This window comes from Enterobacter cloacae complex sp. IR5402 (assembly GCF_049238125.1).
GTDB classification, from domain to species: Bacteria; Pseudomonadota; Gammaproteobacteria; order Enterobacterales; family Enterobacteriaceae; genus Enterobacter; species Enterobacter hormaechei_C.
This window is the reverse complement of sequence record NZ_JBMKHO010000009.1, coordinates 55,570-169,749: the sequence shown is the minus strand read 5'-3', so window position 1 is coordinate 169,749 and position 114,180 is coordinate 55,570. Positions and strand designations below refer to the sequence as shown.

At 56.5% G+C, this 114,180-nt stretch carries 105 protein-coding genes (2 of these 105 cut by a window edge); 58 read left to right on the top strand and 47 right to left on the bottom strand.

Going from position 1 to position 114,180, the window contains the following annotated elements:
* The 3 genes from silE to silR form a co-directional block, all read right to left on the bottom strand.
* On the bottom strand, positions 1–413 hold the 5' portion of the coding sequence (silE, locus tag ACOTXL_RS16290) for a silver-binding protein SilE (protein WP_000790485.1). The gene continues 19 nt to the left of window position 1, outside the view; only the first 413 of its 432 coding nucleotides appear in the window; its start codon is at positions 411–413; its stop codon lies off the left edge, out of view.
* Positions 414–657: 244 nt separating this feature from the next.
* The gene (gene silS / locus ACOTXL_RS16285) at positions 658–2,139 is read right to left on the bottom strand and encodes a copper/silver sensor histidine kinase SilS (RefSeq protein WP_000555736.1); all 1,482 of its coding nucleotides are present in this window, start codon (positions 2,137–2,139) and stop codon (positions 658–660) included.
* Positions 2,132–2,812, bottom strand: coding sequence for a copper/silver response regulator transcription factor SilR (silR, locus tag ACOTXL_RS16280; protein WP_000697968.1), 681 nt, complete (start codon positions 2,810–2,812; stop codon positions 2,132–2,134). Before silR ends, silS begins: the two co-directional genes overlap by 8 nt.
* A gap of 189 nt (positions 2,813–3,001) precedes the next feature.
* On the opposite strand from silR, the gene silC reads away from it, so the two are divergent.
* From silC to ACOTXL_RS16245, 7 genes are all read left to right on the top strand, one after another.
* On the top strand, positions 3,002–4,387 hold the full coding sequence (gene silC, locus ACOTXL_RS16275) for a Cu(+)/Ag(+) efflux RND transporter outer membrane channel SilC (RefSeq protein WP_000475506.1): 1,386 nt from the start codon (positions 3,002–3,004) through the stop codon (positions 4,385–4,387).
* A 27-nt stretch (positions 4,388–4,414) separates the two neighbouring features.
* A complete protein-coding gene (gene cusF / locus ACOTXL_RS16270; protein WP_001246155.1) occupies positions 4,415–4,768 on the top strand; it encodes a cation efflux system protein CusF in 354 nt (117 codons plus the stop codon).
* Between the two features lie 113 nt (positions 4,769–4,881).
* The gene (silB, locus tag ACOTXL_RS16265) at positions 4,882–6,174 is read left to right on the top strand and encodes a Cu(+)/Ag(+) efflux RND transporter periplasmic adaptor subunit SilB (protein WP_000157620.1); all 1,293 of its coding nucleotides are present in this window, start codon (positions 4,882–4,884) and stop codon (positions 6,172–6,174) included.
* Between the two features lie 10 nt (positions 6,175–6,184).
* Positions 6,185–9,331: a Cu(+)/Ag(+) efflux RND transporter permease subunit SilA gene (gene silA / locus ACOTXL_RS16260; protein WP_000574029.1), complete on the top strand. Its 3,147-nt coding sequence runs from the start codon at positions 6,185–6,187 to the stop codon at positions 9,329–9,331.
* 86 nt (positions 9,332–9,417) lie between these two features.
* Entirely contained in the window at positions 9,418–9,858 is a 441-nt protein-coding gene (locus tag ACOTXL_RS16255; RefSeq protein ID WP_000758225.1) for a DUF411 domain-containing protein, read from the top strand.
* Positions 9,859–9,984: 126 nt separating this feature from the next.
* Positions 9,985–12,432 (top strand): Ag(+)-translocating P-type ATPase SilP, encoded by a 2,448-nt coding sequence (silP, locus tag ACOTXL_RS16250; protein WP_001353604.1) that lies wholly within the window; start codon positions 9,985–9,987, stop codon positions 12,430–12,432.
* Between the two features lie 40 nt (positions 12,433–12,472).
* Complete coding sequence (locus ACOTXL_RS16245; protein ID WP_000843494.1) at positions 12,473–12,670, top strand: DUF2933 domain-containing protein; 198 nt, start codon at positions 12,473–12,475, stop codon at positions 12,668–12,670.
* Positions 12,671–12,703: 33 nt separating this feature from the next.
* Here the strand turns inward: ACOTXL_RS16245 and ACOTXL_RS16240 are convergent, their stop codons facing one another.
* Both ACOTXL_RS16240 and ACOTXL_RS16235 read right to left on the bottom strand, forming a co-directional pair.
* Positions 12,704–13,441 (bottom strand): peptidoglycan DD-metalloendopeptidase family protein, encoded by a 738-nt coding sequence (locus ACOTXL_RS16240; protein WP_004118340.1) that lies wholly within the window; start codon positions 13,439–13,441, stop codon positions 12,704–12,706.
* 288 nt (positions 13,442–13,729) lie between these two features.
* Entirely contained in the window at positions 13,730–14,179 is a 450-nt protein-coding gene (locus tag ACOTXL_RS16235; protein ID WP_001023257.1) for a copper resistance protein, read from the bottom strand.
* A 234-nt stretch (positions 14,180–14,413) separates the two neighbouring features.
* On the opposite strand from ACOTXL_RS16235, the gene pcoA reads away from it, so the two are divergent.
* From pcoA to ACOTXL_RS16195, 8 genes are all read left to right on the top strand, one after another.
* Positions 14,414–16,231 carry a multicopper oxidase PcoA gene (gene pcoA, locus ACOTXL_RS16230; protein WP_000925240.1) on the top strand — a complete coding sequence of 606 codons (1,818 nt, stop codon included), beginning with the start codon at positions 14,414–14,416 and terminating at the stop codon, positions 16,229–16,231.
* Between the two features lie 5 nt (positions 16,232–16,236).
* Positions 16,237–17,127 carry a copper resistance outer membrane transporter PcoB gene (gene pcoB / locus ACOTXL_RS16225; RefSeq protein WP_001378118.1) on the top strand — a complete coding sequence of 297 codons (891 nt, stop codon included), beginning with the start codon at positions 16,237–16,239 and terminating at the stop codon, positions 17,125–17,127.
* A gap of 39 nt (positions 17,128–17,166) precedes the next feature.
* Complete coding sequence (gene pcoC, locus ACOTXL_RS16220) at positions 17,167–17,547, top strand: copper resistance system metallochaperone PcoC (protein ID WP_000025662.1); 381 nt, start codon at positions 17,167–17,169, stop codon at positions 17,545–17,547.
* Between the two features lie 55 nt (positions 17,548–17,602).
* Positions 17,603–18,481: a copper resistance inner membrane protein PcoD gene (pcoD, locus tag ACOTXL_RS16215; RefSeq protein ID WP_229692861.1), complete on the top strand. Its 879-nt coding sequence runs from the start codon at positions 17,603–17,605 to the stop codon at positions 18,479–18,481.
* Between the two features lie 54 nt (positions 18,482–18,535).
* Entirely contained in the window at positions 18,536–19,216 is a 681-nt protein-coding gene (pcoR, locus tag ACOTXL_RS16210) for a copper response regulator transcription factor PcoR (RefSeq protein ID WP_001188930.1), read from the top strand.
* Positions 19,213–20,613: a copper resistance membrane spanning protein PcoS gene (pcoS, locus tag ACOTXL_RS16205; protein ID WP_001211180.1), complete on the top strand. Its 1,401-nt coding sequence runs from the start codon at positions 19,213–19,215 to the stop codon at positions 20,611–20,613. The genes pcoR and pcoS overlap by 4 nt, the downstream gene beginning before the upstream one ends.
* A 217-nt stretch (positions 20,614–20,830) precedes the next feature.
* On the top strand, positions 20,831–21,265 hold the full coding sequence (gene pcoE, locus ACOTXL_RS16200; protein WP_000723069.1) for a copper resistance system metallochaperone PcoE: 435 nt from the start codon (positions 20,831–20,833) through the stop codon (positions 21,263–21,265).
* Between the two features lie 427 nt (positions 21,266–21,692).
* Positions 21,693–22,718 carry a TerC/Alx family metal homeostasis membrane protein gene (locus ACOTXL_RS16195; protein WP_015571505.1) on the top strand — a complete coding sequence of 342 codons (1,026 nt, stop codon included), beginning with the start codon at positions 21,693–21,695 and terminating at the stop codon, positions 22,716–22,718.
* A gap of 60 nt (positions 22,719–22,778) precedes the next feature.
* Here ACOTXL_RS16195 and ACOTXL_RS16190 read toward each other — a convergent pair whose 3' ends face one another.
* From ACOTXL_RS16190 to ACOTXL_RS16180, 3 genes are all read right to left on the bottom strand, one after another.
* The gene (locus tag ACOTXL_RS16190) at positions 22,779–23,441 is read right to left on the bottom strand and encodes an HAD family hydrolase (protein WP_003861228.1); all 663 of its coding nucleotides are present in this window, start codon (positions 23,439–23,441) and stop codon (positions 22,779–22,781) included.
* 106 nt (positions 23,442–23,547) lie between these two features.
* Positions 23,548–24,342 (bottom strand): SDR family NAD(P)-dependent oxidoreductase, encoded by a 795-nt coding sequence (locus tag ACOTXL_RS16185; protein WP_045349886.1) that lies wholly within the window; start codon positions 24,340–24,342, stop codon positions 23,548–23,550.
* A gap of 32 nt (positions 24,343–24,374) precedes the next feature.
* The gene (locus ACOTXL_RS16180; protein WP_023314988.1) at positions 24,375–25,256 is read right to left on the bottom strand and encodes a LysR family transcriptional regulator; all 882 of its coding nucleotides are present in this window, start codon (positions 25,254–25,256) and stop codon (positions 24,375–24,377) included.
* Between the two features lie 99 nt (positions 25,257–25,355).
* Between ACOTXL_RS16180 and ACOTXL_RS16175 the strand changes: the two genes are divergently transcribed.
* Complete coding sequence (locus ACOTXL_RS16175) at positions 25,356–25,862, top strand: phenolic acid decarboxylase (RefSeq protein ID WP_003861232.1); 507 nt, start codon at positions 25,356–25,358, stop codon at positions 25,860–25,862.
* A gap of 60 nt (positions 25,863–25,922) precedes the next feature.
* Here ACOTXL_RS16175 and acpT read toward each other — a convergent pair whose 3' ends face one another.
* From acpT to ACOTXL_RS16075, 20 genes are all read right to left on the bottom strand, one after another.
* Positions 25,923–26,516 carry a 4'-phosphopantetheinyl transferase AcpT gene (gene acpT / locus ACOTXL_RS16170; protein ID WP_023323849.1) on the bottom strand — a complete coding sequence of 198 codons (594 nt, stop codon included), beginning with the start codon at positions 26,514–26,516 and terminating at the stop codon, positions 25,923–25,925.
* Between the two features lie 2 nt (positions 26,517–26,518).
* On the bottom strand, positions 26,519–27,748 hold the full coding sequence (locus ACOTXL_RS16165) for a beta-ketoacyl-ACP synthase (protein WP_045349885.1): 1,230 nt from the start codon (positions 27,746–27,748) through the stop codon (positions 26,519–26,521).
* Positions 27,745–28,476 (bottom strand): 3-ketoacyl-ACP reductase FabG2, encoded by a 732-nt coding sequence (locus ACOTXL_RS16160; RefSeq protein WP_045349883.1) that lies wholly within the window; start codon positions 28,474–28,476, stop codon positions 27,745–27,747. The genes ACOTXL_RS16165 and ACOTXL_RS16160 overlap by 4 nt, the downstream gene beginning before the upstream one ends.
* Complete coding sequence (locus ACOTXL_RS16155) at positions 28,470–28,946, bottom strand: 3-hydroxy-fatty acyl-ACP dehydratase (RefSeq protein WP_045349882.1); 477 nt, start codon at positions 28,944–28,946, stop codon at positions 28,470–28,472. The genes ACOTXL_RS16160 and ACOTXL_RS16155 overlap by 7 nt, the downstream gene beginning before the upstream one ends.
* Positions 28,943–30,109, bottom strand: a complete 1,167-nt coding sequence (locus ACOTXL_RS16150) for a beta-ketoacyl-[acyl-carrier-protein] synthase family protein (RefSeq protein ID WP_045349881.1) — start codon at positions 30,107–30,109, stop codon at positions 28,943–28,945. Before ACOTXL_RS16150 ends, ACOTXL_RS16155 begins: the two co-directional genes overlap by 4 nt.
* A gap of 1 nt (position 30,110) precedes the next feature.
* Entirely contained in the window at positions 30,111–30,689 is a 579-nt protein-coding gene (locus ACOTXL_RS16145) for a DUF3261 domain-containing protein (RefSeq protein ID WP_003861246.1), read from the bottom strand.
* Positions 30,686–33,007, bottom strand: coding sequence for an MMPL family transporter (locus tag ACOTXL_RS16140; protein ID WP_045349880.1), 2,322 nt, complete (start codon positions 33,005–33,007; stop codon positions 30,686–30,688). The genes ACOTXL_RS16145 and ACOTXL_RS16140 overlap by 4 nt, the downstream gene beginning before the upstream one ends.
* The gene (locus ACOTXL_RS16135; protein WP_023314981.1) at positions 32,976–33,581 is read right to left on the bottom strand and encodes an outer membrane lipoprotein carrier protein LolA; all 606 of its coding nucleotides are present in this window, start codon (positions 33,579–33,581) and stop codon (positions 32,976–32,978) included. The genes ACOTXL_RS16140 and ACOTXL_RS16135 overlap by 32 nt, the downstream gene beginning before the upstream one ends.
* Entirely contained in the window at positions 33,578–34,000 is a 423-nt protein-coding gene (locus ACOTXL_RS16130; protein ID WP_003861252.1) for an acyl-CoA thioesterase, read from the bottom strand. The genes ACOTXL_RS16135 and ACOTXL_RS16130 overlap by 4 nt, the downstream gene beginning before the upstream one ends.
* A 3-nt stretch (positions 34,001–34,003) precedes the next feature.
* Positions 34,004–35,695 (bottom strand): glycosyltransferase family 2 protein, encoded by a 1,692-nt coding sequence (locus tag ACOTXL_RS16125; protein ID WP_045349879.1) that lies wholly within the window; start codon positions 35,693–35,695, stop codon positions 34,004–34,006.
* On the bottom strand, positions 35,686–36,036 hold the full coding sequence (locus tag ACOTXL_RS16120; RefSeq protein WP_003861256.1) for a hydroxymyristoyl-ACP dehydratase: 351 nt from the start codon (positions 36,034–36,036) through the stop codon (positions 35,686–35,688). Before ACOTXL_RS16120 ends, ACOTXL_RS16125 begins: the two co-directional genes overlap by 10 nt.
* On the bottom strand, positions 36,023–37,369 hold the full coding sequence (locus ACOTXL_RS16115) for an AMP-binding protein (RefSeq protein ID WP_045349877.1): 1,347 nt from the start codon (positions 37,367–37,369) through the stop codon (positions 36,023–36,025). The genes ACOTXL_RS16120 and ACOTXL_RS16115 overlap by 14 nt, the downstream gene beginning before the upstream one ends.
* Positions 37,362–37,961 (bottom strand): hypothetical protein, encoded by a 600-nt coding sequence (locus ACOTXL_RS16110; protein WP_003861260.1) that lies wholly within the window; start codon positions 37,959–37,961, stop codon positions 37,362–37,364. The genes ACOTXL_RS16115 and ACOTXL_RS16110 overlap by 8 nt, the downstream gene beginning before the upstream one ends.
* Complete coding sequence (locus tag ACOTXL_RS16105; protein ID WP_003861262.1) at positions 37,933–38,184, bottom strand: acyl carrier protein; 252 nt, start codon at positions 38,182–38,184, stop codon at positions 37,933–37,935. Before ACOTXL_RS16105 ends, ACOTXL_RS16110 begins: the two co-directional genes overlap by 29 nt.
* Positions 38,185–38,195: 11 nt before the next feature.
* Complete coding sequence (locus ACOTXL_RS16100) at positions 38,196–38,453, bottom strand: phosphopantetheine-binding protein (RefSeq protein WP_003861263.1); 258 nt, start codon at positions 38,451–38,453, stop codon at positions 38,196–38,198.
* Positions 38,434–39,249, bottom strand: a complete 816-nt coding sequence (locus ACOTXL_RS16095) for a lysophospholipid acyltransferase family protein (protein ID WP_045349876.1) — start codon at positions 39,247–39,249, stop codon at positions 38,434–38,436. The genes ACOTXL_RS16100 and ACOTXL_RS16095 overlap by 20 nt, the downstream gene beginning before the upstream one ends.
* Complete coding sequence (locus tag ACOTXL_RS16090; protein WP_017384119.1) at positions 39,246–39,968, bottom strand: beta-ketoacyl synthase chain length factor; 723 nt, start codon at positions 39,966–39,968, stop codon at positions 39,246–39,248. The genes ACOTXL_RS16095 and ACOTXL_RS16090 overlap by 4 nt, the downstream gene beginning before the upstream one ends.
* A 125-nt stretch (positions 39,969–40,093) precedes the next feature.
* The gene (locus ACOTXL_RS16085) at positions 40,094–41,143 is read right to left on the bottom strand and encodes an AI-2E family transporter (protein ID WP_003861270.1); all 1,050 of its coding nucleotides are present in this window, start codon (positions 41,141–41,143) and stop codon (positions 40,094–40,096) included.
* Between the two features lie 135 nt (positions 41,144–41,278).
* Complete coding sequence (locus ACOTXL_RS16080; protein ID WP_045349874.1) at positions 41,279–41,836, bottom strand: DcrB family lipoprotein; 558 nt, start codon at positions 41,834–41,836, stop codon at positions 41,279–41,281.
* Between the two features lie 72 nt (positions 41,837–41,908).
* Complete coding sequence (locus ACOTXL_RS16075) at positions 41,909–42,574, bottom strand: 7-cyano-7-deazaguanine/7-aminomethyl-7-deazaguanine transporter (RefSeq protein ID WP_003861274.1); 666 nt, start codon at positions 42,572–42,574, stop codon at positions 41,909–41,911.
* Positions 42,575–42,743: 169 nt separating this feature from the next.
* Here ACOTXL_RS16075 and tusA point away from each other — a divergent pair, with 169 nt between their 5' ends.
* The 4 genes from tusA to ACOTXL_RS16055 all read left to right on the top strand — a co-directional run bounded on the left by tusA (position 42,744) and on the right by ACOTXL_RS16055 (position 46,011).
* Positions 42,744–42,986 carry a sulfurtransferase TusA gene (tusA, locus tag ACOTXL_RS16070; RefSeq protein ID WP_000130627.1) on the top strand — a complete coding sequence of 81 codons (243 nt, stop codon included), beginning with the start codon at positions 42,744–42,746 and terminating at the stop codon, positions 42,984–42,986.
* Positions 42,987–43,220: 234 nt separating this feature from the next.
* The gene (locus tag ACOTXL_RS16065; RefSeq protein WP_032103649.1) at positions 43,221–44,192 is read left to right on the top strand and encodes a TRAP transporter substrate-binding protein; all 972 of its coding nucleotides are present in this window, start codon (positions 43,221–43,223) and stop codon (positions 44,190–44,192) included.
* Between the two features lie 12 nt (positions 44,193–44,204).
* The gene (locus ACOTXL_RS16060; RefSeq protein WP_003861278.1) at positions 44,205–44,714 is read left to right on the top strand and encodes a TRAP transporter small permease; all 510 of its coding nucleotides are present in this window, start codon (positions 44,205–44,207) and stop codon (positions 44,712–44,714) included.
* Between the two features lie 10 nt (positions 44,715–44,724).
* The gene (locus tag ACOTXL_RS16055; protein ID WP_003861280.1) at positions 44,725–46,011 is read left to right on the top strand and encodes a TRAP transporter large permease; all 1,287 of its coding nucleotides are present in this window, start codon (positions 44,725–44,727) and stop codon (positions 46,009–46,011) included.
* A gap of 89 nt (positions 46,012–46,100) precedes the next feature.
* On the opposite strand, the gene zntA is transcribed toward ACOTXL_RS16055, so the two are convergent.
* Together zntA and ACOTXL_RS16045 are read right to left on the bottom strand one after the other, a co-directional pair.
* Positions 46,101–48,272, bottom strand: coding sequence for a Zn(II)/Cd(II)/Pb(II) translocating P-type ATPase ZntA (zntA, locus tag ACOTXL_RS16050; protein WP_045349872.1), 2,172 nt, complete (start codon positions 48,270–48,272; stop codon positions 46,101–46,103).
* A 76-nt stretch (positions 48,273–48,348) separates the two neighbouring features.
* Positions 48,349–48,975 (bottom strand): lysoplasmalogenase, encoded by a 627-nt coding sequence (locus ACOTXL_RS16045; protein ID WP_003861515.1) that lies wholly within the window; start codon positions 48,973–48,975, stop codon positions 48,349–48,351.
* Positions 48,976–49,104: 129 nt separating this feature from the next.
* Between ACOTXL_RS16045 and ACOTXL_RS16040 the strand changes: the two genes are divergently transcribed.
* Positions 49,105–49,461, top strand: coding sequence for a DUF2500 domain-containing protein (locus ACOTXL_RS16040; RefSeq protein WP_045349870.1), 357 nt, complete (start codon positions 49,105–49,107; stop codon positions 49,459–49,461).
* Positions 49,462–49,521: 60 nt separating this feature from the next.
* Here ACOTXL_RS16040 and ACOTXL_RS16035 read toward each other — a convergent pair whose 3' ends face one another.
* Together ACOTXL_RS16035 and rsmD are read right to left on the bottom strand one after the other, a co-directional pair.
* On the bottom strand, positions 49,522–49,803 hold the full coding sequence (locus ACOTXL_RS16035) for a DUF1145 family protein (RefSeq protein WP_022649670.1): 282 nt from the start codon (positions 49,801–49,803) through the stop codon (positions 49,522–49,524).
* On the bottom strand, positions 49,787–50,389 hold the full coding sequence (rsmD, locus tag ACOTXL_RS16030; RefSeq protein WP_023314975.1) for a 16S rRNA (guanine(966)-N(2))-methyltransferase: 603 nt from the start codon (positions 50,387–50,389) through the stop codon (positions 49,787–49,789). Before rsmD ends, ACOTXL_RS16035 begins: the two co-directional genes overlap by 17 nt.
* Positions 50,390–50,516: 127 nt before the next feature.
* On the opposite strand from rsmD, the gene ftsY reads away from it, so the two are divergent.
* From ftsY to livJ, 6 genes are all read left to right on the top strand, one after another.
* Complete coding sequence (ftsY, locus tag ACOTXL_RS16025; protein WP_045349868.1) at positions 50,517–51,977, top strand: signal recognition particle-docking protein FtsY; 1,461 nt, start codon at positions 50,517–50,519, stop codon at positions 51,975–51,977.
* A gap of 2 nt (positions 51,978–51,979) precedes the next feature.
* A complete protein-coding gene (gene ftsE, locus ACOTXL_RS16020; RefSeq protein ID WP_006812284.1) occupies positions 51,980–52,645 on the top strand; it encodes a cell division ATP-binding protein FtsE in 666 nt (221 codons plus the stop codon).
* The gene (gene ftsX, locus ACOTXL_RS16015) at positions 52,638–53,693 is read left to right on the top strand and encodes a permease-like cell division protein FtsX (RefSeq protein ID WP_003861527.1); all 1,056 of its coding nucleotides are present in this window, start codon (positions 52,638–52,640) and stop codon (positions 53,691–53,693) included. Before ftsE ends, ftsX begins: the two co-directional genes overlap by 8 nt.
* A 250-nt stretch (positions 53,694–53,943) precedes the next feature.
* Positions 53,944–54,801 carry an RNA polymerase sigma factor RpoH gene (gene rpoH, locus ACOTXL_RS16010; protein WP_045349866.1) on the top strand — a complete coding sequence of 286 codons (858 nt, stop codon included), beginning with the start codon at positions 53,944–53,946 and terminating at the stop codon, positions 54,799–54,801.
* A 136-nt stretch (positions 54,802–54,937) separates the two neighbouring features.
* A complete protein-coding gene (locus ACOTXL_RS16005) occupies positions 54,938–56,203 on the top strand; it encodes a 4-aminobutyrate--2-oxoglutarate transaminase (RefSeq protein ID WP_023323836.1) in 1,266 nt (421 codons plus the stop codon).
* Between the two features lie 197 nt (positions 56,204–56,400).
* Positions 56,401–57,501, top strand: coding sequence for a branched chain amino acid ABC transporter substrate-binding protein LivJ (gene livJ / locus ACOTXL_RS16000; RefSeq protein ID WP_003861530.1), 1,101 nt, complete (start codon positions 56,401–56,403; stop codon positions 57,499–57,501).
* A 117-nt stretch (positions 57,502–57,618) separates the two neighbouring features.
* On the opposite strand, the gene panM is transcribed toward livJ, so the two are convergent.
* Positions 57,619–58,002, bottom strand: coding sequence for an aspartate 1-decarboxylase autocleavage activator PanM (panM, locus tag ACOTXL_RS15995; RefSeq protein ID WP_023314973.1), 384 nt, complete (start codon positions 58,000–58,002; stop codon positions 57,619–57,621).
* Positions 58,003–58,426: 424 nt separating this feature from the next.
* Between panM and livK the strand changes: the two genes are divergently transcribed.
* The 10 genes from livK (at position 58,427) to ugpQ (ending at position 68,438) form a co-directional block, all read left to right on the top strand.
* Complete coding sequence (livK, locus tag ACOTXL_RS15990; RefSeq protein ID WP_003861537.1) at positions 58,427–59,536, top strand: high-affinity branched-chain amino acid ABC transporter substrate-binding protein LivK; 1,110 nt, start codon at positions 58,427–58,429, stop codon at positions 59,534–59,536.
* A 46-nt stretch (positions 59,537–59,582) separates the two neighbouring features.
* A complete protein-coding gene (livH, locus tag ACOTXL_RS15985; protein WP_003861540.1) occupies positions 59,583–60,509 on the top strand; it encodes a high-affinity branched-chain amino acid ABC transporter permease LivH in 927 nt (308 codons plus the stop codon).
* Positions 60,506–61,783, top strand: a complete 1,278-nt coding sequence (locus ACOTXL_RS15980) for a high-affinity branched-chain amino acid ABC transporter permease LivM (protein WP_003861542.1) — start codon at positions 60,506–60,508, stop codon at positions 61,781–61,783. Before livH ends, ACOTXL_RS15980 begins: the two co-directional genes overlap by 4 nt.
* Positions 61,780–62,544 carry a high-affinity branched-chain amino acid ABC transporter ATP-binding protein LivG gene (gene livG / locus ACOTXL_RS15975; RefSeq protein ID WP_003861544.1) on the top strand — a complete coding sequence of 255 codons (765 nt, stop codon included), beginning with the start codon at positions 61,780–61,782 and terminating at the stop codon, positions 62,542–62,544. The genes ACOTXL_RS15980 and livG overlap by 4 nt, the downstream gene beginning before the upstream one ends.
* Before the next feature lies 1 nt (position 62,545).
* Complete coding sequence (livF, locus tag ACOTXL_RS15970) at positions 62,546–63,259, top strand: high-affinity branched-chain amino acid ABC transporter ATP-binding protein LivF (RefSeq protein ID WP_022651964.1); 714 nt, start codon at positions 62,546–62,548, stop codon at positions 63,257–63,259.
* A gap of 251 nt (positions 63,260–63,510) precedes the next feature.
* Positions 63,511–64,827 (top strand): sn-glycerol-3-phosphate ABC transporter substrate-binding protein UgpB, encoded by a 1,317-nt coding sequence (gene ugpB, locus ACOTXL_RS15965; protein ID WP_045349864.1) that lies wholly within the window; start codon positions 63,511–63,513, stop codon positions 64,825–64,827.
* 72 nt (positions 64,828–64,899) lie between these two features.
* Positions 64,900–65,787, top strand: coding sequence for a sn-glycerol-3-phosphate ABC transporter permease UgpA (gene ugpA / locus ACOTXL_RS15960; protein ID WP_045349863.1), 888 nt, complete (start codon positions 64,900–64,902; stop codon positions 65,785–65,787).
* Positions 65,784–66,629, top strand: a complete 846-nt coding sequence (ugpE, locus tag ACOTXL_RS15955) for a sn-glycerol-3-phosphate ABC transporter permease UgpE (protein ID WP_023314971.1) — start codon at positions 65,784–65,786, stop codon at positions 66,627–66,629. The genes ugpA and ugpE overlap by 4 nt, the downstream gene beginning before the upstream one ends.
* A gap of 1 nt (position 66,630) precedes the next feature.
* Entirely contained in the window at positions 66,631–67,701 is a 1,071-nt protein-coding gene (locus ACOTXL_RS15950; protein ID WP_003861554.1) for a sn-glycerol-3-phosphate import ATP-binding protein UgpC, read from the top strand.
* Positions 67,698–68,438: a glycerophosphodiester phosphodiesterase gene (gene ugpQ / locus ACOTXL_RS15945; RefSeq protein ID WP_045336146.1), complete on the top strand. Its 741-nt coding sequence runs from the start codon at positions 67,698–67,700 to the stop codon at positions 68,436–68,438. Before ACOTXL_RS15950 ends, ugpQ begins: the two co-directional genes overlap by 4 nt.
* Here the strand turns inward: ugpQ and ACOTXL_RS15940 are convergent.
* Positions 68,428–68,799, bottom strand: coding sequence for a DUF2756 family protein (locus tag ACOTXL_RS15940; protein WP_022651960.1), 372 nt, complete (start codon positions 68,797–68,799; stop codon positions 68,428–68,430). The two genes, ugpQ and ACOTXL_RS15940, sit on opposite strands and share 11 nt — an antisense overlap.
* Positions 68,800–68,921: 122 nt before the next feature.
* Between ACOTXL_RS15940 and ggt the strand changes: the two genes are divergently transcribed.
* Positions 68,922–70,667 carry a gamma-glutamyltransferase gene (gene ggt, locus ACOTXL_RS15935; protein WP_072223428.1) on the top strand — a complete coding sequence of 582 codons (1,746 nt, stop codon included), beginning with the start codon at positions 68,922–68,924 and terminating at the stop codon, positions 70,665–70,667.
* Positions 70,668–70,754: 87 nt separating this feature from the next.
* Here the strand turns inward: ggt and yhhY are convergent, their stop codons facing one another.
* A complete protein-coding gene (gene yhhY / locus ACOTXL_RS15930; RefSeq protein WP_003861561.1) occupies positions 70,755–71,243 on the bottom strand; it encodes an N-acetyltransferase in 489 nt (162 codons plus the stop codon).
* A 258-nt stretch (positions 71,244–71,501) separates the two neighbouring features.
* Here yhhY and ACOTXL_RS15925 point away from each other — a divergent pair, with 258 nt between their 5' ends.
* From ACOTXL_RS15925 to gntU, 5 genes are all read left to right on the top strand, one after another.
* Complete coding sequence (locus ACOTXL_RS15925) at positions 71,502–72,539, top strand: oxidoreductase (protein ID WP_045349861.1); 1,038 nt, start codon at positions 71,502–71,504, stop codon at positions 72,537–72,539.
* A gap of 123 nt (positions 72,540–72,662) precedes the next feature.
* Positions 72,663–73,358, top strand: a complete 696-nt coding sequence (locus ACOTXL_RS15920) for a pirin family protein (RefSeq protein ID WP_003861565.1) — start codon at positions 72,663–72,665, stop codon at positions 73,356–73,358.
* A 91-nt stretch (positions 73,359–73,449) separates the two neighbouring features.
* On the top strand, positions 73,450–74,445 hold the full coding sequence (gene gntR, locus ACOTXL_RS15915) for a gluconate operon transcriptional repressor GntR (protein ID WP_003861567.1): 996 nt from the start codon (positions 73,450–73,452) through the stop codon (positions 74,443–74,445).
* A 126-nt stretch (positions 74,446–74,571) separates the two neighbouring features.
* Positions 74,572–75,099, top strand: a complete 528-nt coding sequence (gene gntK, locus ACOTXL_RS15910; protein WP_003861569.1) for a gluconokinase — start codon at positions 74,572–74,574, stop codon at positions 75,097–75,099.
* Between the two features lie 3 nt (positions 75,100–75,102).
* The gene (gntU, locus tag ACOTXL_RS15905; protein WP_003861572.1) at positions 75,103–76,443 is read left to right on the top strand and encodes a gluconate transporter; all 1,341 of its coding nucleotides are present in this window, start codon (positions 75,103–75,105) and stop codon (positions 76,441–76,443) included.
* 79 nt (positions 76,444–76,522) lie between these two features.
* Here the strand turns inward: gntU and ACOTXL_RS15900 are convergent, their stop codons facing one another.
* Positions 76,523–77,116: a YhgN family NAAT transporter gene (locus ACOTXL_RS15900; RefSeq protein WP_045349859.1), complete on the bottom strand. Its 594-nt coding sequence runs from the start codon at positions 77,114–77,116 to the stop codon at positions 76,523–76,525.
* A 178-nt stretch (positions 77,117–77,294) separates the two neighbouring features.
* Between ACOTXL_RS15900 and asd the strand changes: the two genes are divergently transcribed.
* The 6 genes from asd (at position 77,295) to glgP (ending at position 88,006) form a co-directional block, all read left to right on the top strand.
* Positions 77,295–78,398: an aspartate-semialdehyde dehydrogenase gene (asd, locus tag ACOTXL_RS15895; protein ID WP_003861575.1), complete on the top strand. Its 1,104-nt coding sequence runs from the start codon at positions 77,295–77,297 to the stop codon at positions 78,396–78,398.
* A 239-nt stretch (positions 78,399–78,637) separates the two neighbouring features.
* Entirely contained in the window at positions 78,638–80,824 is a 2,187-nt protein-coding gene (gene glgB, locus ACOTXL_RS15890; RefSeq protein WP_023314968.1) for a 1,4-alpha-glucan branching enzyme, read from the top strand.
* Positions 80,821–82,794: a glycogen debranching protein GlgX gene (gene glgX, locus ACOTXL_RS15885; RefSeq protein ID WP_003861580.1), complete on the top strand. Its 1,974-nt coding sequence runs from the start codon at positions 80,821–80,823 to the stop codon at positions 82,792–82,794. The genes glgB and glgX overlap by 4 nt, the downstream gene beginning before the upstream one ends.
* Positions 82,795–82,811: 17 nt before the next feature.
* Complete coding sequence (gene glgC, locus ACOTXL_RS15880) at positions 82,812–84,107, top strand: glucose-1-phosphate adenylyltransferase (protein ID WP_003861582.1); 1,296 nt, start codon at positions 82,812–82,814, stop codon at positions 84,105–84,107.
* Positions 84,107–85,540: a glycogen synthase GlgA gene (gene glgA, locus ACOTXL_RS15875; protein WP_003861584.1), complete on the top strand. Its 1,434-nt coding sequence runs from the start codon at positions 84,107–84,109 to the stop codon at positions 85,538–85,540. The genes glgC and glgA overlap by 1 nt, the downstream gene beginning before the upstream one ends.
* An 18-nt stretch (positions 85,541–85,558) precedes the next feature.
* Positions 85,559–88,006: a glycogen phosphorylase gene (glgP, locus tag ACOTXL_RS15870; RefSeq protein WP_045349856.1), complete on the top strand. Its 2,448-nt coding sequence runs from the start codon at positions 85,559–85,561 to the stop codon at positions 88,004–88,006.
* 87 nt (positions 88,007–88,093) lie between these two features.
* Here the strand turns inward: glgP and glpD are convergent, their stop codons facing one another.
* Positions 88,094–89,602 (bottom strand): glycerol-3-phosphate dehydrogenase, encoded by a 1,509-nt coding sequence (gene glpD / locus ACOTXL_RS15865; RefSeq protein WP_045349854.1) that lies wholly within the window; start codon positions 89,600–89,602, stop codon positions 88,094–88,096.
* Positions 89,603–89,857: 255 nt separating this feature from the next.
* Between glpD and glpE the strand changes: the two genes are divergently transcribed.
* From glpE to ACOTXL_RS15850, 3 genes are read left to right on the top strand one after another with little or no spacing between them, the layout of a single operon-like run.
* A complete protein-coding gene (glpE, locus tag ACOTXL_RS15860; protein ID WP_003861590.1) occupies positions 89,858–90,190 on the top strand; it encodes a thiosulfate sulfurtransferase GlpE in 333 nt (110 codons plus the stop codon).
* Positions 90,191–90,237: 47 nt separating this feature from the next.
* Complete coding sequence (gene glpG / locus ACOTXL_RS15855; protein ID WP_003861592.1) at positions 90,238–91,068, top strand: rhomboid family intramembrane serine protease GlpG; 831 nt, start codon at positions 90,238–90,240, stop codon at positions 91,066–91,068.
* Between the two features lie 16 nt (positions 91,069–91,084).
* Positions 91,085–91,843 carry a DeoR/GlpR family transcriptional regulator gene (locus ACOTXL_RS15850; protein ID WP_003861593.1) on the top strand — a complete coding sequence of 253 codons (759 nt, stop codon included), beginning with the start codon at positions 91,085–91,087 and terminating at the stop codon, positions 91,841–91,843.
* A 62-nt stretch (positions 91,844–91,905) separates the two neighbouring features.
* On the opposite strand, the gene malT is transcribed toward ACOTXL_RS15850, so the two are convergent.
* Entirely contained in the window at positions 91,906–94,611 is a 2,706-nt protein-coding gene (malT, locus tag ACOTXL_RS15845) for an HTH-type transcriptional regulator MalT (protein ID WP_003861595.1), read from the bottom strand.
* Between the two features lie 572 nt (positions 94,612–95,183).
* Between malT and malP the strand changes: the two genes are divergently transcribed.
* Entirely contained in the window at positions 95,184–97,577 is a 2,394-nt protein-coding gene (gene malP, locus ACOTXL_RS15840) for a maltodextrin phosphorylase (RefSeq protein ID WP_023314963.1), read from the top strand.
* 9 nt (positions 97,578–97,586) lie between these two features.
* Positions 97,587–99,668 carry a 4-alpha-glucanotransferase gene (malQ, locus tag ACOTXL_RS15835; protein WP_045345653.1) on the top strand — a complete coding sequence of 694 codons (2,082 nt, stop codon included), beginning with the start codon at positions 97,587–97,589 and terminating at the stop codon, positions 99,666–99,668.
* An 85-nt stretch (positions 99,669–99,753) separates the two neighbouring features.
* Here malQ and gntT read toward each other — a convergent pair whose 3' ends face one another.
* From gntT to gntX, 3 genes are all read right to left on the bottom strand, one after another.
* Entirely contained in the window at positions 99,754–101,070 is a 1,317-nt protein-coding gene (gntT, locus tag ACOTXL_RS15830) for a gluconate transporter (RefSeq protein ID WP_045349852.1), read from the bottom strand.
* A 305-nt stretch (positions 101,071–101,375) separates the two neighbouring features.
* Positions 101,376–101,951 (bottom strand): Fe-S biogenesis protein NfuA, encoded by a 576-nt coding sequence (gene nfuA, locus ACOTXL_RS15825; RefSeq protein WP_003861601.1) that lies wholly within the window; start codon positions 101,949–101,951, stop codon positions 101,376–101,378.
* A gap of 61 nt (positions 101,952–102,012) precedes the next feature.
* Positions 102,013–102,693, bottom strand: coding sequence for a DNA utilization protein GntX (gene gntX / locus ACOTXL_RS15820; protein ID WP_003861603.1), 681 nt, complete (start codon positions 102,691–102,693; stop codon positions 102,013–102,015).
* 36 nt (positions 102,694–102,729) lie between these two features.
* Here gntX and bioH point away from each other — a divergent pair, with 36 nt between their 5' ends.
* Entirely contained in the window at positions 102,730–103,512 is a 783-nt protein-coding gene (gene bioH / locus ACOTXL_RS15815) for a pimeloyl-ACP methyl ester esterase BioH (protein ID WP_045349851.1), read from the top strand.
* Here bioH and feoC read toward each other — a convergent pair.
* The 5 genes from feoC to greB form a co-directional block, all read right to left on the bottom strand.
* The gene (gene feoC / locus ACOTXL_RS15810; protein WP_017384148.1) at positions 103,487–103,723 is read right to left on the bottom strand and encodes a [Fe-S]-dependent transcriptional repressor FeoC; all 237 of its coding nucleotides are present in this window, start codon (positions 103,721–103,723) and stop codon (positions 103,487–103,489) included. The genes bioH and feoC overlap by 26 nt on opposite strands.
* Positions 103,724–103,733: 10 nt before the next feature.
* Positions 103,734–106,052 carry a Fe(2+) transporter permease subunit FeoB gene (feoB, locus tag ACOTXL_RS15805; protein ID WP_045349850.1) on the bottom strand — a complete coding sequence of 773 codons (2,319 nt, stop codon included), beginning with the start codon at positions 106,050–106,052 and terminating at the stop codon, positions 103,734–103,736.
* 30 nt (positions 106,053–106,082) lie between these two features.
* The gene (feoA, locus tag ACOTXL_RS15800) at positions 106,083–106,310 is read right to left on the bottom strand and encodes a ferrous iron transporter A (protein ID WP_003861611.1); all 228 of its coding nucleotides are present in this window, start codon (positions 106,308–106,310) and stop codon (positions 106,083–106,085) included.
* Positions 106,311–106,629: 319 nt separating this feature from the next.
* Positions 106,630–108,960: a Tex family protein gene (locus ACOTXL_RS15795; RefSeq protein ID WP_023314958.1), complete on the bottom strand. Its 2,331-nt coding sequence runs from the start codon at positions 108,958–108,960 to the stop codon at positions 106,630–106,632.
* 87 nt (positions 108,961–109,047) lie between these two features.
* Complete coding sequence (gene greB / locus ACOTXL_RS15790) at positions 109,048–109,521, bottom strand: transcription elongation factor GreB (RefSeq protein ID WP_045349848.1); 474 nt, start codon at positions 109,519–109,521, stop codon at positions 109,048–109,050.
* A 228-nt stretch (positions 109,522–109,749) separates the two neighbouring features.
* Here greB and ompR point away from each other — a divergent pair, with 228 nt between their 5' ends.
* On the top strand, positions 109,750–110,469 hold the full coding sequence (ompR, locus tag ACOTXL_RS15785; RefSeq protein ID WP_001157751.1) for a two-component system response regulator OmpR: 720 nt from the start codon (positions 109,750–109,752) through the stop codon (positions 110,467–110,469).
* Positions 110,466–111,812 (top strand): two-component system sensor histidine kinase EnvZ, encoded by a 1,347-nt coding sequence (gene envZ, locus ACOTXL_RS15780; RefSeq protein ID WP_003861615.1) that lies wholly within the window; start codon positions 110,466–110,468, stop codon positions 111,810–111,812. Before ompR ends, envZ begins: the two co-directional genes overlap by 4 nt.
* A 97-nt stretch (positions 111,813–111,909) precedes the next feature.
* Here the strand turns inward: envZ and pckA are convergent, their stop codons facing one another.
* Entirely contained in the window at positions 111,910–113,529 is a 1,620-nt protein-coding gene (gene pckA, locus ACOTXL_RS15775) for a phosphoenolpyruvate carboxykinase (ATP) (protein WP_003861616.1), read from the bottom strand.
* 376 nt (positions 113,530–113,905) lie between these two features.
* On the opposite strand from pckA, the gene ACOTXL_RS15770 reads away from it, so the two are divergent.
* Positions 113,906–114,180 carry the beginning of a DUF4153 domain-containing protein gene (locus ACOTXL_RS15770; RefSeq protein WP_045336131.1) on the top strand. The gene runs 1,483 nt beyond the window's last position, so 275 of the gene's 1,758 nt are visible here — the first part of the coding sequence; the start codon lies at positions 113,906–113,908; its stop codon lies beyond the right edge, outside the window.

Genomic DNA, 114,180 nt, shown 5'->3' with positions numbered 1-114,180 from the left:
CGACGATGCGCTTCGGCCATGGCCTGATGTGGGCCAGACTGACCGTTATTCATAAATTCATGGGCAACTGCAGCTCTTTCATGCTCATTCATTGCCGCTAATGACTTCGACGGCCCGGTAGGGGAAACGGTCTGACTTCCCATCATCCTCTGATGACTTTCCACCATTTTCTGGTGCGCATCCGCCGACCCGTTCGTCATGGTTTCATGAGCAATAATGGCCTGTTCATGCTGGTCCATACCGGCCATACGAGGTGCAGTCCCCTGGATCCCGACAGGAGCCGCAGCAGACTGCATCTGGTGAGCAGGTGCCTGTGCATTGTTGACCCGCTCATGGATATTCACGGTTTCAGTGGCCCAGGCCGAAGAAATTAAGCCAAAGCCCAGCAAGGATGCTAATACGATATTTTTCATGATAACTCTCCATTTCTTAATTAGTGATGTCCGGGGGAGTACAACCGGTGTTTTCAGTTCCATAACTGAAACAGGTTCGGAAGTGTTTATTTCTCCGGGAGGGGACTGGATATTCATTTCCTGGCGTCCACTGACGCCGGATATTGATAAAGCAATCCAGCCTTCCTGATAAGTTGCACTAATTATATCGAATGGCTTCTGTTTGCTGCATGACAGGCTAATGACATCTTTGTCATTTAAATCTTTATTCCCAGCACTGGGTGTCCGGAATCATTTTCTCCAGTCTGGGCACGGATAAGATAAAACGCGTTGAGTGTACGTCCGATTCCACCTGCACTCTTCCGTGATGTGCTTCCACGATTGACTTCACAATCGCAAGGCCGATGCCGCTGCCTTCTCCTTTTCGTTGTCTGGACGGATCCACCCGATAAAAACGGTCAAACAACCTTGATAAATGCTCTTCAGGGATTGGTTTCCCCGGATTTTCAATCACAAGGTCAAAAAAGCTCTCCTGCTCTCTTATTGAGACGGTGATTGCCTGTCCCTCCGGGGTATAACGCAGGGCATTGGATAACAGATTATTGATCGCCCTTCTGAACATTTGTGGATCTCCCTCAACCAGGCAGGGCATCCCGTTAAATTTGAGCGTGATATTGCGTTCTTCGGCCCAGGCTTCGAAAAACTCGAAGACTTTCATGACTTCCGCTCTGAGGTCAAACATGACCCTGTCAGGTATCAGCTGATTATTATCTGCCTGTGCCAGGAACAGCATATCGCTGACCATTTTGGTCATCCGGTTATACTCTTCAAGACTGGAATAGAGGACATCCTCAAGTTCCCTCTGTGTTCGATCCTGACTCAGTGCGATTTCAGTCTGCGTCACCAGATTGGTGATGGGCGTTCTGATCTCATGCGCGATATCGGCAGAGAAATTGGCCTGGCGGGTAAAGACATCCTCAATCTTTCCAATCATATGATTGAACGAGATAACCAGTTGCTCCAGCTCAATGGGAACGCGTGTCGGTTCCAGTCGCGCATCAAGATTCTCGGAGGTGATGTTTTTAATGGCATTGCTGACATTACGAAGGGGCAGGTGCCCCTGACGGACAGCGATTCGAATGATCAGAACAATCAACAGGCTTATCACGACGGCAATCGCAATCAGGTTCTTTTTCAGCGCATCGAGGTAATGGAGATGGAAATTAATGGATAGGCCAGTCAGCATGACATAGTTCTGCTGTTTGCCCTGAAATATCGCCTGACCAGAGGAGGCGATAATCCTGTATGTTTCCATCTTCATTTCGGACCCGGTATCCATCGGTCCCGCAGGATCCTCCACCGTCCAGAGAAAGACATCCCGTGCGCGGCTGTGCTCGCTAAAATCTGCTGAATTCACTGCCGGGCGTAGTGCCGCCCCCTGAGCTGAGCTAAAGAGCACTTCCCCCCTGGGATTGAGGAGCAAAAGGGCAACGTTGCGGTAGCTGGCAATTGATTCCTTTATTTTGCTTATTTTTTTATCATCCGGATCCACCGGGGACTGCAGTATACGGTTCAGTGTGGTGCTGATTTGTTGAAGATCGCTGACATCCTGCTCGGCAAAATGATTTTCAACAGAATGCAGCATAAACCAGGTGAATGCGATAAAAGCCAGTATCGTGGACAGGCTGATAAAAAAGGTCAGCCGCAGAGCGAGTGAGAAAGGGCGTCTGGAAGGTTTGCTATGCATCCGGGACCTCCAGCATGTAGCCCACGCCCCGGACTGTCTGGATCAGCTTTGTCTCGTAATCGTTGTCTATTTTAGCGCGGAGTCGCTTTACTGCGACATCGATCGCATTAGTGTCGCTGTCAAAATTCATGTCCCAGACCTGAGAGGCAATCAGGGAGCGGGGAAGAACCTCTCCCTGATGGCGAATGAAGAATTCCAGCAGGCTGAACTCTTTACTGGTGAGCACAATGCGGTTTCCGGCGCGACTGACTTTTCTGGATACGAGATCAATCGAGAGGTCAGCCACCTTAAACTGGCTTTCCGTGATCATCGTGTTTCCCCGCCTCAGAAGGGTTCTCACCCGGGCGAGCAGTTCGGCAAACGCAAAGGGTTTAACCAGATAATCGTCCGCACCCAGTTCCAGTCCTTTGACCCTATGTTCGATCGTGCCGAGGGCTGTCAGCAGTAAGACCGGCATACCCTTTCCGGCAGTGCGCAGCATGCGGATGATATCCCAGCCGTTCACATCAGGTAGCATGATATCCAGAATGACTAAATCATACTCGGCTGTCATGGCGAGATGATATCCGGTAAGACCATTATCAGCGTGATCCACTACGAACCCTGCCTCTGTAAGCCCTTTGCTGAGATATTCACCTGTTTTAATTTCGTCTTCGACGATCAATATTTTCATCTTGCTCCCCGGCTGGCTGCTAATGTCATTCTATTGCGCCCACGATCGTTATCAACGGATTACAGCAAAAATGACAACATTGTCATTATCCTGTCACCCGGCAAACAGAGAGCGTTAGGTAAAGTACCCCTATCAATACTCTGGACTTCATTTGAACCATTTACCAGGTCTGCCTGGACGAGAAGCGTTATGTTCAAATTAAAATTACTCAGCATTAGCACGATATTCATCCTGGCAGGCTGCGTGTCGCTTGCGCCTGAATATCAGCGGCCCGCAGCACCGGTACCCCAGCAGTTTTCACTGTCCCATAACAGCCTGACGCCAGCGGTAAATGGCTATCAGGATACGGGCTGGCGTAACTTTTTTGTCGATCCCCAGGTTACCCGGTTGATCGGTGAAGCTCTGACTAATAACCGTGATTTGAGAATGGCTGCCCTGAAGGTTGAAGAGGCCCGAGCCCAGTTCAACGTCACGGATGCAGATCGTTATCCCCAGCTGAATGCCTCATCCGGGATAACATACAGCGGTGGTCTGAAAGGTGACAAGCCGACCACACAGGAGTACGACGCGAGACTGGAGCTCAGCTATGAGCTCGATTTTTTCGGCAAACTTAAGAACATGAGTGATGCTGATCGCCAGAACTACTTTGCCAGCGAAGAAGCCCGTCGGGCCGTACACATCCTGCTGGTATCCAACGTTTCACAAAGCTATTTCAGCCAGCAACTGGCGTACGAACAACTTCGTATTGCGCGGGAAACGCTGAAAAATTATCAACAGTCCTATGCTTTCGTTGAGCAGCAGCTCGTGACCGGGAGTACGAACGTTCTGGCACTTGAACAGGCGCGAGGACAAATCGAAAGTACCCGCGCCGAAATAGCCAAACGAGAAGGCGATCTGGCTCAGGCAAACAATGCCCTGCAACTGGTGCTGGGAACGTACCGCGCACTTCCGTCAGAAAAAGGGATGAAAGGCGGGGAGATAGCCCCAGTAAAATTGCCACCAAATCTGTCTTCACAAATTTTGCTGCAGCGACCGGATATTATGGAAGCGGAATATCAGCTGAAAGCGGCTGATGCCAATATTGGCGCAGCGCGAGCGGCCTTTTTCCCCTCAATTACCCTGACCAGTGGTCTTTCCGCAAGCAGTACGGAGCTGTCCAGCCTGTTTACGTCAGGAAGTGGAATGTGGAATTTTATCCCTAAAATTGAAATTCCTATATTTAATGCTGGCAGGAATAAAGCCAATCTGAAGCTGGCTGAAATTCGCCAGCAACAGTCGGTGGTTAATTACGAACAAAAAATTCAGTCAGCCTTTAAGGATGTTTCCGACACGCTTGCGCTGCGCGACAGCCTTAGCCAGCAACTTGAGTCACAGCAGCGTTATCTTGATTCACTTCAGATAACTCTCCAGCGTGCCAGAGGATTGTATGCAAGTGGTGCTGTCAGTTACATCGAAGTGCTGGATGCAGAACGTTCCCTCTTCGCTACCCAGCAAACCATTCTCGATCTTACCTATTCCCGGCAGGTTAACGAAATTAATCTATTTACCGCGCTGGGTGGCGGTTGGGTAGAGTAAATTTATTTAATTAATCAGGAAATTAAAATGCGTAATTCACTTAAAGCCGTTTTATTTGGTGCCTTCTCTGTCATGTTTTCTGCCGGTCTTCATGCTGAAACACATCAGCATGGCGATATGAATACTGCCAGTGATGCTTCGGTACAGCAAGTTATCAAGGGCACCGGTGTCGTTAAAGACATTGATATGAATACTAAGAAAATCACCATTTCGCATGAAGCAATTCCAGCGGTGGGCTGGCCTGCAATGACCATGCGCTTTACTTTTGTTAATGCAGACGATGCTATTAATGCCCTGAAAACAGGCAACCATGTCGATTTCTCGTTTATTCAGCAGGGCAATATCTCCTTACTCAAAAGCATTAACGTGACGCAGTCCTGATTGGCTGTCCGGAGCGATTACATCCTGTGCGCCTGTACATTCACATAGGTATATGTGTGAGTTAACCGTCAGGCGCATATGCCAGGTGTTTTGATTTTTTAGCGGAAAATTGTATGGCTTCTTTAAAGATAAAATATGCTGCAATAATTATCAGCAGCCTCATAGCAGGGGGGCTGATATCGGTTACTGCCTGGCAGTATGTAAACTCAGCACAAAAGACAGAAAAAACAGAACAAAAGGCACCGGAACGAAAGGTGCTTTTCTGGTATGACCCAATGAAACCGGATACCAAATTTGATAAACCCGGAAAATCGCCCTTTATGGATATGGACCTGGTGCCAAAATATGCTGATGACAGTGGCGATAAAAGCAGTGGCGGGATCCGTATCGACCCAACCCAGGTTCAGAATCTGGGATTAAAAACGCAAAAAGTCACGCGAGGAATGCTGAATTATTCTCAGACAATCCCGGCTAATGTCAGCTATAACGAGTATCAGTTTGTTATTGTGCAGGCGCGTTCTGACGGGTTTGTCGAAAAAGTCTACCCCATGACGATTGGCGATCATGTGAAGAAGGGGACGCCACTTATCGATATTACCATTCCGGACTGGGTGGAAGCACAGAGTGAATTCCTTCTGTTATCCAGCACCGGTGGTACTTCCACGCAAATTAAAGGCGTTCTGGAACGGCTTCGCCTGGCAGGTATGCCGGAAGAGGATATTCAGAGACTGCGTTCTACCCGGAGCATTCAGACCCGTTTTACCATTAAAGCACCTATTGATGGTGTCATTACTGCATTTGACCTGCGCACCGGCATGAATATTTCGAAAGATAAGGTGGTGGCTCAGATTCAGGGAATGGACCCGGTCTGGATCAGCGCTGCAGTGCCAGAATCTATCGCCTATCTGCTGAAAGATACGTCGCAGTTTGAAATTTCGGTACCGGCTTATCCGGATAAAACATTCCATGTCGAAAAATGGAATATTCTTCCCAGCGTGGATCAGACAACCCGTACGCTTCAGGTCCGTCTCCAGGTTTCTAATAAGGATGAGTTTCTCAAGCCGGGCATGAATGCCTATCTGAAACTGAATACCAGAAGCCAGGAGATGCTGCTGATACCAAGCCAGGCCGTTATCGATACCGGCAAAGAACAGCGCGTGATTACTGTTGATGATGAAGGCAAGTTTGTGCCGAAACAGATCCACGTTCTGCATGAGTCACAGCAACAGTCCGGCATCGGCTCCGGCCTGAATGAAGGCGATACCGTGGTGGTCAGTGGCCTGTTCCTCATTGACTCTGAAGCCAATATTACGGGCGCACTGGAACGTATGCGCCACCCTGAAAAAACAGAAAGCAGTATGCCAGCAATGTCTGACCAGCCTGTAAATATGCATTCAGGGCACTGAGGAGACGACGATGATTGAATGGATTATCCGGCGCTCTGTCGCCAACCGTTTCCTGGTCATGATGGGGGCCCTGTTTCTCAGCATCTGGGGCACATGGACGATTATTAACACGCCTGTCGATGCCTTGCCTGACCTGTCAGATGTGCAGGTCATTATCAAAACCAGCTATCCCGGCCAGGCCCCGCAGATTGTAGAAAACCAGGTCACCTATCCACTTACCACCACCATGCTGTCCGTGCCTGGCGCAAAAACCGTGCGTGGTTTTTCACAGTTCGGTGATTCGTATGTGTATGTCATTTTTGAAGACGGCACCGATCTGTACTGGGCCCGTTCCCGCGTGCTGGAGTACCTGAACCAGGTACAGGGAAAACTGCCCGCCGGTGTGAGTTCTGAAATCGGTCCGGACGCCACGGGGGTGGGCTGGATATTTGAATATGCCCTTGTCGATCGCAGCGGAAAACACGACCTTTCAGAACTGCGTTCTCTGCAGGACTGGTTCCTGAAATTTGAGCTGAAAACCATCCCGAACGTGGCTGAGGTCGCTTCGGTTGGCGGCGTGGTGAAACAGTACCAGATTCAGGTCAATCCGGTAAAATTGTCTCAGTATGGTATCAGCCTGCCCGAAGTGAAACAGGCCCTTGAATCGTCTAACCAGGAGGCCGGTGGCTCATCCGTTGAAATGGCCGAAGCTGAGTATATGGTCCGTGCCAGCGGTTATCTTCAGAGCATTGATGATTTTAATAACATCGTCCTGAAAACAGGCGAGAACGGCGTGCCGGTTTATCTGCGGGATGTTGCCCGCGTGCAGACCGGGCCTGAAATGCGGCGTGGTATTGCCGAGCTGAACGGCCAGGGCGAAGTCGCTGGCGGCGTGGTGATCCTGCGGTCGGGTAAAAATGCACGCGACGTTATCACGGCAGTGAGGGATAAACTTGAGACGCTGAAGGCCAGCCTGCCGGAAGGCGTTGAAATCGTGACCACCTACGATCGCAGCCAGCTCATCGACCGGGCGATTGATAACCTCAGTTCCAAACTTCTGGAAGAGTTTATCGTGGTGGCCATCGTCTGTGCCCTGTTCCTGTGGCACGTACGTTCTGCCCTGGTGGCGATTATCTCTCTGCCGCTTGGTCTGTGTATCGCCTTTATCGTCATGCACTTCCAGGGACTGAACGCCAATATCATGTCGCTGGGAGGGATAGCGATTGCCGTCGGTGCGATGGTGGATGCCGCCATTGTGATGATTGAGAATGCGCATAAGCGGCTTGAGGAGTGGGATCATCAGCATCCGGGTGAGCAGATTGACAACGCCACCCGCTGGAAGGTGATTACCGATGCCTCCGTTGAAGTGGGACCCGCACTGTTTATCAGCCTGCTGATCATCACCCTGTCCTTTATTCCTATCTTTACCCTGGAAGGTCAGGAAGGACGTCTGTTTGGCCCGCTGGCATTCACGAAAACGTACTCCATGGCGGGCGCGGCCGCGCTGGCCATCATCGTCATTCCGATTCTGATGGGATTCTGGATCCGGGGGAAAATTCCTGCAGAGACCAGTAACCCCCTGAACCGGGTACTGATCAAAGCGTATCATCCATTGCTGTTGCGGGTTCTCCACTGGCCAAAAACAACCCTGCTGGTTGCGGCCTTGTCCATTTTCACCGTTATCTGGCCGCTGAGCCAGGTGGGCGGTGAGTTTCTGCCGAAGATTAACGAGGGCGACCTGTTGTATATGCCGTCGACCCTGCCGGGTGTCTCTCCGGCTGAAGCTGCAGCGCTCCTGCAGACGACGGACAAGTTAATCAAAAGCGTTCCTGAAGTGGCCTCTGTATTTGGCAAGACCGGTAAAGCAGAGACCGCCACGGATTCCGCACCGCTCGAAATGGTTGAAACCACGATCCAGCTCAAACCTGAGGATCAGTGGCGTCCAGGCATGACGATTGACAAGATTATTGAAGAACTCGACAGGACCGTCCGTTTACCGGGGCTGGCAAACCTCTGGGTGCCGCCAATCCGTAACCGTATTGATATGCTCTCAACCGGGATCAAAAGCCCGATAGGTATCAAGGTGTCCGGAACGGTTCTGTCCGATATCGATGCAACGGCGCAGAGTATCGAAGCGGTCGCCAAAACCGTACCCGGCGTAGTGTCTGCTCTCGCAGAGCGACTGGAAGGCGGGCGCTACATTGATGTGGATATCAACCGGGAAAAAGCCTCCCGCTACGGAATGACGGTGGGCGATGTGCAGCTGTTCATCTCATCAGCCATCGGCGGCGCGACGGTAGGGGAAACGGTTGAAGGCGTGGCCCGGTACCCGATTAATATCCGCTATCCGCAGGATTACCGGAACAGCCCGCAGGCCCTGAAACAGATGCCGATCCTGACCCCGATGAAGCAGCAGATCACGCTGGGCGATGTTGCGGATATTAAGGTCGTTTCCGGGCCGACTATGCTGAAAACGGAAAATGCCCGTCCAGCCAGCTGGATTTACATTGACGCGCGCGGCAGGGATATGGTGTCGGTGGTTAATGACATTAAAACGGCGATCAGTCAGAAAGTGAAACTGAGACCGGGTACCAGCGTGTCATTCTCCGGACAGTTTGAACTGCTTGAGCATGCCAACAAGAAACTGAAGCTGATGGTGCCGATGACGGTGATGATCATCTTCATCCTGTTGTATCTGGCATTCCGCCGGGTTGATGAAGCCCTGCTGATCCTGATGAGCCTGCCGTTCGCCCTGGTTGGCGGGATATGGTTCCTGTACTGGCAGGGCTTCCATATGTCTGTCGCAACCGGAACGGGGTTTATCGCTCTGGCCGGGGTGGCAGCAGAGTTTGGCGTGGTCATGCTGATGTATCTGCGTCATGCCATTGAAGCGCACCCGGAATTGTCCCGTAAAGAGACGTTCACACCGGAAGGCCTTGATGAAGCCCTCTATCATGGTGCCGTACTGCGTGTCCGGCCGAAAGCCATGACCGTGGCGGTGATCATTGCGGGTCTGCTGCCAATACTCTGGGGAACCGGTGCAGGTTCAGAAGTCATGAGCCGTATCGCGGCACCCATGATTGGTGGGATGATCACGGCTCCGCTGCTGTCCCTGTTCATTATTCCTGCCGCCTACAAATTAATCTGGCTGCGCAGACATAAAAAAAGCGTGTCCTGAACCTGAAAGGGCACCCCCTGTGGGTGTCCTTCTTTACTGATTCACCCTGACGTCAGGGTTTAAATCGATAATATACAGAGGTGAGTATGAAAAAAGTGGTTCTGATGGCGCTGGCTCTCGGCCTTTCACTGCCCGCGATGGCGAGTGAAAAAGTGATTGATATGTACAAATCTGAAAACTGTGGCTGTTGTTCCCTGTGGGGCAAGGCGATGGAAAAAGACGGGTTTGAAGTACGAACTCACGTCATGAATGATCAGGCGCTGTCAGCCCTGAAAGAAAAGCATGCTATTCCTGCAGGACTGCGAAGTTGTCATTCCGCGGTTGCCGGTAATTTGATCATTGAAGGCCATGTGCCTGCGACAACGATACATAAGGCAATGCAGTCTGGTTCAGGTATATACGGTCTCGCCACCCCCGGTATGCCAGCAGGAAGTCCTGGAATGGAGATGGGAGCCCGAAAAGAGGCTTACGATGTTATCGCATTCTCACCGGATGGAAGTAAAAAAGTCTTCCAGCGAATCGAATAGTCAGCGGAACGGCTGATAACGGGACGCCGGTAGCAGGCACTCCTGTGCCGGCGATATTCGTGGTAATCGCATCCATGACATACCCTGAAGACAGAAGATGCTTCGGTATGCATAAGGAGAGTTACTGTGAAAAATGACAATGCAGTGCAACACAACAACCAGACTGCTTCTGAGCAGACATTATCCCCGGACGAGGGCCACGTATTGCATAAGGTGAGAGATCCCGTGTGCGGGATGGCCATCCTGCCCGACAGGGCGCACAGCAGCATTCGATACCAGGACCATCAACTTTATTTCTGCTCCGCCAGCTGTGAGAGTAAATTTAAAGCCCATCCCGATCGTTATCTTACCGAAGATGCCAGTGAACATTCCCATCACCATCACCACGATCATCACGAAGTCAGCCCTGATCAGATAAAACAGCCTCACCACCAGGCGGAAAAAGAGAATTCTGAAGGTGTGTGGACATGTCCGATGCACCCGGAGATACGCCGCAGTGGTCCCGGAAGCTGTCCTGTCTGTGGAATGGCACTGGAGCCGCTCGTAGCTACGGCATCCACGGGGCCGAGTGATGAACTTCACGACATGACAAGACGCTTCTGGCTGGGGTTGTTGCTGGCGTTTCCGGTTCTGGTACTCGAAATGGGATCTCATCTGTTTCCCGAGTTGAGGAATACAGTACCGCCACAGTACAACACATGGCTGCAGCTGCTTCTGGCCTCCCCTGTCGTGTTGTGGTGTGGCTGGCCATTCTTCGCCCGGGCCGGAATGTCGTTACGTAACCGCTCCCTGAATATGTTTACCCTTGTTGCAATGGGGACCGGCGTAGCCTGGGTTTACAGCGTCATTGCAACCGTCTTCCCCTCCTGGTTTCCTGCATCGTTCAGAAACATGGATGGCCTGGTGGCCGTTTATTTTGAAGCCGCAGCAGTTATTACGGTGCTTGTTCTGCTGGGACAGGTTCTTGAGCTGCGGGCACGGGAACAAACCTCAGGCGCCATTACTGCGCTTCTGAACCTTGCCCCCAAAACCGCCAGACGGCTGGATCATGACGGTCATGAAACGGATATTAATGCGGAAGATGTCCTGCCTGGCGATAAGCTCCGCATCAGACCTGGAGAGAGTATTCCGGTCGACGGTATCGTGATCGAAGGCAAAACAACCGTTGATGAATCGATGGTGACCGGGGAATCTATGCCGGTTACCAAAACGGAGGGTGACCCTGTCATCGGGGGGACCATTAATCAGACAGGGAGTCTCATCATCCGTGCAGAGAAAGTCGGTGATGAAACAATGCTCTCACGAATTGTTCAGATGGTCGCTGATGCACAGCGTTCGCGTGCCCCCATCCAGAGAATGGCTGACAGCGTTTCAGGCTGGTTTGTTCCTCTGGTGATACTTATCGCGGTTGTTGCTTTCGTGATCTGGTCTGTCTGGGGGCCCGAGCCCAGGATGGCGCACGGTCTCATTGCGGCTGTGTCGGTCCTGATTATTGCCTGTCCCTGCGCGCTGGGGCTGGCCACGCCGATGTCGATAATGGTGGGGGTGGGCAAAGGAGCCCAGGCCGGGGTGTTAATCAGGAATGCCGAAGCCCTTGAGCGTCTTGAAAAAGTGGACACGCTGGTTGTCGACAAAACAGGCACGCTCACGGAAGGTTCGCCTACGGTGACAGGGATTATCAGTCTCAATCCGGGTGGGGAAACATCTCTTTTGCGTGTAACAGCCGCAGTGGAAAAAGGCTCGCAGCATCCGCTGGGTATGGCAGTAGTTAAAGCAGCACAGGAAAAGGGGATCGCAATACCCGCAGTCACTCATTTCGATGCACCGTCGGGTAAAGGTGTCTCAGGCGATGTCGAAGGTCAACGGGTTGTTATTGGTAATGAACTGGCTATGCAGGAAAACAGTATAGTTATTGATAATCAAAAGGCCGTTGCGGATACGTTGCGGATGGAAGGCGCTACCGTTATCTATGTGGCCACAGACGGGGACCTTGCAGGCCTGATAGCTATCTCGGATCCCGTGAAAACAACCACGCCGGATGCGCTTAAAGCTTTGCGTCAGGCGGGGATCCGCATCGTTATGCTCACCGGGGATAACCAGCTTACTGCTGAAGCAGTCGCACGGAAACTGGGAATAGATGAGGTTGAAGCCGGAATTCTGCCGGATGGCAAAAAAGCAGTGATAACCCGACTGAAAGAGTCTGGCCATGTGGTTGCGATGGCCGGAGACGGTGTGAATGATGCCCCGGCGCTGGCAGCGGCTGACGTGGGTATAGCCATGGGAACGGGTACAGATGTGGCAATTGAAAGTGCCGGAGTCACCCTTCTCAAAGGCGACTTGATGATACTGAACAGGGCCCGTCATCTGTCAGAGATCACCATGAAAAATATCCGTCAGAATCTGTTTTTTGCATTTATCTACAACGCACTTGGCGTGCCTGTGGCTGCAGGTCTGCTTTATCCTGTGTATGGAATACTGCTGTCGCCAGTTATTGCGGCGGCGGCCATGGCTCTTTCCTCCGTCAGCGTCATTGTGAATGCGTTGCGTCTGAAAAGTGTCAGGCTCGGGAAATAACACTGAGTGAAGGGTCAGTTACGAACAGAAGGAGTCCAGTATGAAAAGTACCACCTATGCGCTTATTGCTGTCGCCGCGATCGCGGCATTTGCCCTCCTGCGCGAACACTGGTCACATGTGGCAGGTTACTGGCCATATCTGTTATTGCTGGTCTGCCCGCTAATGCATCTTTTCCACGGCCACGGAGGGCATGGAGATCATCAACATCACGGAAGTGAAAACGATAAAAAAAATTAATCCGGCAGACGGGGCCGCGTCGCGGTCCCGTTATCAGTCCAGGTATCGTTCGTAGTCTCTGGCATGCGCAAAGGCATGCTGTTCGAGTTTGTTATCAGCGGGTGCCGCTGCCCGGAACGCCAGAGAGTTAACAGGGTTGTTATTGATGACCAGCTCGTAATGCAGATGAGGACCGGATGAACGTCCGCTGTTACCGGATAACGCAATAGCACCTCCCCGTGTAACCCAGGCCCCTTTAGTAACGAGTATTTTATTGAGGTGGAGATAGCGAGTTTTAACACCGGCTTTTCCCGTTACTTCAACAAAATATCCCATGGTACTGTTGTATTCGGCCCGGGTGATTTTTCCGTCGATGACGCTGACTATTTTCGTGTTCATGGGCATGGAATAATCAATGCCATTATGGGGACTCACTTTTCCCGATACCGGGTTAAGTCTTGCAGGATTGAAAGGCGAACTGAGTCTTGCTGTGGCCGGTAACGGATAATCGAGACTGCCTTTCCCGGAAGTATCGGAAAGGTTATAGAACTTTTTATCTGATATACGATACGCCGTGTAATTAAATGAACCGGACGTAAATTTATAGGCCACGACACGTGATTTTCCCGCTTTCTTTTGCAGTACGAGTTTTAATGATTCATTTTTTTTCAAATGCCGCAGATTAAACCGGGAAGGCAAGGAGCGCTGAAGAGTAGCGATCTCGTTCGATTCCAGCCCCGAGCGGGTGGCTGAAAGGTAGGCATTTTCTTTTACGACATCGGTAGAATACATTTACTGGAATTCGCCGTTAGCATGAACACTGCGGCGTATGCTAGGGGTTTTCAGGAGGCGTGTCATCTGTCAGTTAATCGGGAGCACCGTTGATGGTCGTCATTTTTGTAACATATCTTGTTTCCCGTTTGCTCCTGAAGCTCTGGGAACTGTATGACCAGCCCGACGGTGATGATTAACGGGACTGAAACAGGTTACGGCAGAGCAATATGGGGCTCATGTCCTGCTACGTAACCCGTCAGTAAAGCCCTGCTGCGCACCTGACGCTAAGCACTAACCCGCCTGCAGTTACCTGGTCGAATACAGCCCGCGAAGCTTTCTTGCCTGCGTCTGATGTGCTTCCGCACCGGCATTATTGACCTGCTCATGCACGAGAGCGGCTTTTTCTCCGGCATTCAGTTCGTTAAAAGAAGAAGACGAGGTCTTTGAATTTGCATCACTGCCGGACAGCATTTTTTTATGTTCCTCAATCATTTTCTGATGCGCATAGGACGCGCTGTTGTTCATAAATGAATGAGCAACAATGGCCCTTTCATGTTCATTCATTTCAGAGAATGAGGGCGTGTTGTTTTTATTAACCCTGTCCGGTAAGTTTTCATGCGTCGAGGAATTCACATGACTGACGGCTGAGGCATTATTAACAAATCGATGTGCTTCATGGGCAATATCACTGGACTGAGCAAAAGCTGCCCCACAAAATAAAGCTGTAAACGCAGTGGTCGTGATTAATATATTCATGTGTAATTACCTTCTGAGGTACATAAAAGATGTCCTTATGATCATATATAAAAATAATCAACCTGTGGGGAAGATGACGTAAATGTAATACAGCTATGTACATTACACGATTGTAATGAATTTGTTTCTTAAGGTGTGCTAGATTCATTTCATTGTAAGTGGATGAACCAGTAATTTAATTTAAATCGGTTCTCGAATTCTGTCAGTAACCATACTTTAAATAAGGGAATGCGCATGCTGTTGAAAACGTCTCGACGAACTTTCCTGAAGGGGTTAACCCTCTCTGGCGTAGCCGGAAGTCTTGGCGTATGGAGTTTCAATGCGCGTTCCAGTCTGAGCCTGCCAGTTGCCGCATCCCTGCAGGGTACTCAGTTTGACCTGACCATTGGTGAAACGGCCGTCAATATCACGGGCAGTGAGCGTCAGGCCAAAACAATCAATGGAGGCCTGCCGGGGCCCGTTCTTCGCTGGAAAGAAGGTGACACCATTACCCTGAAGGTCAAAAACCGTCTTAATGAACAGACGTCCATTCACTGGCACGGCATTATTCTTCCGGCCAATATGGATGGTGTTCCGGGGCTGAGTTTTATGGGCATAGAGCCTGATGATACCTACGTTTACACCTTTAAGGTTAAGCAGAACGGGACTTACTGGTACCACAGCCATTCCGGTCTGCAGGAACAGGAGGGGGTATACGGTGCCATTATCATCGATGCCGGGGAGCCAGAACCGTTTACTTACGATCGTGAGCATGTGGTCATGTTGTCTGACTGGACCGATGAAAATCCTCACAGCCTGCTGAAAAAATTAAAAAAACAGTCGGATTACTACAATTTCAATAAACCAACCGTTGGCTCTTTTTTCCGCGACGTGAATACCAGGGGGCTGTCAGCCACCATTGCCGATCGGAAAATGTGGGCTGAAATGAAAATGAATCCGACTGACCTCGCGGATGTCAGTGGCTACACCTACACCTATCTCATGAACGGGCAGGCCCCGCTGAAAAACTGGACCGGACTGTTCCGTCCCGGTGAAAAGATACGCTTACGGTTTATCAACGGCTCGGCAATGACCTATTTCGATATCCGTATCCCCGGGCTGAAAATGACGGTCGTGGCTGCAGATGGCCAGTATGTAAACCCGGTTACCGTTGACGAATTCAGGATTGCCGTTGCCGAAACCTATGATGTCATTGTGGAGCCTCAGGGTGAGGCCTATACCATCTTCGCACAATCCATGGACAGGACCGGTTACGCTCGAGGGACACTGGCCACGAGAGAGGGGTTAAGTGCTGCCGTTCCCCCCCTCGATCCCCGTCCTCTGTTGACCATGGAAGATATGGGTATGGGGGGAATGGGACATGATATGGCAGGAATGGACCACAGCCAGATGGGAGGCATGGATAACAGCGGAGAGATGATGTCTATGGACGGTGCTGACCTTCCGGATAGCGGGACATCCTCCGCGCCCATGGATCACAGCAGCATGGCCGGTATGGATCATTCCCGGATGGCCGGAATGCCGGGTATGCAAAGTCATCCTGCGTCAGAAACGGATAACCCACTGGTTGATATGCAGGCGATGAGCGTCTCTCCGAAGTTAAATGATCCGGGTATTGGTCTTCGAAATAACGGAAGAAAGGTTCTCACGTACGCGGATTTGAAAAGCCGCTTTGAGGATCCTGACGGACGTGAACCTGGCCGTACCATAGAACTGCATTTAACCGGCCACATGGAAAAGTTTGCCTGGTCATTTAACGGAATCAAGTTTTCAGATGCCGCACCGGTGCTGCTGAAATACGGTGAGCGGCTCAGGATCACGCTGATCAACGATACCATGATGACTCACCCCATTCACCTGCATGGTATGTGGAGCGATCTGGAAGATGAAAACGGTAATTTCATGGTTCGTAAACACACAATAGATGTTCCCCCTGGTACAAAACGCAGTTACAGAGTGACAGCAGATGCGCTTGGCCGCTGGGCGTATCACTGCCATTTGCTCTATCACATGGAAATGGGAATGTTTCGTGAAGTCCGGGTGGAGGAATGATGCGAATGAAGAGAAATTTGAAGGCCATACCTGTTCTGGTCGCCGGTTTGTTTACCTCACAGCTTTCTATTGCGGCGGGCTCCGTCTCTGCAGATCCCCACGCCGGGCACGACATGTCTGCCATGCAGATGCCAGCAGATGAGAATTTCACTGAGATGACGTCAATGGAGCCCATTGTAACTGAGAGCAGAACGCCAATTCCGCCTGTTACCGATGCCGACCGGAAGGCTGCATTCGGCAATTTACAGGGGCATGCGATTCACGACAGTGCGATTAATTATCTGGTTCTGCTGGATCAACTGGAATGGCAACGGTCGGATAACACCAACAATTTCAGCTGGAGTGTTAACAGCTGGATTGGAGGCGACACAGATCGGATTTGGCTAAAGAGTGAAGGTGAACGAAGCAATGGGGAAACGGAGGCGGCTGAAGCGCAGTTACTCTGGGGACATGCGGTTGGCCCATGGTGGGATTTGGTTGCGGGTGTCAGGCAGGATTTCAGACCTGCTTCTGCCCGGACCTGGGCTGCTGTCGGTTTTCAGGGGCTGGCACTCTATAATTTTGAGTCTGAAATTACGGGTTTTGTCAGTAATGGCGGAAAAGCAGCCCTTCGTCTGGGAGGAGAATACGACGTTTTACTGACTAACCGGCTCATACTCCAGCCATCCTATGAGGTGAATTTCTACAGTCAGGATGATGAATCGCGGGGTCGCGGCAGGGGACTGACTGACACAGAGCTGGGGCTCCGGCTGCGCTATGAAATACGCCGTGAGTTTGCACCCTATATAGGCGTTTCCTGGAATCAACTTTACGGGAAAACATCCGATATGGCGAAAAGAGAAGGTGAGAAAGACCATCAGGTAGTATTCCTGGCGGGAGCCAGAATCTGGTTTTAACGCACTGATATAAAACACTCAACTAAACAGGTAAATAAAATGTCGATTTTAAATAAAGCCATTCTTACAGGTGGCCTCGTTATGGGCGTTGCTTTCTCTGCTATGGCCCATCCGGAATTAAAAAGCTCTGTGCCACAGGCTGATTCAGCCGTAGCGGCCCCGGAAAAGATTCAGCTTAATTTCTCGGAAAATCTGACCGTGAAATTCTCAGGTGCAAAATTAACGATGACGGGTATGAAAGGCATGTCATCACATTCTCCGATGCCGGTCGCGGCAAAAGTGGCGCCAGGCGCTGACCCTAAATCGATGGTCATTATTCCGCGAGAGCCTTTACCCGCTGGCACTTATCGTGTTGACTGGCGCGCGGTTTCTTCAGATACGCACCCTATTACCGGTAATTACACCTTTACAGTGAAGTAATATTATGAACGACCTGATTATGATTGTTATTCGTTTTCTTCTTTATCTGGATTTGATGGTAATATTTGGATTGCCATTTTTTCAGATATATGGAATAAGCGGTGTCAGACATGAAACCTATAACCTGACTAATTTCAGGTCGTTTATAACTTTTGCTGTTGTTACAGGCATCATTCTTACTGGCATTAATATGCTCCTGGTATCTAATGCCATGAGTGGAGTAACTGACCTCAGAGAATTATCCATCCATGTTATCGAGATGGTGATAGAAGAAACTGATGTGGGTATTAGCTGGATTGTCAGGCTCTGTGCCCTGTTTACCACACTCGGTGCTTTGTTCCTTTACACTAATAAGAGAGTATTGTCCTGCCTGCTGATGACGATGAGTGGGGGCGTGGCGCTGGCTACACTTGCCTGGGGAGGACACGCCGTTATGCATGACGGTCTGCATTACTATCTCCATTTACTGAGCGATCTGACCCATCTCGGCGCTGCAGGTGCCTGGACAGGTGCTCTGGTTGCATTTGCTATCCTGCTGATGCGCAGAAACGAGCATAATGCACAGAGCGTCATTGTGATATCTGACTCCCTGGCAAAATTTGCCACGGCAGGAACGGTGATTGTTGTAGCCCTGATCCTGAGTGCGCTGGTCAACTATCTGTATATTGCTGAGGGTAACTTAACTCCCTTATTCAACAGTTCCTGGGGGAGGATATTGCTTGCCAAGACGGCTCTGTTTGTTCTGATGCTTCTTCTGGCTGCAGCAAACCGGTTTCACCTGGGTCCCCGGCTTGAAGTTATGGTCAGGGAAGGGAATTATGATCGCAGCGTTGCCCTGATGCGAAACAGCATCCTGACAGAATTCGTTGTTGCGATTATCATTCTGGGCGCCGTAGCGTGGCTCGGAATGCTTGCTCCGTCTCAGGTCAGCTAGGGGACAGCCAAAGCTCATGCGTGAGATTTTTACTTTCATATCAGCGAGTTGACCATGCAGCGTATTTTAATCGTTGAAGACGAACAAAAAACAGGTCGTTACCTGCAGCAGGGACTGGTTGAGGAAGGCTATCAGGCCGATCTCTTTAATAATGGCCGCGATGGTCTCGGGGCCGCGTCGAAGGGACAGTATGATTTGATAATACTGGACGTGATGCTGCCTTTCCTCGACGGGTGGCAAATCATCAGCGCACTGAGGGAGTCCGGGCACGAAGAACCGGTCCTGTTTTTAACCGCAAAGGACAACGTGCGGGACAAAGTGAAAGGACTGGAGCTTGGCGCAGATGACTACCTGATTAAGCCCTTTGATTTTACGGAGCTGGTTGCACGTGTAAGAACCCTACTGCGCCGGGCACGCTCGCAGGCCGCAACAGTCTGCACCATCGCCGATATGACCGTTGATATGGTGCGCCGGACCGTGATCCGTTCGGGGAAGAAGATCCATCTCACCGGTAAAGAATACGTTCTGCTTGAGTTGCTGCTGCAACGCACCGGAGAAGTGTTACCCAGGAGTCTTATCTCGTCCCTGGTCTGGAACATGAATTTTGACAGTGATACGAATGTGATTGATGTCGCCGTGAGACGTCTGAGAAGTAAAATTGATGATGACTTTGAGCCAAAACTGATCCATACCGTTCGCGGTGCCGGATATGTCCTGGAGATCAGAGAAGAGTGAGGTTCAAAATTTCCCTGACCACACGCCTGAGCCTGATTTTTTCTGCGGTGATGCTTACGGTATGGTGGTTATCAAGTTTTATCCTGATTAGCACCCTTAATGGCTATTTCGATAATCAGGACCGCGATTTTCTGACAGGTAAACTTCAGCTCACCGAAGAGTTTCTTAAAACAGAGACGTTCAGGAACAAAACGGATATTAAGTCATTATCAGAAAAAATAAACGATGCGATGGTGGGGCACAATGGCTTATTCATTTCTATAAAAAACATGGAAAATGAAAAAATTGTTGAACTCTATGCCAAAAATTCTGTTGTTCCAGCGGTCCTGCTTAATAAGTCGGGTGATATTCTCGACTATATGATCCAGACGGAAGAAAATAACACCGTGTACCGCAGTATCTCGCGGCGGGTTGCCGTGACGCCGGAACAGGGTAAAAGCAAACATGTCATCATTACGGTTGCCACGGATACTGGGTATCACACCCTGTTTATGGACAAACTCAGTACCTGGCTGTTCTGGTTCAATATCGGTCTGGTCTTTATTTCTGTTTTTCTGGGCTGGCTGACCACACGTATTGGTCTGAAACCGCTACGGGAAATGACCAGTCTGGCTTCCTCCATGACCGTACACAGCCTGGATCAGCGTCTAAATCCCGATCTGGCTCCGCCGGAAATCTCTGAGACCATGCAGGAGTTCAATAATATGTTTGATCGCCTGGAGGGGGCATTCCGGAAACTGTCAGATTTCTCGTCTGACATCGCGCATGAGCTGCGCACACCAGTCAGTAATCTGATGATGCAGACGCAGTTTGCACTGGCTAAGGAAAGGGATGTTTCGCATTACCGCGAAATTTTATTCGCTAACCTGGAAGAACTGAAAAGGTTGTCACGAATGACCAGTGACATGCTTTTTCTGGCACGTTCAGAGCATGGTCTGCTGCGGCTGGATAAACATGATGTGGATCTGGCAGCCGAACTGAATGAATTACGTGAGTTGTTCGAGCCCCTGGCAGACGAAACAGGAAAGACAATCACGGTTGAAGGAGAGGGCGTTGTTGCCGGAGACAGCGATATGCTCCGACGTGCTTTCAGTAACCTGCTTTCCAATGCAATCAAGTATTCTCCCGATAACACCTGTACAGCGATACACCTTGAGCGTGACAGTGACTGTGTGAACGTGATGATTACGAATACGATGTCCGGCCAGGTTCCCGCTAATCTGGAACGTTTGTTTGACCGGTTCTATCGCGCAGACTCATCAAGGTTCTACAACACGGAAGGCGCGGGGCTGGGATTATCAATTACAAGGTCGATCATTCATGCTCACGGCGGCGAGCTGTCAGCAGAACAGCAGGGGCGTGAAATTGTGTTCAAAGTGCGCCTGTTAATGGATTAATCCCGTTGTTCAGGAGAAACCTGGAAGGTGACAAAATTGTCATCATTCAGTCACGCGATAAACAGAGGCGGTTTTTTATAATTATTCATAAATCAGGAGCAGCGTGATAACACAATCACCTGGTTCCTGGAGTGATGATTAACCCGCCCTGAGATCAACTGCTTTCTCTGTTATAAGCCATTGATTGTTTGGGTATGTAAACACCGGAGACCCAACCATGAAAAAGATTCTCGTATCATTTGTTGCCATTATGGCTGCCGCTTCATCTGCCATGGCTGCAGAGACAATGAACATGCATGACCAGGTAAATAATGCACAGGCACCTGCCCACCAGATGCAGTCATCTGCTGAAAAAAGTGCAATTCAGGGAGACAGCATGACAATGATGGATATGAGCAGTCACGATCAGGCCGCAATGTCCCATGACATGATGCAAAACAGCAATTCTGCTGCCCACCAGGACATGGCTGAAATGCATAAAAAAATGATGAAAGCTAAACCCGGAGCTACCAACGAAACAGCAAAGTCATTTTCTGAAATGAGCGAGCATGAGAAGGCCGCAGCTGTACATGAGAAGGCGAATAATGGTCAGTCTTCCGTTGTTCACCAGCAGCAGGCTGATAAGCATCGCAGTCAGATCACCCAGAATTAACCCGCAGCTCCACTTGTTAGACCCTCATTTGACGCCGAAGTCACTGGCTTACGCTCCCGTCCGGGAGCGTTTTTTTTCCCATATATCAAACTTTAACTCTGAAGAGGTGGAAGTATCTGACCAACACTGTCACGTAACGCCAGATAACTACAAAAACACCTTTTTCCTCCTGTAAATTGCAGTTCCTGCAAGAACATCAAGGCATAATGTTGGAACAGCGTGTGATACACACTTAGCATCATGTTTTGTATGTGTTTTTTTAAAACTTTACAACTTTAAAGTCTTTTTCAGGTTAAAGGATACAACTTTAATGTCTCTACACAGCTGAAAAGAACGGTTAATATTTATTTTTTAGCGTGATGCCTCCTTAACGGGCCCACGCTTTTTATTGTGTGCATGGTGTTTTGTCTTCTTAAAAGGGTTGTCTATGTCTGCTGCTCATCTCGGTTTCCCGACGGAAACCGTTGTTGTCTTCGTGGTGATGGCCGTTGGGGCGATGTTTATCGACCTCTTCATGCACCGTCACGATAAACCGATCTCGTTGAAAAGCGCGGTTATGTGGTCCATCTTCTGGGTCATGATGGCGATGGCCTTCGCCGGATTTTTATACGTGCACCACGGCGCGGAGATGGCCAGTCTGTTCCTGACCGGCTATGCGCTGGAAGAGGTGCTCTCCGTCGACAACCTGTTTGTGATGATGGCGATCTTCGCCTGGTTCGGCGTGCCGGATAGATATCGTCACCGCGTGCTCTACTGGGGCGTGCTCGGGGCGATTGTGTTCCGCGGTATTTTTGTTGCCATCGGCACCAGTCTGTTGAGCCTGGGGCCGTATGTTGAGGTCATTTTTGCGCTGGTCGTCGGCTGGACGGCGGTGATGATGCTGAAACGCAATGAAGAGAGCGATGAAGTAGAAGATTATTCCAACCATCTGGCGTACCGCCTGGTGAAACGCTTCTACCCGGTGTGGCCAAAAATCAGCAGCCATGCGTTTATCCTGACCCAGAAAGAGGTGGATGCCGAACTGGAGAAGCCTGAAAACAAGGATGTAATGGTAGGCCGCGTGAAGAAGGCGAAGCGCTACGCGACGCCGCTGCTGCTCTGTGTTGCGGTGGTGGAGCTGTCCGACGTGATGTTCGCCTTCGATTCCGTACCCGCAATCATTGCCGTCAGCCGTGAGCCGCTGATTATCTACAGCGCAATGATGTTCGCGATCCTCGGCCTGCGTACCCTCTACTTTGTGCTGGAAGCGCTGAAGCAGTATCTGGTGCATCTGGAGAAAGCGGTGGTGTTACTGCTGTTCTTCGTGGCGTTCAAGCTGGGGCTGAATGCGACCGACCACTTCTGGCATCACGGTTATAACATCGGCGCCACGGCAAGCCTGTTTGTGGTGCTGGGGGTACTGGCGCTGGGGATTATTGCGAGCGTGATGTTCCCGGGAAAACGTGAGGCCTGATGTACCGCTTTTCTCCCTCTCCCTGTGGGAGAGGGCCGGGGTGAGGGCACCGGGCCGCACCTAACCCTTAATTGGTGAATTTCGGCGCTTGCTCGGATGATGAAAATGCCGCCAGTGCGGATCCTGCGCCGCCGCCAGCAACTCGTGGTCGCCACGCGTGTCGCCCCAGGCGCGCAGGTGATACGCGTTCAAATCCCCATACACCTTCTCCAGCCTCGCCACCTTCTGGGCACACCGGCAGTTGTGGCCGGTGATCCGCCCGGTCAGCTTGCCGTCTTTCACTTCCAGCTGCGTGCCAATCAGCTTAATGCCGAGCTTATCGGCCCACGGCTGCAATACCAGCGCCGGGGAAGCAGAGCAAATCGTCACTTCCGCACCGGAATTGACCTCGTTGGCGACGGCCAGCACACCTTCCGGGCGCATCAGCTTGTTCCAGTATTTTTCACAGAAGGCTTCCGCCTGCTGACGTAACCAGTGCTCATCCACCCCCGTCAGGAAGGTTTTGATCAACACCTCTTTCAGCTCATCTCGCGTCAGCTTGCGGCGCACACAGTGCAGCGTAGGCAGGGCCATGCGCACCAGTCGGCCAGCAAAGTAGCGCTTGCCAAAGGCAAAGCGCAGGAACGGGATAAAACTGTCGTGGTGCGTCAACGTACCATCAAAGTCAAAGACAGAGAGCACGCTGGACTTCGCCACGGCTTCGTCGGCAATCATATTGGTCATAAATACGTCTTAGCTGAAATACACATTCTGTTCACTAGTTTACCTGCTTTACCTTCATAGTCCTTATATCAGGTCGCATTTTTTCCTGAACCTGTGGCCTGACGGGTCAAACTATGTCATCCACCACGCCACCGTCAACGCGCAGCGCCGCGCCGGAAGTCGCGGAGGCCTGCATGGAACAGACATACACCACCATATTCGCCACTTCTTCTACCGTTGCGGCGCGCTGAATAACCGAGCTGGGACGATTCTCCATCACGAACGCTTTCGCCAGCTGCTCCAGCGATTTACCGGTTCTTTCGATTTCGTCTTTCATCATCGCGGCAAAACCGTCCGACATTGTCGGGCCCGGCAGTACGCTGTTCACCGTCACGCCGCTGCCTGCCACGAACTTCGCCAGACCGCGCGCCAGCGAGAGCTGGGCGGTTTTTGTCACGCCATAGTGGATCATATCCGCAGGAATATTGCAGGCCGATTCTGACGAGATAAACACTACCCGACCCCAGCCCTTTTGTACCATGCCGGGCAACAGGGCACGGGAGAGGCGCACGCCGGACATCACGTTGGTTTGCCAGTAGCGTTCCCAGGTCTCGTCGTCGGTGGAATAAAAATCCTGCTGGCCATAGATCCCGGCGTTATTCACCAGAATATCGACGTGCGTGGCGACCCTGAGCAGTTCGTCAACGCCCTCCTGCGAGCTCAGGTCGGCGATGGCGGCACGGAGCTGTACGCCAGGCACCACCTGCTGTAGCGCCTGAATGCCTTTATTCACCGAGTCGACGCTGCGTCCGTTTACGATCACTTCCGCACCGCTCTCCGCCAGCCCGCGGGCGATGGCAAACCCAATACCGCCGGTGGACGCGGTCACCAGCGCTACTTTCCCCGTTAAATCGATTTTCATCGTTCACTCCTTGTCGTTTTATGGTTCAAAACTTAAAGCGTAGCAGTTGACGATGACGGCTCCTGCTTAAAAAGGCGCAACAGCGTCTCAACCTGCTCGTCCAGCGGGCTGAGGGAGCGTTTGACGATGAGGTGCAGCGGCGTGGCGCGACGTACGCCGTGGCTGAGCGGCAGCGTTTTAAGGATGCCCTGCTGGAGCGGGGTCTGAATGCGTTCTTCCGGTAACCAGCCGTATCCAACCTGATACATCACCGCTTCGATCGCGGCATCGATAGTGGAGAATGTCCACGACTCCCCGGTGGGGTGAGTGGTGGGCTGGCTGTCTGCGATCTGAATGCGCGGCCACGGCCGTAGCATCTCGTCATTAAGCGGCGTATCCAGCGAAAACAGCGGGTGCGCGTGATGCGCGACGGCAACAAAATCGATATTCATCAGCCATTCGCCCAGGCCGGTAATGTCCTGGCGGCGGGTTAAGACCATCACGTCGGCTTCATCATTGAGCGCATCTGCGCGGCTGTTTTCCAGCACCTCGGTAAGCCGCACCTGCGTTTGCGGGTACAGCTGCTGAAACTGGCGCAAAATCGCGAACAGCCGGCTACGCGGAAAAATACTGTCTACCATCAGGTCGATACGGGTTCGCATCCCGCTGCGCAGGGTCGCAGCGCGCGTTTCAACATAGGCGAAGGCTTTCAGCAGCGGTTTAACCTGATTCAGCAACAGCTCACCCGCCGGGGTTAGCACGGCACGCCGTCCCTCTGTCATCAGGAGCGCCACGCCCAGCCGCTCCTGCAAAAGCGACAGGTTATAGCTGACCGAGGACTGGCTGCGGTAGGTCTCTTCCGCCGCCTTAGCGAAGCTGCCAGCCTCGATGACTCTCTCCAGCAAGGCCCACTGTTCGAGCGTCGTCTTGTGCATAATTAATCTAAATTTTGGATGAATTTGATTCAAACATAGCGTTATTTATTCATTTTTTGAAGGGGTACGATCGTCTCATCAAAACAAAGGAGACAGCGTATGAGCACCTTCGATAAACATGATTTAAGCGGCTTCGTCGGCAAACATCTTGTATATACCTACGATAATGGCTGGAATTACGAAATTTACGTTAAAAACGAAAACACCCTGGACTACCGTATTCACAGTGGTCTGGTGGGCAACCGTTGGGTGAAAGATCAGCAGGCCTACATCGTCCGTGTTGGGGAGAGCATCTATAAAATTTCCTGGACGGAGCCAACCGGTACTGACGTGAGCCTGATCGTGAACCTGGGCGACCGCCTGTTCCACGGCACCATCTTCTTCCCGCGCTGGGTCATGAATAATCCGGAAAAAACCGTCTGCTTCCAGAACGATCACATTCCGCTGATGAACAGCTACCGTGATGCCGGACCAGCGTATCCAACCGAAGTGATTGATGAATTTGCCACCATCACCTTCGTGCGTGACTGCGGTGCGAATGACGATAGCGTGATCAATTGCGCGGCCAGCGAGCTGCCTGCAAACTTCCCGGAAAATTTAAAATAAGATCGAGAACAACGTGAACGGGACATCGGCCATGTTGGTTTTAACCGGCATGGCCGTTTTTTATGCCGCAGGAACACCGGAGTAAGTAACCGCTTCCGCCGTTAAGGTGAAAGGCGTAGGGGTACAGACCGCCAGGCTCAGCGAGCCGAAGCGTAGCTGACTGACCGGGAGCGACTGGGCGGTGCTGTCAATGCTGACTATCTGCCACGCGCTGCCGCCACGCTGTTTGACGATTGCCTCTTTGCGTGTCCAGATGCGCCAGAATGCGGAAAGCTGCTCTTCCGGCGCTTCACGTTCCAGCTCGTCATGTTCGGTGAGGCTGAAAACGGCATTTGCCAGCGCCTGCCAGTTCTCCCGCGGGCGGATCACTTCGATATCGCAGCCCACTTCACCTTCATCGCTCATCAGCAGGGCAATATCGTCCCCGCTGTGGCTCAGGTTAAACCACAGCGGATGGCCGTTAGCGAAGGCCGGTTTTCCCTGCTCGCCGTAAATTATCTCGGGAAGGGGCGAGGGGGATAAGGTTCTGGCGAGCAGCGTCCGGCCTGCAAGCCAGGAAGCGTGTCGTGCACCCTGAGGTGCCATGTCTGCGAGCGTTGACGCCAGCGGGTCCGCGCTAAGGGTGGAGATCTTTCCCAGTACAAACTGGTACATAGTTACGCCCAGCGTTTAATGATTATCGAGGTATTGATGCCGCCAAAGGCAAAGTTATTGCTCTGAATAAATTCGCAATCAATCGGGCGGGTTTCCCCCATAATATAATCTAAAGCGCCGCATTGCTCATCCGGTTGTCTTAAATTGAGCGTCGGCGTGAACCAGCCCTCCCGCATCATGTGCAGACTCAGCAAGGCTTCCAGCGCGCCGCAGGCACCCAGGGTATGACCGAAATAACTCTTTAAGGATGAGATGGGCACGCTGTCGCCGAAAATGGCGGCGGTCGCCTGACTCTCGGCGATATCCCCGCGATCGGTTGCCGTGCCGTGGGCAGAAATGTAGCCAATGTTCTGAGGGCCAAGACCCGCCATCGCCAGCGACTGCTCCATACACACCTGCATGGTTTCACGCTGGGGCTGGGTGATGTGCGCCGCATCGCAGTTGGTGGCAAAGCCCACGATCTCGCCATAAATTGTCGCTCCGCGCGCTCTGGCGTGATCCAGCGCTTCCAGCACCAGCGTACCCGCCCCTTCGCCAATCACCAGGCCATCGCGCTGAACGTCAAACGGCGACGGCGTGGTTTTTGGCGCGTCGTTACGCTGGCTGGTGGCAAACAGGGTATCGAAAACCGCCGCTTCCGACGGGCACAGCTCTTCCGCGCCGCCTGCCACCATCACCGTCTGGTAGCCGTGACGAATCGCTTCCCAGGCGTAGCCAATCGCCTGGCTGCCAGAGGTACAGGCGCTCGAGGTGGGGATCACCCGTCCGCGCAGGCCAAAGAACAGCCCGGTATTCACCGCCGTGGTGTGCGGCATCATCTGCACATAGGTGGTGCCGGTGATGTTGTGGGTGTGCTTTTCGGTGAGCATGGAGGCAAACTCGCTGACCGGCCCGGTGCTGCCGGTCGACGAGCCGTAGGCGATGCCGGTCTGACCGTTGGTCAGCACCGCGTCGTCGATCAGTCCCGCCTGCTCCAGCGCCAGCTCGGTGGCGCGGGTAGAGAGCAGCGACACGCGGCCCATGGCGCGAATGCGCTTACGGGTATAGTGAGCGGGGAGAGTGAAGTCTTCGATCGGCGCGGCGAGCAGGGTTTGCAGGCCGTCATACGCCTGCCACTCCGTCATGGTACGCACCGCATTTTCATACTCGCGCAGACGGCGCGAGATGGTCGGCCAGTCCTCGCCGAACGCGGTGACGCCGCCCATGCCCGTAATCACTACCCGGCGGGTCATAGCATGCCTCCGTTAATCGAAATCACCTGACGCGTCATATAGCCTGCTTTATCCGACATCAGGTAACTCGCCAGCCCCGCGACCTCCTCGGCCTGGCCCATACGCTGCATCGGGATCATCGACATCGCCGCGTGCAGTGCGGCTTCGTCCATTTCGATCATGCCGGTATCGATCAGCCCTGGCGCGATGCAGTTGACGGTGATTTTGCGTTTTGCCAGCTCGGTGGCGAGCGCTTTGGTGGCGCCGATGATCCCGGCTTTCGCCGCGCTGTAGTTCACCTGCCCACGGTTGCCCATAATGCCTGACACCGACGACAGGGTGATGATCCGCCCGCCCTTGCGGGTGCCGATCATCGGCATAATGCAGGGATGAATGACGTTATAAAAACTGTCGAGATTGGTGTGGATCACGCTGTCCCAGTCATCGTCGCTGAGCGCAGGAAATGCGCCGTCGCGGGTAATACCGGCGTTACTGACCACGCCATACCACGCGCCGTGGTCAGCGATCTCCTTTTCCAGCACCGTGCGGCACTGCTCGCGGTTGCCCACGTCGAAGGTGAGTAAACGGCCCGCGCCGCCTGCCTGGACAATCGCTTCCAGCGTCTCCTGCGCGCCCGCTTCATCACGATGGTAATGCACGCCGACGGTGAAACCGTCCGCCGCAAGCTGAAGGGCGATAGCGCGGCCAATGCCTTTGCTGGCGCCGGTGACCAGTACGGATCTCATGATGGTGTTCCCTGGTTGAAAAGTGTGGTTAATTCTTCCTCGCTCGGCTGGAAGGTGTTCACGCGGCCCGTGGCGAGGGAGACACTATCCGCATGAATGGTGCACTCGAAGCTGCCAAAGCGTTCATCCTGCATCAGACGTTCGATGGTGATGGTCAGCGTGCTGCCTGCGGCAAAATGCCCTGCGTCGCACACCAGCTCGCGCGCGCCCAGCACCATGCCCAGCGCACAGTGCGGCAGCCCTTTTTGCATCCGGTGCCATTCAGACCAGACGCCCACGGTCTGGGCCATCAGCTCCAGCGCAAACCAGCCAGGCAGGTTGCCGTCCGCGTCCAGGAACGGGGCCAGAACGACCCGTTCGTTCACCGTCACGCTGCAAACGGCGCGGTCATCGGTGACGCTTTCCACGCTCTCAAGCAGCAGCATCGGCGTGTCGTGAGGAAGATAATCCCCGGGAGGTAAGTAGTGCATCATACTCTCCCCAGCAGAAGGCTGGCGTTGTTGCCGCCAAACGCGAAGGAGTTTGACAGGATCACCGGTTTATTCAGCGGTGCGCTCTGGTGCAGTAGGCCGAAGGCGGGCAGGGTGTCGTCCGGCGCGTAGCGGGAAAAATCCTGCGGCGGCAGCGTCAGGCTTCGGGTCAGGATCAGCCAGCTCAGGGCGGCCTCGGTGATCCCCGCGGCGCCCAGCGTGTGGCCGGTAAGATGTTTCGTGGAGCTGCACGGCACGCGGTCGCCAAAGAGATCGTGGATCACCTGCGCCTCAATGCGATCGTTCAGCGGCGTGGCGGTGCCGTGCAGGTTGATATAACCGACGTCCGCCGCCGTCATTCCCGCCTCGTTCAGCGCCTGGTTGATGGCGCGGATCGCCCCTTCACCCTGCGGATGCGGGGCGGAAATATGGTACGCATCGCTGGATTCCCCCGCGCCGAGGAGCGCAACCTCGCCCGGCTCGCGGGTCAGCACCATCAGTGCCGCCGCTTCGCCAATGGTGATCCCCCGACGGTGGCGGCCAAACGGTTCGCACAGGGTCGGGGAGAAGGACTCCAGGCTGTTGAAGCCGTTGACCGGCATGCGGCTCAGGCTGTCGGCCCCGCCGACGATGGCGACGTCCACCAGCCCGGCGTCGATCAGGCGTCGACCGCTGATGATCGCCCGCGCGCTGGAGGAGCAGGCGGTTGAGATGGTATACGCCGGGCCGTCCAGCGCAAGCCAGCTGGCGAGAAAGCGCGACGGATCGCCCAGCTCCTGCTGCGGATATTGCCACTGCGGGCTGCGCTCGCCGTTCTGCGCGCGGCGCACGTACTCATCACCCTCGTCCAGTCCGGAGGTGCTGGTGCCCAGCACAACCGCCACGCGGTCTCGCCCCACGCGCGCAATGGCCGCATCGACGGCGGGCCAGATTTGCGCAAGCGCCGCCAGCAGCAGCTGGTTGTTGCGGCTGCGATGGGCGGAAAAAGACTCGGGGACAGGGGGAAGTTCACCCTCCACGCCTCCCAGCACGGCCTCGGGTAAGCCCTGTAGCCAGCCCGCACGTTGGCGCATCCCGGGGGCCACGCCAGCGATCAGGTTCGCCGCTATTTCATCAGCCGAGTTGCCGAGCGCGTTGACCATGCCAACGGCAGAAAGGTAAATCATCTCAGTCACCCAGATATTGAATGGTGATGTGGTAGTGAAAAGCGTGCTGCACAATGCTAATCGGTTCGCGCCTGCCGTTACGGTTCAGGTAGACAATTTCCGTGACCAGTTTGCCATCGGGGTTGCGCAGTTCGCGTCTGGTGTCAGTATCGTTCAGCGTCCAGCCTTTCGGCAACTGCGGCTGCCAGGCGCTGAGCGGCCAGTGGCTCAGCATCACGTCGGCCAGCACCTGGCTGGCGGGCGGCAGCTGCGGCATCACAACCGACTGCTCGGTGTGGATCCCGGTGTCGTCGTAGGTGGCGAGGAACAGGCGGATCCCGACGGAGGAGAGGCCGGCAAGCGTCACTTTATTTCCGTCGGCGTTCAGCATCACCAGCAGCGACTGGGTCTGGCCTTTAAAACTGCCGGTAAGCAACTGCTGCGCGCGGATGGCAGGCGTGATGCCCGGCGGGGGCAGCGTGACGCGGGTGCCGGGCTGGAGCCAGGCCTGAGGGCGCGCGTCATCGCGGTTCGTCGTATGGCTACACCCCGCCAGCAACAGGGCCATCATCACTGCCGCCAGGCGAATGAAACGGGTCATGGTAAGTTCTCTTTGTTAGACGGCATCGTCAGCGGGGCGAGCAGGAACGCGGTGAAGATACCGCTCACCAGCACAATGCCAAAGCTGCTGATGGCCTGAGTGGTGCTGAATACCAGCATCCCCAGCGTCAGCAGGGTGGTCATCATGGCGAGGGTAATCGCCAACATGGAGGTCAGCGGCGTGCCGCGCGGGTTGCTGAAAAACAGCGTGTAGTTGATGCCAATGCCGAGGACCAGCACCAGCGCCAGCATGGAAAACAGGTTCACCGGATGGCCCGTTATGGCCAGCGCCGCCAGCCCGCCGCCCAGCGACAGCACGGACGGCACCAGCGCCACCAGCCCTTTTCGCCAGCCGAGACGTAGCATCGCGCCGCCGGCAATCACCGCCAGCGCCACGCCCAGCAGCCCCGACAGCAGCGAGCGGTAGAGCGCAAACAGGCTGTCGAAGCTGGCCTTACGGTCAACCCAGACGACCCCGGGATGGCGGGTGGCCAGCTCACCGAGCGCGGCGCTGTTTCTGACGCCATCGACCGGGACCAGCACACCGCTTTTGCCGTCCGGCAACGTCAGCCACAGCAAACGCCAGCCCTCGCTGGCCGGGCTGGCGAGCCACGCTTCCACGCTGACAGGCATGGCGTTCAGGTTCGGAGGGACGGCATTCAGCCCCGTGCTTTGCAGCATTTTCGTCACCGTCGGCGCGGCGTTACGCAGAAGTTGCAGATCGCTGTTCTGCCGCGCCAGCGAGTTCAGCGGCAGGGTGCGCCAGCGGGTTAATTCTCCGGCTTTTTGCGCCTGCGCCAGCGCCGGGGTAAACGCCTCCAGCCGCTCCAGCGTTTCCTGAGCCGACGCGCCGTACACCAAGAACCATTTCTGATCGACATTTTGCCCGGTCAGGGCGGTGATGGTTTTTTCCTGCGCCAGAATGTCCTGCGGCAGCGCCTGAAGCCGGGCGATATCGTCATCCACCCGCAGGCTGGCGATCCCGATGGCGGAGAGCAGCGCCAGCGCTACCGGCAGCCCGACAGAGAGGGCTTTACCGTCGCGCCAGGCGTCCAGCCAGCGCTGCATTATCCGTCTCAGGGGGACCGGGCGGACCGGCATGCCACGGCACAACCACGGATGCCAGAACATTACCGTCAGGCACGAGGCGCTCAGTCCTGCGGCGGCGAACACCGCCATCTGACGAATGCCGGGGAAGGGGGCCAGCATCATGAAGAGATACGCCACGACGGTGGTCAGCAGCGCCAGCAGCAGCGCGTTACGCACTTTTGCCAGGCTTTGCCAGGGCGAGTGTTCCGCGCCGTGCACCATCCGCTCCGTGAGGTAGTAAATCGTATAGTCCGCCGAGATGCCGATAATGCTCATGCTCATCACCAGCGTCATCAGGTGCAGCTCACCGAACAGCAGGAGCGTCACGACCGTCCCCGCCAGCGCGCCGATGGCAATGGAGAGCAGGCTCAGCAGCAGCGGACGCACGGAGCGAAACACCGACACAATCAGCAGGATCACCCCGAGCACCGTGGCGACGCCAAGCGTGGAAATATCGTTTTTAGCCTGCTGGCTGGCGTAATCGCTGTAGAACACCGTCCCGCGCGAGAGCAGCTGCGCCTGTGGATACTGGCTTTTCAGCGTCTGCTGCAACGCGTTGAGGGTGGTCACCAGCTGGTGGGTTTGCTGCATGTCAAACGACGAGCCCGCCAGCTCGCCGTGTAGCAGATACCAGTAGTTCCCGGCCGCATCTTTTGTCACCAGCCAGCCGTCCATCAGCTGCATCTTCTGGCTGTTCTTCGCCAGCGCGAGCTGCGCGCCGCGCATCAGCATCAGCGGATCGTTTTGCAGCTCCTTGCCGCTCACGCCGGAAAAGGCGGAGTAGAGCTGGGACAGGATCCACTGAGCCTGCGCTTCACCGCCGTTTTGCAGGCGGGCGCGGGTGGCCGGATCGACCAGGCCATTGCGGTGCTGCCAGAAGAAATCTCCCCAGGCCTGTTGCCCGGCGGCATCCAGCGGACCTTTTACGACACTCAGCGCCTGGCTGCGTTGCAGCAGGGTTAACCACTGCTGCGCCACGCGCGGGTCCGGCTGTTTGCCGGGGCTGACCAGCCAGATGAGCTGGCGGTCGAGGCGCTGCATAAATCCGTCGTTGAGAGCGGGAGGGATCGCGCCGAGCGTCTGTTTCGGCAGCATGGCGAGCACGCTGCTGTTCAGCCGCGCGCCAGGCAGCAGCGACAGCAGCACGCCCAGCAGGATCAGGCATACCGCGGCCCACAGCAGCGCCGGGCGCAGGGCGTTACGGTGCGGCAAAGCGCTGGCGTTCTGCATCAGTCAGGCGGGCGGGCGTCAGTTGGTGGCGGGAGAGGGCGATATCCGTCGTGTCGCCCTGCTTATCGTTCAGGCGAATGGATTCCAGATAGATCGCGCCCTTCAAATCAAGGGTGGAGAAAATCTTGTCCAGCGGCGTGGTGACGGGCGTCAGCACCAGCGACCAGCGGCCTTCGCCCAGGTCTTTGAAATCGACGCGGAAGTTCTCTTCCAGTACCTTGCGGTCGGCCTGGAACAGCGCCCGCAGCAGATGGTTGAACTGAAACATCTGCGGGTTAGTGTCGGCGGTAATGGTCTGCGGCGACTGACCGTTGAAGATCTGCACCATCCGTTTGTCATCCAGCAGCAGCGTCATCGGGAACGGCGCTTTTTGATCCCACAGCAGGCCATTGTCACGGGCGATTAGCATCTCCCCCTGCGAGCGCAGGGGCTGAGGCATATCCTTGATCGTGCGGGTCTGTTCGAAGTGTGCGCGCACTACCGGTTGCTCCGCAAACCGCTGTTGCAGTTCATCCAGCGTGACCGCGTTCACCAGCGGGCTTACCAGCAGCGCGAGTAGCGTTATCCATTTCATGGCGCGATCCCCATGCGTTCGAACAGAATGGCCGGGCTGACAAAGCACATCTCCCGGCTTGCTTCTTCCACCGCCACCTGAATGGTGTAGCCGGTGGTGGTGCGTTTCCCGGTTTGCGCGTCGAAGATTTGATAGGCGATGCGCAGACGGTTTTCAACCTCTTCAATGTGGGCGCGGATGCGAATGCGCTGCTCGAAGGTCACCGCGTCGCGGTATTTCACCCGGGTATCCACCACCGGCCAGACGTAGCCGGACGCTTTCATCTGGCGATAGCCGTAATCAAACTGGTTGAGCAGCGCTTCGCGGGCAATCTCAAAGTAGCGGAAGTAGTTGCCGTGCCACACCACGCCCATCATATCGACGTCGTGGAACGGAACGGTGATTTCAACTTCAGCCGTAAAGCGGGGATCGGTCAGCACCCTTTACTCCTTCTCGTTGATCTCTGGCAGCTGCCAGAAATCGAAAAAATTAAACCAGTCGAGCGGCGACAAGAGCGCGTAATGCTCCAGCCGCTCCGCATAGCGGTCGACGGTCTGCTGTAGCGCCTGCTGGCGTTCGCCGCGCGGCAGCAGCAGCGGGTCGGCAAACGGCTCGCAGTGCAGGGTCAGCTTTCCCTGCTGACAGAGGGCAAAAATCAGCACCACCGGGCAGCGCAAAATGGACGCCAGGATAAACGGCCCCTGCGGGAACGGCGCGGGCTGGCCCATAAATTCGCTCCATATCACCCGCCAGCTACCGCCGCGCTGCGGGGTGACGGCAATGCGATCGCCCACGATCGCCACCCATTCGCCGCGATCCAGCTTCTCTTTGATGAGGATGGCGGTCTCCGGGCCAATGTCGGTGACCGGCATCAGGTGAATGCCCGCCTGCGGCGCCATCTCCTCCATCACCTGCTTAAAACGTCTGGCGTTGTCGCTAAAGACCAGCGCGTTGATGGTTTTCGCCCCTTCGCGCTGGGCCAGCGCCCGGCAGGCTTCCACATCGCCAAGATGCGACGCGAGCAGCAGTTTGCCCTGAGGATCGTCGAGCCCCAGCGCCTCCTGCGCGCCTGGCGCAAAGACCAGATCGCGATGGAGTTTCATTTCGCCGCGCCAGCTGGCCACTTTGTTCAGCATGGCATGACCGAAGCGCAGGAAGTGGGAAAAACTGTTAAGCCGCGCGGGTTGCGGCATTTGCCGCTGTGCCATCACCGTTTTAACCCGCGCCAGCCACTGCTGCGACGCCTGACGCGCAGCGCGGGCGGTTAGCCAGTAGACGGCCGTAACCGGCCATAGCAGGGCGGTAAACGCCTTACGCCCCAGCAGTTGCCAGACGCGCAGCATCAGGCGCATGCCCCATAATCCTTTCACCTCCTGCTGCTGCGCCCAGTGCTGCGAGCGGCGACGCATCAGCAGGGAAGGAATGCGCGGCAGCATGCCGAGAAACAGACGGGTATGCATCAACGAGATGCGCACGTTGTCTTTCAGGGCATCGAAATGGGATACCCCGTCCGGCGGATAGGTCACGCGGGTGGGCAGAAAATAGCTGGTGTTGCCCTGCCAGTAGAGGCGCACCATCACTTCGGTATCAAAATCCATTCGCCTGCCGAGCGGCGTGGTTGCTGCAAGGCGCAAAACCGGGGCTATAGGGTAAACGCGAAACCCGCACATGCTGTCTTTCAGTTGCAGGGAGAGGGTTTCAATCCAGACCCAGACGTGCGTTATCCAGCGGCCGTACAGGCGCGAACGGGGGATCGAGTCATCGTAAACGGGCTGCCCGGAAATGAGCGCATCGGGATGGCGTTCGGCCAGCGCCAGCAGTTTGGGGATGTCTTCGATAGCGTGCTGGCCGTCAGCGTCCACCTGAACGGCGTGGGTGAAGCCGCGATCGGCGCAGTCTTTCAGCCCCTGCATCATCGCCGCGCCTTTGCCGCTGTTTTCGGCCAGCCGCAGTAGCGTGACCTGCGGACGATCCGCCGCCAGCGCTTCAAGCGTGCGGCGCGTGGTTTCATCGCTGCCGTCGTCCACCACCAGACAGGGCAGATCGAAAGGCGCCAGGCGCGCCAGCACCGAAGCCATCATCGCCCCGTGGTTATAGCACGGGATCAGCACGCAGGGACGGAAGGTTACTGACATAAGCGAATCTTCCCGCTGCTGGCGGTGTGGCGCTCGTTACCCGCATGGCGCTGGTAGCTAAAGGTCAGCATCTCGCGTTCGGGCTGCCAGGCAAGGAGCAGCGTGACCGTATTCTCCGGCAACAGCGGGGCGGCGAACTTCACGTTCTGAATACTGTGAAAACGGTAGCCCGGCGCCAGCGCGGCAGCGTAATGCATTACCCAGTCGAGCTGGGCCACGCCCGGCAGCAGCGGCTGTACGGCGAAATGTCCCTTAAACCAGAGCAGGTCAGGATCAAGATAAAAGGTTATCTCCAGATGCTGTGGATCGGGCTGGAGGCGCCCGATTTCAGGGATCTTCATGAAACAACTCCTGTAGCTGCGCAGTCACGCGCTTGTTCATGCTGTTGACCGGGATTTCATCAACGATCCGCCAGTAGCGCGGCACGGCAACCGGTTCAAGCCATGGGCGAAGGGCGCATCGCCAGGCGAGCTCCTGCGCTTTTTTGCCCTGTTCGTGTTGCTGACGCACCGCTTCATTCAGCACCAGCAATACGCCAATGCCCTGACGCCCGCCGCGCGTCACCGTCAGCGCGGCGGCCTCGCGGATGCCGTCCAGCGCCAACAGGCGGCGCTCAATGTCATCGAGTGAAATACGTTTATCTTCAATTTTGACCACCCGACCGCGGCGTCCGACGAGGCTGAACTGCCCGTCAGCCGTGAAGTGCAGGATATCATCCAGCACGACCCCCTCCACCTCGGGGATCAGCGGCGACATCACGCGATCGCCGTGAAACGTCACGCCGGGGAAAGGCTGCCAGCGGGTGCTTTCCTCCTGACGGTAGCGCCAGGCCATTACGCCTGTTTCCGTGCTGCCGTATATTTCATCCGGCCAGACGTTGAGCCAGGCCTGAACCGCGGCGACCTCCTGCCAGGGCAGCGCGCCGCCAGCGGAGAAGAGCAGGTTGACGGGGGGCGGCGTCAGTGACGCGTCCAGCCGCTTGAGAAACGCCGGACTGCTGATGAAAAGATAGCGTTTATCGTCGGGAAGGGCAGAGAGCTGCTCGGCATAGTTGAGCAGGCTGGCGTGCAGCGGCAGGCCGAGCGCCAGGGGTAAGACGACACGAAACGTCAGGCCATACAGGTGGTGCAGCACCACGGAAGCCACAACGTGACAGCCCGCCAGACGCTCGCCAAAATGCGCCGCCAGAAGACGAGCCTCACGATCCAGGCTGACCACCGGCTTACTCACCCGCTGCGGCGTGCCGGTCGAGCCGGAGGTGTAAAGCTCGATCGTGCGCATCTCACCGATGGCAGGCAGCGATGAAAAGGGATGACCTGCCCGCTGAGCGGAAGCCACCCGCAGCTGTTGCCCCTGAAAATCGAGCGTGGTGTCGCTCAGGACACCGCTGAACAGCGCCCGCTGTTCGTTAAGCTGCGCCGCCCGGCTGTGCCCGGGGAGGACCGGCGTTTTACCCGCATGCAGCGTCGCCAGCAGCGCGACAATAAACAGATAGCCGTTTTCGATGCACAGCGCCCAGCGCTCGCCATCTTCACGACGCAGCGTGTCGACCAGCTGAGTGACGTCGTGGCGCAGATCGCCAAGCGTCCAGAGATGGTCGTCCTGCCAGGCGACAGGGGTGTCGTCAGGGCGGGGCGCACTGAGCCACTGGCTAAGCGGAAGAGGGTTAAGCATCGTTTTTCTTCACCCGTTGTCGCACCAGCCACTCGCCAGCCATCAGCGTGCCCATCAGGAGATAGGCAATCATCCCGTTCCACAGTGTCCACAGACGGATATCGGCATGTAATACGGTAAACAGCGCGATCGCCCCGTTGATAATAAAAAAGCCGCACCAGACCTGGGTAACCCGGCGCGTGTAACGTACCCCGACGGGGGAGAGGTCCGGTTCACGCAGGCGCGCCAGCCGTTCGACGACGGGCATTGCCGTCCACAGCGAACCGCCAAACACCACCAGCATCACCAGATTCACCACCACCGGATATAACAGCACCCACTGGTGCGCGTGCAGGACGTAGCTCGCCGCGCAAAGCGCTATGCCGGCCAGCGCCACGCTTACGAACAGATAACGCAGGGGGCCGCCCTGCCGACGGGCCTGGCAGACGCGCATCAGCAGCACCAGCGCCATCACGGGCAGTATCCCGTGCAGGCTATTATTCGCCAGCCCGAAGCCGATCAAAAACGGCCATGCCAGCAGCATCAGCCCCGTCAGGGCGGGAAGAACTGGAATCGAACGCACGTTACGCGTCGCGCTGAAGCTGTTCCACAACGTCCACGACGTCCTGCACCGTGCGCACCGCTTTGAAGGTTTCAGGCTTGATTTTATGGCCCGTTTTCTTTTGCAGGTGCACCACCATATCGACGGCATCAATGCTGTCGAGGTCCAGATCCTCGTAAAGACGTGCCTCAGGGGTAATATCCTCCGGGGCGATTTCAAACAGCGTAATAAGAAGCGCAGAGACTTCCTGATAAATCGTTTGTTGTTCTGTCATAGCGGTCATTCTCAGGCGCGTTGTTGATGGATAAAAGCCGCGAGCGTGGCAACGGAATAAAAGTGCTGACGCATCTCATCACTTTCGGCAGAAAGCACTACGCCGTACTGATTTTTTACCGCCAGCCCCAGCTCAAGGGCGTCGATTGAGTCCAGACCGAGGCCGTCGCCAAAGAGCGCGGCGTCTGTATCAATATCCTCTGGGGTAAGTTCTTCCAGATTCAGTGTAGAGATAATGAGATTCTTAATTTCAAGATAGAGCGCTTGCATCTTTCGTTCCTGACAAAGATTGAAGACCGGTTGTTAACTGATGCTGCATATGCCGGTTTAACTGCCTTGCTGCCAGCGCGGGTTCGTGCTGACTCGCATCATAAAAATCATGAATGTTGATGCGTTCGCGAACATCCACGGTGAAAACAGGTTTGTTGGGGGGCACGTTATACCAGCTGCTCTGTTTATCCAGCATCCGTTCGCTACAGTGGATCACCACCACGCGCACGGCGCTGTTGCAGCGAACGGCGATATTCGCCGCCCCACGTTGCAGGGTCATGACTTCCCCCACCCGGGTGCGGGTGCCTTCAGGGAAGATAAGCAGGGTGTCGCCCTGGGACAGACGCTGCTGGCTTGCGGCAAGCAGCGTGTCGGCTTCGCTGTTAATCAGATAGTCAGCCGCGCGGATCACGCCGCTGACGAACGGGTTACGCTGCAACGCGCTTTTCACCAGACAGTCGGTTTCGTTCATCACCGACGCCAGCAGAACGTAGTCCAGCAGCGAGGGATGATTCGCAATCACCAGACAGCCCCGCTCGGCGCGTAGAACGTCCAGGTTGTTGAAACGGTAATCCAGTACCCCTACACCGCGTACCACCGCGAGGAACAGGCGAAAACTGGCAGAAATAGTACGGCGTGCCAGGCGGCGACGTTGGGTGCGGTCGCGCTTGAAAATCAGCAGCAGGTTAAACCATACCAGCGACAGCGTCAGTCCGCCGAGGCCGAACAGGGCGAAGCACAATCCGGTCATCAGCATCCGCCATAACCGATCGAGGCGGGAACGTAACCCTCTCATTGGCGCGTCCATTGCCACAGCAGGCGCTCGCCCGGCAGGGTGAACTGGCGCTCGTCCCGCAGGTAATGGCGCAGGAACTGGAGGCTTTGCGGCAGCGCGGGCTCTTCAGGCGTGCGGTTGACGTGCGTTTCACAGCTGAGCGTATTTCCGGCTTCAATCACCAGCGCCAGCGCGTAGGGCCAGACGGGCATCTGCGGTGGCAACCCGGCGTGATAAAAATCAGGCAGCAGACCGTCGAAATCCACCAGCAATACGCGGGAGTATCCCGCATGCAGCAGGCTCAGCACGTCGCACAAGCTCTGCTGGAAGGTATCCATACCGGCGGAAACCGACGAAGAGACAACAGGCTGACGCGCGGCGATAGTGAGATTGCCGACCGCCGAGTTGTGTACCGACATGGCAAAATCGGTGGGGGAAACGGGCTGTTCTGCCGCCAGGGCCTGGAGAATACGGAAATTGCGCTCCAGCTCCCCATGACGGCTGCTGTAGACGACGGCATCGATGCGGTGTTTGCGCAGCATCATCAGGCCAAGATCGACGGCCAGCCTGCTGCCTGAATTCAGGCGGCGGGCGGTCATCATCGGCAGATCGGTCAGTTTCGCCAGCGGTGCAGCGGGATCGATGGCGTCAGACCGGCGTGACCATGCCTGCCATTCGTCGGCATCGCTGAGTCCTGGCGCTCTTGCCTGCCAGTCGATAAGGGTAAGTGTAAATTTCATCTACGCGCGTCCGCGATAAACCTGTTTCTGTGACTTTTTCTTCGCCAGCGCGATTTACTGCGCACATCGTACAATGTTGTCGTCGCGCTGGCGAATAAACGTCACTTTTGACCCTTTCCACCCGGTTATCCCGGCAAACGGCTTTTTGGCCGACCCGGACCCAGAAGAATGGCGAGTTTACTGCCTCCTTTCGTGGTTTCCATCCAGATTTTACAGACGCTGGTGAGCGGCACGGAGAGCAGCATGCCCACCGGACCCAGCAGCCATCCCCAGATCAGTAACGATAAAAACACCACCATCGTCGACATGCCCAGACGGTGGCCCATCATGCGTGGCTCAAGAATGTTACCCAGCACCATATGCACGACGAGGAACAGCGCCCCTACCAGCATGCACTCATAAAAACCGTTAAACAGGAACGCCTGGATCATCGGCGGAACGGCGGAAAGCACCGCGCCGATATTGGGTACGTAGTTCAGTAAAAACGCCAGCACGCCCCACATCAGCGCGAACTGCACGTCCAGCAGTACCAGCCCCAGCCAGACAATCACGCCGGTCCACAGGCTTAACAATGTTTTCAGCGCCAGATATTTGGACACGCCCTTCAGCGCGCGGTGCAAGCCGGCAATGTGGATCTGCGGATTGTTCAGGGCAAAACGCAGCTTATACGGCACGTGGCGCACTTCGAACAGCATAAACACCACCGTCATCACCAGCAGCAGAATGCTGGCCATTGCCCCGGAAAGCCCGGTCATCAACGTGGTGGCGTAGGTCATCACCTTCTCGGAATCCATCCGGCGCAGCATCCGTTCCGGTGAGATATGCAGATTCACGAACGGCAACATGCGCTGAAGATCGACCAGCTTGCGCGTCAGCTCTTTATTGTACTGCGGCAGCATGGTGGAAAATTCGCTCAGCGAGGCGGCGAGCACGCCGAACAGCGCCGTCAGGACAACCAGCATCACCATCACCACAATGGTAATCGCGACCGGGCGGCTGATGCCCCGGCGTAAAAACCATGTCACCAGCGGGTTGAGCACAATGGCGAAAAACAGCGCCAGCAGAAGCTGAACAATGATATCCGCCGCCGCGTGGATACCCGCAAGGATAACCACCAGGCAGGCAAGTTTTAATAAAATATGAAGTCCGGCTTTGTCGGGCGGGCTGGCAGTCATAAGAATTCCTTTTTCCGGGGGGCGTGTTAATTGTAGTGCGCCGGATGGGCTTCGTCTGGAGCGTTAGTCTGAAAGTCGTGGCAAAAAAATGGCCCCCGGCGCAAGCGACGGAGGCCACGGCATCCCGGTGAACGATTACTGGATCACGAGGGTGTTAATGATGTTTTCAGCGGCGGTCTGCGCTTTCTGCTGATTGTCTGCCGGCAGGGTGACCTGCATGGTCAGCAGTTTATTGTCCACCTTGCCGAGCACCACGGAGGAGTACGCGGTCTGGCCTTTGGCAGAGATGATGCTGTCCAGCTGTTGCAGCGTGTGGCCTTTCAGTTCAACAGACTTGTTGGTGACCACCTGAAGCTGCGGGTCGCGGCTGCGCTGCTGATCTTCCAGGCGTTTGGCCAGCACGCCCAGATCTTCGCTGGTATCGTCACCGACGATCACAATCACCGCTTTTTGGCCGGTGGCATCGGAATAGACGTGCATATTGTTCGCCTGGGTACCCAGCTTACCGCTCTGGTCGGTCATGTCCGCGGGCAGAGAGAAACTGAGTTTGCCATCCATCAGGCTCACCGGCTGACCGGTGGCGTTGCTTTCTGCTGACGCGCCCTGAGCAGGCGTTTTGGTGTCGCTGTTATCACAGGCTGCAAGGCCAACAACCAGCAGGCCAATCCCGACATATTTAACCAGATTGCGCATTGACTTCTTCCTTTCGATAAACGGCCATAACGGCTCATTCGTTCATCTTATCACAACTGATAAAGCGAACCCTTAACCTGCCTGCAATGCGGAGATTTCAGATTTATCTGCCAGCCTTTTTAGCAGCATATTCAACAGTACGCCGTACATCGGCAGGAAGAAGACCAGGCTAATAAGCACCTTAAAGGCGTAGTCCACCAGAGCGATTTCCATCCAGTGTTCTGCCATGAAGGCGTCCGGGCTGCGCCAGAAGGCGATGAAGAAGAAGGCCAGCGTATCGCTCACGTTACCGAACAGCGTGGAGGCCGTTGGCGCCATCCACCAGCGATGGTTCTGACGCAGGCGGTTAAACACGTGGACATCGAGGATCTGCCCCAGTGCATAGGCCATAAAGCTGGCGGTGGCAATACGCGCGACGAACAGGTTGAAGTGCGTCAGCGCTTCGAAGCCCTGCCAGCTTCCCATGTAAAACAGCGAGGAGATGGCGTAGGAGACAAACAGTGCCGGGATCATCACCGCAAAAATAATCCGCCGCGCCAGCGGTGCGCCAAAAATACGCACGGTTAAATCCGTCGCGAGGAAAATAAACGGGAAACTGAACGCGCCCCAGGTGGTATGGAAACCAAAAATGGAGATGGGGAGCTGTACCAGATAGTTACTGGAGATGATCACCAGCAGATGAAATAGCGAAAGCCAGAACAACGCCTTGACGCGCTGCGATTGTGTAAAGGAGTTCATATTGTACCTTTTTGATTAATATTTGGGGTGAGGGAACCCAATAAAGCCGCCGCATGATACTGCTTTGACGACACTTTGCAATGGCTAATTTTCACGCAATCGTTAACCTGGTTTGCATTGGCGATAGCGGGGCGTAAACTACAGCCGTTTTTACCTGAACGAGAAGAAAATGACCGACCTGTTTTCCAGCCCAGACCACACGCTTGATGCTCAGGGCCTCCGTTGCCCGGAGCCGGTAATGATGGTGCGTAAAACCGTCCGTAACATGCAGAGTGGCGAAACGCTGCTGATCGTCGCCGATGACCCGGCTACCACCCGTGATATCCCCGGCTTTTGTACCTTTATGGAACATGAGCTGGTGGCGCAGCAAACCGAGACCTTGCCGTACCGGTATTTGATTCGTAAGGGGTAAGTGCGGCCTGACGCCCGGCGGCGCTTCGCTTGCACGGGCCTACGGGTGTAGTAGGTCGGGTAAGGCGCAGCCGCCACCCGACAAGTACTCATCACAATTTCGAACCATCGTTTCAAAATTTCGCGCTTTTTGTGAGGCGCTTCACCCTCCCTTTTCCAGCCGTAGTCTAATTTTTAAGCGTCAAAAACTAAACCATCGTTTTAACGCTTATCTCACTACCCTGGAGTTGACTTAATGAAAACGACCCTCAAGCCGTTACTGGCCGCGCTGTGTCTGTCTGCTTTTGCCTGCACCGTTTCTGCCCAGACCATTAAAGCCGCCGATGTGCATCCCGAAGGCTACCCGAACGTGGTGGCGGTCCAGCACATGGGTGAAAAACTCAAACAACAAACCGATGGCAAGCTGGAGATTAAGGTCTTCCCCGGCGGCGTGCTGGGGGATGAAAAGCAGATGATTGAGCAGGCGCAGATGGGGGCGATCGACATGATCCGCGTCTCCATGGCACCGGTGGCTGCCATCCTGCCGGATATCGAAGTGTTTACCCTGCCCTACGTATTCCGCGATGAAGACCACATGCACAAGGTGATTGACGGGGATATCGGCAAGCAGATCGGCGACAAACTCACCGCCAACCCGAAATCGCGTCTGGTCTTCCTTGGCTGGATGGATTCCGGCACCCGCAACCTGATCACCAAAGAGCCGATCGTCAAACCGGACGATCTGAAAGGGAAGAAAATCCGCGTGCAGGGCAGCCCGGTGGCGCTGGCCACGCTGAAAGCGATGGGGGCGAACTCGGTGGCGATGGGCGTCAGCGAGGTTTACAGCGGCATGCAGACCGGGGTGATCGACGGCGCGGAGAACAACCCGCCAACCTTTATCGCCCACAACTATATGCCGGTCGCCAAAAACTACACGCTGAGCGGCCACTTCATCACCCCGGAAATGCTGCTCTACTCCAAAGTGAAATGGGACAAGCTCAGCGCTGACGAACAGCAAAAGATCCTGACGCTGGCCCGCGAAGCGCAGTTCGAGCAGCGCAAGCTGTGGAATGCGTATAACGACCAGGCGCTGGCGAAAATGAAGGCCGGCGGCGTGCAGTTCCACGACATCGATAAAACGGTGTTTATCAAGGCGACAGAGCCGGTGCGCGCGCAGTATGGCGATAAGCATCAGGATCTGATGAAAGCCATCGCTGACGTTCAGTAAGCCGGAGTACGTATGTCCGAACTCTACCTGAAGTGGATGGACCGTCTGTACCTGCTCGCCATGGTGGTGGCGGGTCTCTCGCTACTGGTGATGACGATTGTGATCCCCATTGGCATCTTCTCTCGCTATGTGCTCAATCGCGGCGAATCCTGGCCGGAGCCGATCGCCATTATCTGCATGGTGACGTTTACCTTTATCGGCGCGGCGGTGAGCTATCGCGCCGGGTCGCATATCGCGGTCAACATGCTCACCGACCGCCTGCCCGCGTCGCTGCAAAGAGTATGCGCGCGAGTGGTGGATCTGCTGATGCTGCTCATCTCCGGCCTGATGTGCTGGTACAGCTACTGGCTGTGCGTCGAGCTGTGGGAGCAGCCGGTGGCGGAGTTTCCGCTCCTGACCTCCGGCGAAAGCTATCTGCCGCTGCCTGTCGGGTCGGCCATTTTGATCCTGTTTGTGCTTGAACGCCTGCTGTTTGGCTCGCAGGAAAACCGTCCCGTCGTGCTGATCGGCAATCACAGTTAAGGGGTGAACAATGGATGCGTTTGTTTTGTTATTCACCCTCGCCATTTTGCTGGCGCTGGGGATGCCGGTGGCCTTCGCCGTCGGCTTAAGCGCCGTGGCGGGCGCGCTGTGGATTGACCTGCCGCTGGAGGCGCTGATGATCCAGATCACCAGTGGAGTGAATAAATTTACCCTGCTGGCGATCCCGTTCTTCATTCTTGCCGGGGCGATCATGGCGGAAGGGGGTATTGCCCGACGGCTGGTTAACTTCGCGTACGTTTTTGTCGGCTTTATTCGCGGCGGGCTGTCGCTGGTGAACATCGTGGCATCAACGTTCTTCGGCGCGATTTCCGGCTCGTCGGTGGCGGATACGGCGTCTATCGGCAGCGTGATGATCCCGGAGATGGAGAAGAAGGGCTATCCGCGCGAATACGCGGCGGCGGTGACGGCCAGCGGGTCGGTGCAGGCGATCCTGATCCCGCCCAGCCACAACTCGGTGATTTACTCCCTGGCGGCAGGGGGAACGGTTTCCATCGCCACGCTGTTTATCGCGGGCGTGCTGCCGGGCCTGCTGCTGGGCGTGAGCCTGATGGTGCTCTGCCTGTGCTTCGCCCGCAAGCGCGGCTATCCGAAGGGGGACAAAATCCCGTTCAGGCAGGCGCTGAAAATCATGCTCGATGCCCTGTGGGGGCTGATGACGGTGGTGATTATCCTCGGCGGGATCTTGTCCGGGATATTCACGGCGACCGAATCTGCCGCCGTGGCCTGCCTGTGGGCGTTTTTCGTCACTATGTTTATCTACCGCGACTATAAATGGAGCGAACTGCCGAAGCTGATGTGCCGCACGGTGAAAACCGTCACCATCGTGATGATTTTGATTGGCTTTGCCGCGGCGTTTGGCGCGGTAATGACCTACATGCAGCTGCCGATGCGCATCACCGAATTCTTCACGTCGCTCTCCGATAACAAATACGTGATCCTGATGTACCTCAATATCATGCTGCTGCTGATTGGCACGCTGATGGACATGGCGCCGATCATCCTGATCCTGACCCCGGTGCTGCTGCCGGTGACCAACTCGCTGGGGATCGACCCGGTGCATTTCGGGATGATCATGATGGTGAACCTGGGGATTGGGCTGATCACGCCGCCGGTCGGATCGGTGCTGTTTGTGGCGAGCGCGGTGAGTAAGCAGAAGATCGAGCACGTGGTGCGGGCGATGCTGCCGTTTTACGGTATGTTGCTGGTGGTGCTGGGGATGGTGACGTACATCCCGGCGATTTCATTGTGGTTGCCGGGGCTGCTAGGGATGCAGTGATGCGTGCGGCCTGATGCCCTCACCCCGGCCCTCTCCCGCGGGGAGAGGGGGCAAACACGAGAAACGGCAACCCGGTTGCCGTTTCACTTTTACCTTTGGCGCAACAGCCGCAACGCGTTCGCCGTAACCAGCACTGTCGCCCCCGTATCCGCCAGCACCGCCAGCCACAGTCCGGTCATGCCGAGCAGCGTGGTGACCAGGAAAATCCCCTTCAGACCCAGCGCAATGCCGATGTTCTGCCGAATATTGGCCCGCGTCGCCCGCGCAAGATCTATCATCTGCGCCAGCCCGGTCAGGCGGTTGTGCGTCAGCGCCGCGTCGGCGGTCTCCAGCGCCACGTCGGTGCCGCTGCCCATCGCAATGCCGATGGTGGAAGCTTTCATTGCCGGGGCATCGTTTATCCCGTCCCCGACCATCGCCAGCGGGGCGTTGCTGTTCAGCTCGGTTACCGCGCTGACTTTATCCGCAGGCAACAATCCGGCCTTAAACTCCATCCCCAGCTCACCGGCAATCGCCGCCGCCGCGCGCGGATTATCGCCGGTCAGGATCACACCCTGTACTCCCAGCCTGTGCAGCGCGTCGACGGCGTCTTTCGCATCGTCGCGCAGGGTGTCGCGCAGCGCCAGCATGCCCATCAGTACACCGTCCTGCATCACGGCAACGACCGTCTGCCCGGCCTGCTCTAATGCCTCAACCTGTGGATTCGGGAACGCGCCTGCCGAGGCGATCAACACTTTTTTGCCTTCGACCACAGCTTCAATCCCTGACCCGACCAGCGCTCGCTGGGCGGTTGCCGGAGGGATGTTCAGCCCGCGCGACTGCGCTTCTCGCACAATCGCCTGCGCCAGCGGGTGAGTGGAGCCCTGCTCCACGGCAGCGGCCAGCGTCAGCAGGGCGTCTTCACTGATGTCCTGCGGATACACGCCGGTCACCTGCGGCTTGCCGACGGTCAGCGTGCCGGTTTTATCGAAGGCGATGTGCTGAACCTGGCTCAGCTGTTCCAGCGCCGCGCCGCCCTTAATCAGCGCCCCGCGACGTGCCGCCGCCGCCAGCCCTGAGGTAATCGCCGCCGGGGTGGAGATCACCAGCGCACACGGACAGCCGATCAGCAGCAGCGTCAGCCCTTTGTAAATCCAGCCCTCCCACGGCGCGCCGAAGCACAGCGGCGGGACGACGGTGACCAGCAGCGCCACCAGCATGATGGCGGGGGTGTAAATCCGGCTGAAGCGATCGATAAAGCGTTCTACCGGCGCGCGGCGCTCCTCGGCCTCTTCAATCAGCCTGAGGATGCGGTCGATGGCGCTGTCGCCCGGTTCGGAAAGGACCGTCAACTGCACCAGTCGGTCGACGCTGGTGGCGCCCGCAGGCACCTTTTCACCCGCCGCGCGCGCTACCGGGATGGATTCTCCGGTCAGGGCACTTTCGTCAAAACTTGCGGTGGCAGTAACGAGGGCCCCATCGGCTGGCAGGCGTCCGCCTGCGGGCACTTCAATCACGTCGCCCGGGCGCAGGGTGTTGATGGCGACCGTTTCACGCTGACCATCAATAACCCGCGTGGCGGTTTCCGGCTTCAGCGCCATCAGCGCGCTCACCCCTTTACGCGCCCGGCTCGCCGCCCAGCCCTCAAGGCGTTCGCCAATTAAGAACAGCAGCAGCACCATCGCCGCTTCCGCCGTCGCGCCAATAAACAGCGCCCCGATAGCCGCCACGCTCATCAGCGTTTCGATGGCAAACCAGCTGCCGCTTCTCATCAGACGCAGCGCCTGACGCGCAATCGGGAACAGGCCAACCAGCGTGGTGGCGATAAACGCCAGGTTGCCGAATGGGTGGTTGATCTGCTCCAGCCCCCAGCTCAGGGCCATCATGATGATGAGGGTGATAAGGGGCAGATTTTCTTTTAGCGGGGACGTTTTTTCTGCGGGCGCCGTTTCGCTGCGCAGGGTATAACCCGCTTTGCTGACGGCGGCTTCAACCTGTCTGCTGACGTCGTTTTCGGCGCTGACCAGCAGCTTTTCGGTAGCGAACAGCACCTGAACGTGATTCACGCCTGGCACCTGCTTCACCGCATTTTCCACTTTGCGGGCGCAGGCCGCGCAGTCCATGCCGTTGACCACCCAACTGTAGCGGTTGCCGCTTTCAGGCAGCGCTTCGGTCTGGGTTTCGCACGCGCCCTCGCAGCAGCAGTCCTCTTTTGGCGGAACCGGGCTGAGCTTAAGTGCCGAGAATTGGGGAACTTTTTTAGGTGTTTCTGGAGTCGACATGGCAGTCTCCGGTAATGATAATTTTCTCATTAACCGCAGCATACACTCTGGAGTCGACTCCAGAGTCAAGCGTTATTTAGATATACAGCGAACGCACAATCAGGAAGTGTCCGGCAAAGTAACAGGCGGCGGAAATCGCATTATCCGCCCGGAAGCGGCGACGATAGTGGCTGCCCAGCCAGACGATATTACCCAACAGCAACAGTGCGGCACCGAAGAACGCAGACATTGCAGGCGCCGTCGGACGGAAGAACCACAGCTCGCCCGCCAGCCACACCATCACCAGCGTCATAGCGATAAACGTACAGACCGGCAGACGCATCTCTTCCAGACGCGACCAGATCACCGCGATCAGCAGGGCGCCAATCACCAGCAGCACCAGCGGCAGCGGCCAGAAGAAGGAGAGCGTCATCTGGCTGGCAAAGTAGATGGTATAGAGCAGATGTGACAGGAAGAACGCCCCCACGGCGTACAGCAGGCGCTGACGCGGCAGCAAGGTTAAGGCATCGCCAATCAGGGAAGCACACAGCCCCGCGAGGACAAGATAGCTAACGGCGTTAAACATCGGGGCCTGCCAGGCAAGCAACAGCAGGAGTAATAGCGTGACGGGTTTAAATAACCAGCGCTGCCAGGCTGGGCCACGGTAGGACGCATCGACGTAAAGCCATGCGGAAAAACAGACAGCGATAAATGACCAAAGCATATTAACTCCCTGTAACTGTTGAGGCTGAATGATCAGTTCCTGATCCAGTGTAGTGACGCGAGCGGGCGTTTGGCAATGCCGGGGCAGGCGAGGTATCCTGAATTCCGCATAATCTGATGGGATTTTTCAATGAGCAAGATGCCGCTGTTTTTCATTATCGTGGTGGCGATTATCGTCATTGCCGCCTCGTTCCGCTTCGTGCAGCAGCGCCGCGAGAAGGCGGATAACGATGCCGCGCCGCTGATGCAAAAGCGTGTGGTGGTGACGAACAAACGCGAAAAGCCGCTCAACGACCGCCGCTCGCGCCAGCAGCAGGTGACGCCTGCGGGCACAGCGATGCGTTATGAAGCGAGCTTTAAGCCGGAAACCGGCGGGCTGGAGATGACCTTCCGCCTGGAGGCGCAGCAGTACCATCAGCTGACGGTGGGAGAGAAAGGCACGTTGAGCTATAAAGGGTCGCGTTTTGTAGGTTTTAGGGCTGAATAATGCACGATCGGTCCCCTCTCCCAGTGGGAGAGGGTTAGGGTGAGGGCATCACACCGCACCTTACTTCTTCACCTGCGCCTTAAACTTCTTCATCCACACCAGCAGCTCAAATACGCCGAAAATAAACACCCGCAGCTGCTGCCAGCCGGTCATCGGTGGGCTATCTTTCGGCAGTCCGTTTTTCAGCATCACCATCTGTAAGGCATGCATGAACGCGGTAAAAATCAGCGCCACGTTAATGAAGATATTCAGCGGACGCGGGAACGGGTGCACCAGATTCAAAATCAAAAATGCCCAGACGCCCAGCATCAGCAAGCGCCCTACGTTAATCAGTACTGGCATCGGATCCTCCTTGTGCCTGACGGTGATACAGACGATAAGCCACCTGGCCGGCGACCTTCTCGCGGTGCAGATCCCAATGAACGGGAACGGACGGCAGACCATTTTCCACTTCGCTTTCAACGTAAATCAGCGCGTCGTCCGCCAGCCAGCCATTTTGCTCCAGCAGGGATAGCGTCTCTTCCAGCAGCCCTTTACGGAACGGCGGGTCAACAAAAACCACGTTGTACGGCGTCCCCTGTTGGGCGAGGAAGCTCAGCGTGTTGGTATTCACCACTTTGGCGTTGGTTGCCTTCAGCGTAGCCAAATTTTGCTGCAACGTCTGCGCGACGCCGCGCTCCATCTCCAGCAGCGTGGCGCTGGCAGCATAGCGCGACAGCGCTTCCAGCCCTAATGCACCGCTTCCGGCGAAGCAGTCCAGGCAGTTGGCGTCTACCATAGACGGGGCGAGCCAGTTAAACAGCGTCTCGCGAACGCGGTCCGTGGTGGGGCGTAAACCGGGGCTGTCCGGCACCGGTAATTTCCGGCCTCGCCACTGACCGCCGATAATGCGAATTTGACCGGCCGGGGCGCGGGTGGGTTTCTTCATCTCAGGAAAGCTCTGTTAACCATAGCCCTGCGATTGCGGGCGGTGATGTCAATTAAGTAAAGTGTTAGACTATTTCATCATTTTTTTAGCTTCCCTGTATATAGCGCCGCGAGGAGTGTAGTCGCAGATGGCAAAACAAAAAAAACGTGGCTTCTTTTCCTGGTTGGGTTTCGGTGAAAAAGAGCAAGAAACAGAACAGAAAACCGAAGAACAGCAGGTTGTAGAAGAGCAGTCACAGCCTGAAACGCCTGTCGAAACCGCTGCGGTTGTCGAAGCGGAAGAGCCAGCCCACAGCAAAGAAGAGATTGAATCTTTTGCCGAAGAGGTGGTTGAGGTTACTGAACAGGTTCAGGAGAGCGAAAAACCAGAGCCGGCTATCGTTGAAACCCTTACCGAAGCGCCGCAGGCCGCTATCGAACACGAAGCGCTGCCGCTGCCGGAAGAGGTTAAAGCTGAAGAGGTTTCTGCCGAAGAGTGGCAGGCCGAAGCGGAAACCGTTGAAATTGTTGAGGCGGTGGAAGAAGAAGCGGTCCTTGAGCCAGAGCTGACCGACGAAGAGCTGGAAGCTCAGGCGCTGGCGGCGGAAGCGGCTGAAGAAGCGGTCATCGTCGTGCCGGTGGAAGAGCAGGCCGAAGAAGAGATCGTTCAGGAGCAGGAAAAACCGACCAAAGAAGGTTTCTTCGCGCGCCTGAAACGCAGCCTGCTCAAAACCAAAGAAAACTTAGGTTCCGGATTTATCAGTCTGTTCCGCGGCAAAAAGATCGACGACGATCTGTTTGAGGAGCTGGAAGAGCAGCTGCTGATTGCGGACGTGGGCGTGGAAACCACCCGGAAGATCATCGCCAACCTGACCGAAGGGGCGAGCCGCAAACAGCTGCGCGACGCCGAGGCGCTGTACGGCCTGCTGAAAGACGAGATGGGTGAAATTCTCGCAAAAGTTGACGAACCGCTTAATATTGAAGGCAAAATGCCGTTTGTTATCCTGATGGTTGGCGTCAACGGCGTGGGTAAAACTACCACCATCGGCAAGCTGGCGCGCCAGTTTGAGCAGCAGGGCAAATCGGTGATGCTGGCGGCGGGCGATACCTTCCGTGCGGCAGCGGTGGAACAGCTCCAGGTGTGGGGCCAGCGCAACAATATTCCGGTCATTGCTCAGCACACCGGCGCGGATTCCGCGTCCGTGATTTTCGATGCCATCCAGGCGGCGAAGTCGCGTAACGTGGACGTGCTGATTGCGGATACCGCGGGGCGTTTGCAGAACAAATCGCACCTGATGGAAGAGCTGAAGAAAATCGTTCGCGTCATGAAGAAGCTGGACGAAGATGCACCGCATGAAATTATGCTGACTATCGACGCCAGCACCGGACAGAACGCCATCAGCCAGGCGAAGCTGTTCCATGAAGCGGTAGGACTGACCGGGATCACGCTGACCAAGCTGGACGGCACCGCGAAAGGCGGGGTGATCTTCTCCGTGGCCGACCAGTTCGGCATTCCTATCCGTTACATCGGTGTGGGCGAGCGTATTGAGGATTTACGTCCGTTTAAAGCGGACGACTTTATTGAGGCACTATTTGCCCGAGAGGACTAACAATGATTCGCTTTGAACACGTCAGCAAGGCCTATCTCGGCGGGAGACAAGCGCTACAGGGGGTGACATTCCACCTCCAGCCAGGCGAGATGGCATTCCTGACCGGCCATTCCGGCGCGGGGAAAAGTACCCTGCTCAAGCTGATCTGTGGGATCGAGCGGCCAAGCGCCGGGAAAATCTGGTTCAGCGGCCATGAAATTAGCCGTCTTAAGAACCGTGAAGTGCCGTTCCTGCGTCGTCAGATTGGCATGATTTTCCAGGATCACCACCTGCTGATGGATCGCACGGTTTTCGATAACGTCGCGATCCCGCTGATTATTGCCGGCGCCAGTTACGATGATATCCGCCGTCGCGTTTCGGCGGCGCTGGATAAGGTCGGGCTGCTGGACAAAGCGAAGAACTTCCCGATCCAGCTCTCCGGCGGTGAGCAGCAGCGCGTGGGTATCGCCCGTGCGGTGGTGAACAAGCCTGCCGTTTTGCTGGCGGATGAACCGACCGGTAACCTGGACGATGCCCTCTCTGAAGGGATCCTGCGTCTGTTTGAGGAATTTAACCGCGTGGGGGTCACGGTACTGATGGCGACGCACGACATGGGGCTGATCTCCCGCCGTTCGTACCGCATGCTGACCCTGAGCGACGGGCATTTGCACGGAGGCCACGGTGAATAAGCGTGATGCAATGAACCAGATTCGGCAGTTCAGCAACCGGTTTGACCGTTTCCGCAAGCCTCAGGGCGGTGGTGACGGCAATCGCAATGCGCCTAAGCGTGCCAAAGCGACACCGAAACCGAACTCCCGCAAAACCAACGTCTTTAACGAGCAGGTGCGGTATGCCTTCCAGGGCGCGTTGCAGGATCTGAAAAGCAAACCGCTGGCGACGTTCCTGACGGTGATGGTGATTGCCATCTCCCTGACGCTGCCCAGCGTCTGCTACATGGTTTACAAAAACGTAAACCAGGCGGCGTCCCAGTACTATCCGTCGCCGCAGATCACCGTTTATCTGGATAAAGCCCTCGACGATAACGCGGCGGCTCAGGTGGTGGGGCAGATTCAGGCCGAGCAGGGCGTGGAGAAGGTGAACTATCTTTCCCGCGATGAAGCGCTGGGTGAGTTCCGCAACTGGTCCGGATTCGGCGGCGCGCTGGATATGCTTGAAGAGAACCCGCTGCCCGCGGTGGCGGTGGTGATCCCGAAACTCGATTTCCAGGGCACGGATTCGCTCAACACCCTGCGCGACCGCATTACCCGCATTAACGGGATTGATGAAGTGCGCATGGACGACAGCTGGTTTGCCCGTCTTGCCGCCCTGACCGGGCTGGTAGGACGCGTGTCGGCGATGATCGGCGTGCTGATGGTGGCGGCGGTGTTCCTCGTCATCGGTAACAGCGTGCGCCTGAGCATCTTCGCCCGTCGCGATACCATCAACGTGCAGAAACTGATTGGCGCAACGGATGGTTTCATCCTCCGCCCGTTCCTTTACGGCGGCGCGTTATTAGGTTTTTCTGGTGCATTTCTTTCATTAATATTGTCAGAAATTTTGGTGATGCGGCTGTCGTCAGCAGTCACCGAGGTGGCGCAGGTTTTCGGAACTAAGTTTGATATCAGTGGTTTAGGTTTCGATGAGTGCCTGCTGTTACTGCTGGTGTGCTCCATGATCGGCTGGGTGGCGGCATGGCTGGCAACGGTTCAACATTTACGCCACTTTACTCCCGACTAATAAAAGCGTGATATAATCTTTCCCTGCACCGAGATGTTCGCTTGCAGGGAAAGCGTCCCTGTTGTCTCTTCCCCTGTAATCATCTTCATGTCACATTTTGTGCGTAATTTATTCACTGTTGCACCTGGAACTTGTGGATAAAATCACTGTCTGATAAAAGTGTGAATGCTAATCTCGTTGCTCAAACGCTTTGGCATGGTTGTTGCCTGACGGGGACAACCTGGACCAGAAGAAACATTGAGAGGAATGAATGACCAAAGAAATGCAAACTTTAGCTTTAGCCCCTGTTGGTAACCTGGAATCTTACATCCGGGCTGCGAACACCTGGCCGATGTTAACGGCTGAGGAAGAAAAGGAGCTTGCTGAAAAGCTGCATTACCAGGGCGATCTGGAAGCAGCTAAAACGCTGATCCTGCCTCACCTGCGCTTTGTTGTTCACGTTGCTCGTAATTATGCGGGCTACGGCCTGCCGCAGGCGGACCTGATTCAGGAAGGTAATATTGGCCTGATGAAGGCGGTACGTCGTTTTAACCCGGAAGTGGGTGTGCGACTCGTCTCCTTCGCCGTGCACTGGATCAAAGCGGAAATTCACGAATACGTCCTGCGTAACTGGCGTATTGTGAAAGTCGCCACGACGAAAGCGCAGCGCAAACTGTTCTTCAACCTGCGTAAAACCAAGCAGCGTTTGGGCTGGTTCAATCAGGATGAAGTGGAAATGGTGGCGCGCGAGCTGGGCGTTTCCAGCAAAGACGTCCGCGAGATGGAATCCCGTATGGCCGCTCAGGACATGACGTTTGATATGTCTGCCGACGATGACGCGTCCGACAGCCAGCCGATGGCCCCGGTTCTGTATCTACAGGATAAAACCTCTAACTTTGCTGACGGCATTGAAGAGGATAACTGGGAAGACCAGGCGGCGAACAAGCTGACCTTCGCGATGGAAGGCCTCGACGAGCGTAGCCAGGATATCATCCGTGCCCGCTGGCTGGACGAAGATAACAAGTCCACGTTGCAGGAACTGGCCGACCGCTACGGCGTCTCCGCTGAACGTGTGCGTCAGCTTGAAAAGAACGCCATGAAAAAACTTCGCGCCGCTATCGAAGCGTAATTTTCGCGAAGTACACCGAGAACCCCTGGATGAGAGTCTGGGGGTTTTGTTTTTTTAGCGCCCGCTCTGGCGAATTCCCTGCCCCTGGCAAACACTTACTGATGCGCTAAGCAGGCGACTTTCAGAGGGTGACAGGGTGAAAAATAACGAACTGAACGACCGGCGTTTACAGGCGACGCCGCGCGGTATCGGCGTCATGTGTAACTTCTATGCCGATAAAGCCGAAAACGCCACGGTGTGGGACGTGGAAGGTAACGAGTATATTGATTTTGCCGCCGGGATCGCCGTGCTGAATACCGGGCATCGCCATCCTAAAGTTATCGCCGCCGTCGAAAAACAGCTTCACGCCTTTACCCATACCGCTTATCAAATCGTCCCTTATGAAGGCTATGTATCGCTTGCCGAGCGCATCAACCAGCGCGTACCCATAGAGGGGCCAGCCAAAACCGCCTTCTTCTCAACGGGGGCGGAAGCGGTCGAAAACGCGGTGAAAATCGCCCGCGCGTACACCAGACGTTCCGGCCTTATCACCTTCGGCGGCGCGTTCCACGGCCGTACCTTTATGACCATGGCGCTGACCGGCAAAGTGGCACCCTATAAGCTCGGCTTCGGCCCGTTCCCCGGCTCGGTGTACCACGCGCAATTCCCTAACAGCCTGCACGGCGTCAGTACCGCCGAAGCGTTAAAAAGCCTGGAGCGCATCTTCAAAGCCGATATCGCGCCCGATCAGGTGGCGGCAATCATTATTGAACCGGTTCAGGGCGAGGGCGGATTCAACGTCGCGCCCGCTGATTTTATGCAGGCGCTGCGTGCCCTGTGCGATACCCACGGGATTTTACTGATTGCCGACGAAGTGCAAACCGGCTTCGCCCGTACCGGCAAGCTGTTCTCCATGGAAAACCACTGCGTGAAGCCCGATCTGATCACTATGGCGAAAAGCCTGGCGGGCGGGATGCCGCTCTCTGCCGTCTCTGGCCGGGCGGAGGTAATGGATGCGCCGGCCCCGGGCGGACTTGGCGGAACCTACGCAGGTAACCCGCTGGCGATTGCTGCGGCCCATGCGGTGCTGGATGTGATTGACGAGGACGATCTCTGCACCCGCGCGGCGCATCTCGGGCATCATCTGGTCGAGGTGCTGAATAAAGCGAAGGATGGCTGTCCGTATATCGCCGATATCCGTGGGCAGGGGTCGATGGTGGCGGTGGAATTTACCGATCCGCAAACCGGACAGCCGTCGCCGGAATTTACCCGTCAGGTTCAGGAGCGCGCGTTGAACGAAGGGCTGCTGCTTTTGAGCTGCGGCGTTTACGGCAACGTTATTCGCTTCCTCTACCCACTCACCATCCCCGAAGCGCAGTTTCGTAAAGCGCTGGATATTATTTCCGCCTCGCTGACACGATAAAGCCAAAAGCCCGGCTGAAATGAAGGCCGGGCTTATCATATTTTCATTTCAAATTAGCTATTCCAAAATCATAAAAATGGGGTATGTTTTAGCAGAGTATGCTGAAAAAGCGCGAACAGCACGCCTATAACTGAAATAAAGCGCTACACAACAACATCACAACAATCGTTATAACCATAATAATGGGGAATCTCAGGATGAACATGAAGGGTAAAGCGTTACTGGCAGGATGTATCGCGTTGGCATTCAGCGCCATGGCGCAGGCCGATATTAAAGTGGCCGTGGTGGGCGCAATGTCCGGTCCGGTAGCACAGTACGGCGACCAGGAATTTACGGGCGCGGAACAGGCGGTTGCAGACATTAATGCTAAGGGCGGCATCAAGGGCGAAAAGCTGCAAATCGTAAAATATGACGATGCCTGTGACCCGAAACAGGCGGTCGCGGTGGCGAACAAAGTGGTAAACGACGGGATCAAATACGTTATTGGTCACCTGTGCTCCTCTTCCACCCAGCCCGCGTCTGACATCTACGAAGACGAAGGCATTCTGATGATCACGCCGGCCGCGACGGCGCCAGAGCTGACCGCGCGCGGCTATAAGCTGATCCTGCGTACCACCGGTCTGGACTCCGATCAGGGGCCAACCGCCGCGAAATACATCGTGGAAAAAGTGAAGCCGCAGCGCATCGCGATTGTTCATGACAAACAGCAGTACGGCGAAGGCCTGGCCCGTGCGGTGCAGGATAACCTGAAAAAAGCGAACGCCAACGTGGTGTTCTTTGACGGTATCACCGCCGGTGAGAAAGACTTCTCGACCCTGGTCGCGCGTCTGAAGAAAGAAAACATCGATTTCGTTTACTACGGCGGCTACCACCCGGAAATGGGGCAGATCCTGCGTCAGGCGCGTGCGGCGGGTCTGAAGACGCAGTTCATGGGGCCAGAAGGTGTCGCGAACGTTTCCCTGTCTAACATCGCGGGTGAATCCGCTGAAGGTCTGCTGGTGACCAAGCCGAAGAACTACGACCAGGTGCCTGCGAACAAACCTGTTGTCGATGCCATCAAGGCGAAGAAACAGGATCCAAGCGGTGCGTTCGTCTGGACCACCTACGCAGCGTTGCAGTCTCTGCAAGCGGGCCTGAACCAGTCAGCCGATCCGGCGGAGATTGCCACCTGGCTGAAAGCGAACTCGGTGGAAACCGTGATGGGACCGCTGTCCTGGGATGAGAAGGGCGACCTGAAGGGCTTCGAGTTCGGCGTGTTTGACTGGCATGCCAATGGCACTGCTACTGATGCCAAATAATGCTGGTGCGGGTTGATGCCCTCACCCTAACCCTCTCCCACGGGGAGAGGGGATTACCCGGTTTTCTCCCTCTCCCTAAGGGAGAGGGCCGGGGTGAGGGTATCAGGCCGCACAGATCTAGCGCTTCTCCCACCCGTTCGACTGCGCCGTAAACCCTAACGCCTGCATAAACGCTGCCATCACGCCGCGATCCTCCACGCCCACGTCGGCCATCCACCAGGAGGTTACGCTCGGGTTTTCGCGGATCACCTCTTCAATCAAATACTGCCCGACCCCGCGACGACGGGTCACGTCGCGCACGCGCAGGGAGTCCAGCGCCCCTTCCGTGCCGCTCAGCGTTACGCGGACGGCGGCCAGCAGACGTTCATTAAAACGCGCGGCATAGATGCGGTGGTTTTCATCGACGGCCAGCGATGAAGGGGAATATTCCGGCCAGATCTTGCCCAGGTCGATATGATCCTGGTCGCTAAAGGTCACCAGACGCACGATAGTCAGTTTCATTAGCTGCTTGTCCAAATCAAAAAGAGTAGGGCCAGTGTACTCAATTTATTTGCTCAGGCGCTTTCTCTTTTTCTTCCCATTTACCAGGTGATTAGTTTTTTGACAGCGTAATGCGCAGTTTGAAAACACATGGATCGAAAAATAAGCAGAATTTTAACCTGAAGGGCAGTGATTTATTCGGCGCTTTGTACCGTTATTTTATGCTGCCAACTGCGCTTTTATTTGTTTATCTCCGCCTGATTTCAGAATATTATCTTTGCTTAATCGCCTGAAAAATAGAGATATTAGTCTGGTTTTTGACAAAAAACTGCGCTAAACCATTAAAGGCACTGGTAAAAATAGCGTTGTTCATTAAAAGTACAGAATGCTTTTTAACCATAATAAAACAAAATATAAACACGACATCACGAATGGGGATTCAGAGATGAAAAGGAACGCGAAGACATTAATCGCGGGGATGGTCGCACTGTCGATCTCGCATGCCGCTATGGCAGACGACATTAAAGTTGCGGTAGTGGGGGCGATGTCCGGCCCTGTTGCCCAGTGGGGTGACATGGAGTTCAACGGCGCGCGTCAGGCCATCAAAGATATCAACGCCAAAGGCGGGATCAAAGGCGACAAGCTGGTGGGCGTGGAGTATGACGACGCCTGCGATCCAAAACAGGCCGTCGCGGTCGCCAACAAAATTGTTAACGACGGTATCCAGTACGTCATAGGGCACCTGTGTTCCTCTTCCACGCAGCCTGCGTCTGATATCTACGAAGACGAAGGCATTCTGATGATCACCCCGGGCGCCACCAACCCGGAACTGACCCAGCGCGGCTACCAGCACATCATGCGTACCGCCGGTCTGGACTCCTCTCAGGGGCCAACCGCCGCCAAATACATCCTCGAAACCGTTAAGCCGCAGCGTATCGCCATCATTCATGATAAACAGCAGTACGGCGAAGGCCTGGCGCGTTCCGTACAGGACGGCCTGAAAAAAGGCGGGGCGAACATCGTCTTCTTCGACGGCATTACCGCCGGTGAAAAAGACTTCTCCGCGCTGATCGCCCGCCTGCAAAAAGAGAATATCGACTTCGTTTACTACGGCGGCTACTACCCGGAAATGGGGCAGATGCTGCGCCAGGCGCGCGCCACCGGCCTGAAAACCCAGTTCATGGGGCCAGAGGGCGTGGGCAATGCCTCCCTGTCCAACATCGCGGGGGATTCTGCCGAAGGCATGCTGGTGACGATGCCAAAACGCTATGACCAGGATCCGGCGAATAAGGTTATCGTGGATGCGCTCAAGGCGCAGAAGAAAGATCCAAGTGGTCCGTACGTCTGGATCACCTACGCGGCCGTGCAGTCTCTGGCCACCGCGCTGGACCGTACCGGCAGCAAAGAACCGCTGGATCTGGTGAAAGATTTAAAAGCGCACGGGGCGAACACCGTGATTGGGCCGCTGAACTGGGATGAGAAAGGCGATCTGAAGGGATTTGAATTTGGTGTCTTTAAGTGGCACGCCGACGGTTCGTCCTCGGTCGCCAGATAATCATCCCACCGCCCGGCTCACCGGGCGGGTATAAAAAGGTTTGCATATGTCCGAGCAGTTTCTCTACTTTTTGCAGCAGATGTTTAACGGCGTCACGCTGGGAAGCACCTACGCGCTGATCGCCATCGGCTACACGATGGTTTACGGCATTATCGGCATGATTAACTTCGCCCACGGCGAGGTGTACATGATCGGTAGCTACGTCTCCTTTATGATCATCGCCGCGCTGATGATGATGGGCATCGACAGCAGCTGGCTGCTGGTGGCCGCCGGGTTTGTCGGCGCGATTGTGATCGCCAGCGCCTACGGCTGGAGTATCGAACGGGTAGCCTACCGACCGGTGCGCAGCTCCAAGCGCCTGATCGCGCTGATCTCCGCCATCGGGATGTCCATTTTCCTGCAAAACTACGTCAGCCTGACTGAAGGTTCACGCGACGTGGCGCTGCCAAGCCTGTTTAACGGCCAGTGGATTGTGGGGGCCAGCGAAAACTTCTCCGCCTCTGTCACCACCATGCAGCTGGTAATCTGGGTTGTGACCTTTATTGCGATGCTGGCCCTGACCCTGTTCATCCGCTACTCCCGCATGGGACGCGCCTGCCGCGCCTGCGCGGAAGATCTGAAGATGGCGAGCCTGCTCGGGATTAACACCGACCGCGTGATTGCCCTGACCTTCGTGATCGGCGCAGCGATGGCGGCGGTGGCTGGCGTGTTGCTCGGTCAGTTCTACGGCGTAATCAACCCGTACATCGGTTTTATGGCCGGGATGAAAGCCTTCACCGCAGCGGTACTGGGCGGCATCGGCAGCATTCCGGGCGCGATGATCGGCGGCCTGATTTTGGGCGTGGCCGAAGCGCTCTCCTCTGCGTATCTGAGCACCGAATATAAAGATGTGGTGTCGTTTGCCCTGCTAATTCTGGTTCTGCTGGTGATGCCTACCGGTATTCTGGGCCGTCCGGAGGTAGAGAAAGTATGAAACCGATGCATTTTGCGATGGCGCTGCTCTCTGCCGCCATGTTCTTCGTCCTGGCGGGCGTCTTTATGGGCGTCCAGTTAGGGCTGGACGGCACGAAGCTGGTGGTGGATACCGCCCCCGACATCCGCTGGCAGTGGGTGTTTATCGGCACCGCTGTGGTGTTCCTGTTCCAGCTGCTGCGTCCGCTGTTCCAGAAGACGCTGAAAAACGTCTCCGGGCCGAAATTCGTCCTGCCGGCGATCGACGGTACAACCGTGAAACAGAAGCTGTTCCTTGTGGCGCTGCTGGTGGCTGCCGTGGCGTGGCCGTTTATGGTATCGCGCGGGACGGTGGATATTGCCACCCTGACCATGATCTACGTGATTCTGGGGCTGGGTCTGAACGTGGTGGTGGGGCTGTCTGGCCTGCTGGTGCTGGGCTACGGCGGGTTCTACGCCATCGGCGCGTACACCTTCGCGCTGCTGAACCACTATTACGGCCTCGGCTTCTGGACCTGTCTGCCGCTGGCGGGGCTGGTCTCTGCCGCGGCGGGCTTCCTGCTCGGTTTCCCGGTGCTGCGCCTGCGCGGTGACTACCTGGCGATTGTGACCTTAGGCTTCGGCGAAATCGTCCGTATCCTGCTGCTCAACAATACCGAGGTGACCGGCGGTCCGAACGGCATCAGCCAGATCCCGAAACCGACCTTCTTCGGCCTGGAGTTCAGCCGTACCGCCCGCGAAGGCGGCTGGGATACCTTCAGCAACTTCTTTGGCATCAAATACGATCCGTCCGACCGCGTGATCTGGCTCTATCTGGTGGCGCTGCTGCTGGTGGTGATTACGCTGTTTGTGATCAACCGTCTGCTGCGCATGCCGCTGGGTCGCGCGTGGGAAGCGCTGCGCGAAGATGAGATCGCCTGCCGCTCCCTGGGCCTGAACCCGACCCGCATCAAGCTGACCGCATTTACCATCAGCGCCGCGTTTGCCGGTTTCGCCGGAACGCTGTTTGCCGCGCGTCAGGGCTTCGTCAGCCCGGAATCGTTCACCTTTGCCGAATCGGCCTTCGTGCTGGCGATTGTGGTGCTCGGCGGAATGGGCTCGCAGTTCGCCGTGATCCTCGCGGCTATCCTGCTGGTGGTCTCCCGCGAGCTGATGCGCGACTTTAACGAATACAGCATGTTAATGCTGGGTGGTTTGATGGTGCTGATGATGATCTGGCGTCCGCAGGGTCTCCTGCCGATGACCCGTCCACAGCTGAAGCTGAAACGCACACAGGCGAAAGGAGAGCAGGCATGAAGCCTTTATTATCCGTTAACGGCCTGATGATGCGTTTTGGCGGCCTGCTGGCGGTCAACAATGTGAATCTGGATCTGCACAAGAAAGAGATTGTCTCCCTGATTGGCCCGAACGGCGCGGGAAAAACCACGGTCTTCAACTGCCTGACCGGCTTCTACAAGCCGACGGGCGGCACCATCATGCTGCGCGATCAGCATCTTGAAGGGCTGCCGGGCCAGCAGATTGCCCGCATGGGCGTGGTGCGTACCTTCCAGCACGTGCGTCTGTTCCGCGAGATGACGGTGATTGAGAACCTGCTGGTGGCGCAACATCAGCAGCTGAAAACCGGCCTCTTCTCCGGCCTGCTGAAAACCCCGGCCTTCCGCCGCACGCAGGAAGAGGCGCTCGATCGCGCCGCGACCTGGCTCGACCGTATCGGCCTGCTCCAGCACGCCAACCGTCAGGCGAGCAACCTCGCTTACGGGGATCAGCGTCGCCTGGAGATTGTGCGCTGCATGGTGACGCAGCCGGAGATCCTGATGCTCGACGAACCAGCGGCAGGTCTCAATCCGAAAGAGACCAAAGAGCTGGACGAGCTGATTGCCGAGCTGCGCGACCATCACGACACCACCATCCTGCTGATTGAGCATGACATGAAGCTGGTGATGGGCATTTCGGACCGTATCTACGTGGTAAACCAGGGCACGCCGCTGGCAAACGGCACGCCGGAAGAGATCCGCAACAACCCGGACGTGATCCGCGCATACCTTGGTGAGGCATAAGATGGAAAAAGCGATGTTAACGTTCGACAAGGTCAACGCGCACTACGGCAAAATTCAGGCGCTGCACGATGTCAGCCTGCATATCAATCAGGGCGAAATCGTCACCCTGATTGGGGCTAACGGCGCGGGCAAAACCACGCTGCTCGGCACCCTGTGCGGCGACCCGCGCGCCACCAGCGGGCGGATTGTGTTTGATGGTAAAGACATCACCGACTGGCAGACCGCCAGAATCATGCGTGAAGCGGTGGCGATTGTCCCGGAAGGGCGTCGCGTATTCTCCCGCATGACGGTGGAAGAGAATCTGGCGATGGGCGGTTTCTTCGCCCACCGGGATGAATACCAGACCCGCATCAAGTGGGTGTACGAACTCTTCCCGCGCCTGTGGGAGCGTCGTATTCAGCGCGCGGGCACCATGTCCGGCGGCGAGCAACAGATGCTGGCGATTGGCCGCGCGCTGATGAGCCAGCCGCGTCTGCTGTTGCTGGATGAACCGTCGCTCGGTCTTGCGCCAATCATCATCCAGCAGATTTTCGACACCATTGAGCAGCTGCGCAAAGAGGGGATGACCATCTTCCTCGTCGAACAGAACGCCAACCAGGCGCTGAAGCTCGCTGACCGCGGCTATGTGCTGGAGAACGGGCGCGTGGTGCTCTCCGATACCGGCGATGCGCTGCTGGCGAACGAAGCGGTGCGGAGCGCGTACCTGGGCGGATAGGTAAAAGCAAAAAGGCAACGCAAGTTGCCTTTATTAGTGTTTTCTCCCTCTCCCTGTGGGAGAGGGCCGGGGTGAGGGCACCAGACCGCACCCAACATCTAAACCCCTTCACACAACCATCATCCCTCTGACGCCTGGCTGTCACCTGTCTGTAAACAAACAGTTATTTTTCTGTCATTCGAGCATGTCATGTTACCTCGCGAGCATAAAACGCGTGATATCGCGCATCCGGCACAATAAGAGAGATGACAATGACATCGTTACGACACACAGCTTTGGGTCTGGCACTGGGTCTGGCTTTTGCGACGAACGCAATGGCTGTGACGACCATTCCGTTCTGGCATTCCATGGAAGGAGAGTTGGGTAAAGAGGTTGACTCCCTGGCGCAACGTTTCAACGACACCCACCCGGATTACAAAATTGTGCCGGTGTACAAAGGCAACTACGAGCAGAGCCTGAGCGCGGGCATCGCCGCCTTCCGTACCGGTAACGCGCCTGCGCTGTTACAGGTTTATGAAGTGGGCACCGCGACCATGATGGCCTCCAAAGCCATCAAGCCGGTGTACGAGGTGTTCAAAGAGGCGGGCATTAACTTTGACGAGTCCCAGTTCGTGCCAACCGTGGCGGGATACTACACGGATTCCAAAAGCGGGCATCTGCTGTCCCAGCCGTTTAACAGCTCTACGCCAGTGCTGTACTACAACAAAGACGCCTTCAGGAAAGCCGGTTTAGATCCGGAGCAGCCGCCAAAAACCTGGCAGGACCTGGCCGAATACACCGCGAAGCTGAAAGCGGCGGGGATGAAGTGCGGCTACGCCAGCGGCTGGCAGGGCTGGATCCAGATTGAAAACTTCAGCGCCTGGCACGGCCTGCCGGTTGCCACCAAAAACAACGGCTTCGACGGTACCGACGCGGCGCTGGAGTTCAACAAGCCGGAGCAGGTGAAGCACATCGCGCTGCTGGAAGCACTCAATAAGAAGGGCGACTTCAGCTACTTCGGGCGTAAAGACGAATCCACCGAGAAGTTCTACAACGGCGATTGCGCCATTACCACCGCCTCATCTGGCTCGCTGGCAGACATCCGTCACTACGCCAAATTCAATTACGGCGTGGGCATGATGCCGTACGACGCTGACGTCAAAGGCGCGCCGCAGAATGCCATCATCGGCGGGGCGAGCCTGTGGGTGATGCAGGGTAAAGACAACGGCACCTACAAAGGCGTGGCCGAGTTCCTCGACTTCCTGGCGAAGCCGGAAAACGCCGCCGAGTGGCACCAGAAGACCGGCTACCTGCCGATCACCAAAGCCGCGTACGACCTGACCCGCGAGCAGGGCTTCTACAGCAAGAACCCGGGCGCGGATATCGCGACGCGTCAGATGCTGAACAAGCCGCCGTTGCCGTTCACCAAAGGCCTGCGTCTGGGCAACATGCCGCAGATCCGCACCATCGTCGATGAAGAGCTGGAAAGCGTCTGGACCGGGAAGAAAACGCCACAGCAGGCGCTGGATTCCGCGGTAGAGCGCGGGAATCAGCTGCTGCGCCGCTTTGAGCAGTCGACGAAGTCTTAATCTTTTTGCCCTCACTAACCCTCTCCCTTTGGGAGAGGGACGGGGTGAGGGGAAACCAACCTGAGCTAACCTATGTCATCATCCCGTCCGGTGTTCCGTTCCCGCTGGCTGCCGTATCTGCTGGTCGCGCCGCAGCTGGTCATCACCGTCATCTTCTTTATCTGGCCTGCGGGCGAAGCGCTGTGGTACTCGGTACAAAGCGTCGATCCGTTCGGGCTTTCCAGCCAGTTTGTCGGGCTGGGCAACTTTACCGCGCTGTTCCACGACAGCTACTACCTGGATTCCTTCTGGACGACGATCAAATTCAGCGCGCTGGTCACCGTCAGCGGCCTTGTCGCCTCGCTGTTCTTCGCTGCGCTGGTGGACTACGTGGTGCGCGGCAGTCGTCTGTACCAGACCCTGATGCTGCTGCCCTACGCCGTGGCTCCCGCCGTGGCCGCCGTGCTGTGGATCTTCCTGTTTAACCCAGGGCGCGGGCTGATTACCCACTTCCTGGGCGAATTTGGCTACGACTGGAACCACGCCCAGAACAGCGGTCAGGCGATGTTCCTGGTGGTGTTCGCCTCGGTGTGGAAGCAGATCAGCTATAACTTCCTGTTTTTCTTTGCCGCGCTACAGTCTATCCCGCGTTCGCTGGTGGAGGCTGCCGCGATTGACGGCGCAGGGCCGGTGCGCCGCTTCTTCAGGCTGTCGCTGCCGCTGATCGCCCCGGTGAGTTTTTTCCTGCTGGTGGTGAACCTGGTGTACGCCTTCTTCGACACCTTCCCGGTGATCGACGCCGCCACCGCGGGCGGCCCGGTGCAGGCAACCACCACGCTGATTTACAAGATCTACCGCGAAGGCTTTGCGGGGTTGGATCTCTCCGCTTCTGCCGCGCAGTCGGTGGTGCTGATGTTCCTCGTCATCATCCTCACGGTGGTGCAGTTCCGCTATGTCGAAAGTAAGGTGCGCTACCAATGATTGAGAACCGTCGCGGGCTGACGATTTTCAGCCATACCCTGCTAATCCTGGGCATCCTCGTCATCCTGTTCCCACTGTACGTGGCCTTTGTCGCCGCCACTTTGGACACCAAAGCGGTGTTCGACACGCCAATGACGCTGATCCCAGGCACGCATCTGTTCGAGAACATGAAGACTATCTGGACGCAGGGCGTGGGCGCTAACAGCGCGCCGTTCTGGCTGATGATGCTCAACAGTTTCATCATGGCGTTCGGTATCACCGTCGGCAAAATCACCGTGTCGATGCTTTCGGCCTTCGCCATCGTCTGGTTCCGCTTTCCGTTGCGTAACCTGTTTTTCTGGATGATTTTCATCACCCTCATGCTGCCGGTGGAGGTGCGTATCTTCCCGACGGTGGAGGTGATCGCCAACCTGAAGATGCTCGACAGCTACGCGGGCTTGACCCTGCCGCTGATGGCCTCGGCGACCGCCACCTTCCTGTTTCGCCAGTTCTTTATGACCCTGCCGGATGAGCTGATTGAAGCCGCGCGCATTGACGGGGCCTCGCCGATGCGCTTCTTCCGCGACATCGTGCTGCCGCTGTCGAAAACCAATCTCGCGGCGCTGTTTGTGATCACCTTTATCTACGGCTGGAACCAGTATCTGTGGCCGCTGCTGATCGTTCAGGACGTCAACCTCGGCACCGCCGTGGCAGGCATCAAAGGCATGATCGCCACCGGCGAAGGCACCACCCTCTGGAACCAGGTGATGGCGGCGATGCTGCTCACCCTTATCCCACCCGTAGTCATTGTTTTAGCCATGCAGCGAGCGTTTGTCCGCGGCCTGGTCGATAGCGAGAAATAAGATGGCAGGTTTAAAATTACAGGCAGTAACCAAAAGCTGGGACGGCAAAACCCAGGTCATTCAGCCGCTGACGCTCGACGTGGCGGACGGGGAATTTATCGTGATGGTCGGCCCGTCCGGCTGCGGAAAATCCACCCTGCTGCGTATGGTGGCCGGGCTGGAGCGTGTGACGTCCGGGGATATCTGGATTGACCGCCAGCGCGTTACCGAGATGGAACCCAAAGATCGCGGCATCGCGATGGTATTCCAGAACTACGCCCTCTATCCGCACATGAGCGTGGAAGAGAACATGGCCTGGGGGCTGAAAATTCGCGGTATGGGCAAAGGCCATATCGAGGAGCGCGTGAAAGAGGCCGCGCGCATTCTGGAGCTGGACGGCCTGCTCAAGCGTCGCCCGCGCGAGCTCTCCGGCGGCCAGCGCCAGCGCGTGGCGATGGGGCGCGCCATCGTGCGCGATCCGGCGGTATTTCTGTTCGACGAACCGCTGTCAAACCTCGACGCCAAACTGCGCGTGCAGATGCGTCTTGAGCTACAGCAGCTGCATCGGCGGCTGGGAACCACGTCCCTCTATGTGACCCACGATCAGGTTGAAGCCATGACCCTCGCCCAGCGCGTGATGGTGATGAACAAAGGCATCGCCGAGCAGATTGGCACCCCAGTGGAGGTATACGAAAAACCGGCCAGCCGTTTTGTGGCGAGCTTTATCGGCAGCCCGGCGATGAACCTGCTGGACGGGCGGATCAATGCGGCGGGAACCCACTTCGAGCTGGAAAGCGGGATGGCGTTGCCGATCAACTGGTACTATCGTGGCTACGCCGGGCGTAAGATGACGCTTGGTATCCGCCCCGAACATATTGGTTTGACGTCTCAGGCGGACGGCGGCGTGCCGCTGGTGATGGACACGCTGGAGATGCTGGGCGCAGACAACCTGGCGCACGGACGCTGGGGCGAGCAAAAGCTGGTAGTGCGTCTGCCGCATCAGGAGCGCCCGAAAGCAGGCAGCACGCTGTGGCTGCATATGCCGGAAAATCACCTGCACTTATTTGACGGTGAAACAGGACAACGAGTATGAGCAACTGGCCTTACCCCCACATCGTCGCCCACCGTGGTGGCGGTAAACTGGCGCCGGAAAACACCCTGGCGGCAATTGACGTTGGCGCACGCTACGGCCACACGATGATCGAGTTCGACGCCAAGCTGTCGAAGGACGGCGAAATTTTCCTGCTGCACGACGACAACCTCGAACGCACCAGCAACGGCTGGGGCGTGGCGGGTGAACTGCCGTGGCGTGACCTGCTGAAGGTGGACGCCGGAAGCTGGTTCAGCGGCGAATTCAAAGGCGAACCGCTGCCGCTGCTGGCGGAAGTGGCGGACCGCTGTCGTCAACACGGCATGATGGCCAATATTGAAATCAAACCGACCACCGGCACCGGGCCGCTGACGGGTAAAGTGATTGCCCTTGCCGCGCGTGAGCTGTGGGAAGGGATGACCGCGCCGCTGCTGTCGTCGTTTGATATCGACGCGCTGGAAGCCGCACAGGCCGCCGTTCCGGAGTTGCCGCGCGGGCTGCTGCTGGATGCGTGGCGAGAAGACTGGCGCGCGCTGACGACCCGCTTAGGCTGCGTGTCGATCCACCTCAACCATAAGCTGCTGGATGAAGCGCGCGTGACGCTATTGAAAGAGGCCGGTCTGCATATCCTGGTGTATACCGTCAACAAACCCCAGCGTGCAGCCGAGCTGCTGCGCTGGGGCGTGGACAGCATCTGTACCGATGCGATTGACCAGATCGGGCCGAACTTTATTTATTAAGCATACTGCCGTTCTGCTGGGTCGGCAGCATGTGCTGCTGACCGCTGCTTTGCGATACTCCGCCTCCTAACATCCCACCGTTTGCATTGGGCAGCGGCTGTTCAAGCATCTGGCCCTGCTGTACGCGCTGGGTGTTGGTATTCATCTGGTTTTGCAGGTGCTGCTGCTGCACCTGGGTCTGCGTCTTTAACTGCTGATTGAGCATCCCTTTCTGCTGCTGTTGCTGGCTCATCATCTCCGTCTGCATACGCTGCTGGCTCGGAATGACGTAGCCCGGCTGGTTCGGGTTGTTCAGGGTGTTGATTGGCTGTGCGAGCGCGGCGAACGGAAGCAGCGCGGTCAGGATCAGTAATCGTTTCATGGTTATCTCCTCCTTTGAGGCTTCTCTTAAGTTTACCCTCATTCCTGCATAACGATGATTTTTTAAGAGTTGTGAACCAGGCTTAAGCGGGGAATATGGGCCCCTTCACCTGGAGAACAATAATGATGAAACCAACCTTTTTGCGCTGGGTCGCCATCGCTGCGCTGATGGCAGGCGGCACATTTACCGTGGCGGCCAACCCGCCCGCCGCTCCACCGGTCTCTTACGGCGTGGAGGAGGATGTTTTTCACCCCGTGCGGGCGACGCATGGCATGGTGGCCTCGGTTGACGCGCTGGCAACGCAGGTGGGCGTCGATATTCTTAAACAGGGCGGTAACGCGGTGGATGCGGCGGTCGCGGTGGGATATGCGCTGGCGGTGACGCATCCACAGGCGGGGAACCTGGGCGGCGGCGGGTTTATGATGCTGCGCACGAAAGACGGTAAAACCACGGCCATCGACTTCCGTGAGATGGCGCCGAACCAGGCCTCCCGCGATATGTTCCTCGACGATCAGGGTAATCCGGACAGTAAAAAATCCCTGACCTCGCACCTTGCCTCCGGCACGCCGGGCACCGTTGCGGGCTTCTCGCTGGCGCTGGAAAAATACGGCACGCTGCCGCTGAATAAAGTGGTGCAGCCTGCCATCAGGCTGGCGCGCGACGGCTTCGTCGTCAACGACGCGCTGGCGGACGACCTCAAAACCTACGGCAGCGAAGTTATTCCCAATCATGAGAACAGCAAGGCTATCTTCTGGAAAGACGGCGAGCCGCTGAAGAAGGGCGATAAGCTGGTGCAGAAGAACCTCGCAAAAAGTCTCGAACTGATTGCCGAAAACGGTCCGGATGCCTTCTATAAGGGGCCGATTGCCGATCAGATTGCGGATGAGATGCAGAAGAACGGCGGGCTGATCACCAAAGCGGATCTGGCGGAATATAAGGCGGTGGAGCGCGAGCCGATTAGTGGCACCTATCGCGGCTACGAGGTCTTCTCCATGCCGCCGCCGTCTTCCGGGGGCATTCACATCGTGCAGATCCTCAATATTCTGGAAAACTTCGATATGCACAAGTATGGCTTCGGTAGCGCCGATGCCATGCAGGTGATGGCCGAGGCGGAAAAGCGCGCCTACGCTGACCGCTCGGAATACCTTGGCGATCCGGACTTCGTGAAGGTGCCGTGGCAGGCGCTGACCAACAAAGCCTATGCCAAATCGATTGCCGATGAGATCGACATCAACAAGGCTAAACCGTCGAGCGAGATCCGCCCGGGCAAGCTGGCGCCGTATGAAAGTAACCAGACCACCCACTTCTCGGTCGTGGACAAAGACGGAAACGCGGTGGCGGTGACCTACACGCTTAACACCACCTTTGGCACCGGGATTGTGGCGGGCAAAAGCGGTATTTTGCTGAACAACGAGATGGATGATTTCTCTGCCAAACCGGGCGTGCCGAACGTCTACGGCCTGGTCGGCGGCGATGCGAATGCGGTAGGGCCGAAGAAGCGCCCGCTATCATCCATGTCGCCCACCATTGTGGTGAAAGACGGCAAAACCTGGCTGGTGACAGGCAGCCCTGGCGGGAGCAGGATTATCACCACCGTACTGCAAATGGTGGTGAACAGCATCGACTTTGGGATGAACGTCGCCGAAGCGACCAATGCGCCGCGTTTCCATCACCAGTGGCTGCCGGACGAGTTGCGCGTGGAGAAGGGCTTTAGCCCGGACACCCTCAAGCTGCTTGAGCAGCGCGGGCAGAAGGTGGCGGTGAAGGAGGCGATGGGCAGCACCCAGAGCATTATGGTCGGACCGGATGGCGCGCTGTTTGGCGCGTCGGACCCGCGTTCGGTGGATGATTTAACGGCGGGGTATTGATTTTGTTGCCCGGTGGCGCTGCGCTTACCGGGCCTACAACGGCACGGACGTAGGCCGGGTAAGGCGAAGCCGCCACCCGGCAACTTATTACTTCATCCTCGCCATATAATACGCATCCACATACTCGCCGTTGCGCAGGGCATAGCGCCTGCCGGTGCCTTCAATCTCAAACCCGTGCTTTTTGTACACCGCGATTGCCGGTTCGTTATCCACAAACACCGTTAACTCGATGCGGTCGACGCGCAGCCAGTTGTCGCACATATCGATCATGGTGCGAATCAGCGCGCTGGCCACGCCGCGGTTATGCCACTCTGCGCCAACGCATATACCGAAATCGGCAACGTGGCTGCGGCGTGGTCGCTGGGCGACATCAATGGTGAGGTGGCCGACCACGATATCATCAATGCAGGCAACCAGCTGTTTAATGCCCGGCTGTTCGCCTAGCCGCATTTGCCACATTTCCATTGAAGGATGAGGAACCTGTAGCGTGTTGTGGTACACCTCCGGCTGGGCGTGGATCTGACGAATGGCGTCGTAATCTTTCGGTTCAGCGTGGCGTATCACTATCTCACTCATTCCTTGTTCCTCAGTCAGTTAAAAGTCCCCTCCAACATCAGTGACTTTAAAAGTTGAGTCAATCGCTATTTTTTGCAAAAAGTGTTGGACAAGTGCGAATGAGAATGATTATTATTGCTCTGCGTTCAGGAAGACCTCCTACGGGAACCTGAAAGCACGACATTGCTCACATTGCTTCCAGTATTACTTTAGCCAGCTTTTAGCTGGCTTTTTTTTTGTTATGGTTAGACTCAGCAACCTTCGAAAAAGGACTGAGCCATGACACTACACTGCGCATTTATTGGATTTGGCAAAAGCACCACGCGTTACCACCTTCCGTATGTTCTCAACCGTAAAGAGACCTGGCACGTCGCTCATATCTACCGCCGCAGCGCGAAGCCGGAAGAACAGTCTCCGCAGTATTCCCATATTCATTTCACCAGCGATCTTGATGAAGTGTTAAATGATCCGCAGGTGAAGCTGGTGGTGGTCTGTACCCACGCCGACAGCCACTTTGACTACGCGAAACGCGCGCTGGAAGCGGGCAAAAACGTGCTGGTAGAAAAGCCGTTCACCCCGACCATCGCCGAAGCGAAGGAACTCTTTGCGCTGGCGAAAAGCAAAGGCCTGACCGTCACGCCGTACCAGAACCGACGCTTTGACAGCTGCTTCCTGACGGCGAAAAAGGCGATTGAGAGCGGCAAACTCGGCGAGATCGTGGAAATCGAAAGCCACTTCGATTACTACCGCCCGGTGGCGGAAACCCAGCCCGGACTGCCGCAGGACGGGTCGTTCTATGGTCTGGGCGTGCACACCATGGACCAGATTATTTCTCTGTTTGGCCGCCCGGACCACGTGGCGTATGACATCCGCAGCCTGCGCAATAAGGCCAACCCGGACGATACCTTTGAAGCACAGCTGTTCTACGGCGATCTCAAAGCCATCGTGAAAACCAGCCACCTGGTGAAAATCGACTACCCGAAATTTATCGTTCACGGCAAGAAAGGCTCCTTTATCAAGTACGGCATTGACCAGCAGGAGACCAGCCTGAAGGCCAATATCATGCCGGGTGAACCGGGCTTTGCGGCAGATGATTCCGTGGGCGTGATGGAGTACGTGAACGACGAGGGCGTGACGGTCAGGGAAGAGCTGAAGCCGGAAACGGGCGACTATGGACGCGTCTATGATGCGCTGTTTGAGACCCTCACAAACGGCACGGCGAATTACGTCAAGGAATCTGACGTTCTGACCAACCTGGAAATCCTCGAACGGGCCTTCGAACAGGCTTCTCCTGCCACGGTAACCCTCGCGAAATAAGCAAAAACGGCTCCTCTGCGCTTGTTCACAATTTTTGAACAGAGGAGTCAATTTTCACCCTCTATGATCCCAGGGCGTTTGCGTCCACACTTACTCCATCGAAACGAACTGAGGGTGAAAACAATGATCTACTTACGCAAAGCAAACGAACGTGGTCACGCGAATCATGGCTGGCTGGACTCATGGCATTCATTCTCGTTTGCCGACTACTACGACCCGAACTTCATGGGCTTCTCCGCACTGCGCGTGATTAACGATGACGTGATTGATGCAGGCCAGGGCTTCGGTACCCACCCGCACAAAGACATGGAAATCCTGACCTATGTGCTGGAAGGGGCGGTTGAGCACCAGGACAGCATGGGCAACAAAGAGCAGGTTCCGGCGGGCGAGTTCCAGATTATGAGCGCGGGGACCGGGGTGCGTCACTCTGAGTACAACCCGAGCAAAACGGAAAAACTGCACCTGTATCAAATCTGGATCATTCCAGAAGAGACCGGCATCACGCCACGCTACGAGCAGCGCCGCTTCGACGCGAAACAGGGCAAACAGCTGGTGCTCTCGCCGGATGCGCGTGAAGGTTCCCTGAAAGTGCATCAGGATATGGAGCTGTACCGCTGGGCGCTGGCGAAAGATGAACAGTCTGTGCACCAGATCGCCGCCAACCGCCGCGTGTGGATCCAGGTGGTGAAAGGGGAGGTGTCCATCAATGGCACCAAAGCGACAACCGCCGATGGTCTGGCCGTCTGGGATGAGCAGGCGCTCTCCGTGCATGCCGACAGCGAAAGTGAAATTCTGCTGTTTGACCTGCCGCCGGTCTAAATAATTTCTCAACCTTCCCTTTAAACGGGGAAGGTTGAGCTTTGTCCGTGATAAACTGAGCAAATCTCTCACTTCAAGATTTCTCAGGACGATGAAAAAGAAACGCCCCGTACTTCAGGATGTCGCCGATCGCGTCGGTGTGACCAAAATGACGGTCAGCCGTTTTTTACGTAACCCGGAACAGGTTTCCGTGGCGTTGCGTGGCAAGATTGCCGCCGCCCTTGATGAACTGGGTTATATCCCCAACCGCGCGCCCGATATTCTCTCCAATGCGACCAGCCGTGCGGTGGGTGTCCTGCTTCCTTCCTTAACCAACCAGGTATTCGCCGAAGTGCTGCGTGGCATCGAAAGCGTCACCGATGCGTTTGGCTATCAGACCATGCTCGCCCACTACGGGTACAAGCCGGAACTGGAAGAGGAACGTCTTGAATCGATGCTTTCCTGGAACATCGACGGCCTGATTTTAACGGAACGTACTCACACCCCGCGCACGCTGAAAATGATTGAAGTGGCAGGCATTCCGGTGGTGGAGCTGATGGACAGCCAGTCGCCGTGCCTCGACATCGCCGTGGGGTTCGATAACTTTGAAGCGGCGCGTCAGATGACGGCGGCGATCATCGCCCGCGGTCATCGCCATGTGGCCTATCTGGGTGCGCGTCTGGATGAACGTACTATCATCAAACAGAAGGGATACGAGCAGGCGATGCTCGACGCCGGTTTAACCCCGTACAGCGTGATGGTGGAGCAATCTTCTTCTTACACGTCGGGTATTGAGCTGATGCGTCAGGCGCGACGCGAGTATCCGCAACTGGACGGTATTTTCTGTACCAACGATGACCTTGCGGTCGGCGCGGCGTTTGAGTGCCAGCGTCTGGGTTTAAAAATCCCGGATGATATGGCGATTGCCGGTTTCCACGGCCACGACATTGGCCAGGTGATGGAGCCGCGTCTGGCGAGCGTCCTGACCCCGCGTGAACGCATGGGCCGCATTGGTGCAGAACGCCTGCTGGCGCGCATTCGTGGTGAGGCAGTTACCCCTAAAATGTTAGATTTAGGTTTCACCTTGTCACCGGGTGGATCTATTTAATCCGACAAATTTGAAGTAGCTCACACTTATTCACTTCGCGCACGTTTGGATATTGCTTCTCTTATGCCCCGGCAGGACAATGTTACCGATAACTGTTACCCGTAACAATTGACTGAGGGACACCCTTTGAGCACGACTAATCACGATCACCACGTTTACGTCCTGATGGGCGTGTCCGGTAGCGGTAAATCTGCCGTGGCGAGCGAAGTGGCGCATCAACTCCAGGCTGCGTTTCTTGATGGTGACTTCCTCCATCCGCGTAGCAACATCATGAAAATGGCTTCCGGCGAGCCGCTGAACGACGACGACCGCAAACCGTGGTTGCAGGCGCTGAATGACGCCGCGTTCGCGATGCAGCGCACCAATAAAGTCTCCCTGATCGTCTGTTCCGCGCTGAAAAAAACCTATCGCGACCTGCTGCGCGACGGCAACCCGAACCTCTCTTTCATCTACCTGAAAGGCGATTTCGGGGTGATTGAAAGCCGCCTGAAGGCGCGTAAAGGCCACTTCTTCAAAACCCAGATGCTGGTAACGCAGTTCGAAGCGTTGCAGGAGCCGGGTGCTGACGAGCAGGATGTCTTAGTGGTTGATATCGATCAGCCGCTGGAAGGTGTTGTTGCCAGCACCATCGAGGTTATTAATAAAAGGCAGTAAGTTTTGAGTACATTAACGCTAGTTTTGACAGCAGTGGGTTCCGTATTGCTGCTGCTGTTTTTAGTGATGAAGGCACGTATGCACGCCTTCGTTGCTTTGATGGTGGTTTCTATTGGTGCTGGTCTCTTTTCCGGCATGCCGCTCGACAAAATCGCGGCGACGATGGAAAAAGGGATGGGCGGCACGCTCGGCTTCCTGGCCATTGTGGTGGCACTGGGCGCGATGTTTGGCAAGATTTTGCACGAGACGGGCGCGGTCGATCAGATTGCGGTCAAGATGCTGAAATCCTTCGGGCACAGCCGTGCGCACTACGCGATTGGTCTGGCAGGGCTGATTTGTGCACTGCCGCTGTTCTTTGAAGTGGCCGTTGTGCTGCTGATAAGCGTCGCATTCTCCATGGCGCGCCATACCGGTACTAACCTCGTGAAGCTGGTCATTCCGCTGTTTGCGGGCGTGGCGGCGGCGGCGGCGTTCCTGCTGCCGGGGCCTGCGCCGATGCTGCTGGCCTCCCAGATGCATGCTGACTTTGGCTGGATGATCCTGATTGGCCTGTGTGCGGCGATCCCGGGGATGATTATCGCCGGTCCGCTGTGGGGAAACTTTATCAGCCGTTACGTTGAGCTGCACATTCCGGACGACATCACCGAGCCGCACCTGGGCGAGGGTAAAATGCCGTCCTTCGGCTTCAGTCTGTCGCTGATCCTGCTGCCGCTGGTGCTGGTGGGCCTGAAAACCATCGCTGCACGCTTTGTGCCGGTGGGGTCAACCGCTTACGAATGGTTCGAATTTATTGGTCATCCGTTCACTGCGATTCTGGTGGCGTGTCTGGTCGCGATTTACGGCCTGGCAATGCGTCAGGGCATGCCGAAAGACCGCGTGATGGAGATCTGTGGTGCCGCGCTGCAACCGGCGGGGATTATCCTGCTGGTGATCGGGGCGGGCGGCGTGTTCAAGCAGGTGCTGGTGGATTCCGGCGTTGGCCCGGCGCTGGGCGAAGCGCTGACCGGAATGGGCCTGCCGATTGCGGTCACCTGCTTTGTGCTGGCCGCGGCGGTGCGTATCATTCAGGGCTCCGCGACCGTGGCGTGCTTAACCGCCGTGGGTCTGGTAATGCCGGTGATTGAACAGCTGAACTACTCCGGCGCGCAGATGGCGGCGCTCTCTATCTGTATCGCGGGTGGTTCGATTGTGGTGTCTCACGTGAACGATGCAGGCTTCTGGCTGTTCGGTAAATTTACCGGCGCAACCGAAGCGCAAACCCTGAAAACCTGGACGCTGATGGAAACCATCCTCGGCACGACGGGTGCGGTTGTCGGGATGATTGCGTTTACGCTGCTGAGCTAATCCCGGTTTTCTCCCTCTCCCACGGGGAGAGGGAGCAAACACTAATAACGGCAATCAAGGATTGCCGTTTTGCTTTTACCTATCCTTTCATCCACGCTCGGATCCCGTCCAGGAACATCTGCGTTGCCATCATCACCAGAATCAGCCCCATCAGGCGCTCCAGCGCGTTCACCCCTTTCTCACCCAGCAGGCGCAGGAACAGCGACGACTGCAACAGGATAATAAACGTCCCGCCCCAGGCGATCAGCAGGGCAATCACCAGATGGCTCATCTGATTCGGATACTGATGCGACAGCAGCATCAGCGTGGCCAGAATCGTTGGCCCGGCGACCAGCGGAATCGCCAGCGGCACGATAAACGGCTCTTCACCCGCAGGCAGGCCGCTGCTGCTGCCCTCCGCGCTCGGGAAAATTATCTTAATGGCAATCAGGAACAAAATGATCCCGCCGGAAATGGAGACCGTTTCGGCGCGTAAGTTCAGGAAAGCGAGAATTTTTTCACCGGCGAACAGGAAGATAAACATCACCAGCAGGGCGATGAGCAGCTCGCGGATCATGATCGCCCGACGGCGCTTCGGCTCGGTGTGCTTCAGCACCGACATGAAGATCGGCAGATTACCGAGCGGATCCATAATCAGGATCAATAAAACCGCTGCGGAAATGATTTCACTCATCTTAAATTATCCCTGATACTTATTGTGGTCATTGCGATGATTAGCACTTTTTCTGATTGCCGGGCAATCATCGATTAATTTCGCTTGCGACTTTGGCAGCATTTTGTAATGTGAAGCATATCCCAGTTCAATACTGGCTTGCACAATCAGCACACACCCCTTGCAGGAAAAAAATGCTATGAAAAACGTTGGTTTTATCGGCTGGCGCGGTATGGTCGGCTCTGTACTCATGCAACGCATGGTTGAAGAGCGCGATTTCGACGCCATCCGCCCGGTCTTCTTCTCCACTTCCCAGCTCGGCCAGGCTGCACCGTCCTTTGGGGGTACCACAGGCACGTTGCAGGATGCTTACGACCTGGAGGCGCTGAAGGCACTCGACATTATTGTGACCTGCCAGGGCGGCGATTATACCAACGAAATCTATCCGAAGCTGCGTGAAAGCGGCTGGCAGGGCTACTGGATTGACGCGGCCTCTTCGCTTCGCATGAAAGACGATGCCATCATTATTCTCGACCCGGTTAACCAGGGCGTCATCACCGACGGCCTGAACAACGGCGTGAAAACCTTTGTTGGCGGTAACTGCACCGTCAGCCTGATGCTGATGTCTCTCGGCGGTCTGTTCGCACAGGATCTGGTGGAGTGGGTCTCCGTGGCGACCTACCAGGCGGCGTCCGGCGGTGGCGCGCGTCATATGCGCGAGCTGCTGACCCAGATGGGCCAGCTGCACCAGAGCGTCGCTGCCGAGCTGGCAGACCCGGCGTCCGCGATCCTCGATATCGAGCGTAAAGTCACTCAGCTCACCCGCAGCGGCGAGCTGCCGGTGGATAACTTCGGCGTACCGCTGGCCGGCGGCCTGATCCCGTGGATAGACAAACAGCTGGATAACGGCCAGACCCGCGAAGAGTGGAAGGGCCAGGCTGAGACCAACAAAATCCTCGGCACCGCGAACACCATTCCGGTTGACGGTCTGTGCGTGCGTATCGGCGCGCTGCGCTGCCACAGCCAGGCCTTCACCATTAAACTGAAAAAAGATGTGTCTATTCCGACCGTGGAAGAGCTGCTGGCCGCGCATAACCCGTGGGCGAAAGTGGTGCCAAACGATCGCGATATCACCATGCGCGAACTGACCCCGGCAGCCGTCACCGGCACGCTGACCACCCCGGTTGGCCGCCTGCGCAAGCTGAACATGGGGCCTGAGTACCTCTCCGCGTTCACCGTTGGCGACCAGCTTCTGTGGGGTGCCGCCGAGCCGCTGCGCCGCATGCTGCGCCAGCTGGCGTAATAATTTGTTAAACACGGGGGGTGATTGTCACCCCCTTTTTTTGCGTACTACATGGAGTAAAACGCAGATGTCTTATTTTTTATCAGGAGGACCCACGACGTTGGCTATGCTTTAAGGAAGATTTATTTCTCACCTGAGGGTAGGGCGGAGCAGAGAGGATTAACTGCACCGTTTAGGTCACATTAAAAGTCGTCCCGGAGCGCGTAAAAAGGGCGACATAAAAAAACAGGATGAATACCATGTCCGATCGTATTTCGAGAGACGTGATTAATGCGCTTATTGCGGGTCACTTTGCCGACCCCTTTTCTGTGCTAGGGATGCACCGTACAGAGGCCGGACTGGAAGTTCGTGCGCTGTTACCGGATGCAACAGAAGTGTGGGTTATCGAACCCAAAACCGGCCGCAAGGTGGGTAATCTGGAATGCCTCGACTCGCGTGGCTTCTTCTCGGGCGTCATGCCCCGCCGTAAAAATCCTTTTCGTTATCAGCTTGCCGTTATCTGGCACGGTCAGCAAAACCTGATTGACGATCCCTATAGCTTCGGCCCGCTTTTAAAAGAGATGGACGCCTGGCTGCTGTCCGAAGGGACCCATTTACGCCCTTACGAAACGCTGGGTGCCCATGCGGATACCATGGACGGTATCACCGGCACGCGTTTTGCCGTATGGGCGCCAAACGCCCAGCGCGTCTCCGTTGTCGGGCAGTTCAACTACTGGGACGGTCGTCGTCACCCCATGCGCCTGCGCCGGGAAACCGGCATCTGGGAGCTGTTTATCCCCGGCGCGCACAACGGTCAGCTCTACAAATTCGAGATGATCGATGCCAACGGCAAGCTGCGCATTAAATCTGACCCGTACGCCTTTGAGGCCGAACTGCGCCCGAATACCGCCTCGCTGATTTGCGGCCTGCCGGAGAAGGTTGTCCAGACGGAAGAGCGCAAGCAGGCTAACCGCTTTGATGCGCCGATCTCCGTCTATGAAGTGCATCTCGGCTCGTGGCGTCGCCACACCGATAACAACTTCTGGCTGAGCTATCGCGAGCTGGCGGACCAGCTGGTGCCGTACGCCAAATGGATGGGCTTTACGCACCTGGAACTGCTGCCGATCAACGAGCACCCGTTCGACGGCAGCTGGGGCTATCAGCCAACCGGGCTGTATGCGCCTACGCGCCGCTTTGGTACGCGCGATGACTTCCGCTATTTCATCGATGCCGCGCACGCCGCCGGGCTGAACGTGATCCTCGACTGGGTGCCGGGCCACTTCCCGTCGGATGATTTTGCGCTGGCAGAGTTCGACGGCACAAAGCTTTACGAGCACAGCGACCCGCGCGAAGGCTATCACCAGGACTGGAACACGCTGATCTACAACTACGGTCGCCGTGAAGTATCGAACTACCTGGTCGGGAACGCGCTGTACTGGATCGAGCGTTTCGGCATTGATGCCCTGCGCGTCGATGCGGTGGCGTCGATGATTTACCGCGACTACAGCCGCAAAGAGGGTGAGTGGATCCCGAACGAGTATGGCGGGCGTGAAAACCTCGAAGCGATTGAGTTTCTGCGCAACACCAACCGCATCATCGGGGAGCAGGTGGAAGGTGCCGTGACCATGGCGGAAGAGTCCACCGACTTCCCGGGCGTTTCCCGTCCACCGTCAATGGGCGGACTGGGCTTCTGGTACAAGTGGAACCTCGGCTGGATGCACGACACGCTCGACTACATGAAGCTCGACCCGGTTTATCGTCAGTATCACCACGATAAGCTCACTTTCGGGCTGCTCTACAACTACACCGAAAACTTCATGCTGCCGCTGTCGCACGATGAAGTGGTGCACGGCAAGAAATCCATTCTCGACCGCATGCCGGGGGACGCGTGGCAGAAGTTTGCCAACCTGCGCGCCTACTACGGCTGGATGTTCGCCTTCCCGGGCAAAAAGCTGCTGTTTATGGGCAACGAATTTGCGCAGGGGCGCGAATGGAACCACGATACCAGCCTTGACTGGCATCTGCTGGAAGGCGCGGACAACTGGCACCACGGCGTACAGCGTCTGGTCCGTGACCTGAACCTGACCTATCGCCACCACAAAGCGCTGCACGAGCTGGACTTCGACCCGTACGGCTTTGAGTGGCTGGTGGTGGACGACCACGAGCGCTCGGTGTTTGTCTTTGCGCGCCGCGACAAGGCGGGTAACGAGATCATCGTCGCCAGCAACTTCACGCCAGTGCCGCGTGAACACTACCGCTTCGGCATTAACCAGCCGGGCAAATGGCGCGAAATTCTCAATACCGACTCCATGCACTACCACGGCAGCAATGCGGGTAACGGCGGGCTGGTGCAGAGCGATGCCATTGAAAGCCATGGCCGTCCGAACTCCCTGAGCCTGACGCTGCCGCCGCTTGGCACAATCTGGCTGGTGCGGGAGGGAGAATGACGCAGCTTACGGCAGGTAAACCCGAACCGCTCGGGGCGAGTTTTGACGGAAAGGGGGTGAACTTCACGCTCTTTTCCGCCCATGCGGAGCGGGTGGAACTCTGTGTGTTTGACGGGGAAGGTAACGAGCACCGTTACGATTTACCGGCGCGCACGGGGGATACCTGGCATGGCTACCTGGCCGGAGGACGGCCGGGGATGCACTACGGTTTTCGCGTACACGGCCCCTGGGAGCCCTCTCAGGGGCACTGGTTTAACCCGGCGAAGCTGCTGATTGACCCTTGTGCGCACCGGGTGGACGGTGAGTTTAAAGATGACCCGCTGTTCCACGTTGGCTACGGCGAACCTGACCACCGCGACAGTGCGCCCGTCGCGCCCAAAAGCGTGGTGGTGCACGATCTCTACGACTGGGAAGACGATGCCCCGCCGCGTACGCCTTGGGGCAACACCGTTATTTATGAAGCCCACGTCAAAGGGCTGACGTATCTGCACCCGTCAATTCCCAAAGAGATGCGCGGCACCTACAAAGCGCTTGGGCATCCGACGATGGTCGCGTACCTGAAGCACTTAGGGATCACCGCGCTGGAGCTGTTGCCCGTGGCGCATTTCGCCAGCGAGCCGCGGCTACAGCGTCTCGGGTTAAGCAACTACTGGGGCTACAACCCGCTGGCGTTGTTCGCCCTCGATCCGCGTTATGCGGTGAATCCTGAGAAGGCGCGGGATGAGTTTCGCGATGCGGTGAAAGCGCTTCACGCGGCGGGTATCGAAGTCATTCTGGACGTGGTGTTGAACCACAGTGCGGAAAGCGATCTTGACGGCCCGACGCTCTCACAGCGCGGAATCGATAACCGTAGCTATTATTGGATCAGGGACGACGGCGATTACGAGAACTGGACCGGGTGCGGTAACACCCTCAACCTCAGTCATCCGGCCGTTACGCATTACGCGTACGAGTGCCTGAAATACTGGGTTGAGACGTTCCACGTGGACGGTTTTCGCTTCGACCTGGCGCCAGTGATGGGGCGCACCCCGGCGTTCAGCCAGCAGGCGCCGCTGTTTGAGGCCATCAAAAACTGCCCGGTGCTTTCAAAGGTGAAGCTGATTGCGGAGCCCTGGGACATCGGCGAGGGCGGTTATCAGGTGGGGAACTTCCCGCCGCTGTTTGCCGAGTGGAACGACCACTTTCGCGATGCCGTCCGCCGCTTCTGGCTGACGCGCGATCTGTCGCTGGGGGAGTTTGCCGGTCGCTTTGCCGGCTCCAGCGATCTCTTTAAGCGTGACGGCAAACGTCCGTCGGCCACCATTAACCTGGTGACGGCGCACGACGGTTTTACCCTGCGCGACTGCGTTTGTTTCAATCAGAAACACAATGAGGCAAACGGCGAGGAGAATCGCGATGGGACTAACAATAACCATAGCTTTAACCATGGTATAGAAGGGTTAGGCGGAAGTCTGGATGTGATCGAGCGGCGACGCGCCAGCGTTCATGCGCTGCTGACGACGCTTTTGTTGTCGCAGGGCACGCCGATGCTGCTGGCGGGCGATGAGCACGGCCACAGCCAGCACGGCAACAACAACGCCTATTGCCAGGACAACACCCTGACCTGGCTCGACTGGGGAGAAGCGAACAGCGGGCTGACCCATTTCACCGCGGCGCTGATCCATCTTCGCCAGCGCATCCCCGCCCTCACCGCCGACCGCTGGTGGGAAGAGGGCGACGGCAACGTTCGCTGGCTGAATAAAGACGCGCAACCGTTAAGCGCGCAAGAGTGGCAACACGGCATACCCTGTCTGCAAATCCTGCTTTCGGATGCGTGGCTGGTGACGCTGAACGCGACGGATGACGTCGCAGAGATTGTTTTACCTGACGGGGAGTGGCGAGCCATTCCTCCCTTTGCCGGAGCGGATAATCCGGTTGTTATGGCTGTCTGGCACGGGCCTGCGCACGGAGTGTGCGTATTCCAAAGATGATAAAAAAGGAGTTAGTCATGGTTAGATTAGAGAAGAACGATCCGTTAATGTTGGCGCGCCAGCTACCATTAAAAACAGTTGCCCTGATACTCGCGGGCGGGCGTGGTACCCGTCTGAAAGATTTGACCATCAAGCGCGCTAAACCGGCCGTTCACTTTGGTGGTAAGTTCCGTATTATCGATTTTGCACTGTCAAACTGCCTGAACTCAGGCATTCGCCGTATTGGCGTCATTACCCAATATCAGTCGCACACGCTGGTGCAGCACATTCAGCGCGGCTGGTCATTCTTCAGCGAAGAGATGAACGAGTTTGTCGATCTGCTCCCGGCGCAGCAGCGCGTTCACGGGGAGAACTGGTACCGCGGCACGGCGGATGCCGTGACCCAAAACCTCGACATCATTCGCCGCTACAACGCGGAATACATCGTTATCCTCGCCGGGGACCACATCTACAAGCAAGATTACTCCCACATGCTGATCGACCACGTCGAAAAAGGGGCGCGCTGCACCGTGGCGTGCCTGCCGGTGCCTGTTGCGGAAGCAACCGCGTTTGGCGTGATGCATGTAGATGGCGACGACAAGATTATCGACTTTGTCGAAAAACCGGCGAACCCGCCAACCATGCCGGGAGACGACACCAAATCCCTCGCCAGCATGGGGATCTATGTCTTTGACGCCGATTATCTTTATGAACTGCTGGAAGAGGACGACAAAGACGAGAACTCCAGTCACGACTTCGGCAAAGACATTATCCCGAAAATTACCAAAGCTGGCATGGCGTATGCACACCCCTTCCCGCTGTCCTGCGTGCAGTCCGATCCGAATGCGGAACCTTACTGGCGCGATGTAGGAACGCTGGAAGCGTACTGGAAAGCCAACCTCGATCTTGCGTCCGTCACGCCTGAGCTGGATATGTACGACCAGAACTGGCCGATTCGCACCCATATGGAATCGCTGCCGCCGGCGAAGTTCGTCCAGGACCGCTCCGGCAGCCACGGTATGACGCTCAACTCGCTGGTCTCTGGCGGGTGCATTATCTCCGGTTCGGTGGTGGTGCAGTCCGTGCTGTTCCCGCGCGTGCGTATAAACTCATTCTGTAATATCGATTCGGCAGTCCTGCTGCCGGATGTCTGGGTAGGGCGCTCATGTCGTCTGCGTCGCTGCGTTATCGACCGTGCCTGCGTCATTCCCGAAGGGATGGTGATTGGGGAAAATGCGGAAGAAGATGCGCGTCGTTTCTACCGTTCGGAAGAGGGGATCGTGTTAGTAACACGGGAAATGTTGCGGAAGCTGCAAATCAAACAGGAGCGATGATGCAGGTTTTACACGTATGTTCTGAGATGTTCCCGTTGTTAAAAACGGGCGGACTGGCGGATGTTCTTGGTGCACTACCGGCGGCGCAAATTGCCGGAGGGGTGGATACCCGCGTGTTGTTGCCCGCTTTTCCGGATATCCGGCGTGGTATTCCCGATGCAAAGGTTGTTACCCGTCGCGAGACCTTCGCGGGACGTATCACCCTGCTGTTTGGACATTACAATGGCACAGGGATTTACCTGATTGATGCCCCGCATTTATACGATCGACCCGGCAGCCCGTATCACGATACCAACCTGTACGCCTATACCGATAACGTGCTGCGCTTTGCCCTGCTCGGCTGGGTGGGGGCGGAGATGGCCGTCGGGCTGGATCCGTTCTGGCGTCCGAACGTGGTGCACGCGCACGACTGGCACGCGGGGCTGGCTCCTGCGTATCTGGCGGCGAAGGGGCACCCGGCCAAATCGGTGTTTACGGTGCACAACCTGGCGTATCAGGGCATGTATTACGCGCATCATATGAATGACATCGATCTGCCATGGTCGTTCTTTAACATGCACGGGCTGGAGTTTAACGGACAGATTTCGTTTCTGAAGGCGGGTCTGTACTACGCCGACCATATCACGGCGGTCAGCCCAACCTACGCGCGTGAAATTACCCAGCCGGAGTTCGGTTACGGTATGGAAGGGCTGCTGCAACAGCGCCACCGTGAAGGTCGTCTGTCGGGCATTCTGAACGGCGTAGATGAACAGATCTGGAATCCGGAAACGGACCTCCTGCTGGCGGCGCGCTATGGACGCGACTCCGTGGAGGACAAAGCGGAGAACAAGCGCCAGCTACAGATTGCGATGGGGCTGAAGGTCAACGACAAGGTACCGCTGTTTGCGGTGGTCAGCCGCCTGACCAGCCAGAAAGGGCTGGATCTGGTGCTGGAAGCGCTGCCGGGATTACTGGAGCAGGGTGGGCAACTGGCGCTGCTCGGCGCGGGCGACCCGGTATTGCAGGAAGGTTTCCTTGCGGCCGCGGCGGAACATCCGGGGCAGGTGGGCGTGCAGATTGGCTATCACGAAGCGTTCTCGCACCGCATCATGGGCGGCGCGGACGTGATTCTGGTGCCGAGCCGTTTCGAGCCCTGCGGCCTGACGCAGCTCTATGGTCTGAAATACGGTACGTTGCCGCTGGTACGCCGCACGGGCGGGCTGGCGGATACGGTGTCTGACAGCTCCCTGGAAAACCTGGCGGATGGTATCGCCAGCGGGTTTGTTTTCGAGGACAGTAATGCCTGGTCGCTGCTTCGGGCGATCCGGCGTGCTTTCGTCTTGTGGTCCCGTCCATCCCTGTGGCGTTACGTACAACGTCAGGCGATGTCCATGGACTTTGGCTGGCACGTTGCGGCGCAGTCCTACCGCGACCTTTATCAACGCTTGATGTAACGAGGCGAAGTTACTGATATGAATGCTCCATTTAGCTACTCTTCCCCCACGCTCAGCGTTGAGGCGTTGAAACACTCCATCGCCTATAAGCTGATGTTTACCATTGGGAAAGATCCCGTTATTGCCAACAAACATGAGTGGCTGAACGCCACGCTGTTTGCGGTGCGCGACCGTATGGTCGAACGCTGGCTGCGCTCCAACCGCGCCCAGCTTTCGCAGGAGACGCGACAGGTGTATTACCTGTCGATGGAGTTTCTGATTGGTCGCACCCTCTCCAATGCGCTGTTATCGCTCGGGATTTATGACGACGTCAAAAACGCACTGGAAGAGATGGGGCTGGATTTAGAAGAGCTGATTGACGAAGAGAACGACCCGGGGCTGGGTAACGGTGGTCTCGGGCGTCTTGCCGCCTGCTTCCTCGATTCACTGGCGACGCTGGCGCTGCCGGGGCGCGGCTACGGTATTCGCTACGACTACGGCATGTTCAAGCAGAACATCGTGGATGGCCGTCAGAAAGAGTCCCCGGACTACTGGCTGGAGTACGGTAACCCGTGGGAGTTCAAGCGCCACAACACGCGCTACAAGGTGCGTTTTGGCGGGCGTATTCAGCAGGAAGGTAAAAAATCCCGCTGGGTGGAAACCGAGGAGATCCTGGCCGTGGCCTACGACCAGATCATCCCCGGCTACGACACCGATGCGACCAATACGCTGCGCCTGTGGAACGCGCAGGCCAGTAGCGAGATCAACCTGGGTAAATTCAACCAGGGCGACTACTTCGCGGCGGTGGAAGATAAAAACCACTCTGAGAACGTGTCCCGCGTCCTGTATCCGGATGACTCGACCTACTCAGGCCGCGAGCTGCGCCTGCGTCAGGAGTATTTCCTCGTCTCGGCAACGATTCAGGATATCCTTAGCCGTCACTATCAGCTGCACAAAACCTATGCGAATCTGGCGGAAAAAACCGCTATTCACCTCAACGATACCCATCCGGTGCTGTCGATCCCTGAGCTGATGCGCCTGCTGATTGACGAGCATAAGTTCAGCTGGGATGACGCGTTTGAAGTAACCTGCCAGGTGTTCTCGTACACCAACCATACGCTGATGAGTGAAGCGCTGGAGACGTGGCCGGTGGATATGCTCGGCAAAATTCTGCCGCGCCATCTGCAAATCATCTTCGAGATCAATGACTACTTCCTCAAGACCTTGCAGGAGAAGTACCCGAACGATACCGGTCTGCTGAGCCGCGCCTCGATCATTGATGAATCCAACGGGCGTCGCGTACGCATGGCCTGGCTGGCGGTGGTGATCAGCCACAAGGTCAACGGCGTATCAGAGCTGCATTCGAACCTGATGGTGCAGTCGCTGTTTGCGGACTTCGCGAAGATCTTCCCGACGCGTTTCTGCAACGTGACCAACGGCGTCACCCCGCGCCGCTGGCTGGCGCTGGCGAACCAGCCGCTCTCCGACGTTCTGGATGAGAACATTGGCCGCACCTGGCGCACCGATTTGAGCCAGCTGAGCGAGCTTGAGCAGCACATCGATTTCCCGACGGTGAACAAAGCGGTACGGGAAGCCAAGCTGCTGAACAAGAAGCGTCTGGCGGTCTGGCTGGCGATGCATCTGAACGTGGTGGCGAACCCGAAAGCGCTGTTCGACGTGCAGATCAAACGTATCCACGAGTACAAGCGTCAGCTGATGAATGTCCTGCACGTCATTACCCACTACAACCGCATTAAGGCTGACCCGACGGCGGAGTGGGTGCCGCGTGTGAAAATCTTTGCCGGTAAGGCGGCCTCCGCGTATTACATGGCGAAGCACATCATTCATCTCATCAACGATGTGGCGAAGGTGGTGAACCACGATCCGGACATTGGCGATAAGCTGAAGGTAGTGTTTATCCCGAACTACAGCGTGAGCCTGGCGCAGCTGATCATTCCGGCGGCGGATCTCTCTGAGCAGATTTCCACGGCGGGGACGGAAGCATCCGGCACCAGCAACATGAAGTTTGCCCTGAACGGCGCGCTGACTATCGGCACGCTGGACGGCGCAAATGTCGAAATGCTGGAGCATGTGGGCGCGGAGAATATCTTTATCTTCGGGAATACGGCGGAAGAGGTGGAGGCGCTGCGCAAGCAGGGCTACTCGCCGCGTGAGTATTATGAAGAGGATGAAGAGTTACGCCAGGTGCTGACGCAAATCGCCACCGGAGTGTTTAACCCTGAGGAGCCTGGACGCTATCGTGACCTGGTGGACTCGCTGATTAACTTTGGCGATCACTATCAGGTGCTGGCGGATTACCGCAGCTACGTGGATTGTCAGGATAAGGTGGACGAACTGTACCGTCAGCAGGAGAAGTGGACCAGCACCGCGATGCATAACATCGCCAACATGGGCTACTTCTCGTCAGACAGGACCATCAAAGAGTATGCCGAGAATATCTGGCATATTGATCCGGTGCGGTTGTAAAAACAAAGCCCGGTGGCGCTGCGCTTACCGGGCCTACGGGATCGAGTAGGCCGGGTAAGGCGGAGCCGACACCCGGCTTTTTTTCAATTACGACGCCAGCGACAATTCACGCTTTCCCGCATGTTGCGCCAGCCACTGCGCCACGCGAGACTGCTGCTCGGCATTCAGCCACATCCCTTCTTTAGTACGACGCCAGATGGCATCGTCCAGACGGCGCACCCACTCGTGTTCCACCAGGTAGCGCAGCTCGGCTTCGTATAGCTCATGGCCAAAATGCTCGCCCAGATCGGCAATCTCTTTCGCTTCGCCGAGGAACAGTTCGGTGTTGCTGCCGTAGGTGCGGGCGTAGTGGCGCGCCATGCCTTCGGTAATGAACGGGAAGCGGCGACGCAGCTTCGCGGCGTAATCGTCGCGGTTATCGCCGATATCGCCGCCAGGCAGCACGGCGCCTTTCGTCCACGCCGGGCCGATGCCTTTGTAATACGGCGCCAGTTTCTCCAGCGCATGCTCCGCCAGTTTACGGTAGGTGGTGAGCTTACCGCCAAACACGGAGAGCAGCGGCGCCTGACCGTCAACGTCGTGAATATCAAGCGTATAGTCACGGGTGATGGCCTGCGGTGAGTCAGACTCGTCATCACACAGCGGACGCACGCCGGAGTAGGTCCAGACCACGTCATCGCGCGCCAGCTGTTTCTTAAAATGCGCGTTGTACACTTTCAACAGGTAGCTGACTTCACTCTCGTCGATCTCAACGTTTTTCGGATCGCCTTTGTACTCCACGTCGGTGGTGCCGATGATGGAGAACTCGTCCATCCACGGGATCACAAACACAATGCGCTTGTCTTCATTTTGCAGGATATAAGCCTGTTTCTGGGTATGCACGCGCGGCACCACGATGTGGCTGCCCTTAATCAGGCGGATGCCGTACGGTGAAGGCAGGTGCATGCCGTCGTCGAAGAACTGTTTCACCCACGGGCCGGTGGCATTCACCAGGCCGCGCGCTTTCCAGCTAAACTTCTCGCCGGTATCCACGTCTTCCGCTTCCACAATCCACAGGCCGTTTTCGCGGCGTGCGGCGGTGGCGCGGGTGCGGATTTTCACCTCGCCGCCTTTCTTCTCGACCATCTGCGCGTTAGCCAGTACCAGACGCGCATCGTCCACCCAGCAGTCGGAATATTCGAAACCGCGCACGATTTCAGGCTTAAGGACCGATTCTGAGCCAAAACGCAAACCGGTTGAACCCGGCAGGCTGGTGCGTTTACCCAGATGATCGTACATAAACAGACCGATGCGGATCATCCACGCCGGACGCAGATGCGGGCGATGGGGCAGGCGGAAGCGCATCGGGATCGCCAGATGCGGGGCCATTTTCAGCAGCACTTCGCGTTCGGCCAGCGCTTCGCTGACCAGGCGGAATTCGTAGTGTTCCAGGTAGCGCAGGCCACCGTGGATCAGCTTGGAGCTGGCGGACGACGTCGCGCAGGCGAGATCGTTAGCTTCCAGCATCAGCACGGATAAACCGCGTCCTGCGGCATCAACCGCAATACCGGCACCGTTGATGCCACCGCCTATCACAATCAGATCTTTGGTTTCCATAACACCCTCATGCACTTTCGTTAAAGCTCAAAAATGTTCGATATCGCTCATAATAGCAAAGGAACGCGCTTTTGGTAACATCAAAAAAACAATTTAGAGTGATATGGATAACATAATGGCGTTTACCCGCCGCCAGGACGTACACTACGGGGTAAAATCGTGCGGTCTGATGCCCTCACCCCAGCCCTCTCCCTCCGGGAGAGGGCTGGGGTGAGGGGAAAACCGCACCACACCTGAATATAAGATGAGAACACCATGGATCAGTTTGAATGTATTAACGTAGAAGAAGCCCACCAGAAGATGCACCAGGGAAAAGCGGTGCTGGTGGATATCCGCGATCCGCAGAGCTTTGCGATGGGCCACACGCCGGGCGCGTTCCATCTCACCAACGACACGCTGGGCGCGTTTATGCGCGATAACGACTTCGATACCCCGGTGATGGTGATGTGCTATCACGGCAACAGCAGTAAAGGCGCGGCGCAGTATCTGCTCCAGCAGGGTTACGAGGCGGTATACAGCGTCGATGGCGGCTTCGATGCCTGGCATCGTCATTTCCCGGCAGAAGTTGAATACGCGTTTGAGCGCTGATCCCGCTATACTGTCCCCTTTTGTGTGGAAATAAGCGACCGCTGCCCATGTTGATGATCACCTCTTTTAGCAACCCGCGCGTCGCCCAGGCGTTTGTCGACTATATGGCGACGCAGGGCATTATCCTGACTATTCAGCAGCATACACAGACGGATGTCTGGCTGGCAGACGAAAGCCAGGCTGGGCGCGTGAACGCCGAGCTGGCGCGTTTCCTGGAAAACCCGGGCGACCCGCGTTATCTGGCGGCAAGCTGGCAATCCGGCCAGACCGGCAGTGGCCTGCACTATCAACGTTTTCCGTTTCTCGCCACCCTCCGCGAGCGCGCAGGACCGTTTACGCTGCTTTTAATGGTAGCCTGCATCATCGTCTTCATTATTATGAGCGTGGTGGGTGACCAGAGCGTGATGATTGCCCTCGCATGGCCGTACGATCCCTCCCTGCAATTTGACGTCTGGCGCTACTTCACGCATGCGCTGATGCACTTCTCGGTGATGCATATCCTCTTTAACCTGCTGTGGTGGTGGTATCTCGGCGGGGCGGTGGAGAAGCGGCTCGGCAGCGGCAAGCTGATTGTGATCACCCTTATCAGCGCCCTGTTAAGCGGCTACGTGCAGCATAAATTCAGCGGTCCATGGTTCGGCGGGTTATCCGGCGTGGTGTACGCCCTGATGGGTTACGCCTGGCTCAGAGGCGAGCGCGACCCGGATAGCGGCATCTATTTACAACGTGGATTAATAACCTTTGCGTTAATATGGCTTATTGCCGGATGGTTTGATCTGTTTGGTATGTCTATCGCCAATGGTGCGCACGTTACCGGCCTGGCGGTCGGGCTGGCGATGGCGTTGGCCGATACGCTCCATGCGCGAAAGCGAACATAATTCCCAGGGATATTTCATGAAACAAACACAACGTCATGACGCCATTATCGAACTGGTAAAAAAACAGGGATACGTCAGTACTGAAGAGCTGGTGGAGCAGTTTGCCGTTAGCCCGCAAACCATCCGTCGTGACCTCAACGACCTGGCCGATCAGAACCGTATTCTGCGTCACCACGGCGGTGCCGCGCTGCCGTCCAGCTCGGTGAACACCTCATGGCATGACCGTAAGGCGACGCAAACGGCAGAGAAAGAGCGTATCGCCCGTAAAGTGGCGAGCCAGATCCCGAACGGCGCGACGCTGTTTATTGATATCGGCACCACGCCGGAAGCGGTCGCCCATGCGCTGCTGAACCACGAGAACCTCCGCGTGGTGACCAACAACCTGAACGTGGCCAACACGTTGATGCAGAAAGACGATTTCCGCATCATCCTCGCGGGCGGCGAACTGCGCAGCCGCGACGGGGGCATTATCGGCGAAGCGACGCTCGATTTTATCTCTCAGTTTCGCCTCGATTTCGGCATTCTGGGGATCAGCGGCATCGACACCGACGGCTCGCTGCTGGAGTTTGATTACCACGAGGTGCGCACCAAGCGCGCGATCATTGAGAACTCACGCCACGTAATGCTGGTGGTGGATCACTCCAAGTTTGGTCGTAACGCGATGGTGAACATGGGCAGCATCAGCATGGTGGATGCGGTTTATACTGATGTGATGCCACCGGCGGGCGTGATGCAGGTGATTAAAGATAATAATTTGCAGTTAGAGTTATGTTGAGAAGCCATTCTCCCTCTCCCTGTGGGAGAGGGCCGGGGTGAGGGCATCAGACCGCAAAGGATTTACACTCCGTACCCCATCATCTTCAACAGCTGCTGCGCATGCTGCACCGCATCCTGACGGTGCGCCACGCCCAGCTTCTGATACAGATTGCGAATGTGCGTTTTGATGGTGGTCGCCGCCACCGCCAGCTCGCCGGCAATCTGCTCGTTGCTGTAGCCGGAATAGATCAGCCCCAGCACCTGCCATTCACGCTGGGTGAGCGGGCTGGTACGGATAAGCTCCGGCACTTCCGGATGGTTCAGCAGACGTTCAACAAAGTTCTCATCGAAGTGCGCAAACTTATGGCGATGATGCTGGTTAATCTCGCGCAGAATGCGCTGGGCGCGATGCTGATCGAGTTCCGGCAGCGTGTTGAGCTGAATCAGCTGGCGCAGCTGCTGGGCCATCACTTCACCCTCAATCACAAAGTGGCTGATAAACCCGGTGCGGTTCGCCAGCTGCAACGCTTCCAGCAGTACGCGCTGGGCATCGTTTTTACGTCCTGCCTGCCAGTAAAGCTGGTTTAACAGCAGCAGGTTGCGGTTTAAATCGCTCATCAGGCGCAGGCTGCGGGCGTTTTCGTTTAACTCTTCCAGCACGATCTCGGCAGGCTCAAAGTCACCCAGCAGGATCTGCACGCGGGCAATATTGCGCCACTGGCTTTGCAGGAAGTGGTTATTGGCAAATTCCGGTTTAGGCGTGTGACGCAGCCAGTTGGCGGCGGACTTTTTATCGCCGGTCATCTGCCAGTAAATCACCCTGACCTTATCGGCGTTGGAGACCCAGTCGCTATGGTACTGTCCGTTGCCGAGCAGATTTTCCAGGCGGTTAAGGTGGTTACGGGCATTATCCAGGTCGCCGCGTGCCAGCGAGCACTGCACCAGCAGAGCCAGACACTGGAGCTGCTGCTGCGGCTGGAAGCTCGAAAGGACATTCAGACCCTGGCGGGCGCAGCTTTCTGCTTCATCCAGACGCGACCATGCCCACAGCAGCTGAGCGCGAATACGCAACAGGAACTCGTGCATCGGCAGCTGTTCCAGATGTTGTTCACGGATCAGCTGGAACGCTTTCTCCTGGTTTTCCCAGGCTGCTTGCAGAAACCCCTGAGCAAATAAAATCTCGCTTTGCTGGATCAGGCTCCACAGGGCGTAATGCCAGACATCGTGGCGGCGCGCCATCTGTTCGGTTTGCTGCATGAGTGAAAGCGAACGCGTGAGATCGCCCTTACAGTGCAGCACTTCGCCGTGTACCGAGGTGGCCACAATACGGCTGTAAAAATTCGCCAGCGGCAGCTCATCCAGCGCGACCATCGCCAGCCGTTCAGCTTCATCCGGGTCCCCGTCGTTAATCGCCACCTGTGCGCGCAGGGCGTTAAATTCGCCGTGCAGGGTGGTATCCATCTCGCTTTCCATCTCCTGCTCGGCGCGCGCCAGCAGGGTGTTCACTTCGCTGTAGCGATGCTGGCTCTGCATCAGCCAGGCCTGGAGCAGCACCAGACGCGGATTCTCCAGCAGGCTTTCCCAAGGCAGCGCTTTTAACGACTCTTCCAGCAGCGTCAGTTCGCTGTGGTTGAACAGTCCCCACGCGTGGTTGAGCAGAATATCGCGCAGCATACCGGCATCCCCGGCGGCCAGCGCATGGTGGATAGCCTCGCTCGGGAAACCTTGCGCCATCCAGCTTTCGGCGGCGGCGCGGTGAATGTCAGGCAGCTCTGCGGCCAGTTCCCACTGGCAACGCTGGCGCAGGAAGCTGCCAAACAGCGGATGGTAGCTAAACCATTCGCCGTGATCGTCCATGCGCGTCAGGAACAGACCCTGACGTTCAATCTCTTCGAGCTGGAGCTGCCCGTTTTCAATACCGGTGACGCGCACAATCAGCGCGTCGTTCATGGAGCGCAGCAGGGAGCTTTTCAGCAGGAAATGGCGGGTGGAGAGATCAACGCTGTCGAGTACCTCATCCACCAGATAATCCGACAGGTGGCTGGCGTTGATGCCCGCCAGGCGGCGTGCGGACTGATGCGTCGGGCTGTTGTTTTGCCGCGCGGAGAGGGCAATCAGCTGCAGCGCCGTGGCCCAGCCGGCAACGTCATCGCACAGGCGGCTGCTTTCAGACGCCTCAATCGGAGACGTCAGACGGCAGTCAAAGAACTGCTTCGCTTCCTGATGGGTAAAGGCCAGCTGCTGACTGCCGATTTCCAGAAGCTGATCGCGCACCCGCAGGTTGGCAATGCCCAACTGCGGAAGGTTACGCGACAGGACAACCAGCGTCAGGTTTTCCGGCTGATGGCGCAGGAAGAAACGCATGGACTCGTGAATAACCGGGTTGGTGATCAGATGATAATCATCAATCACCACATACAGCGGGCGATGCCATTCGGCCAGCTCGATAAACAGCTGGGAGAAAAGAGAGGACAGGCTGGCGTACTGGCGCTTTTGCACCATCACCTCGCTGGTGACGCAGTGTCCGTTGGTCGCCTGCTGAATCGCGGCAATTAAATAGCTGGCAAAACGCTCCTGCTGGTTATCACCTTCATCCAGGGAGTACCAGCCAAGATCGCTTTTACCTGCCGCCCATTGCGAAATGAGCGTTGTTTTTCCATAACCCGCAGGACTCGTAACCAGCGCCAGTCGGAAATTATGCGCACCGGAAAGTTTAGCCAGCAGGCGCTCGCGGACCACAGTATGGTCAAGACGAACCGGGCGACTTAATTTGGACGGAATCAACATAGTTTTCACTTCACTGTGGGGAACGAGAGAATTTATTTTTTTTGCGCTTCGTAATTAATATCTATAAGTTCGGCCAATAGAGGAACTATTGCAAGTTATGTCTGGGTTTGGAGGCTCTGAATTTGCACTCTGTCACAAAACATTCTCATCACTGATGGAACTTTCCGTAAATGGCTGGATGCCGCGCTGCTTCTGGCTTGTCTGCATGACGCTCGGTTGCGCTGAAACTGGTTTCAGAAAGAGATAATGACGGTGAAGTTAATTAACTTTGGGGAAAGTTGCATGGGCTTAATAGTGGTGCTGAATAATCCCGACTCGCGGAAATATTATTCTACGTAAGTAATCATTTCAGCGATGATTAATTTCTTCCGAAACTGCATTTCATTTCTTTGACGTTCTTCCGGGATCGCTTTTTCCGCGAAGCGCACACTTACACAGTGGCCTCGATCACACTTTTATGCTCATCCCCGCTACTCCTCCCTGCCTAATCCCCGACAGGAGGAGGAAGAGGCGCAATGAGCCAGGCACACTAGCGCCAAATGTGTTTTCTCTCTACAGGATGCCGATTCCCTATGTCACAGCCTACTTTCAACAAAGCTCAATTTCAGGCTGCCCTGACGCGTCAGTGGCAGCGTTTTGGCCTTCATGCTGCAAACGAGATGACGCCTCACCAGTGGTGGCAGGCGGTGAGCGGGGCGCTCGCAGAACAGCTGGACGCTCAGCCTGTGGCGAAGCCTGTGAAAGGCCAGCGTCACGTCAACTACATTTCGATGGAGTTCCTGATTGGCCGTCTGACGGGTAACAATCTGCTGAACCTTGGCTGGTATCAGGAGGTCGGTGACGTGCTGAAAGAACACGACATCAACCTGACCGATCTGCTGGAAGAAGAGGTTGACCCGGCGCTGGGTAACGGCGGTCTGGGACGTCTGGCAGCCTGCTTCCTGGATTCCATGGCAACGGTGGGCCAGTCGGCGATTGGCTATGGCCTGAACTATCAGTACGGCCTGTTCCGTCAGTCATTTGCCGACGGCCATCAGATGGAAGCGCCGGACGACTGGCACCGCAATACCTATCCGTGGTTCCGCCACAACGCGCAGCTGGATGTGCAGGTCGGGATTGGCGGGAAAGTCACGAAGCAGGGACTCTGGGAACCGGCGTTCACCATTACCGGTGAAGCCTGGGACCTGCCGGTACTCGGCTACCGTAACGGCGTGGCGCAGCCGCTGCGTCTGTGGCAGGCGAAGCACGCGCATCCGTTTAACCTGACCAAATTCAACGACGGTGACTTCCTGCGCGCCGAGCAGCAGGGGATCGACGCCGAGAAGCTGACCAAAGTCCTCTATCCGAACGATAATCATCTGGCGGGTAAAAAGCTGCGTCTGATGCAGCAGTACTTCCAGTGCGCCTGCTCCGTGGCGGACATTCTGCGTCGACACCACCTGGCGGGCCGCAAGCTGGCTCAACTGCCGGACTTCGAAGTTATTCAGCTTAACGACACGCATCCGACCATTGCCATCCCGGAACTGCTGCGCGTGCTGATCGACGAGCATCAGCTGAGCTGGGACGACGCCTGGGCCATCACCAGCCGCACCTTCGCCTACACCAACCACACCCTGATGCCGGAAGCGCTGGAGTGCTGGGATGAGAAGCTGGTGAAAACGCTGCTGCCGCGCCATATGCAGATCATCAATAAGATTAACGACCAGTTCAAAACGCTGGTGGAGAAAACCTGGCCGGGTGATAAAGCCGTCTGGGCGAAGCTGGCCGTGGTACACGACAAACAGGTGCGCATGGCGAACATGTGCGTGGTCAGCGGCTTTGCGGTGAACGGCGTGGCGGCGCTGCACTCGGATCTGGTGGTCAAAGATCTCTTCCCGGAATACCACCAGCTGTGGCCGACCAAGTTCCACAACGTGACCAACGGCATCACGCCGCGTCGCTGGATCAAGCAGTGCAACCCGCTGCTGGCCGGCCTGCTGGACAAAACCCTGAAGAAAGAGTGGGCCAACGACCTGGACCAGCTCATCAACCTGGAAAAACAGGCCGACAACGCGAAGTTCCGCGAGCAGTACCGCGCCATTAAGCTGGAGAACAAGGTTCGTCTGGCTGAGTTCGTGAAAATGCGCACCGGAATTGAGATCAACCCGAATGCGATTTTCGATATCCAGATCAAACGTCTGCACGAGTACAAACGTCAGCACCTGAACCTGCTGCACATTCTGGCGCTGTATAAAGAGATCCGCGAGAATCCACAGGCCGACCGCGTTCCGCGCGTGTTCCTGTTCGGTGCGAAAGCGGCGCCGGGCTACTACCTGGCGAAAAACATTATCCTCGCCATTAATAAAGTGGCGGCGGCGATCAACAACGATCCGAAAGTGGGCGATAAGCTGAAGGTGGTGTTCCTGCCGGACTACTGCGTTTCTGCGGCTGAAATGCTGATCCCGGCGGCGGATATTTCCGAGCAGATCTCTACCGCCGGTAAAGAAGCGTCCGGTACCGGCAACATGAAGCTGGCCCTGAACGGTGCGCTGACCGTCGGCACGCTGGACGGTGCGAACGTCGAAATTGCCGAGAAGGTCGGCGAAGAGAACATCTTTATCTTCGGCCATACTGTTGAAGAAGTGAAAGCCATCAAAGCCAAAGGGTACGACCCGGTGAAATGGCGTAAAAAAGACAAAGTGCTGGATGCGGTGCTCAAAGAGCTGGAAAGCGGGAAGTACAGCGACGGCGACAAGCACGCGTTTGACCAGATGCTGCACAGCATGGACAAACAGGGCGGCGACCCGTACCTGGTGATGGCTGACTTCTCGGCTTATGTTGAAGCGCAGAAGCAGGTCGACGTGCTGTATCGCGACCAGGATGCCTGGACCCGCGCGTGTATCCTGAACACCGCGCGCTGCGGTATGTTTAGTTCTGACCGCTCAATCCGTGATTATCAGGCTCGTATCTGGCAGGCAAAACGCTAAGGAAGCGCGATGGAGAGTAAACGTCTGGACAGTGCCGCGCAGGCGGCGGGAATTAGCCTCAGTTACATCAATGCGCACGGCAAACCGCAGTCTATTGGTGCGGACACCAAAAGACGTTTGCTGGATGCCATGCACAAAACCGACGCGAAAGCGTCGGGTGCGCCGGTGCCGAACGTGAAGGTCTTTACCGCGGGCAAAAAGATGCCGCTGGCGGTGGAAGGGCGCGGCGAATTCAGCTGGCTGCTCACCACCGAAGAGGGGCATCAGCACAAAGGCCATGCCACAGGCGGCAAAACCCTTAACCTTCCGGCGAAGCTGCCGGAGGGCTACCACACGCTTACGCTTACCCGGGACGACCAGCGTTTTCACTGTCGGGTGATCGTGGCGCCAAAGCGTTGCTATGAGCCGCAGGCGCTGCTTGAAGGCAAAAAGCTGTGGGGCGCCTGCGTGCAGCTCTATACCCTGCGTTCGGACAGCAACTGGGGCATTGGCGATTTTGGCGACCTGAAAAAGATGCTGGCATCCGTGGGCGAGCGCGGCGGCGCGTTCATCGGCCTCAACCCGATCCACGCCCTCTATCCGGCCAACCCGGAAAGCGCCAGCCCGTACAGCCCGTCGTCCCGCCGCTGGCTGAACGTGATCTACATCGACGTTAACGCGTTAGACGATTTCAAAAACAGCAAAGAGGCGCAGGCGTGGTGGAAGCTTGAGACCACCCAACAGATGCTGAAACAGGCCCGCGATGCGGACTGGGTCGATTATGCCTCCGTGACCGCGCTGAAAATGGCGGCTCTGCGTCTGGCATGGAAGGGCTTTGCGAAGCGTGACGACGAGCAGATGGCAGCCTTCCGCCAGTTTGTGATGCAGGAAGGCGAGAGCCTTTACTGGCAGGCAGCGTTTGATGCGCTGCATGCGTATCAGGTCCAGGAGGATGAGATGCGCTGGGGCTGGCCGGTGTGGCCGGAAGCGTATCAGTCCGTGGATACCCCGGAAGTGAAGGCGTTCTGTGAGATGCATGCCGACGAGGTGGATTTCTATCTCTGGTTGCAGTGGCTGGCGTACAGCCAGTTTGCCGCCTGCTGGCAGGTGAGCCAGGGCTATAACATGCCGATCGGGCTGTATCGCGATCTGGCCGTCGGCGTGGCGGAAGGCGGGGCGGAAACCTGGTGTGACCGCGAGCTTTACTGTCTGAAAGCCTCCGTCGGTGCGCCGCCGGATATTCTGGGCCCGCTTGGTCAGAACTGGGGCTTACCGCCAATGGATCCGCACGTGATGGCGGCGCGTGCCTACGAGCCGTTTATCGACCTGCTGCGCGCTAACATGCAGAACTGCGGCGCGTTGCGTATCGACCACGTGATGTCCGTGCTGCGCCTGTGGTGGATCCCGTACGGTGAAACGGCTGACCACGGGGCGTACGTGCAATATCCGGTGGACGATTTGCTCTCAATCCTCGCGCTGGAGAGTAAACGTCATCAGTGCATGGTGATTGGCGAAGATCTCGGAACCGTGCCGGTGGAAATTGTCAGTAAGCTCCGCGACAGCGGCGTCTACTCCTACAAAGTGCTGTATTTTGAAAACGACCATGAGAAAACCTTCCGCGCGCCGAAAGCGTACCCTGAACAGTCAATGGCAGTCGCGACGACGCATGATCTTCCTACGCTCAGAGGCTACTGGGAAAGCGGCGACCTGACGCTCGGCAAAACGTTAGGTCTCTACCCGAATGAAGAGGTTCTGCGCGGGCTATATCAGGATCGCGAGCTGGCGAAGCAGGGGCTGCTGGACGCGCTGCATAAACATGGTTGTCTGCCGAAGCGCGCCGGGCATAAGGCGTCGCTGATGTCGATGACGCCAACGCTTAATCGTGGCTTACAGCGCTATATTGCCGACAGCAACAGCGCATTGCTCGGTCTGCAACCGGAAGACTGGATTGATATGGCGGAGCCGGTAAACATCCCCGGCACCAGCTATCAATACAAAAACTGGCGACGCAAACTGTCCACAACGCTTGAAGCGATGTTCGCCGATGACGGGGTGAACAGGTTGATTAAGGATTTGGACAAGCGCAGAAGAGCGGTGGGTAATAAGCGGTAGTTTCACCCTCACCCTAACCCTCTCCCAGAGGGAGAGGGAATAGAATGTAGGCCGGGTAAGCGTCAGCGCTACCCGGCTTTTTACATCAAACCACCATATTCAACAGCAGCACCCCGATCAGACCGCACACCGAAATAATGGTTTCCAGCGCGGACCAGGACTTGATGGTTTCACCGATGGTCAGGTTGAAGTACTCCTTGAACAGCCAGAAGCCCGGATCGTTCACGTGGGAGAAAATCACGCTGCCCGAACCGACCGCGATAACCATCAGTTCAGGGCTGACGCCCGTCGTGGCAATCAGCGGTGCCACGATGCCGCCTGCGGTAATCGCCGCAACGGTCGCAGAGCCCAGCGCAATACGCAGAACGGCGGCGATAGACCACGCCATCAGCAGCGGCGATACGTTGGTTTCATGCATCATGGCAGCGATGTATTTATCCACGCCGCTGTCGACCAGCACCTGCTTGAACGCGCCGCCGCCGCCGATGATCAGCAGCATCATGGCGATGATTTTGATGGAAGAGGTCAGCGTATCGTTGATCTGATCCATGGAGCGACCGCGGTTAAGACCGAAGGTAAACATCGCAATCAATACCGCAATCAGCGTTGCCATTACCGGGTCGCCCAGGAACTCCGCAACGGACAGGAACGCGTGACCTTTCGGCAGAACCATCTCTGCTATGGCACGCATCGCCATCAGGATCACCGGTACCAGTGAGGTCCAGACGCTGACGCCAAAGCCTGGCATCTCTTCTTCAGTAAAGGTTTTGGCGCTGTACAGCCCTTCCGGGATAGGCTTATCGATGCCTTTCAGGAAGCGCGCATACACCGGGCCTGCCAGAATCACCGTCGGGATCGCCAGAATCGTACCGAACAGCAGGGTTTTACCCATATCGGCGTGGAAGATGGTGGCGATAGCCGTTGGACCCGGGTGCGGCGGCAGGAAACCGTGGGTGACGGACAGCGCCGCAGCCATCGGCACGCCCACGAACAGCAGTGGGATGTTGGCGGCAGCGGCGATGGTGAACACCAGCGGCAGCATCAGAACGAAGCCCACTTCATAGAACAGTGCGAAACCGACGGTAAAACCGGTTAACACCACCGCCCACTGGATGTGCTGCTTGCCAAATTTATCGATAAGGGTAGTGGCAATACGCTGCGCGCCACCGCAGTCCGCGAGCATTTTACCGAGCATGGCGCCGAAGCCCATGATCAGCGCCAGGCTGCCGAGCGTACCGCCGACACCGGCTTTAATGGAGCTGATAACTTTAACCAGCGGCATTCCCTGCATCAGACCGACTGCAAGTGCCACCAGAACCAGAGCGATAAATCCGTTCATTTTGAAGCGGATCATCAAGAGCAGTAATAACACAACACCGATAGCGACGATGACTAATGGCATGATTGACCTGGCCTTTGAATTGTTATGGGTAACGTCATTGTTTCAACGACAAATTCCGGTTGTCCCAACTGGGAACAGAGTGTTAACGGCACTCATACTGATGCCCGCGAAAACGTTAAGTTTAGTCGGCTGTTATAAGGGTGTTGAGTGCCCACGAGAATGATACGGGTAACATGACGTGATTGAGAATCACCCAGGGAGGCAAAATTTGAATTATGAGACGCAGGTCAACATATAGAGGGGGAGGCAAGAAAATGTAGGCCCGGTAAGCGCAGCGCCACCGGGCAATACAGACGGGCACTGAATCAGTAGTAGGAGTGCTCGCCGCGCTGGTGCTCAGTCAGATCGCGCACGCCTTTCAGTTCCGGGAATTCGTTCAACAGCTGCTTCTCGATCCCTTCTTTCAGGGTGACATCGACCATGGAGCAGCCGTTACAGCCGCCGCCGAATTGCAGGATTGCCAGACCATCTTCGGTGATTTCCATCAGGGAAACACGTCCCCCGTGGCCGGCCAGCTGCGGGTTGATCTGCGATTGCAGCAGATATTCCACACGCTCCATCAGCGGGGCATCGTCAGAGACTTTACGCATTTTCGCGTTCGGCGCCTTCAGCGTCAGCTGAGAACCCAGCTGGTCGGTGACGAAATCAATCTCCGCATCTTCAAGATACGGCGCGCTCAGCTCATCAACGTACGCGGTGAGCTGTTCAAATTTAAGGGCAGTGTCAGTTGCTTCCACGGCATCCGGAGGACAATAAGAGACACCACATTCTGCATTCGGAGTGCCTGGATTGATCACAAACACGCGGATCTGCGTCCCTTCTTCCTGATTTGCCAGCAGTTTGGCAAAGTGCGCTTGTGCAGAATCGGAAATACGGATCATAGCTTTGGCCTAATAGTTGACTAAATTACCTGGGTATAATCATACGCCCATTGAAGAAGGGCTACAAGGTACGGCACAGACACCATACCTGAACTGACGCGGCGCCGCTTTGCAAAAGCAGTCGGGAAAGTTCAGCCACGGTACTGCCCGTGGTGACGACATCATCCACAATCGCGATATGGAGGCCGTTGACCGGCAATTCAAGGCGAAAGGCGTTTTTCAGGTTCCTTTTGCGCGACCGGGCGTTGAGCCGGTGCTGAACGGCAGTGGCATGAGTACGTTTCAGCGCAGAGGCGGGGTACCGGCAACCCAGCCAGTGGGCGAGCGGACGACACAGCAGGTCGCTTTGATTGTATCCCCGCCGCCAGTGGCGGCGCTGAAACAGTGGGACGTTCACAAGCGTGTCGACCGGCGGCAGTCCTCGCGTTCTTCGCGCCTGCAATACCGCCAGTAATAACAGGCGTGCCAGCGGCTGCGCCAGCGCGATCTGGCTGGAAAATTTGAACTGATGAACCAGACGACTCAGCGGCAATACATAATCATCCACCGCCACCAGCGCGCTCCACGGCGGCGCTTTTTTCAGGCATCGGCCGCAGGGAAGCGTCTGGCTGACGGCAGGCAAGCCGCATTGCGGACAGCCCTTCAGGTAACCCAGCGCTCGCGTGCAAACGGAACAGACGCCCCACGCGCTCATCGCAAGTGGCATTCGGCATAGCCAGCACAAGCCGGGCACTGTTAGCATACGCAACCTCCATGTGAAAAAAGAGAACGTTAACTGATGAAGACGCTGTGGTGGCAGACCGTTGGGACGGGAAATTGTCATCTTGTGCTGCTGCACGGATGGGGACTGAACGCCGAAGTGTGGCGTTGCATAAGTGAGGAACTGGCCTCGCAATTCACGGTACACCTGGTGGATCTACCGGGCTATGGCCGTAGCCACGGCTATGGCGCGATGACGCTTGACGACATGGCGGAGCAGGTTCTGGAAGCGGCGCCGCAAAAAGCCGTCTGGCTCGGCTGGAGCCTGGGCGGGCTGGTGGTAAGCCAGATTGCGCTGCGCCATCCTGAGCGGGTCCAGGCGCTGATCACCGTTGCCTCATCACCCTGTTTCAGCGCCCGCGAGGCGTGGCCGGGCATTAAACCCGAGGTGCTGGCCGGGTTCCAGCATCAGCTGAGCGAAGACTTCCAGCGGACGGTGGAGCGTTTTCTGGCGCTACAAACCATGGGAACAGAAACCGCCCGTCAGGACGCACGGACGTTGAAGCAGACGGTGCTTTCTCTGCCGATGCCGGAGGTTGAGGTGCTGAACGGTGGACTGGAGATCCTGAAAACGGCCGATCTGCGCGAGCCGCTGGCGTCGTTAACGGTGCCGCATCTGCGTATTTATGGCTATCTGGATGGACTGGTTCCGCGCAAGGTGGTTCCGCTGCTGGATGCGCTGTGGCCGGAGAGTAAATCAATGGTGGTTGCCAAAGCGGCACATGCGCCGTTCATCTCTCATCCTGCTGAGTTTTGTTCGGCGCTGTCCGGTTTTATCAGCGAAGCGTCCACCATTCCCTGAGACAGGCTTTACCTTCAGGACAACTCTTGCAACTGCCGGACAGACAACCGTCCGGCTCTTCCTGAATGCGCACGGCTTTCCCCATCGCCTCCAGCCTTTCCAGCATGGCATCGATCATCGGCTGCGGCGTATGCAGGCTGAGGCTGAGCTGCTTCGCCTCCATTCGTCCCTGTAACGCCAGTAAGTCACGAACCTGAATCAACGATGCCATCTTTTTCCCCTCAGTGACAGTCGCCTGCTGGGCTGTTACAGCAGGTCGTTGGGGTTTTGCGCGTTGCCAGCAGGTTAACGTCAACGCGGCTACGCGCCCGGCGCAGCAGGCCAATCACCATTACGTTAAACAGGCTCACCGCGAGGATACAGACCAGGCTGTAGCGCGGATGCTGGCTGTAATTGACGGCCTGATAAAACACGGTCGCCAGCGAGTAGGCAATGTTCAGCCCCCACAGAATGGAGAAGCCCATCCAGCCGCGGCTGGACTCACGGGCAATGGCGCCCATGACCGAGATGCATGGAATATAGAGCAGGACGAAGATCAGGTAGCTGTAGGCCGCCGACGCGCTGCCAAATTTCTGGCCCATCACGCCCATTGCTCCGGTCGCCATTTCGCCATCGCCTTTGCTGGCTTCAATCGGGTTCGCCAGTACGCTCAGGCTGAAGGTGTCTTTCAGGCTCTGCCAGGTCTCTTCCACCGCGCCAAGCAGTTCATCGCCGAGGTTGAACGCTGCCGGGTTGAACTCCTCTTCCTGGATGTTTTCCGCGGTGTAAAGCGTGTTCAGGGTGCCGACAACCACCTCTTTTGCCATCGCGCCGGTGAACAGGCCCACGGTTGCCTGCCAGTTGTCTTCCTGAACGCCAATCGGTTTGAAGACCGGCGTAATGATCCGGCTGACGGAGGCCAGGGCAGAGTCATTAATGTTGTCCGCGGCCTGGCCGCTCAGGGTGAAGCTGTTCAGGGCGCTCAGGAAAATGCTGACCACCACAATCACCTTACCGGCGCGCAGAACGAAGCCCTTCAGGCGCTGCCATGTCTGAATAATCAGGCTTTTCAGATGCGGAACGTGATAAACCGGCAGTTCCATCACGAACGGCGACGCTTCGCCACGCATGATGGTGTGCTTCAGCATCAGGCCGGTGAGAATAGCCATCACGATACCCAGCACATACAGGGAGAAGACGGCCAGCGCCCCTTCCTGACCAAAGAACGCCGCGGCAAAGACCGCGAAGATCGCCAGCCGCGCGCCGCAGGACATGAACGGCGCCATCATGATGGTCATCAGGCGTTCGCGCGGGGCATCCAGCGTACGCGCGCCCATGACTGACGGCACGTTGCAGCCAAAACCGACAATCAGCGGCACGAACGATTTGCCCGGCAGCCCCAGCGCCTGCATCAGGCGGTCCATTACGAAGGCCGCGCGCGCCATGTAGCCGGAATCCTCAAGGAAGGAGAGGAACAGGTACATCATGCCGATCTGCGGCACCAGCGGCAGGACGGTGTTGATCCCGCCGCCGATCCCCTGCGCAAGGAAGATGGTCAACCATTCCGGGAAGTGGAGGGTGTAGCCCAGCCACTGAATACCGTGCACGAAGATAGCGACAGAGCCGCCATCAAAGATAGGTTGTAATGCACCGCCGATGTTAATGGCGAGCAGGAACATCACGTACATCACCAGTAAAAAGATCGGCAAACCTAGGAAGCGGTTGAGCACAATCTTATCCACGGCGGCGGTGAAGCGGCTGGGTTCAGCGGTTAATGCATTGCTGACCACGTCACAGATAGCGGCGATGGCCTGATAGCGCGCATCCGCAATATGCAGAGCGGGATCGTCCAGCTCGTCGCTCAGGCGAGCCTGCGCGACGCCCAGCTTATCCGCCGCATCGCCTGCGTAGGCGCGGCTGTAGATATCGCCTTCCAGCATTTGCAGGCCAAGCCACAGACGTTGTCTGGCGGGCATGCTGTTGTCCATCTCCTGCGCCAGTTGCCCGGCTTCGCGCAGCAGCGGCTGGGCGTAGTGGACCAGTTCGACGTCGGCATTGCCCGTGTGGCGGTCAATCGCCAGCTTCAGGGCGTCAATGCCGCGTGCGCGGGTAGAAACCAGCGGAACCACCGGGCAGCCCAGGCGTGCGGAGAGGGCATCGACGTCGATGCGCAGCTTTTGCTTCTCGGCGATGTCGAGCATGTTAAGCGCCACGATGCAGGGAATACCCAGCTCCAGCAGTTGTAACGTGAGATACAGATTTCGTTCGAGATTGGAGGCATCCACCACATTGATGAGCAGATCCGCGTCGCCGCTCAGAATATAGTGGCAGGCAATTTGCTCATCGAGTGAGGTCTGGGATGAAATCGTGGTGAGTGAATAGGTCCCCGGTAAATCAACCAGCGTGACCTGATTATCTGTTGTAGTGAACTGGCCCTCTTTGCGTTCAACCGTTACGCCTGCCCAATTTCCCACACGCTGGCGTGCGCCGGTTAACTGATTAAATAAGGTTGTCTTGCCGGAATTAGGATTGCCAATTAAGCCAATAGTTAATTTTTTCATTGTAATAGACTCACTGAAACCGCTGGCTTGTTAACGGGATAAAGATTCAACTTCAATTAATGCGAGGTCTTTTTTACGCAGAACCAGATTAACGCGTCGGGTTTCGATATGAACAGGATCGCCCAACGGCGCAACGCGCACCACCTGGAACGATGAGCCGGGTAGCATGCCCAGGGACAGCAGCTTCTGCCGATAGGCCGGGCTTATCTCACGGGTAAAACCGATAATTTTCCACGCACTGTCTGGAGTGAATTGCATAGCGCCTGATTCCACGAGAGGTTAAATAATCTACACTGCGATGATAATGAGAATAGTTTTTATCAGCAATAATAAAAATGTGACGGGATGTTGTTAATCGTATTAATTTGCGGTCTGCTTGACCTTGCTCAATATTTGCGAAATTGAGGTGAAAATAAAAAGAAGGCTATTTGTTAATGAGGTGATAATTCGTGGTTTAAATATGGATACAACTTATTTATTTTAATTCCCTGCGGCCTGCTTGCCGGGCGGCACTGCGTTTGCCCGGCCTACAAAACCGTAGGCCCGGTAAGCGTCGCGCCACCGGGCATTTACAGTATTAGCGTTTCTTACCCATCGCCGCTGCCAGCGCATCCATCATCGCGCTGTTGCCTGCTGGCTGTGCGTCACGTCCGCGTGGCTTCGCGGCTTTCGCTGCCGGACGCTGCTGTTCACGGCCACCGCCATTACCGCCACGGCGCGCGTTAGTGTCGCCCGGCTGCTCGTCCAGACGCATGGTCAGGGCAATACGCTTGCGCTGGAGATCCACTTCCAGCACTTTCACCTTCACGATGTCGCCCGCTTTGACCACGGTGTGCGGATCTTCAACGAACTTGTCGGCGAGGGAAGAGATATGCACCAGACCGTCCTGATGCACGCCGATATCCACAAACGCGCCAAAGTTGGTGACGTTGGTTACCGCCCCCTCCAGCACCATGCCCGGCAGCAGGTCGTTCATGGTTTCCACGCCGTCAGCAAAGGTCGCGGTTTTAAACTCAGGACGCGGATCGCGGCCCGGTTTTTCCAGCTCTTTGATGATGTCAGTGACCGTCGGCACACCGAACTGTTCGTCGGTGAAATCCACCGCTTTCAGGTTACGCAGCGCGCTGCTGTCGCCCATCAGGTCTTTAAGCGCCTGCTGAGTCGCGGCCAGGATGCGCTCAACAACAGGGTACGCTTCCGGGTGAACGGTAGAGGCATCCAGCGGGTTATCGCCGTGGTTGATGCGCAGGAAGCCCGCGCACTGCTCAAATGCTTTCGGCCCCAGACGGCTCACCTTCAGCAGCTGCTGGCGGTTCTGGAACTGACCGTTCTCATCACGCCAGGCGACGATATTCTGTGCCATCATACGGGTCAGGCCCGCCACGCGGGTCAGCAGGGGAACGGAAGCGGTGTTCAGGTCCACGCCGACGGCGTTAACACAGTCTTCCACTACCGCATCCAGCTTGCGCGCCAGCTGCGTCTGGCTCACGTCGTGCTGATACTGGCCCACACCGATGGATTTCGGGTCGATCTTCACCAGCTCCGCCAGCGGATCCTGCAAACGACGGGCGATAGAGACCGCGCCGCGCAGGGAAACGTCCAGATCCGGGAACTCCTGCGCTGCCAGCTCAGAGGCGGAGTAGACTGATGCCCCCGCTTCGCTGACGATCACTTTCTGCGCCGTCACTTTCGGGAACTGCTTCTGCACGTCGAGATAGAAACGTTCGGTTTCGCGGGACGCCGTACCGTTACCGATGGCAACCAGCTCAACGTTGTACTTCTCGCACAGCGCGGCGACGACGACAGCCGCTTTCGCTGCCTGACCGGTGTGCGGGTAAATGGTGTCGGTGGCAACGAGCTTGCCGGTGCCGTCAACCACGGCCACCTTCACGCCGGTACGCAGACCCGGATCGAGACCCATGGTGGCGCGCAGGCCAGCTGGCGCAGCCATCAGCAGGTCGTGCAGGTTACGGGCGAAGACGTTGATCGCTTCGTCTTCGGCGCGCTCGCGCACGGTGCCCATCAGCTCGGTTTCGAGGTGCATCAGCACCTTGATGCGCCAGGTCCAGCTCACCACGCCTTTGCGCCAGCTGTCCGCCGGTGCGTTGTTCAGGCGCAGGCCCAGATGATCCATAATGATCTGCTCGCAGTGGCTCTCTTTTGGCGGCTCGTCAAACTGCGGATCGGCATTCAGGGAGAGTTGCAGCACGCCTTCGTTACGGCCGCGGAACATCGCCAGCGCGCGGTGAGACGGCGCGGTAGAAATGGGTTCGTGGTGATCGAAATAGTCGCGGAATTTCGCGCCTTCTTCCTCTTTGCCGGACACCACGGTGGAGACGATATGCGCGTTCTTCCACAGGTAATCACGCACTTTGGCCAGCAGCGCCGCGTCTTCGGCGAAGCGCTCCATCAGAATATAGCGAGCACCGTCCAGCGCGGCTTTGGTGTCTGCTACGCCTTTATCGGCGTCGATAAACTTGGCGGCTTCGGTTTCCGGATCGTGAGACGGCTCGTTCCACAGCAGATCGGCCAGTGGCTCAAGGCCGGCTTCGATCGCAATCTGCCCGCGCGTGCGGCGCTTCGGTTTATACGGCAGATAGAGGTCTTCGAGTTCGGTTTTACTCAGGGTACCGTTAATGGCTTTTTCCAGGTCACTGGTCAGCTTGCCCTGCTCGCCGATAGATTTGAGGATCGCCTGACGTCGGTCTTCCAGCTCGCGCAGATAGCCCAGACGGGTCTCCAGGTTTCGCAGCTGCGTGTCATCCAGACCGCCGGTGACTTCCTTACGATAACGTGCAATAAACGGCACGGTGTTCCCTTCATCAAGCAGGCGAACGGCAGCTTCTACCTGTTCGGCTCTGGCCTGAAGTTCACCCGCAATAATGCGGCAGAGCGACTCTTTCATCATGGTCAGTTCATCTTGTGGATCGAAAATCAGGGGGATAGTTATACGGGCTGACACCAAAAAATGCCAGCCGGGGAGGGCGCTCTCGGACTATTTAACATACACGATTTCGATGACGTACCAGCTTGCTTCACCTGCGGGCGTCTGGACAACGGCTAAATCGCCCACCTCTTTTTTCAGCAGGGCGCGGGCCATGGGTGAATCGATAGAAATGTAATCCTTACGACCGAAAATTTCATCATAGCCGACGATACGAAAACGCAGGGTATCGCCGTTGTCGTTTTCAATTTCGACCCACGCGCCGAAGAACACTTTACCTTCCTGCTGCGGGGAGTAATCGACAATTTTGAGATTCTCGAGACACTTCGTCAGGTAGCGTACCCGGCGATCGATTTCGCGCAGTCGCTTTTTATTGTACTGATAGTCCGCATTCTCGCTGCGGTCGCCCAGACTTGCGGCCCAGGTGACTTTTTTGGTCACTTCCGGACGCTCTTCGCGCCACAGGTAATCCATCTCTTTTTTGAGTTTCTCGTACCCTTCGCGGGTGATCAGAGGCGTTTTCATGGTGCAGCCTTTAATGCCGGTTAACTGTCTTTGCGCACAATACGTAGCGCACAGTGTAACAGACAAGATTAATAATGATTTATGTGATGAAATGAACAGATAAGCTGCTGTTAAATATGCTTTGTAACAATTTCGTCTAGAATTTATACCAGAATTTGCTGGTCGAACCCGTGCACTTTTTTAGAATACGCTGTTCCAGGCTTATCCGAACCTTTGGGAGTACACACAATGCAAGAGAACTACAAAATTCTGGTCGTAGATGACGACATGCGCCTGCGTGCGCTGCTGGAACGTTATCTGACCGAGCAGGGCTTCCAGGTTCGTAGCGTCGCGAACGCGGAACAGATGGATCGTCTGCTGACGCGTGAATCTTTCCACCTGATGGTGTTGGACCTGATGCTGCCTGGCGAAGACGGGCTCTCTATTTGCCGCCGTCTGCGCAGCCAGAGCAACCCGATGCCGATCATCATGGTGACGGCGAAGGGTGAAGAAGTCGACCGTATTGTCGGCCTTGAGATTGGCGCTGATGACTACATTCCAAAGCCGTTTAACCCGCGTGAACTGCTGGCGCGTATTCGCGCCGTGCTGCGTCGTCAGGCGAACGAACTGCCGGGCGCGCCATCTCAGGAAGAGGCCGTCATTGCATTCGGTAAGTTCAAGCTGAACCTCGGCACCCGTGAGATGTTCCGTGAAGATGAGCCAATGCCGCTCACCAGCGGTGAGTTCGCGGTGCTGAAAGCGCTGGTCAGCCACCCGCGTGAGCCGCTCTCCCGTGACAAGCTGATGAACCTGGCGCGTGGTCGTGAATACTCCGCGATGGAGCGTTCTATCGACGTGCAAATCTCTCGTCTGCGTCGCATGGTGGAAGAAGATCCGGCGCATCCTCGTTATATTCAGACCGTTTGGGGTCTGGGCTACGTGTTTGTCCCGGACGGCTCTAAAGCATGAGGCGAATGCGCTTCTCGCCGCGAAGTTCGTTTGCCCGCACGCTGTTATTGATCGTCACCCTGCTGTTTGTCAGTCTGGTGACGACCTACCTGGTGGTGCTGAACTTTGCAATCCTGCCGAGCCTCCAGCAGTTTAATAAGGTGCTGGCATACGAAGTGCGTATGCTGATGACCGACAAACTGCAACTGGAGGACGGCACGCAGTTGGTTGTTCCCCCGGCGTTCCGTCGGGAAATCTACCGTGAGCTGGGCATTTCTCTCTACTCGAACGAAGCGGCGGAAGATGCCGGCCTGCGCTGGGCGCAGCACTATGAATTCCTCAGCCAGCAGATGGCGCAGCAGCTTGGCGGCCCGACGGAAGTGCGCGTTGAGGTCAATAAAAGCTCGCCGGTTGTCTGGCTGAAAACCTGGCTGTCACCCAACATCTGGGTGCGTGTTCCGCTCACCGAGATTCATCAGGGCGACTTCTCACCGCTGTTCCGATACACCCTGGCGATCATGCTGCTGGCCATCGGCGGCGCATGGCTGTTTATTCGTATCCAGAACCGACCGCTGGTCGACCTGGAGCATGCGGCATTACAGGTCGGTAAAGGTATTATCCCACCGCCGCTGCGCGAGTATGGCGCATCGGAAGTGCGCTCGGTAACGCGTGCGTTTAACCACATGGCGGCAGGCGTTAAACAGCTGGCGGACGACCGTACGCTGCTGATGGCGGGGGTCAGCCATGACCTTCGCACGCCCCTGACGCGTATCCGGCTGGCGACGGAGATGATGGGCGAGCAGGATGGCTATCTTGCAGAGTCCATCAATAAGGATATCGAAGAGTGTAACGCCATCATCGAGCAGTTTATCGATTACCTGCGCACCGGGCAGGAGATGCCGATGGAGATGGCGGATCTGAATGCGGTTCTGGGCGAAGTGGTTGCTGCCGAAAGCGGCTACGAACGTGAAATTGCGACCGACCTTCAGGCAGGTGAGATTCAGGTACGTATGCACCCGCTCTCCATTAAACGCGCGGTGGCGAATATGGTGGTCAACGCGGCGCGCTACGGCAACGGCTGGATCAAAGTCAGCAGCGGTACGGAACTCAACCGCGCCTGGTTCCAGGTGGAAGACGATGGCCCGGGCATCAAGCCTGAGCAGCGTAAGCACCTGTTCCAGCCATTTGTGCGCGGCGACAGCGCGCGCAGCACCAGCGGAACCGGCTTAGGCCTGGCGATTGTGCAGCGTATTGTGGATAACCATAACGGACTGCTGGAAATTGGCACCAGCGAGCGGGGTGGTTTGAGCATTCGTGCGTGGTTACCGGTGCCGGTTTTACGGGGTCAGGTGAAAGAGAGTTAAAAAAGGGTGGGGCCTGATGCCCTCACCCCGGCCCTCTCCCACGGGGAGAGGGAAAAAACATTAAAAAAGGCAACTTTCGTTGCCTTTTTGCTTTTACCTACAGCTTCGGTCCAGCACTCACCAGCGCAGCACCCGCCGGGGTGTCGGTATACTTCTCGAAGTTTTCGATAAACAGTTTCGCCAGCGATTCAGCCTTCTCACGCCACTGTTCCGGTGAACCGTAGGTGTTACGCGGATCCAGGATACGCGTATCCACGCCCGGCAGCGCTGTTGGGATCGCCAGATCGAACATCGGCAGCGTAAAGGTCTCGGCGTTATCCAGCGAACCATCCAGAATCGCGTCGATGATGGCGCGTGTATCTTTGATGGAGATACGTTTGCCCGTACCGTTCCAGCCGGTGTTTACCAGGTATGCCTGGGCGCCGGATGCCTGCATGCGTTTCACCAGCACTTCCGCGTACTGCGTTGGGTGCAGCGACAGGAACGCCGCGCCGAAGCAGGCGGAGAAGGTTGGGGTTGGCTCGGTCACACCGCGCTCGGTACCCGCCAGTTTAGCGGTAAAGCCGGAGAGGAAATGGTACTGCGTCTGGCTGGCGGTCAGGCGGGAAACCGGTGGCAGCACGCCGAATGCATCTGCGGTCAGGAAAATCACCTTCGTGGCGTGACCCGCCTTCGATACCGGCTTGACGATGTTCTCGATGTGGTAGATCGGGTAAGAGACGCGGGTGTTTTCGGTTTTAGACGCATCGTCGAAGTCGATAGAGCCATCGGCACGCACGGTGACGTTTTCCAGCAGCGCATCGCGGCGAATCGCGTGGTAGATATCCGGCTCTGCCTCTTCCGACAGGCGAATGGTCTTCGCGTAGCAGCCGCCTTCAAAGTTAAACACGCCGTCATCATCCCAGCCATGTTCATCGTCGCCAATCAGACGACGTTTTGGATCGGTGGACAGCGTTGTTTTACCGGTGCCGGAAAGGCCGAAGAACACTGCTACATCGCCTTTTTCCCCGACGTTCGCCGAGCAGTGCATGGAGGCGATACCGCGCAACGGCAGCAGGTAGTTCATGACCGAGAACATCCCTTTCTTCATTTCGCCGCCGTACCAGGTACCGCCGATCAGCTGGATACGCTCGGTCAGGTTGAAGGCGATAAAGTTTTCGGAGTTCAGACCCTGCTCTTTCCACTGCGGGTTGGTGCATTTCGCGCCGTTCATCACGATAAAGTCAGGGGTGAAGTCTTGCAGTTCTTCATCAGTTGGACGAATGAACATGTTCTTCACAAAATGCGCCTGCCAGGCCACTTCGGTGATAAATCGTACGGAGAGACGGGTGTCGGCGTTAGCGCCGCAGAACGCATCAATAATAAACAGACGCTTGCCGGAAAGCTGATGGGTGACAAGTCCTTTCAGATGCTGCCAGGTTTCCGGGGAGAGCGGTTTGTTATCGTTCTTTCCTTTGCCCTTATCAGCCCACCACAGCGTATCGCGGGTGGTGTCGTCTCGGACGATATACTTATCTTTCGGCGAACGACCGGTAAAAATACCCGTATCGACGGCGATAGCACCCAGGTTCGTCAACACACCGCGCTCGTATCCTTCCAGTGCCGGATTGAGCTCTTCCTGATACAGCGTATCGTAATCGGGGTTGTAGACCACTTCCTGGACGTCGTGAATACCATAAGCCTTGAGATCTTGCGGGGTTAAACCATTAACACGCATATCACTGCTCCTTAGCCAATATGTACTGCCTGAAATTGTAGGGTTTTTCTGGGGATGTTAACCGCGACGGGGCTCATAGATTTACGTATCTGGTCAAAACCCTTACTAACGGAAAACGCTGCGACTCCAGTCACAGGGCGGGCAGATTATCGCAGGAATCGCTTTTTGGATGGGGAAAATGTTCTTAAAAGGTTAATCTCTGGTGAATTTATCCAGAAGAATGTGAATGTAATCGCATACATGTAAGAAAATTACGTAAGGGTTACACTGGGAAAACGATTCAGGTCTCATGGGTCAGCTATTTTCAGAGTTTGAGGTGGGGGCCAGAGTTTTGCTTTGATGAGACAATAGATTTTTCATGAACAAGGGATGAGAAATGGAAAACCGTGAGACGTTATCCGCTTTAACGCGCGTAGCCGTCGTGCTGGCGGGGGCTCTACAGGGCGTAATTTGCTATGTAATTACGTGGTATATCGAGTACGCAAAATTGCCATCGGATACGCTGTGGCTGATGTGTGTAGTACCTGCCACCGTGGTAATGACAACCACGTTGTCTCTTGCCATGACGTCATCCAGAAAGCCATTTTTGTGGCTGTCACTCGGGATGATCGGCGCGGCAGTCGCGGGTATGGGCGGCTGGCTTAAGTGGAG

Excerpts from the sequence above, each read along its gene's own strand:
- silS (WP_000555736.1), bottom strand. The coding sequence starts at position 2,139 with ATGCATAGCAAACCTTCCAGACGCCCTTTCTCACTCGCTCTGCGGCTG.
- silR (WP_000697968.1), bottom strand. The coding sequence starts at position 2,812 with ATGAAAATATTGATCGTCGAAGACGAAATTAAAACAGGTGAATATCTC.
- silC (WP_000475506.1), top strand. The coding sequence starts at position 3,002 with ATGTTCAAATTAAAATTACTCAGCATTAGCACGATATTCATCCTGGCA.
- cusF (WP_001246155.1), top strand. The coding sequence starts at position 4,415 with ATGCGTAATTCACTTAAAGCCGTTTTATTTGGTGCCTTCTCTGTCATG.
- silB (WP_000157620.1), top strand. The coding sequence starts at position 4,882 with ATGGCTTCTTTAAAGATAAAATATGCTGCAATAATTATCAGCAGCCTC.
- silA (WP_000574029.1), top strand. The coding sequence starts at position 6,185 with ATGATTGAATGGATTATCCGGCGCTCTGTCGCCAACCGTTTCCTGGTC.
- ACOTXL_RS16255 (WP_000758225.1), top strand. The coding sequence starts at position 9,418 with ATGAAAAAAGTGGTTCTGATGGCGCTGGCTCTCGGCCTTTCACTGCCC.
- ACOTXL_RS16245 (WP_000843494.1), top strand. The coding sequence starts at position 12,473 with ATGAAAAGTACCACCTATGCGCTTATTGCTGTCGCCGCGATCGCGGCA.
- ACOTXL_RS16240 (WP_004118340.1), bottom strand. The coding sequence starts at position 13,441 with ATGTATTCTACCGATGTCGTAAAAGAAAATGCCTACCTTTCAGCCACC.
- ACOTXL_RS16235 (WP_001023257.1), bottom strand. The coding sequence starts at position 14,179 with ATGAATATATTAATCACGACCACTGCGTTTACAGCTTTATTTTGTGGG.
- pcoA (WP_000925240.1), top strand. The coding sequence starts at position 14,414 with ATGCTGTTGAAAACGTCTCGACGAACTTTCCTGAAGGGGTTAACCCTC.
- pcoB (WP_001378118.1), top strand. The coding sequence starts at position 16,237 with ATGAAGAGAAATTTGAAGGCCATACCTGTTCTGGTCGCCGGTTTGTTT.
- pcoC (WP_000025662.1), top strand. The coding sequence starts at position 17,167 with ATGTCGATTTTAAATAAAGCCATTCTTACAGGTGGCCTCGTTATGGGC.
- pcoD (WP_229692861.1), top strand. The coding sequence starts at position 17,603 with ATGGTAATATTTGGATTGCCATTTTTTCAGATATATGGAATAAGCGGT.
- pcoR (WP_001188930.1), top strand. The coding sequence starts at position 18,536 with ATGCAGCGTATTTTAATCGTTGAAGACGAACAAAAAACAGGTCGTTAC.
- pcoE (WP_000723069.1), top strand. The coding sequence starts at position 20,831 with ATGAAAAAGATTCTCGTATCATTTGTTGCCATTATGGCTGCCGCTTCA.
- ACOTXL_RS16195 (WP_015571505.1), top strand. The coding sequence starts at position 21,693 with ATGTCTGCTGCTCATCTCGGTTTCCCGACGGAAACCGTTGTTGTCTTC.
- ACOTXL_RS16190 (WP_003861228.1), bottom strand. The coding sequence starts at position 23,441 with ATGACCAATATGATTGCCGACGAAGCCGTGGCGAAGTCCAGCGTGCTC.
- ACOTXL_RS16185 (WP_045349886.1), bottom strand. The coding sequence starts at position 24,342 with ATGAAAATCGATTTAACGGGGAAAGTAGCGCTGGTGACCGCGTCCACC.
- ACOTXL_RS16180 (WP_023314988.1), bottom strand. The coding sequence starts at position 25,256 with ATGCACAAGACGACGCTCGAACAGTGGGCCTTGCTGGAGAGAGTCATC.
- ACOTXL_RS16175 (WP_003861232.1), top strand. The coding sequence starts at position 25,356 with ATGAGCACCTTCGATAAACATGATTTAAGCGGCTTCGTCGGCAAACAT.
- acpT (WP_023323849.1), bottom strand. The coding sequence starts at position 26,516 with ATGTACCAGTTTGTACTGGGAAAGATCTCCACCCTTAGCGCGGACCCG.
- ACOTXL_RS16165 (WP_045349885.1), bottom strand. The coding sequence starts at position 27,748 with ATGACCCGCCGGGTAGTGATTACGGGCATGGGCGGCGTCACCGCGTTC.
- ACOTXL_RS16155 (WP_045349882.1), bottom strand. The coding sequence starts at position 28,946 with ATGATGCACTACTTACCTCCCGGGGATTATCTTCCTCACGACACGCCG.
- ACOTXL_RS16150 (WP_045349881.1), bottom strand. The coding sequence starts at position 30,109 with ATGATTTACCTTTCTGCCGTTGGCATGGTCAACGCGCTCGGCAACTCG.
- ACOTXL_RS16145 (WP_003861246.1), bottom strand. The coding sequence starts at position 30,689 with ATGACCCGTTTCATTCGCCTGGCGGCAGTGATGATGGCCCTGTTGCTG.
- ACOTXL_RS16140 (WP_045349880.1), bottom strand. The coding sequence starts at position 33,007 with ATGCAGAACGCCAGCGCTTTGCCGCACCGTAACGCCCTGCGCCCGGCG.
- ACOTXL_RS16135 (WP_023314981.1), bottom strand. The coding sequence starts at position 33,581 with ATGAAATGGATAACGCTACTCGCGCTGCTGGTAAGCCCGCTGGTGAAC.
- ACOTXL_RS16125 (WP_045349879.1), bottom strand. The coding sequence starts at position 35,695 with ATGTCAGTAACCTTCCGTCCCTGCGTGCTGATCCCGTGCTATAACCAC.
- ACOTXL_RS16120 (WP_003861256.1), bottom strand. The coding sequence starts at position 36,036 with ATGAAGATCCCTGAAATCGGGCGCCTCCAGCCCGATCCACAGCATCTG.
- ACOTXL_RS16115 (WP_045349877.1), bottom strand. The coding sequence starts at position 37,369 with ATGCTTAACCCTCTTCCGCTTAGCCAGTGGCTCAGTGCGCCCCGCCCT.
- ACOTXL_RS16105 (WP_003861262.1), bottom strand. The coding sequence starts at position 38,184 with ATGACAGAACAACAAACGATTTATCAGGAAGTCTCTGCGCTTCTTATT.
- ACOTXL_RS16100 (WP_003861263.1), bottom strand. The coding sequence starts at position 38,453 with ATGCAAGCGCTCTATCTTGAAATTAAGAATCTCATTATCTCTACACTG.
- ACOTXL_RS16095 (WP_045349876.1), bottom strand. The coding sequence starts at position 39,249 with ATGAGAGGGTTACGTTCCCGCCTCGATCGGTTATGGCGGATGCTGATG.
- ACOTXL_RS16090 (WP_017384119.1), bottom strand. The coding sequence starts at position 39,968 with ATGAAATTTACACTTACCCTTATCGACTGGCAGGCAAGAGCGCCAGGA.
- ACOTXL_RS16085 (WP_003861270.1), bottom strand. The coding sequence starts at position 41,143 with ATGACTGCCAGCCCGCCCGACAAAGCCGGACTTCATATTTTATTAAAA.
- ACOTXL_RS16080 (WP_045349874.1), bottom strand. The coding sequence starts at position 41,836 with ATGCGCAATCTGGTTAAATATGTCGGGATTGGCCTGCTGGTTGTTGGC.
- ACOTXL_RS16075 (WP_003861274.1), bottom strand. The coding sequence starts at position 42,574 with ATGAACTCCTTTACACAATCGCAGCGCGTCAAGGCGTTGTTCTGGCTT.
- tusA (WP_000130627.1), top strand. The coding sequence starts at position 42,744 with ATGACCGACCTGTTTTCCAGCCCAGACCACACGCTTGATGCTCAGGGC.
- ACOTXL_RS16065 (WP_032103649.1), top strand. The coding sequence starts at position 43,221 with ATGAAAACGACCCTCAAGCCGTTACTGGCCGCGCTGTGTCTGTCTGCT.
- ACOTXL_RS16060 (WP_003861278.1), top strand. The coding sequence starts at position 44,205 with ATGTCCGAACTCTACCTGAAGTGGATGGACCGTCTGTACCTGCTCGCC.
- ACOTXL_RS16055 (WP_003861280.1), top strand. The coding sequence starts at position 44,725 with ATGGATGCGTTTGTTTTGTTATTCACCCTCGCCATTTTGCTGGCGCTG.
- zntA (WP_045349872.1), bottom strand. The coding sequence starts at position 48,272 with ATGTCGACTCCAGAAACACCTAAAAAAGTTCCCCAATTCTCGGCACTT.
- ACOTXL_RS16045 (WP_003861515.1), bottom strand. The coding sequence starts at position 48,975 with ATGCTTTGGTCATTTATCGCTGTCTGTTTTTCCGCATGGCTTTACGTC.
- ACOTXL_RS16040 (WP_045349870.1), top strand. The coding sequence starts at position 49,105 with ATGAGCAAGATGCCGCTGTTTTTCATTATCGTGGTGGCGATTATCGTC.
- ACOTXL_RS16035 (WP_022649670.1), bottom strand. The coding sequence starts at position 49,803 with ATGCCAGTACTGATTAACGTAGGGCGCTTGCTGATGCTGGGCGTCTGG.
- rsmD (WP_023314975.1), bottom strand. The coding sequence starts at position 50,389 with ATGAAGAAACCCACCCGCGCCCCGGCCGGTCAAATTCGCATTATCGGC.
- ftsY (WP_045349868.1), top strand. The coding sequence starts at position 50,517 with ATGGCAAAACAAAAAAAACGTGGCTTCTTTTCCTGGTTGGGTTTCGGT.
- ftsE (WP_006812284.1), top strand. The coding sequence starts at position 51,980 with ATGATTCGCTTTGAACACGTCAGCAAGGCCTATCTCGGCGGGAGACAA.
- rpoH (WP_045349866.1), top strand. The coding sequence starts at position 53,944 with ATGACCAAAGAAATGCAAACTTTAGCTTTAGCCCCTGTTGGTAACCTG.
- livJ (WP_003861530.1), top strand. The coding sequence starts at position 56,401 with ATGAACATGAAGGGTAAAGCGTTACTGGCAGGATGTATCGCGTTGGCA.
- panM (WP_023314973.1), bottom strand. The coding sequence starts at position 58,002 with ATGAAACTGACTATCGTGCGTCTGGTGACCTTTAGCGACCAGGATCAT.
- livK (WP_003861537.1), top strand. The coding sequence starts at position 58,427 with ATGAAAAGGAACGCGAAGACATTAATCGCGGGGATGGTCGCACTGTCG.
- livH (WP_003861540.1), top strand. The coding sequence starts at position 59,583 with ATGTCCGAGCAGTTTCTCTACTTTTTGCAGCAGATGTTTAACGGCGTC.
- ACOTXL_RS15980 (WP_003861542.1), top strand. The coding sequence starts at position 60,506 with ATGAAACCGATGCATTTTGCGATGGCGCTGCTCTCTGCCGCCATGTTC.
- livG (WP_003861544.1), top strand. The coding sequence starts at position 61,780 with ATGAAGCCTTTATTATCCGTTAACGGCCTGATGATGCGTTTTGGCGGC.
- livF (WP_022651964.1), top strand. The coding sequence starts at position 62,546 with ATGGAAAAAGCGATGTTAACGTTCGACAAGGTCAACGCGCACTACGGC.
- ugpB (WP_045349864.1), top strand. The coding sequence starts at position 63,511 with ATGACATCGTTACGACACACAGCTTTGGGTCTGGCACTGGGTCTGGCT.
- ugpA (WP_045349863.1), top strand. The coding sequence starts at position 64,900 with ATGTCATCATCCCGTCCGGTGTTCCGTTCCCGCTGGCTGCCGTATCTG.
- ugpE (WP_023314971.1), top strand. The coding sequence starts at position 65,784 with ATGATTGAGAACCGTCGCGGGCTGACGATTTTCAGCCATACCCTGCTA.
- ACOTXL_RS15950 (WP_003861554.1), top strand. The coding sequence starts at position 66,631 with ATGGCAGGTTTAAAATTACAGGCAGTAACCAAAAGCTGGGACGGCAAA.
- ugpQ (WP_045336146.1), top strand. The coding sequence starts at position 67,698 with ATGAGCAACTGGCCTTACCCCCACATCGTCGCCCACCGTGGTGGCGGT.
- ACOTXL_RS15940 (WP_022651960.1), bottom strand. The coding sequence starts at position 68,799 with ATGAAACGATTACTGATCCTGACCGCGCTGCTTCCGTTCGCCGCGCTC.
- ggt (WP_072223428.1), top strand. The coding sequence starts at position 68,922 with ATGATGAAACCAACCTTTTTGCGCTGGGTCGCCATCGCTGCGCTGATG.
- yhhY (WP_003861561.1), bottom strand. The coding sequence starts at position 71,243 with ATGAGTGAGATAGTGATACGCCACGCTGAACCGAAAGATTACGACGCC.
- ACOTXL_RS15925 (WP_045349861.1), top strand. The coding sequence starts at position 71,502 with ATGACACTACACTGCGCATTTATTGGATTTGGCAAAAGCACCACGCGT.
- ACOTXL_RS15920 (WP_003861565.1), top strand. The coding sequence starts at position 72,663 with ATGATCTACTTACGCAAAGCAAACGAACGTGGTCACGCGAATCATGGC.
- gntR (WP_003861567.1), top strand. The coding sequence starts at position 73,450 with ATGAAAAAGAAACGCCCCGTACTTCAGGATGTCGCCGATCGCGTCGGT.
- ACOTXL_RS15900 (WP_045349859.1), bottom strand. The coding sequence starts at position 77,116 with ATGAGTGAAATCATTTCCGCAGCGGTTTTATTGATCCTGATTATGGAT.
- asd (WP_003861575.1), top strand. The coding sequence starts at position 77,295 with ATGAAAAACGTTGGTTTTATCGGCTGGCGCGGTATGGTCGGCTCTGTA.
- glgB (WP_023314968.1), top strand. The coding sequence starts at position 78,638 with ATGTCCGATCGTATTTCGAGAGACGTGATTAATGCGCTTATTGCGGGT.
- glgX (WP_003861580.1), top strand. The coding sequence starts at position 80,821 with ATGACGCAGCTTACGGCAGGTAAACCCGAACCGCTCGGGGCGAGTTTT.
- glgC (WP_003861582.1), top strand. The coding sequence starts at position 82,812 with ATGGTTAGATTAGAGAAGAACGATCCGTTAATGTTGGCGCGCCAGCTA.
- glgA (WP_003861584.1), top strand. The coding sequence starts at position 84,107 with ATGCAGGTTTTACACGTATGTTCTGAGATGTTCCCGTTGTTAAAAACG.
- glgP (WP_045349856.1), top strand. The coding sequence starts at position 85,559 with ATGAATGCTCCATTTAGCTACTCTTCCCCCACGCTCAGCGTTGAGGCG.
- glpD (WP_045349854.1), bottom strand. The coding sequence starts at position 89,602 with ATGGAAACCAAAGATCTGATTGTGATAGGCGGTGGCATCAACGGTGCC.
- glpE (WP_003861590.1), top strand. The coding sequence starts at position 89,858 with ATGGATCAGTTTGAATGTATTAACGTAGAAGAAGCCCACCAGAAGATG.
- glpG (WP_003861592.1), top strand. The coding sequence starts at position 90,238 with ATGTTGATGATCACCTCTTTTAGCAACCCGCGCGTCGCCCAGGCGTTT.
- ACOTXL_RS15850 (WP_003861593.1), top strand. The coding sequence starts at position 91,085 with ATGAAACAAACACAACGTCATGACGCCATTATCGAACTGGTAAAAAAA.
- malT (WP_003861595.1), bottom strand. The coding sequence starts at position 94,611 with ATGTTGATTCCGTCCAAATTAAGTCGCCCGGTTCGTCTTGACCATACT.
- malP (WP_023314963.1), top strand. The coding sequence starts at position 95,184 with ATGTCACAGCCTACTTTCAACAAAGCTCAATTTCAGGCTGCCCTGACG.
- malQ (WP_045345653.1), top strand. The coding sequence starts at position 97,587 with ATGGAGAGTAAACGTCTGGACAGTGCCGCGCAGGCGGCGGGAATTAGC.
- gntT (WP_045349852.1), bottom strand. The coding sequence starts at position 101,070 with ATGCCATTAGTCATCGTCGCTATCGGTGTTGTGTTATTACTGCTCTTG.
- nfuA (WP_003861601.1), bottom strand. The coding sequence starts at position 101,951 with ATGATCCGTATTTCCGATTCTGCACAAGCGCACTTTGCCAAACTGCTG.
- gntX (WP_003861603.1), bottom strand. The coding sequence starts at position 102,693 with ATGCTAACAGTGCCCGGCTTGTGCTGGCTATGCCGAATGCCACTTGCG.
- bioH (WP_045349851.1), top strand. The coding sequence starts at position 102,730 with ATGAAGACGCTGTGGTGGCAGACCGTTGGGACGGGAAATTGTCATCTT.
- feoC (WP_017384148.1), bottom strand. The coding sequence starts at position 103,723 with ATGGCATCGTTGATTCAGGTTCGTGACTTACTGGCGTTACAGGGACGA.
- feoB (WP_045349850.1), bottom strand. The coding sequence starts at position 106,052 with ATGAAAAAATTAACTATTGGCTTAATTGGCAATCCTAATTCCGGCAAG.
- feoA (WP_003861611.1), bottom strand. The coding sequence starts at position 106,310 with ATGCAATTCACTCCAGACAGTGCGTGGAAAATTATCGGTTTTACCCGT.
- ACOTXL_RS15795 (WP_023314958.1), bottom strand. The coding sequence starts at position 108,960 with ATGATGAAAGAGTCGCTCTGCCGCATTATTGCGGGTGAACTTCAGGCC.
- greB (WP_045349848.1), bottom strand. The coding sequence starts at position 109,521 with ATGAAAACGCCTCTGATCACCCGCGAAGGGTACGAGAAACTCAAAAAA.
- ompR (WP_001157751.1), top strand. The coding sequence starts at position 109,750 with ATGCAAGAGAACTACAAAATTCTGGTCGTAGATGACGACATGCGCCTG.
- envZ (WP_003861615.1), top strand. The coding sequence starts at position 110,466 with ATGAGGCGAATGCGCTTCTCGCCGCGAAGTTCGTTTGCCCGCACGCTG.
- pckA (WP_003861616.1), bottom strand. The coding sequence starts at position 113,529 with ATGCGTGTTAATGGTTTAACCCCGCAAGATCTCAAGGCTTATGGTATT.